Source organism: Phaeobacter sp. G2 (assembly GCA_025163595.1).
In the GTDB taxonomy this organism is placed as follows: domain Bacteria; phylum Pseudomonadota; class Alphaproteobacteria; order Rhodobacterales; family Rhodobacteraceae; genus Pseudophaeobacter.
On the sequence record CP104101.1, the window covers coordinates 57,672 to 173,014 of the forward strand.

Annotated in this window: 101 protein-coding genes and 5 pseudogenes (2 of these 106 cut by a window edge); 48 read left to right on the top strand and 58 right to left on the bottom strand. The window is 59.6% G+C overall.

Annotated features, from left to right (window positions below; all coding sequences use genetic code 11):
• Positions 1-294, bottom strand: partial view of an FAD-dependent oxidoreductase gene (locus tag N1037_19940; protein UWS81546.1) — the start only. It extends 888 nt beyond the left edge of the window; the window shows 294 of its 1,182 coding nt (coding positions 1-294); the start codon lies at positions 292-294; its stop codon lies off the left edge, out of view.
• Positions 295-326: 32 nt separating this feature from the next.
• Positions 327-2,942 (bottom strand): LuxR C-terminal-related transcriptional regulator, encoded by a 2,616-nt coding sequence (locus tag N1037_19945; protein ID UWS81547.1) that lies wholly within the window; start codon positions 2,940-2,942, stop codon positions 327-329.
• A gap of 212 nt (positions 2,943-3,154) precedes the next feature.
• Between N1037_19945 and N1037_19950 the strand changes: the two genes are divergently transcribed.
• The 13 genes and pseudogenes from N1037_19950 to N1037_20010 all read left to right on the top strand — a co-directional run bounded on the left by N1037_19950 (position 3,155) and on the right by N1037_20010 (position 16,715).
• A complete protein-coding gene (locus N1037_19950) occupies positions 3,155-4,366 on the top strand; it encodes an alkane 1-monooxygenase (GenBank protein UWS81548.1) in 1,212 nt (403 codons plus the stop codon).
• 173 nt (positions 4,367-4,539) lie between these two features.
• Positions 4,540-4,629: pseudogene (locus N1037_19955) on the top strand (rubredoxin).
• Positions 4,630-4,809: 180 nt separating this feature from the next.
• On the top strand, positions 4,810-5,010 hold the full coding sequence (locus N1037_19960) for a rubredoxin (protein ID UWS81583.1): 201 nt from the start codon (positions 4,810-4,812) through the stop codon (positions 5,008-5,010).
• Positions 5,011-5,020: 10 nt separating this feature from the next.
• A complete protein-coding gene (locus N1037_19965) occupies positions 5,021-6,466 on the top strand; it encodes an aldehyde dehydrogenase family protein (protein ID UWS81549.1) in 1,446 nt (481 codons plus the stop codon).
• Between the two features lie 31 nt (positions 6,467-6,497).
• Complete coding sequence (locus N1037_19970) at positions 6,498-8,126, top strand: choline dehydrogenase (protein ID UWS81550.1); 1,629 nt, start codon at positions 6,498-6,500, stop codon at positions 8,124-8,126.
• Positions 8,127-8,276: 150 nt separating this feature from the next.
• The gene (locus tag N1037_19975) at positions 8,277-9,899 is read left to right on the top strand and encodes a long-chain fatty acid--CoA ligase (protein ID UWS81551.1); all 1,623 of its coding nucleotides are present in this window, start codon (positions 8,277-8,279) and stop codon (positions 9,897-9,899) included.
• A 93-nt stretch (positions 9,900-9,992) separates the two neighbouring features.
• Positions 9,993-10,337 (top strand): hypothetical protein, encoded by a 345-nt coding sequence (locus N1037_19980; GenBank protein UWS81552.1) that lies wholly within the window; start codon positions 9,993-9,995, stop codon positions 10,335-10,337.
• A complete protein-coding gene (locus N1037_19985) occupies positions 10,325-10,678 on the top strand; it encodes an outer membrane beta-barrel protein (GenBank protein ID UWS81553.1) in 354 nt (117 codons plus the stop codon). Before N1037_19980 ends, N1037_19985 begins: the two co-directional genes overlap by 13 nt.
• 143 nt (positions 10,679-10,821) lie before the next feature.
• The gene (locus tag N1037_19990) at positions 10,822-12,009 is read left to right on the top strand and encodes an acetyl-CoA C-acyltransferase family protein (GenBank protein UWS81554.1); all 1,188 of its coding nucleotides are present in this window, start codon (positions 10,822-10,824) and stop codon (positions 12,007-12,009) included.
• An 11-nt stretch (positions 12,010-12,020) separates the two neighbouring features.
• Positions 12,021-12,275, top strand: coding sequence for a hypothetical protein (locus tag N1037_19995; GenBank protein ID UWS81555.1), 255 nt, complete (start codon positions 12,021-12,023; stop codon positions 12,273-12,275).
• Between the two features lie 23 nt (positions 12,276-12,298).
• A pseudogene (locus N1037_20000) lies at positions 12,299-12,553 on the top strand (electron transfer flavoprotein subunit beta/FixA family protein).
• A 63-nt stretch (positions 12,554-12,616) separates the two neighbouring features.
• A complete protein-coding gene (locus tag N1037_20005; protein ID UWS81556.1) occupies positions 12,617-14,404 on the top strand; it encodes an acyl-CoA dehydrogenase in 1,788 nt (595 codons plus the stop codon).
• A 58-nt stretch (positions 14,405-14,462) separates the two neighbouring features.
• Positions 14,463-16,715, top strand: a complete 2,253-nt coding sequence (locus N1037_20010) for a 3-hydroxyacyl-CoA dehydrogenase/enoyl-CoA hydratase family protein (protein ID UWS81557.1) — start codon at positions 14,463-14,465, stop codon at positions 16,713-16,715.
• A gap of 272 nt (positions 16,716-16,987) precedes the next feature.
• On the opposite strand, the gene N1037_20015 is transcribed toward N1037_20010, so the two are convergent.
• Together N1037_20015 and N1037_20020 are read right to left on the bottom strand one after the other, a co-directional pair.
• Entirely contained in the window at positions 16,988-17,542 is a 555-nt protein-coding gene (locus N1037_20015; GenBank protein UWS81558.1) for an IS30 family transposase, read from the bottom strand.
• A pseudogene (locus tag N1037_20020) lies at positions 17,497-18,213 on the bottom strand (IS66 family transposase). Before N1037_20020 ends, N1037_20015 begins: the two are co-directional and overlap by 46 nt.
• Positions 18,214-18,332: 119 nt before the next feature.
• Between N1037_20020 and N1037_20025 the strand changes: the two are divergent.
• On the top strand, positions 18,333-19,694 hold the full coding sequence (locus N1037_20025) for an IS5 family transposase (GenBank protein UWS81559.1): 1,362 nt from the start codon (positions 18,333-18,335) through the stop codon (positions 19,692-19,694).
• Positions 19,695-19,720: 26 nt separating this feature from the next.
• On the opposite strand, the pseudogene N1037_20030 reads toward N1037_20025, so the two are convergent.
• From N1037_20030 to N1037_20115, 18 genes and pseudogenes are all read right to left on the bottom strand, one after another.
• Positions 19,721-20,542 (bottom strand): annotated as a pseudogene (locus N1037_20030) (IS66 family transposase zinc-finger binding domain-containing protein).
• 60 nt (positions 20,543-20,602) lie between these two features.
• The gene (gene tnpB / locus N1037_20035) at positions 20,603-20,950 is read right to left on the bottom strand and encodes an IS66 family insertion sequence element accessory protein TnpB (GenBank protein ID UWS81560.1); all 348 of its coding nucleotides are present in this window, start codon (positions 20,948-20,950) and stop codon (positions 20,603-20,605) included.
• Positions 20,947-21,315: a transposase gene (locus N1037_20040; GenBank protein UWS81561.1), complete on the bottom strand. Its 369-nt coding sequence runs from the start codon at positions 21,313-21,315 to the stop codon at positions 20,947-20,949. The genes tnpB and N1037_20040 overlap by 4 nt, the downstream gene beginning before the upstream one ends.
• Before the next feature lie 54 nt (positions 21,316-21,369).
• Positions 21,370-21,690, bottom strand: a complete 321-nt coding sequence (locus N1037_20045; GenBank protein UWS81562.1) for a helix-turn-helix domain-containing protein — start codon at positions 21,688-21,690, stop codon at positions 21,370-21,372.
• Between the two features lie 208 nt (positions 21,691-21,898).
• Positions 21,899-22,171 carry a hypothetical protein gene (locus N1037_20050; protein ID UWS81563.1) on the bottom strand — a complete coding sequence of 91 codons (273 nt, stop codon included), beginning with the start codon at positions 22,169-22,171 and terminating at the stop codon, positions 21,899-21,901.
• 16 nt (positions 22,172-22,187) lie between these two features.
• Entirely contained in the window at positions 22,188-23,534 is a 1,347-nt protein-coding gene (locus N1037_20055) for an ISNCY family transposase (GenBank protein UWS81564.1), read from the bottom strand.
• A gap of 117 nt (positions 23,535-23,651) precedes the next feature.
• The gene (locus N1037_20060; GenBank protein ID UWS81584.1) at positions 23,652-24,389 is read right to left on the bottom strand and encodes an MBL fold metallo-hydrolase; all 738 of its coding nucleotides are present in this window, start codon (positions 24,387-24,389) and stop codon (positions 23,652-23,654) included.
• Positions 24,390-24,635: 246 nt separating this feature from the next.
• Positions 24,636-25,406: an IS110 family transposase gene (locus N1037_20065; GenBank protein ID UWS81585.1), complete on the bottom strand. Its 771-nt coding sequence runs from the start codon at positions 25,404-25,406 to the stop codon at positions 24,636-24,638.
• Entirely contained in the window at positions 25,378-25,656 is a 279-nt protein-coding gene (locus N1037_20070; protein ID UWS81565.1) for a hypothetical protein, read from the bottom strand. Before N1037_20070 ends, N1037_20065 begins: the two co-directional genes overlap by 29 nt.
• A gap of 129 nt (positions 25,657-25,785) precedes the next feature.
• Positions 25,786-26,991, bottom strand: a complete 1,206-nt coding sequence (locus N1037_20075; protein UWS81566.1) for an IS256 family transposase — start codon at positions 26,989-26,991, stop codon at positions 25,786-25,788.
• Positions 26,992-27,348: 357 nt separating this feature from the next.
• Entirely contained in the window at positions 27,349-27,915 is a 567-nt protein-coding gene (locus N1037_20080) for a biotin transporter BioY (GenBank protein ID UWS81567.1), read from the bottom strand.
• A gap of 48 nt (positions 27,916-27,963) precedes the next feature.
• Positions 27,964-29,130: an acyl-CoA dehydrogenase family protein gene (locus N1037_20085; protein UWS81568.1), complete on the bottom strand. Its 1,167-nt coding sequence runs from the start codon at positions 29,128-29,130 to the stop codon at positions 27,964-27,966.
• Positions 29,127-31,130, bottom strand: a complete 2,004-nt coding sequence (locus N1037_20090) for a biotin/lipoyl-binding protein (GenBank protein ID UWS81569.1) — start codon at positions 31,128-31,130, stop codon at positions 29,127-29,129. Before N1037_20090 ends, N1037_20085 begins: the two co-directional genes overlap by 4 nt.
• A complete protein-coding gene (locus tag N1037_20095; GenBank protein UWS81570.1) occupies positions 31,127-31,921 on the bottom strand; it encodes a crotonase/enoyl-CoA hydratase family protein in 795 nt (264 codons plus the stop codon). The genes N1037_20090 and N1037_20095 overlap by 4 nt, the downstream gene beginning before the upstream one ends.
• A 9-nt stretch (positions 31,922-31,930) precedes the next feature.
• Positions 31,931-33,529, bottom strand: a complete 1,599-nt coding sequence (locus N1037_20100) for a methylcrotonoyl-CoA carboxylase (GenBank protein UWS81571.1) — start codon at positions 33,527-33,529, stop codon at positions 31,931-31,933.
• Between the two features lie 4 nt (positions 33,530-33,533).
• Complete coding sequence (locus tag N1037_20105) at positions 33,534-34,163, bottom strand: TetR/AcrR family transcriptional regulator (protein UWS81572.1); 630 nt, start codon at positions 34,161-34,163, stop codon at positions 33,534-33,536.
• Positions 34,164-34,343: 180 nt separating this feature from the next.
• Entirely contained in the window at positions 34,344-35,174 is an 831-nt protein-coding gene (locus N1037_20110) for an SDR family oxidoreductase (GenBank protein UWS81573.1), read from the bottom strand.
• A gap of 24 nt (positions 35,175-35,198) precedes the next feature.
• Positions 35,199-36,383 carry a lipid-transfer protein gene (locus tag N1037_20115; GenBank protein ID UWS81574.1) on the bottom strand — a complete coding sequence of 395 codons (1,185 nt, stop codon included), beginning with the start codon at positions 36,381-36,383 and terminating at the stop codon, positions 35,199-35,201.
• A gap of 253 nt (positions 36,384-36,636) precedes the next feature.
• Here N1037_20115 and N1037_20120 point away from each other — a divergent pair, with 253 nt between their 5' ends.
• Positions 36,637-37,248: a transferase hexapeptide repeat family protein gene (locus tag N1037_20120; GenBank protein ID UWS81575.1), complete on the top strand. Its 612-nt coding sequence runs from the start codon at positions 36,637-36,639 to the stop codon at positions 37,246-37,248.
• Positions 37,249-37,359: 111 nt separating this feature from the next.
• Here the strand turns inward: N1037_20120 and N1037_20125 are convergent, their stop codons facing one another.
• From N1037_20125 to N1037_20145, 5 genes are read right to left on the bottom strand one after another with little or no spacing between them, the layout of a single operon-like run.
• Positions 37,360-38,967 (bottom strand): methylcrotonoyl-CoA carboxylase, encoded by a 1,608-nt coding sequence (locus N1037_20125; protein UWS81576.1) that lies wholly within the window; start codon positions 38,965-38,967, stop codon positions 37,360-37,362.
• A gap of 2 nt (positions 38,968-38,969) precedes the next feature.
• Entirely contained in the window at positions 38,970-39,473 is a 504-nt protein-coding gene (locus N1037_20130; protein ID UWS81577.1) for a biotin/lipoyl-binding protein, read from the bottom strand.
• Positions 39,473-40,942, bottom strand: coding sequence for an ATP-grasp domain-containing protein (locus N1037_20135; protein UWS81578.1), 1,470 nt, complete (start codon positions 40,940-40,942; stop codon positions 39,473-39,475). The genes N1037_20130 and N1037_20135 overlap by 1 nt, the downstream gene beginning before the upstream one ends.
• A 12-nt stretch (positions 40,943-40,954) precedes the next feature.
• Positions 40,955-42,754: a DUF1446 domain-containing protein gene (locus N1037_20140; protein ID UWS81579.1), complete on the bottom strand. Its 1,800-nt coding sequence runs from the start codon at positions 42,752-42,754 to the stop codon at positions 40,955-40,957.
• Positions 42,755-42,775: 21 nt separating this feature from the next.
• Entirely contained in the window at positions 42,776-43,561 is a 786-nt protein-coding gene (locus N1037_20145) for an enoyl-CoA hydratase-related protein (GenBank protein ID UWS81418.1), read from the bottom strand.
• 134 nt (positions 43,562-43,695) lie between these two features.
• On the opposite strand from N1037_20145, the gene N1037_20150 reads away from it, so the two are divergent.
• Genes N1037_20150 through N1037_20175 form a run of 6 tightly spaced genes read left to right on the top strand, consistent with a single transcriptional unit; the run spans position 43,696 to position 48,679 of the window.
• Positions 43,696-44,910, top strand: coding sequence for an acyl-CoA dehydrogenase family protein (locus N1037_20150; GenBank protein UWS81419.1), 1,215 nt, complete (start codon positions 43,696-43,698; stop codon positions 44,908-44,910).
• Positions 44,911-44,923: 13 nt separating this feature from the next.
• A complete protein-coding gene (locus N1037_20155; GenBank protein ID UWS81420.1) occupies positions 44,924-46,123 on the top strand; it encodes an acyl-CoA dehydrogenase family protein in 1,200 nt (399 codons plus the stop codon).
• 9 nt (positions 46,124-46,132) lie between these two features.
• The gene (locus N1037_20160) at positions 46,133-46,987 is read left to right on the top strand and encodes an SDR family oxidoreductase (protein ID UWS81421.1); all 855 of its coding nucleotides are present in this window, start codon (positions 46,133-46,135) and stop codon (positions 46,985-46,987) included.
• The gene (locus N1037_20165; protein UWS81422.1) at positions 46,980-47,783 is read left to right on the top strand and encodes an enoyl-CoA hydratase-related protein; all 804 of its coding nucleotides are present in this window, start codon (positions 46,980-46,982) and stop codon (positions 47,781-47,783) included. The genes N1037_20160 and N1037_20165 overlap by 8 nt, the downstream gene beginning before the upstream one ends.
• A 12-nt stretch (positions 47,784-47,795) precedes the next feature.
• On the top strand, positions 47,796-48,278 hold the full coding sequence (locus N1037_20170) for a PaaI family thioesterase (protein UWS81423.1): 483 nt from the start codon (positions 47,796-47,798) through the stop codon (positions 48,276-48,278).
• A complete protein-coding gene (locus N1037_20175; GenBank protein UWS81586.1) occupies positions 48,278-48,679 on the top strand; it encodes a PaaI family thioesterase in 402 nt (133 codons plus the stop codon). The genes N1037_20170 and N1037_20175 overlap by 1 nt, the downstream gene beginning before the upstream one ends.
• 15 nt (positions 48,680-48,694) lie before the next feature.
• Here the strand turns inward: N1037_20175 and N1037_20180 are convergent, their stop codons facing one another.
• Positions 48,695-50,062: a TetR family transcriptional regulator gene (locus N1037_20180; protein ID UWS81424.1), complete on the bottom strand. Its 1,368-nt coding sequence runs from the start codon at positions 50,060-50,062 to the stop codon at positions 48,695-48,697.
• 90 nt (positions 50,063-50,152) lie between these two features.
• Between N1037_20180 and N1037_20185 the strand changes: the two genes are divergently transcribed.
• The 3 genes from N1037_20185 to N1037_20195 all read left to right on the top strand — a co-directional run bounded on the left by N1037_20185 (position 50,153) and on the right by N1037_20195 (position 53,815).
• Positions 50,153-50,914, top strand: coding sequence for a glucose 1-dehydrogenase (locus N1037_20185; protein UWS81587.1), 762 nt, complete (start codon positions 50,153-50,155; stop codon positions 50,912-50,914).
• A 112-nt stretch (positions 50,915-51,026) separates the two neighbouring features.
• The gene (locus N1037_20190) at positions 51,027-52,964 is read left to right on the top strand and encodes an AMP-binding protein (protein ID UWS81425.1); all 1,938 of its coding nucleotides are present in this window, start codon (positions 51,027-51,029) and stop codon (positions 52,962-52,964) included.
• Positions 52,961-53,815: an SDR family oxidoreductase gene (locus tag N1037_20195; GenBank protein UWS81426.1), complete on the top strand. Its 855-nt coding sequence runs from the start codon at positions 52,961-52,963 to the stop codon at positions 53,813-53,815. Before N1037_20190 ends, N1037_20195 begins: the two co-directional genes overlap by 4 nt.
• 120 nt (positions 53,816-53,935) lie before the next feature.
• Here N1037_20195 and N1037_20200 read toward each other — a convergent pair.
• The 3 genes and pseudogenes from N1037_20200 to N1037_20210 form a co-directional block, all read right to left on the bottom strand.
• Positions 53,936-54,511 (bottom strand): annotated as a pseudogene (locus N1037_20200) (flavodoxin family protein).
• Positions 54,512-54,740: 229 nt separating this feature from the next.
• On the bottom strand, positions 54,741-56,279 hold the full coding sequence (locus N1037_20205) for an AMP-binding protein (protein UWS81427.1): 1,539 nt from the start codon (positions 56,277-56,279) through the stop codon (positions 54,741-54,743).
• 27 nt (positions 56,280-56,306) lie between these two features.
• A complete protein-coding gene (locus N1037_20210) occupies positions 56,307-58,340 on the bottom strand; it encodes an FAD-dependent oxidoreductase (protein UWS81428.1) in 2,034 nt (677 codons plus the stop codon).
• Positions 58,341-58,433: 93 nt separating this feature from the next.
• On the opposite strand from N1037_20210, the gene N1037_20215 reads away from it, so the two are divergent.
• The 18 genes from N1037_20215 to N1037_20300 all read left to right on the top strand — a co-directional run bounded on the left by N1037_20215 (position 58,434) and on the right by N1037_20300 (position 79,179).
• Positions 58,434-59,615 carry an acyl-CoA dehydrogenase family protein gene (locus N1037_20215; protein ID UWS81429.1) on the top strand — a complete coding sequence of 394 codons (1,182 nt, stop codon included), beginning with the start codon at positions 58,434-58,436 and terminating at the stop codon, positions 59,613-59,615.
• Complete coding sequence (locus N1037_20220; GenBank protein UWS81430.1) at positions 59,612-60,391, top strand: enoyl-CoA hydratase/isomerase family protein; 780 nt, start codon at positions 59,612-59,614, stop codon at positions 60,389-60,391. Before N1037_20215 ends, N1037_20220 begins: the two co-directional genes overlap by 4 nt.
• Before the next feature lie 9 nt (positions 60,392-60,400).
• Positions 60,401-61,561, top strand: coding sequence for an acyl-CoA/acyl-ACP dehydrogenase (locus tag N1037_20225; GenBank protein ID UWS81431.1), 1,161 nt, complete (start codon positions 60,401-60,403; stop codon positions 61,559-61,561).
• A gap of 26 nt (positions 61,562-61,587) precedes the next feature.
• Positions 61,588-62,979, top strand: coding sequence for an AMP-binding protein (locus N1037_20230; GenBank protein UWS81432.1), 1,392 nt, complete (start codon positions 61,588-61,590; stop codon positions 62,977-62,979).
• Positions 62,976-64,583, top strand: a complete 1,608-nt coding sequence (locus tag N1037_20235; protein ID UWS81433.1) for a methylcrotonoyl-CoA carboxylase — start codon at positions 62,976-62,978, stop codon at positions 64,581-64,583. The genes N1037_20230 and N1037_20235 overlap by 4 nt, the downstream gene beginning before the upstream one ends.
• A 10-nt stretch (positions 64,584-64,593) precedes the next feature.
• Positions 64,594-66,600 carry a biotin/lipoyl-binding protein gene (locus N1037_20240; protein ID UWS81434.1) on the top strand — a complete coding sequence of 669 codons (2,007 nt, stop codon included), beginning with the start codon at positions 64,594-64,596 and terminating at the stop codon, positions 66,598-66,600.
• Between the two features lie 4 nt (positions 66,601-66,604).
• On the top strand, positions 66,605-67,564 hold the full coding sequence (locus N1037_20245; protein ID UWS81435.1) for a hydroxymethylglutaryl-CoA lyase: 960 nt from the start codon (positions 66,605-66,607) through the stop codon (positions 67,562-67,564).
• An 11-nt stretch (positions 67,565-67,575) separates the two neighbouring features.
• Positions 67,576-68,490 (top strand): SDR family oxidoreductase, encoded by a 915-nt coding sequence (locus tag N1037_20250; protein UWS81436.1) that lies wholly within the window; start codon positions 67,576-67,578, stop codon positions 68,488-68,490.
• A complete protein-coding gene (locus tag N1037_20255) occupies positions 68,490-69,284 on the top strand; it encodes a citryl-CoA lyase (protein UWS81437.1) in 795 nt (264 codons plus the stop codon). Before N1037_20250 ends, N1037_20255 begins: the two co-directional genes overlap by 1 nt.
• A 3-nt stretch (positions 69,285-69,287) precedes the next feature.
• A complete protein-coding gene (locus N1037_20260) occupies positions 69,288-70,451 on the top strand; it encodes an acyl-CoA/acyl-ACP dehydrogenase (protein ID UWS81438.1) in 1,164 nt (387 codons plus the stop codon).
• A gap of 10 nt (positions 70,452-70,461) precedes the next feature.
• Entirely contained in the window at positions 70,462-71,301 is an 840-nt protein-coding gene (locus N1037_20265; protein UWS81439.1) for a MaoC family dehydratase N-terminal domain-containing protein, read from the top strand.
• 211 nt (positions 71,302-71,512) lie between these two features.
• Entirely contained in the window at positions 71,513-72,292 is a 780-nt protein-coding gene (locus tag N1037_20270; GenBank protein UWS81440.1) for an ABC transporter ATP-binding protein, read from the top strand.
• Between the two features lie 4 nt (positions 72,293-72,296).
• Complete coding sequence (locus tag N1037_20275) at positions 72,297-74,294, top strand: AMP-binding protein (protein ID UWS81441.1); 1,998 nt, start codon at positions 72,297-72,299, stop codon at positions 74,292-74,294.
• A 15-nt stretch (positions 74,295-74,309) separates the two neighbouring features.
• On the top strand, positions 74,310-75,194 hold the full coding sequence (locus N1037_20280) for a branched-chain amino acid ABC transporter permease (GenBank protein UWS81442.1): 885 nt from the start codon (positions 74,310-74,312) through the stop codon (positions 75,192-75,194).
• 3 nt (positions 75,195-75,197) lie between these two features.
• Complete coding sequence (locus tag N1037_20285; GenBank protein ID UWS81443.1) at positions 75,198-76,250, top strand: branched-chain amino acid ABC transporter permease; 1,053 nt, start codon at positions 75,198-75,200, stop codon at positions 76,248-76,250.
• Positions 76,251-76,285: 35 nt separating this feature from the next.
• Positions 76,286-77,524 (top strand): ABC transporter substrate-binding protein, encoded by a 1,239-nt coding sequence (locus tag N1037_20290; protein UWS81444.1) that lies wholly within the window; start codon positions 76,286-76,288, stop codon positions 77,522-77,524.
• Between the two features lie 61 nt (positions 77,525-77,585).
• Positions 77,586-78,377 carry an ABC transporter ATP-binding protein gene (locus N1037_20295; GenBank protein ID UWS81445.1) on the top strand — a complete coding sequence of 264 codons (792 nt, stop codon included), beginning with the start codon at positions 77,586-77,588 and terminating at the stop codon, positions 78,375-78,377.
• Positions 78,378-78,390: 13 nt separating this feature from the next.
• The gene (locus N1037_20300) at positions 78,391-79,179 is read left to right on the top strand and encodes an SDR family oxidoreductase (protein UWS81446.1); all 789 of its coding nucleotides are present in this window, start codon (positions 78,391-78,393) and stop codon (positions 79,177-79,179) included.
• 25 nt (positions 79,180-79,204) lie between these two features.
• On the opposite strand, the gene N1037_20305 is transcribed toward N1037_20300, so the two are convergent.
• Positions 79,205-80,401, bottom strand: coding sequence for a CoA transferase (locus N1037_20305; protein ID UWS81447.1), 1,197 nt, complete (start codon positions 80,399-80,401; stop codon positions 79,205-79,207).
• Positions 80,402-80,420: 19 nt separating this feature from the next.
• On the opposite strand from N1037_20305, the gene N1037_20310 reads away from it, so the two are divergent.
• The 3 genes from N1037_20310 to N1037_20320 are packed head-to-tail and all read left to right on the top strand — an operon-like array spanning position 80,421 to position 83,646.
• Complete coding sequence (locus N1037_20310) at positions 80,421-81,209, top strand: enoyl-CoA hydratase/isomerase family protein (protein ID UWS81448.1); 789 nt, start codon at positions 80,421-80,423, stop codon at positions 81,207-81,209.
• 16 nt (positions 81,210-81,225) lie between these two features.
• Positions 81,226-82,464, top strand: a complete 1,239-nt coding sequence (locus N1037_20315) for a thiolase family protein (GenBank protein ID UWS81449.1) — start codon at positions 81,226-81,228, stop codon at positions 82,462-82,464.
• 15 nt (positions 82,465-82,479) lie between these two features.
• Positions 82,480-83,646 (top strand): acyl-CoA dehydrogenase family protein, encoded by a 1,167-nt coding sequence (locus N1037_20320; GenBank protein UWS81450.1) that lies wholly within the window; start codon positions 82,480-82,482, stop codon positions 83,644-83,646.
• A gap of 80 nt (positions 83,647-83,726) precedes the next feature.
• On the opposite strand, the gene N1037_20325 is transcribed toward N1037_20320, so the two are convergent.
• The 10 genes from N1037_20325 to N1037_20370 all read right to left on the bottom strand — a co-directional run bounded on the left by N1037_20325 (position 83,727) and on the right by N1037_20370 (position 92,849).
• Positions 83,727-84,923, bottom strand: coding sequence for a phenylacetate--CoA ligase family protein (locus N1037_20325; GenBank protein UWS81451.1), 1,197 nt, complete (start codon positions 84,921-84,923; stop codon positions 83,727-83,729).
• Positions 84,924-84,950: 27 nt separating this feature from the next.
• Positions 84,951-85,760 carry an enoyl-CoA hydratase/isomerase family protein gene (locus N1037_20330; protein ID UWS81452.1) on the bottom strand — a complete coding sequence of 270 codons (810 nt, stop codon included), beginning with the start codon at positions 85,758-85,760 and terminating at the stop codon, positions 84,951-84,953.
• 39 nt (positions 85,761-85,799) lie between these two features.
• Positions 85,800-86,951, bottom strand: coding sequence for an acyl-CoA dehydrogenase family protein (locus tag N1037_20335; protein UWS81453.1), 1,152 nt, complete (start codon positions 86,949-86,951; stop codon positions 85,800-85,802).
• The gene (locus N1037_20340) at positions 86,948-88,072 is read right to left on the bottom strand and encodes an acyl-CoA/acyl-ACP dehydrogenase (GenBank protein ID UWS81454.1); all 1,125 of its coding nucleotides are present in this window, start codon (positions 88,070-88,072) and stop codon (positions 86,948-86,950) included. Before N1037_20340 ends, N1037_20335 begins: the two co-directional genes overlap by 4 nt.
• Positions 88,059-88,508, bottom strand: coding sequence for a MaoC family dehydratase (locus N1037_20345; protein ID UWS81455.1), 450 nt, complete (start codon positions 88,506-88,508; stop codon positions 88,059-88,061). Before N1037_20345 ends, N1037_20340 begins: the two co-directional genes overlap by 14 nt.
• Positions 88,505-89,224, bottom strand: coding sequence for a transglutaminase family protein (locus tag N1037_20350; GenBank protein UWS81456.1), 720 nt, complete (start codon positions 89,222-89,224; stop codon positions 88,505-88,507). Before N1037_20350 ends, N1037_20345 begins: the two co-directional genes overlap by 4 nt.
• A gap of 64 nt (positions 89,225-89,288) precedes the next feature.
• Positions 89,289-90,425, bottom strand: a complete 1,137-nt coding sequence (locus tag N1037_20355; protein UWS81457.1) for a CoA transferase — start codon at positions 90,423-90,425, stop codon at positions 89,289-89,291.
• A 10-nt stretch (positions 90,426-90,435) separates the two neighbouring features.
• Complete coding sequence (locus tag N1037_20360; GenBank protein ID UWS81458.1) at positions 90,436-91,293, bottom strand: MaoC/PaaZ C-terminal domain-containing protein; 858 nt, start codon at positions 91,291-91,293, stop codon at positions 90,436-90,438.
• Between the two features lie 23 nt (positions 91,294-91,316).
• Positions 91,317-92,468 (bottom strand): thiolase, encoded by a 1,152-nt coding sequence (locus N1037_20365; GenBank protein ID UWS81459.1) that lies wholly within the window; start codon positions 92,466-92,468, stop codon positions 91,317-91,319.
• A 3-nt stretch (positions 92,469-92,471) separates the two neighbouring features.
• Positions 92,472-92,849 (bottom strand): OB-fold domain-containing protein, encoded by a 378-nt coding sequence (locus tag N1037_20370; GenBank protein ID UWS81460.1) that lies wholly within the window; start codon positions 92,847-92,849, stop codon positions 92,472-92,474.
• A 104-nt stretch (positions 92,850-92,953) separates the two neighbouring features.
• Between N1037_20370 and N1037_20375 the strand changes: the two genes are divergently transcribed.
• Both N1037_20375 and N1037_20380 read left to right on the top strand, forming a co-directional pair.
• On the top strand, positions 92,954-94,120 hold the full coding sequence (locus tag N1037_20375) for a CoA transferase (protein UWS81461.1): 1,167 nt from the start codon (positions 92,954-92,956) through the stop codon (positions 94,118-94,120).
• Positions 94,117-95,283 (top strand): CoA transferase, encoded by a 1,167-nt coding sequence (locus N1037_20380; protein ID UWS81462.1) that lies wholly within the window; start codon positions 94,117-94,119, stop codon positions 95,281-95,283. Before N1037_20375 ends, N1037_20380 begins: the two co-directional genes overlap by 4 nt.
• 20 nt (positions 95,284-95,303) lie before the next feature.
• Here N1037_20380 and N1037_20385 read toward each other — a convergent pair whose 3' ends face one another.
• Entirely contained in the window at positions 95,304-96,461 is a 1,158-nt protein-coding gene (locus N1037_20385) for an acyl-CoA dehydrogenase family protein (protein ID UWS81463.1), read from the bottom strand.
• A gap of 247 nt (positions 96,462-96,708) precedes the next feature.
• Between N1037_20385 and N1037_20390 the strand changes: the two genes are divergently transcribed.
• The gene (locus tag N1037_20390; protein ID UWS81464.1) at positions 96,709-97,884 is read left to right on the top strand and encodes an acetyl-CoA C-acyltransferase family protein; all 1,176 of its coding nucleotides are present in this window, start codon (positions 96,709-96,711) and stop codon (positions 97,882-97,884) included.
• 112 nt (positions 97,885-97,996) lie between these two features.
• Here N1037_20390 and N1037_20395 read toward each other — a convergent pair whose 3' ends face one another.
• The 15 genes from N1037_20395 to N1037_20465 all read right to left on the bottom strand — a co-directional run.
• Positions 97,997-98,923: an FAD-binding protein gene (locus N1037_20395; GenBank protein UWS81465.1), complete on the bottom strand. Its 927-nt coding sequence runs from the start codon at positions 98,921-98,923 to the stop codon at positions 97,997-97,999.
• Positions 98,923-99,681: an electron transfer flavoprotein subunit beta/FixA family protein gene (locus tag N1037_20400; protein UWS81466.1), complete on the bottom strand. Its 759-nt coding sequence runs from the start codon at positions 99,679-99,681 to the stop codon at positions 98,923-98,925. Before N1037_20400 ends, N1037_20395 begins: the two co-directional genes overlap by 1 nt.
• A 42-nt stretch (positions 99,682-99,723) precedes the next feature.
• Positions 99,724-100,506: an enoyl-CoA hydratase/isomerase family protein gene (locus tag N1037_20405; GenBank protein ID UWS81467.1), complete on the bottom strand. Its 783-nt coding sequence runs from the start codon at positions 100,504-100,506 to the stop codon at positions 99,724-99,726.
• Between the two features lie 11 nt (positions 100,507-100,517).
• The gene (locus N1037_20410) at positions 100,518-101,294 is read right to left on the bottom strand and encodes an enoyl-CoA hydratase-related protein (GenBank protein ID UWS81468.1); all 777 of its coding nucleotides are present in this window, start codon (positions 101,292-101,294) and stop codon (positions 100,518-100,520) included.
• 79 nt (positions 101,295-101,373) lie between these two features.
• Positions 101,374-102,624: an ABC transporter substrate-binding protein gene (locus N1037_20415; protein ID UWS81469.1), complete on the bottom strand. Its 1,251-nt coding sequence runs from the start codon at positions 102,622-102,624 to the stop codon at positions 101,374-101,376.
• Positions 102,625-102,721: 97 nt separating this feature from the next.
• The gene (locus N1037_20420; GenBank protein UWS81470.1) at positions 102,722-103,960 is read right to left on the bottom strand and encodes an ABC transporter substrate-binding protein; all 1,239 of its coding nucleotides are present in this window, start codon (positions 103,958-103,960) and stop codon (positions 102,722-102,724) included.
• A 33-nt stretch (positions 103,961-103,993) separates the two neighbouring features.
• A complete protein-coding gene (locus N1037_20425; GenBank protein ID UWS81588.1) occupies positions 103,994-104,803 on the bottom strand; it encodes an ABC transporter ATP-binding protein in 810 nt (269 codons plus the stop codon).
• An 11-nt stretch (positions 104,804-104,814) separates the two neighbouring features.
• Positions 104,815-105,888 carry a branched-chain amino acid ABC transporter permease gene (locus tag N1037_20430; GenBank protein ID UWS81471.1) on the bottom strand — a complete coding sequence of 358 codons (1,074 nt, stop codon included), beginning with the start codon at positions 105,886-105,888 and terminating at the stop codon, positions 104,815-104,817.
• 3 nt (positions 105,889-105,891) lie between these two features.
• Positions 105,892-106,779 carry a branched-chain amino acid ABC transporter permease gene (locus tag N1037_20435; protein UWS81472.1) on the bottom strand — a complete coding sequence of 296 codons (888 nt, stop codon included), beginning with the start codon at positions 106,777-106,779 and terminating at the stop codon, positions 105,892-105,894.
• Positions 106,780-108,699, bottom strand: a complete 1,920-nt coding sequence (locus tag N1037_20440; GenBank protein UWS81473.1) for an AMP-binding protein — start codon at positions 108,697-108,699, stop codon at positions 106,780-106,782.
• A complete protein-coding gene (locus N1037_20445) occupies positions 108,692-109,498 on the bottom strand; it encodes an ABC transporter ATP-binding protein (GenBank protein UWS81589.1) in 807 nt (268 codons plus the stop codon). The genes N1037_20440 and N1037_20445 overlap by 8 nt, the downstream gene beginning before the upstream one ends.
• Before the next feature lie 38 nt (positions 109,499-109,536).
• A complete protein-coding gene (locus tag N1037_20450; GenBank protein UWS81474.1) occupies positions 109,537-110,391 on the bottom strand; it encodes an SDR family oxidoreductase in 855 nt (284 codons plus the stop codon).
• 108 nt (positions 110,392-110,499) lie between these two features.
• A complete protein-coding gene (locus N1037_20455; protein UWS81475.1) occupies positions 110,500-111,666 on the bottom strand; it encodes an acyl-CoA/acyl-ACP dehydrogenase in 1,167 nt (388 codons plus the stop codon).
• The gene (locus N1037_20460; GenBank protein UWS81476.1) at positions 111,663-112,874 is read right to left on the bottom strand and encodes a CoA transferase; all 1,212 of its coding nucleotides are present in this window, start codon (positions 112,872-112,874) and stop codon (positions 111,663-111,665) included. Before N1037_20460 ends, N1037_20455 begins: the two co-directional genes overlap by 4 nt.
• 411 nt (positions 112,875-113,285) lie before the next feature.
• Positions 113,286-115,343 carry the 3' portion of an efflux RND transporter permease subunit gene (locus N1037_20465; GenBank protein ID UWS81477.1) on the bottom strand. 1,032 nt of this gene lie beyond the right edge of the window, so only the last 2,058 of its 3,090 coding nucleotides appear in the window; its start codon lies beyond the right edge, outside the window; it ends in the stop codon at positions 113,286-113,288.

The following is a 115,343-nucleotide window of genomic DNA, read 5'->3' on the forward strand; positions in this document are numbered from 1 at the left end:
CGTTGTTTTTCCATCCAAGAAGCGGATTCGACGCTTGTTCCTGTCAATTTTGACGACCTTGCGCGCGCGCATCAGTTCAATGCCGTTAGACTCATAGAACGAAAGAGGCCGCAAAGGGGTCGGTTTCGGTCTGTCTGAATCCAGCAACCACGCCTTTGACAGAGGTGGGCGTTGATAGGGGAGCGCCGCTTCTTCACCTATCAGCTTAATGGTGCCTTCGTAGCCGTTTCTGCGCAGTGTTGCGGCCGCAGTCGTCCCAGCGACCCCATTGCCTATGATCACGGTTGTTTCCATTTTTCGTTCCTCCCTGAGTGTGTAGAATCTTTTTAAATGAGGCCTTTCGAACGTGCGATTGACACGGCCTCGGTACGGTTGCTGGCATTTAGGGACGATAAGATTTTCCGGAAATGCCATTTGATGGTGTCTTCCGTGACATGCAGGCGCGCTGCAATTTCCTTGTTGCTCAACCCCAGTGCCGCATGCTGCAAAACCCCGATTTGCTTTCGGCTGATCGGGGCAGATATATGAGCTGCGGGGAGCTTAGTGATCGTCAGTTCATGTGCCGTTTTTCCGGCAATCGAAACTTGGTCTGCCTTTTGACCCAGGAACGCTTTTGCTGTTGGGCTGATGACCCTCAGAAAATGCCGCCTGTTTTCCAAAGTCCTGAATGCACCCAGTTGTTGTGCTTGCAGATTGGCATCGACCATCCTTTTTTTTGCTTGCTTTTCTTCGCCCATCAGATGGACGGTGGTCGCAAGCGTGCATTGCGCCCTGATCTCACCGCGTTGGTCCCTGATGGCGGCAAAGTTCGTCAGAGCTTTTCGCGCCTGCCTCTCGGCCAGACCCAGTTTCCCGTCACGCAGAAACCTTGAGGCTTCGAGCAACTCACGTTCCGCCTGGATAGCGCGATTTTGGTTTGGCAAGAAGACCAAGTCTTCGTCCGATGGGAGAGGTTCGATCCCGAGCGGGGTACTCGTTCGGGTTCCCATGGCAAAGACTTCGGTGCCCAACCGAATCAGGATACCCAACCGCTTCAAGCCGCGCTCGTTTGCCGCAAGGCGGCAGCGTTCCAGCAGCAAGAAGGCCCGCGATGTGTCACCCCGGCGAATATATACTTCGACCGCGCTTCGAACCGTGTTCCACACCACATCCGTCACCCCGAATGCCAGAGCGAAATCAAGAGCCTCTTGCAGGAGGCTGCCGTCAGGTGTGATTGTTTCGTCTTCTGCCTGGACCTGAAATTCGAAGGAGGTGAACATTCCTCTGACAAACGGCGTGCGCTCGTGGGCGACGTTTTCATCTTTCTGTGCCCGCCGGATTTCGGCGCGCGCGCCATAAATGTCGCCATTGAGCAGTCTGGCCAGGATACCGGCGGCAGCAAGCCAGCCAAACGCATAGCGGTGACGGACTGCTCCGCTTGTGACCGTGGCCGTGGCGATTTGATCTGAAAGGATAGTGAACTGCCTGTCAGAGGCGGCAATGAAGGCTCTGCAGGTCTGTGCAGCCGCCTGCCCGACGGGGTTGACCAACCCATAGATGTCAACCCATGCAGTGCAGCCTTCATCGCTTTCTTTCATTTCATCATGTGTGGCCAGACCAATGGCGTGGACCAGTTCCCCCCATCCATTCGGGTCGTCCTGTTTCGCGGGATCTGAAGCGGGCAAGGCGTTCAGTCTGTCCAGCACCTCTTGAGCTTCCTGAGCACGTTGGCCGAAGTACAGCACCCAAGCATATCCGATGGCCAAGGATGGTGTCTGGATTAATTTGAACCGAGGAATGCCGGTGAACCAGGTTATCAAGGCCTCGATCTCTCCCTGCCTCAGGGCAAGGTCCAGCAGAGCTTGTTCGCCCAGACGTTGGGCCCAATTATGATCTTGGGCCCGCAGGGCCACTTTAATGACCAAGCGGTATTCCCTTCTTCGCCAATGCCAGAATGCGATACGTTTCAGGAAATACGACTGGCGCGATCCGTTTGCCTCTATGAAACGATTGCGCAGATAATCTTTCAGCGCCCGGTTCATTTCATAGCGGTTTGGTGTTGCAGCGCTGGACGCCAAAAGGCGATAGTGCGCTTCAAGTTTAGCCAGTTTGAGGCCTGCAGCGTCCGTCTTGAACACGTAGTTGCAGATATCTTCAGTGATTTCTTCCAGCCAGCTGGCTTTCTCCAGGCAATCGCGGAGCGGTTGCGGCACCTGCGCCAGCACATCGTTTTCGAAATAGGCCTGAACCTCGGGCAGATGGACGATGCCTTCGCCTGAGGCAGTCGATTTTCCCGCCAGCGCGCACAGAAGCGGCCAGCCGCCCGTCAAATCGAACACTCTCTTTGCCTGGTCTGAGTCCAGTGACAGAACCAAGCCAGTCTCATCGAGGGTGAAACCCAAATCGTCCGGGCCGATCGTAACGACATCCGAGAGGACCGACAGAGAGACCGTCGCGTCGGGCAAGCCTTCGCTTATGACCAATCGAACGGTTTCCGGCGTTTCCAGTGTGATCGTTCTCAGAAACCTTTGCGTAGTGGCAGCGTCTGCTACGCCATCCAGGCAGATCGTGACGGGTCTTTCATGATCCGTGAGCAGGCGCAGCGCGAGGATATTCACACTACTCGTGGTCGGTTTCTCGGAGAATCCTTCGGAGGAAAGCGCCGCGACAATCGAATTCGCAATTAAATCGGCTTCAGACAGGTCCTTTGGCCAGAACGACGAAAAATCCAGGTAGATGCAGTCTTCGTTTCTTTCGAGCGCGGCTTGGGCGCACTGCGCGACCTGGACAGACTTGCCAAAACCGGGAGGCGCTTTGTAACGAAGACACTTGGCTGTCGGGTGTCCTACAAAACTTAGCCTGTCGCGTTTAAGATAACCTCGTGAGTACCTCGTACGACGGGTATTCATCCGTTCCAAAAAGTCTGAGATGTCGTCTGGGTTTGCTCTGGAGGGCGTTGTCATCCCTCCCTCCCCGAAGCGATGTATCGTTGGTGTCCCGACTCCATAACCATAGCGCGCGAAACTCAAAACTACACGAACGTGTAGTTGTTAGCTGGCCTGGTTGAGAGGATTTTGCCATCTCAGCGTCAAACGGCAGGAGGGAGCAATGCAATACGCTTACGCTTCCGGCCACCGTAAGGCCAAATGACAGCCTTTCAGGGAGGAACAGACTGATGAAGGATTTGAACGAAACGGCCGCGGCGGAAGCCGGCGCCGATGAAGCATACGTTGATAAGAAACGGTATTTTTGGATCTTGTCCGTATTCTGGCCAGCAACGCCGCTGATCGGACTTTACCTGGTCTCGGTAACCGGCTGGAGCATCTGGTACGGAACGGTGCTGATTCTGTGGTATCTGGCGGTGCCATTGCTGGACGCCATGTTCGGAGAGGATTTTTCGAATCCCCCCGAATCGGCCGTGCCTGATCTTGAAAAAGATCGCTACTATCGCGTGCTCACCTATTTGACTGTACCCATGCACTATGCGGCTCTGGTCGGGTCCTGCTGGTGGGTGGCAACCCAATCGGTCAATGCCTTTGAGTTCATTGCGCTTGCACTGTCGCTGGGTATCGTCAACGGTTTGGCACTGAACACCGGCCATGAACTGGGCCACAAGAAAGAAACATTTGACCGCTGGATGGCCAAACTGGTGCTGGCAGTCGTGGGCTATGGCCACTTTTTCATCGAGCATAACAAAGGGCACCACCGCGACGTGGCGACCCCGAAAGATCCGGCAACATCGCGTATGGGTGAAAACATCTATTCTTTCGCAACCCGCGAAATCCCCGGTGCCTTCAAACGCGCCTGGGAGCTCGAAGAAGTTCGCCTTGAGCGGAGTGGCAAGAGTGTCTGGAGCCTGGACAACGAGATCCTTCAGCCGCTGATCATTACCGTCGTTCTTTACGCCGGACTGCTGGCATTCTTCGGGCCGATCATGCTTGTGTTCCTGCCCATTCAGATGGCGTACGGATGGTGGCAGCTGACCTCGGCCAACTATATCGAACACTATGGCCTGCTGCGCGAAAAACTGCCCAACGGCAAATACGAGCATCAGAAGCCGCACCATTCGTGGAACTCGAACCATATCATGTCCAACCTGATCCTGTTCCACCTGCAGCGGCACTCGGACCACCACGCGCACCCGACGCGGTCCTATCAATCGCTGCGCGACTTCAAGGATCTGCCTGCGCTTCCTTCGGGCTATCCCGGGATGTTCTTTGCGGCGCTGGTCCCCTCGTGGTTCCGATCGATCATGGATCATCGTGTCTTGGACTGGGCCAAAGGTGACCTGAACAAGATTCAGATCGAGCCTGGCATGCGTGAGTACTATGACCGTAAATTCGGGTCGGTCGCACCTGCGCAACCTGCCGCCATGCCTGCCGAATAAAACCCTCGCATGGCGCCTCAGACTAAGGAGTTGGCCCCGATGGGGCCAACACTGACCTGACAAACAGCCCCTTGCTCTCACTCGATGACGGGGCCGCAGACACAACCGACAGAAAATCTGGAACGACGCATGTGCTTGCCTGTCAACGCACGTGTGTAAGGGAGGAATGAACAATGGCTAAATATCAATGCCCGGATTGCGGTTACACCTACGATGAAATCCAGGGCCACCCGCATGAGGGGTTCCCGCCGGGAACGCCGTGGTCACAAGTGCCCGAAGACTTTTCGTGCCCCGATTGCGCGGTCCGCGACAAAGAGGACTTTGTGCTGATCGGCGAAGCCGCAGCGCTAGCACCAACCCCGGCACCGACACTCGCTCCGGCCCCGGCACCCGAACCCGTGGCGGTTGACGCTCCTGCCGCCGCACCGCAAGCGCCTGCTCCGGTGGCACAGGCGGCCCCCGCCGCCGGAACCACCTACCGGAAATGGCTTTGCATAACATGCGGTCATATCTACGACGAAGCCCTTGGCGACGAACACGAAGGTTTCCCGCCGGGAACTCTGTTCAGTCAGATCCCCGATGATTGGTGCTGTCCGGACTGTGGCGCCACGAAAGAGGACTATGTCCTCTACGAAGAGAAGTAGGAGCGTGAACATGAATCAGGTTGCATCATTTCACGCAAAAACAGCCAGTGCCGATGACATCCGAGCGGCGTTTGACACCCAGATTCGGGCACAACTTGCCCGGCGTGCCAGTTTTGACCGCAAGGCACGCATTGCACAGCTGGACCGCCTAGCAGAGGCCGTCAAACGGAACGAGGACAAAATCATCGCGGCTTGCGCCGCTGATTTTCGCAAACCCGCCGAAGAAGTGAAACTGACCGAGATCTTCCCTGTGCTTCAGGAAATCCGGCACACCAAACACCATTTGAAGTCGTGGATGCGCCCCAAACGGGCGCGCGCCACTTTGGGGGTGTTTGGCACCAAGGCACGGGTTCGCCCCGAGGCCAAGGGTGTGTGCCTGATCATCGCGCCCTGGAACTATCCAGTGAATCTTTCGCTCGGGCCGCTGGTTTCGGCAATCGCGGCCGGCAACAGTGCCATCATCAAGCCGTCAGAAATGACGCCAAATGCGTCCCGTGTCATCATCGACATCGTGGAAGAGGCGTTCACACCGGATCTGGTCAGGGTCATCGAAGGCGACGCCACGGTTTCCCAAGAGCTACTGTCGCTTCCGTTTGACCACATTTTCTTCACGGGCAGCCCGGCAATCGGCAAGGTCGTGATGGAGGCGGCGGCAAAAAACCTGACATCGGTCACTCTGGAACTTGGTGGTAAGTCGCCCACAATCGTCGGGCCCAACGCCAATATCAAGAAGGCCGCGCGCAACATCGTCTGGGGTAAGTTCGCAAACAACGGTCAGACCTGTATCGCACCGGATCATGTGTATGTACATCGCGATGTTTCGACTGCGTTCAAGGCTGCGCTTCAGGCCGAGATCGGCCGGGTCTATGGAAAGACGCCCGAGGCTCAAAAAGCAACGCCCGACTATTGCCGGATTGTGAACGAACGTCACTTTGACAGGGTTCGCAACCTGATCGAGGATGCCCGTGCCAAAGGCGCAAGCATCCTTCAGGGCGGGCAGACAGACGCGGCCCAGAATTTCGTTGCCCCGACGCTGATCTCCGAGGTTTCGGACGATATGGAAATCACTCACGAAGAACTGTTTGGGCCGATCTTGCCGATCATCGAATATGTCGATCTGGATAAAGTTATCGACAAGATCAACGCAAACCCCAAGCCGCTTGCCCTGTATATCTTCGACAAAAGCAAGGGCTTCGCTGATCAGATCATCACGCGCACCTCTTCGGGCGCGGTGGGCGTAAACCTTACAGTGGTGCATTTCCTGCACCCGAACCTTCCATTTGGCGGCGTCAACAACTCCGGCATTGGGTCGGCCCATGGCGAACACGGCTTCAAGGCCTTTTCCCATGAAAAAGCCGTTCTGGAGGAAAAGCATTCGATCACGCATATGCTTTTCCCGCCTTACACGGGCTTTGTACGCCGTCTTATCAACATCGTGGTCCGGGTGCTTGGATAACAGCCGCCCGTAACCAATAGGGAGAGAAGAAATGTACGACTATATCATCGTCGGCGCCGGATCCGCTGGTTGCGTTCTGGCCAACCGGCTGTCGGCAAACCCGGCAAAACGCGTCGCGCTTATCGAAGCAGGCCCAAAGGACAAGAGCCCCCTGATCCACATGCCATTGGGGATCGCCTTGCTGGCCAACAGCAAAAAGCTGAACTGGGCATTCGACACCGAACCGCAAGAGCACCTGAATGGCCGCAAACTGTTCTGGCCACGCGGCAAGACGCTGGGCGGGTCGTCGTCCATCAACGCCATGGTCTATATTCGTGGCCACAAGGCCGATTACGACTACTGGGCGTCCGAGGCAGGCACGGATGTCTGGGGCTGGGACCGCATGACCGACCTGTTCAAGCGCATCGAAGACAACCATCGGTTCGGTGCAACCGAAACCCACGGTAGGGGCGGCGAGCTCTCCGTGAGTGAGCTGAAAACCGTGAACCCTCTGAGCCGTGATTTCGTACAGGCTGGGCGCGAACTGCAGATCCCCCACAACGGCGATTTCAACAGCGCCGAACAAGAGGGCCTGGGCATGTATCAGGTCACGCAAAAGGATGGTCGGCGTTGGAGCTCGGCGCAAGCTTTCCTGCGCGGGGCTGAGGCCCGGTCCAACCTTGAGATTTTCACCGACGCCCGCGTGACCCGCGTTGTCATGGAGGAAAAGACGGCAACCGGTGTCACCTTACAGCAAAGTGGCGAATATCGCCAACTGCGTCTCAATGCCGGCGGCGAAGTGATCCTGTCCGGCGGGGCCGTGAATTCGCCTCAACTCCTCCTTCTGTCGGGTATCGGGGATGCCCAAGAAATTAAACGGCATGGTCTAGCCGTCGTTCACGACCTTCCCGAGGTTGGCAAGAACATGGCCGACCACCTCGATGTAACGATTATGCATGCTGCTAGCTCACGGCGCCCGATCGGTGTCGCGCCCAGCTTTCTGCCGCGTGGCATTGGTGGTTTGTTTTCCTACATCTTCAGACGTAAAGGGTTTCTCACGTCAAATGTTGCGGAAAGCGGTGGGTTCATTAAGTCGTCCCCTGAACGCGATAGGCCGAATGTTCAGTTTCACTTCCTGCCCACATATCTGAAAGATCATGGCCGCAAGATCGCTTTTGGTTATGGCTATACGCTTCACATCTGCGATCTTTTGCCCAAGAGCCGCGGCTATATCGGCCTCAAAAGCCCGGATCCGATGGACGATCCTCTGATTCAGCCGAATTATCTTAGCGATCCGGAAGATATGGGAACGATGATTGCAGCCTTCAAAGCTGGGCGCAGGATACTCGAAGCGCCGGCAATGTCTGCGCACAGCAAATACGAAGTGCACCCCGGTAAATCTGTACAGACCGACGATGAGATCGCGGCATTCATTCGGGAAAGCGCAGAAACAATCTATCATCCGGTTGGTACATGCCGAATGGGTGCGGACAAGGATTCTGTGGTCGACCCCGAGCTTAAGGTTCGCGGTGTATCTGGGCTGCGAGTGGTGGACGCATCCATCATGCCAAGCCTTGTCGCTGGAAACACCAACGCCCCGACCATGGTCATCGCTGAGAATGCGGCCGAGATCATTCTGGGGCAGGTGCGTATTTTTGACAGGAGCCGGTCTGTTGCCTAAAAAATCTTACGAAAATCATGAAAAAACAGCCAGTTGCCAAGGATGCGATGGGGTTTGTTGTAAGAAACTGCAAGCCGCGACTAGCGGCTTGCGAGCCTACCAGACCGACCAAATAGCCGCTCCTAAACACAAATCCGGAAAGGAAGCTAAATGCGCGGACAAATGATGGCGATGCCCCTCACAATACACTCACTCATTGATCACGGCGCTCGCTATCATGGCAACACCGAGATTGTGTCGGTGGAAACAGATGGCACAAAGACAAAGACGAACTGGAAAGGGATTTCGGATAGAGCCCGTCAGCTCGGCTCCGCGCTGACAAAGCTGGGGCTCTTCCAAGGGGATCGCGTGGCGACGATCGCGTGGAACAACGCGCGGCATCTGGAATGCTACTTCGGCATTTCCTGCGGTGGAATGGTGTGCCACACGATCAATCCACGCCTCTTCCCCGAACAGCTTGTCTATATCATCAACCACGCGGAAGACCGGGTCATCTTTTTTGACAAGACGTTCCTGCCGATCATCGAAGGGATCAGGGAAAACCTGACGACGGTCGACACCTTCGTTCTCATGTCCGCGCGTGACGAAAAGGCAGCCAGCAAGATCCCCGGACTTATATTCTACGAGGACTTCCTGGCCACGGGGGACGAAAACGCCGATTGGGTGGATGTCGACGAGAATGACGCCTCCAGCCTTTGCTATACCTCCGGCACCACGGGTAATCCCAAGGGCGTTCTTTATTCGCACCGCTCTACGGTGTTGCATTCCTTGGGCGCGGCCCTTCCCGATACGCTGAATATTTCAGCGCGCGAAGTGATGATGCCGGTGGTTCCGATGTTCCACGTTAATGCCTGGGGCATCCCCTATGCCGCCGCGATGGTCGGCGCAAAACTGGTCCTGCCCGGTCCGGGGCTTGACGGTGACAGCCTCGCACGGCTGATCGACGACGAAGGCGTGACGGTCGCGCTTGGTGTTCCTACAATCTGGCAGGGGCTTCTCGCATCGCTCGACAAACTCGGCTCCAAAGCCGAGACCCTCACACGGACGGTGGTCGGCGGATCGGCCTGCCCGCCTTCGATGATCGCCGAATTCCGCGACAAATATGGCACCGAAGTCGTGCACGCTTGGGGCATGACCGAAACCTCGCCTCTCGGGACCGCGAATGCCTTGCTGGAACGCCATGCGGGCATGACCAAGGAAGAACAGGCCAAAGTGCGCGAAAGCCAGGGCCGCCCGCCCTATGGCGTGGAACTCAAGATCGTCGACGATGAAGGCAGTACACTTCCCGAGGATGGGGCGGCGCAAGGCAATCTTCGCATTCGCGGCCATTGGGTCGTAGACAGCTATTTCGGTGCGGAACCGGGTACGACTTTGGAATCCGATGGATGGTTTGAAACCGGCGATGTGGCCTCGATTGATGCCGATGGGTTCATGACGATTCGAGACCGCTCCAAGGACATCATCAAATCGGGCGGGGAATGGATTTCCACCGTCGAACTTGAAGGAATCGCGGTCGCTCATCCCGGTATTGCAGATGCCGCCGCAATTGCGGCGAAGCATGTAAAATGGGACGAACGGCCGGTCCTTGTCGCTGTCAAGGCACCAGGGGCAAAAGTGTCAGAGAAGGATGTGATTTCCTTCTTCTCCGACAAAGTCGCCAAATGGCAGATCCCGGATGCGGTCGTTTTTGTGGATGAACTTCCACGAAACGCAACTGGCAAAGTGCTGAAGAACAAGCTGCGGGAAGCATATGGAGACGTGCTTCTGGCGTAGCCTGAAAACAGGCAGGCGGATTTGCAGATCGCATGTTCCGCCTCCTTGAGACCGAGCAAAATGCGCGGAAGAACGACTAAAAGGGAGGAATAAATGAAACAATCTAATGTAAAATCCAAGGGGCCTTTTGCCTCGAAGTTTGTGTTAATCACGATGCTTGGTTGCTTTTCGTCGTTCAGCGTCGCAAATGCGGAACCGCTTTACTCCAAAGGCGACTGGCTTTTTGGCCTGAATGCGGCGAAAGTATTCACGAACGAAACGTTGGATTCAATCAGCGCGGGCGGTGCGCCAATACCGGGGTCTGGTATCGATATCTCCGATGACACCACACTGAGTTTCGATGTTTCTTATTTCTTGAATTCATCTTTGGCATTGAATTTTTTTGTGGTTTTCCTGCAACCGCCGATCTTACAGGAACCGGCAGCTTGGGGGGGATGACCGTCGGAGAGACAAAATACGGCCCTGCCATCTTGTCGCTTCAATATCACTTTCCGACTAATTCATCCGTTAGCCCTTATGTTGGTGCCGGTATCGCTCGAATCTTGTTTCTGGAAGAACAAGGGGATGCACTTGCGGACTTCGACTTGAAAGACGCTTGGGCGCCTGCTCTCCAAGTTGGAATGCGCTATCAAATGAGCGATAATTGGTTTGCTAATGCCGATATACGTTACACGCCATTCGAAACAGATATCTCTGGGACACTCGGCGGGGCACCGGTCAGAGGCAAGGTTTCGGTGGACCCAACAATCTTGAATATCGGTGTTGCCTACCGGTTCTAGGGTCTCGTTTCTGACGGAAGTAACCCGGAGCGCGCGTGTCGCGCCTCGGAACATTTACTTCCGAACTTCTTGAAAAATGATTTCTGTACTGGGCAACGGACCAACGCGGTCTTCTTGATGCAGAACGAAGCAACGGTGAAAAAATGAAAGATATCGTAGTATTGGACGGTGCGCGAACAGCCATCGGAACCTTTGGAGGGGCTCTTGCCAACACGTCGCCTATCGAGCTTGGGGAGATCGTGGCGAAGGAGGCGATTGCTCGCTCTGGCATTGATGGCAGGCAAATTGAAAATGTGGTGTTTGGTCATGTTATTAATACTGAGCCGCGTGATATGTATCTTAGCCGCGCGGTCGCAATTGGGTCCGGAGTGCCAGAAGAAGCGCCCGCAATGAACGTAAACCGGCTCTGCGGTTCTGGGCTTCAAGCCATCGTGTCTGCGGCGCAGTCGTTGATTCAGGGAGATGCGGCCATAGCACTTGCCGGTGGCAGCGAAAGCATGAGCCGCTCGCCGTATATCATGCCGGCCATCCGCTGGGGGCAAAAAATGGGCGACACTGGTGCAACCGACATGATGCTCGGCGCACTCAATTGTCCGTTTGGCACAGGGCATATGGGGGTCACGGCGGAAAATGTTGCCTTAGAATATGCAATTACCCGCGAGGCTCAAGACGAGTTTGCACTGCAAAGTCAGGAGCGCGCCCTGAACGCGATCAATAACGGGTATTTCAAATCCCAGATTGTTCCCGTCGAGGTGAAGGGCAAACGCAACATGGTGTCTTTTGATACTGATGAACATCCTAAGGCAAGTACACTGGAATCGCTTGGAAACCTGCGCCCAGCCTTCCAGAAGGATGGTACAGTCACGGCGGGAAATGCTTCGGGCCTAAATGACGGGGCCGCCGCAGTTGTATTAGCGACTGCAGATACTGCAGCCAGAGCGAGATTGAAACCGCGAGCAAGGCTGCTCGGCTATCATATAGCAGGCGTGCGTCCGGACATCATGGGGATTGGGCCAATTCCAGCGGTATCAGGTCTTCTAAAGAGAACAGGACTGACAATTTCAGATTTTGATGTGATCGAGTCGAATGAGGCTTTCGCGGCGCAAGCTCTAGCTGTGAGCAAGACTCTTGGTTTGGACAATAACAAGGTGAATCCCAATGGTGGCGCAATAGCACTTGGACACCCGATCGGGGCATCGGGGGTTATAATCTTTCTAAAGGCGCTCTACGAGCTAGAGCGTACAGGTTTGAAACGGGCTCTGGCAACCATGTGCATTGGTGGTGGGCAGGGCATCGCGGTTGCTCTGGAAGCTATCAGGCCTTCGACGTAAACGTGCCGCTTTTGAACACGCTTGTCGATGGCTACAGGGTTGTTCTGGCCGCGCCGATCACCCAGCTCAGTCAGCTGATGGGATCGAACTTGATCATCGGCCCCGGACTCTCCATGGGCGTGCTTAACGACGGGCTCGCCTACAGCAAATACCGACCCTGTCCGCTATTGGTGAAATACGTCGAAGTCGGCTGGCTCGGACAAAGGACCAAACTCGGATTTTACGATTTTCGCGGCGAGGACACGATTCCCGTTCCAACCCGCTGACCCTTGAAGAAAGGAATAGACCCATGAAGGTGCTCGTTCCCGTCAAACGGGTGATTGATTACAACGTTAAGGTCAAGGTTAAGGCGGACGGCACGGGTGTCGATCTTGCCAATGTGAAGATGTCGATGAACCCGTTCGACGAGATTTCTGTCGAAGAGGCGATCCGTATGAAAGAAGCCGGTGTGGCTTCCGAGGTGGTGATCGTGTCCATAGGTGAAAAGAAAACCACCGACACTATTCGCAACGCTTTGGCCATGGGCGCGGACTTCGGCCTCGTCGCAGATCTGTTTGATGTTGTCCCGGAATTGACTGAGAAACTGTGATAAAAAGGAATTGAGGCAATGACCTATGTTGCGCCAACAGAAGAAATGATGTTCGTCCTTGAAGAACTTTGCGGGCTGGACGAAATTTCGCAACTACCCGGGCTTGAGGAAGCCAGTCCCGACATAGTGGGAGCGATCCTCGAAGAGGCGGGGAAATTTGCAGGCGATGTGCTCGGACCGCTCAACGCTGCGGGCGATCAGGCTGGGCTCGGTTTTGCCATGGGGCAGGTGACGACACCGGAAGGCTGGCGTGTCGCCTATGACACGCTGGTCGAGATGGGTTGGAACGCGCCCACGGCGGCGCCGGATCACGGAGGAATGGGCCTGCCGGAGGTGGTGAACGCCGCCATTATCGAAATGTTCAATGGCGCGAACACGGCGTTTCAGCTCTGTCCGCTTTTGACCCAGGGCGCGATTGAGGCGATCAACGGCTATGCCTCCGATGATCTCAAAACGCTCTACCTGCCGAAACTCGTGACCGGGGAATGGACCGGGACGATGAACTTGACTGAACCGCAGGCCGGGTCTGATCTGGCCGCTATCCGCACGAAAGCGGTGCCGGAGGGGGATCACTACCGGATCAGCGGGCAGAAAATTTTCATTACCTATGGCGAACATGACCTGGAGGAAAACATCATCCATCTCGTGCTCGCGCGCCTGCCAGATGCGCCCGCAGGCGTCAAAGGAATTTCGCTTTTCATTGTGCCGAAATTTATTCCCGATGCCGAGGGCACTCCGGGGTTGCGCAATGACCTGCGTTGTGTGTCGATTGAACATAAACTGGGCATTCACGCCAGTCCGACCTGCACCATGTCTTATGGCGATGAGGGCGGTGCCATCGGCTATCTGGTGGGTGAGCCCAACAAAGGGCTTCAGTACATGTTCACCATGATGAATAACGCGCGTTTGGGCGTGGGCCTGCAAGGTGTCGGTATTTCCGAGGCGGCCACGCAACATGCGGTGCGCTACGCGATGGACCGTGTGCAGGGCGGCACGCCCGAGGGCGCGGAAGCGGCCATTATGGGACACCCGGATATTCGCCGGATGCTGGGCCTGATGAAAGCGCGGACTGAAGCGGCAAGGGCTTTGGCATTTCGCGCGGCGCGGTCTCTGGATTTTGCGCATCGCGCAGAGGAAGACAAGACTCGTGCGCACCATCAGCGGCGCGTAGATCTTTTGATTCCGGTGGTGAAAGCCTGGTCAACGGAACTATCGGTGCATGTGGCATCTTTGGGCGTCCAAATCCATGGTGGCATGGGCTATATTGAGGAAACGGGCGCTGCGCAGCACCTGCGGGATGCGCGGATCACCACGATATACGAGGGCACGACCGGCATTCAGGCGCTCGACCTAGTGGGCCGCAAGATCAAACGCGACAACGGCACCGCCGCGCGCGAGCTGATCGCCGAGATGAATGCGACCGCCGAGGGGCTGAAGACGCAGAGCGGCGGGGACGCCGATTGGTCCGGACTGAGCGCGATGGTCGAAGAGGCTGCCGGAATCGTCGGCGATCTGACCGACTGGCTAGTGGCGCAAAACGGTACGGAGCCCCTGTCGGCAGCTGTCAATATCCTTGAGGCTTTTGGGATTTGCCTCGGCGCCTGGGTGATGGGCGATGCCGCAATTTCGGCGTCCAAGCGTCTTGCAGAAGGGCGCAACACGACCCATGCAAAGGCCAAGCTGAGCATGGTGCGGTTCTATGCCTCAAATGTCTTCCCCATGGCGGCGGCACTTCATGCGATTTCCAAGACTGGCAATGGCGCGACGCTTGCGCTGACGGCGGCGGATTTCGACCTCGCGATCTGAGGTCCTTCGGCGCGGGTATCTTCGCCCACGCCAACACATAGTGAAGTCTGGAGATATCATGAGCACGATCAAGACGGCCTTCGGGGTCGAGGATTTGGGATGCCGGCGCGTAGCGGTGATCGGCGCGGGAAATATGGGCGGCGGGATCGCAGCGCAGTTTGCCAATGCGGGGATTGCCGTCGATCTGCTGGATCGGGCGGGGCCGGATGGGGTGCGAGATGCGCCCGCTGAACGAGGCCTTGCGCAACAGATCGCGCGACAGGCGTTCATGGGGGAGGCGCCCGTCAGCCTGGTGCGGGTCGGCAATACCGAGGACCATCTGGAACGTGTGGCGGAGGCGGATTGGATCGTCGAAGCCATCCTTGAAGACCTCGACCTAAAACGTGCACTTTACGAACGGATCGAGCCTTTGCGCAAACCCGATGCGATTGTCTCCTCCAACACCTCGACCATTCTGCGCGGACGGCTGATCGAAGGGCGCGGTGCGGCGTTTCAGGATCATTTCTTGATCAGCCATTTCTTCAACCCGCCCCGGCGCATGGCACTATTGGAACTGATCGGATCTGAGGACCGGGTGGCGTTCGACCGCGCTGCCGAGATTGGGCGAAAGGCGCTTGGCAAAACCGTGATCGAATGCCGCGACACGCCGGGTTTCATCGCCAACCGACTGGGCTGTACCTGGCTTTCGGTGGCGGTGGTCGAGGCGTTGCGGCTTGGGCTGACGGTCGAGGAGGCAGATGCGGTGCACATGGCCTTTGGCGTGCCGCGCACGGGCGTCTTCGGCCTGCTGGATTTGGTCGGGCTTGATGTCGTCAAACCCATCTGGGGCTCGTTGATGGCGGCGCTGCCCCGGACGGACGCGATCAATGCGTTCGATCTGCCGGGGCAGGGGGTAATTACGGATCTTGTTTCTGCCGGGCGGTTCGGGCGCAAAAGCCGTGCCGGGTTTTACCGTAAGTCCGAGAGCGGTGCGTTGGAGGCGCTTGACCTGAACTCCGGCGTGTATCGTGCGCATAGCGGGTTCGCGCAGAAAGACCTGCCGGGGGCGGGGCGCGATCTCGATCTTTTGTTGAATAATGACACGGCCTCTGGGGCCTATGCGCGGGCGGTTCTGGCGCAGGTGGTGGACTATGCTTTGATCCACGCGGGTGAGATTGCGCCCTCGCTCAAGGAGACGGATCTCGGGATGGAGTTGGGCTATGCTTGGCGCGCGGGACCGGTAGCGTTGTGGCGGGAGCTGAGCCCTGAAACGCAGGCGCGTCTGCGGGCGCAGATGCCCGAAGGCGTGCCGTTCGAGGCGCTGGCGACTCCGGTCGTGCGGAGTGGCGAGGCGGACCGGCTGAGCCGGGCACAGGCCGCAGGCCAAGCACTGGCCCAAAATTCCTCTGCAGCGCTTTGGGATCTGGGCGATGATGTGATCTGCTTGGATATTCGGAGCAAAATGCACGCCCTTGCCCCCGCGGTCTTCGACATTCTCGAAGAGGGGGTGAGCCGCTTGAACGGCGCTGCGCGCGGGATGGTTGTCGGCAATCACAATCCGCGGGTGTTCTCCGCAGGTGCCGATCTGTCAAAGGTGGTGGCGTGGATCGAGGGCGGAAAATGGGCGGCGATCGAGGCCTTCATCACGCGCGGGCAAATGGTTCTCGCCGCCCTGCGGACGGCCCACACGCCCAGCGTCGCCGCGATGCACGGGCTGGCGCTTGGCGGTGGGTGCGAGTTGGCGATGCATTGCACGGGCACAGTGGCCCATGCCGAGACGCGGATCGGTCTGCCCGAACATCTTGTCGGTCTGGTGCCGGGCTGGGGCGGATGTCGGCGACTGTTGGACCGAGCCCGCGCCACAGCATCGCACGAGGCGGATTTGTCGGACCGGATCACGAGGGCCTTTCACGCGGCCACACTTGAGGCCCCCGCTGGGTCGGCGCGTGAGGCGGGGGATTTGGCTTTGTTGGATCCGTCTCAACCGGTGGTCATGCGTGACGACGATGTCTTTGCCGCAGCCCTTGCGCATCTCGACACATTGGAGCCGAGGCAGGGCGCGCAAGAGGTGGTGACATTGCGTCTGGATCGGCAGGCGGTTCTGAGCGGGTTGTTGTCGGAGCGCGAAACTGCCCGAGACGATGGGCGGATTACGCCGAACGCTTTTGCGCTTCAGTCGCGCATTGCCGAGATTTTCGCCGCAGGAGGGGCAGGGACGTCGGAGGCCGATCTGGCTGCTCTTGAGAGCGAGGTGTTCATGGCGCTGGTCGCGACGCCTGAAACGCTTGCGCGGATTGGCCACATGCTTCGGACCGGCAAACCGCTCCATTAAATGATGGCTCAAGGGTCGTTGCGACGGTTTCCGCTATCTCAGTTTCATCAGTTCTTCCCTGAATGCTTCAGTTGGTGTGCGCCATCCCAGACACTTTCTGGGCGTGCCGTTCAAGCGGGCAAAAATCGACTTCATATCTCGATTTGAGAGCGCGGCGACAGGCGCATCTCTTGGTAAGTAGCGCCGAGCACGCTTGTTCAGGTTTTCGACGGAACCCTTTTGCCACGGGGCTTGAGGATCACAGAACCATGCCTCGGTTCCGATTCCAGGTTTCAGCTTGCGCCGTTTCCAAACTCAATACCTCTATCAAAGGTGATCGATTTACGGGCTGTTTGGAGCAGGGGTTCCATCACAGTCATTAGCTTGTCCATCAGATGCGTTGTGCTGCGGTCGTTGTTACGGAACAGGACGGCGAAGCGGGTCTTCCGCTCAACGAGCGAGGCGACGTTCATCTTACCCTGAGCACGCTCGAAAATCATCAAATCGCCTTCCCATTCGCCAAAAGTCTCACGAGTATCAACGTAGTCGGGTCGTTCATGGATGGACCGATCTGGCGGGAAAACAAGGCCACGGGACCTGCGTGAATGGTGCGGTCTCCGTTTCTTGCGCCGGTTTGGTAGGTATCGGGCCAGCTCTTTGGATTGGCCGTCTGGACTGTAGACATAAGCATAAATTGTCTCGTAGCTCACACGAACTGTCTGGCCTTCAAAGTGCAATCGACCCGCGATCTGTTCGGGAGACCAACCTTCTTTGAGCGTAACCGGCCGGTAAGGACCGCAGCTTAGGCGACGGCCTTTGCCTCTTTGGATTGTGGCACCCAGTTCCACGGCAGGAGCTCGTCGAGGCGATTGATCTTGTGATCTCCGATGCGGGCAAGGATGTCTGCCAGGTAGGCTTCGGGGTCGTGGCCGCTGAGCTTCGCGCTTTCGATGATCGTCATGGCTTTCGCGAGGGTTTCACCCCCGGCATCGGCCCCGGCGAAGAGCCAATTCTTCCGACCAATCACCACGGGCTTGATCGCACGCTCGGCCGGGTTGTTGTCGATGGCCACGCGGCCGTCCTCCAGGAAGAGCGTGAAGGAGGGCCAGCGGCGGAGCGCGTAGCGGAAGGCTTTGGCCAGTGCGCTCTTGCCGGAGACCCGGCCGAGCTGGGCCTCCGACCACGCCTTGAAGTCCTCCGCCAGCGGGCGCGTGCGGGTCTGCCTAACGCGTCGCCGCTCTTCGGCGGAGCAGCCGGTGATCTCGCGTTCGATGTCGTAAAGCGCGCCGATACGGTCCAGCGCCTCCCGGGCGATCTCCGACTTGGTGCCGGTCCAGACATCGTGGAAGTCCCGGCGCAGGTGTGCCCAGCAGGCGGCCTCCCGGATGCGCACCGCGCCGGTAGCATCGGGCTCATAGAGCGCCTTGAAGCCCGTATAGGCGTCCGCCTGAAGGATGCCGCTGAACTCGGCCAAATGGCGGTGCGGATGCGCACTCTTCCGGTCCGGTGAGAAGAAGTAGTTCACCCTGAACAAGTCCCAACGCATTGATTTTGTTTTATGAAGCGGCGTTTTCAGTATTCTGGAACTGCAGGATTTGGTAGGTTTCGGGCGAGAAGCCTGCAATTTCGGATCAACGTATGAAGCCCAAATCCCGCGCCCCTGAACAGGACGACCTGTTGCGCCCACGCCTGACGGACATGATCGACATGCGCCACGAGCTGGTGAAGCTGGCCGCCCTGATCGACTGGGAGTTCTTCGAGGATGAGTGGGCGGGGTTCTTCACGTCGCACACCGGCCGCCCGGCGACGTCGCCGCGACTGGTGGCGGGGTTGCTCTATTTGCAGCATGCCTACCGGCTCTCGGACGAGGCGGTGGTGGCGCGGTGGGTGGAGAACCCCTATTACCAGCACTTCTGTGGCGAGACGTTCTTCCAGCATTGCTTCCCGCTCGATCCTTCGTCGCTGACGCGGTGGCGCAAGCGGATCGGGGAAGAGGGCGTCGAATGGCTTCTGACCAAGACGATCGAGGCGGGCCGTGAAGCTGGAGTGATCTCCGAGCGGAGTGTCGAGGCGGTGATCGTGGACACGACGGTGATGGAGAAGGCGATCGCGCATCCCACGGACGCGCGGCTCTGCGAGAAGGCGCGCCGGCGCCTGGTGGCGCTCGCGCAGGAGGCAGGCCTGTCCCTGCGCCAGAGCTACGCGCGGCTTGCGCCGCGGCTGTCGGGCCAGGTCGGGCGCTACGCGCATGCGCGCCAGTTCAAGCGGATGCGCAAGGCCCTGCGGCGGCTGAAGGGCTATACCGGGCGCGTCCTGCGCGACATCCAGCGCCAGTTGGGCCGTGTGGCCGACGCCGGTTTGCGGGAGCGGATCGAGGCGGAGATTGCCTTGTCGGGCCGGCTCTTGCGGCAGAAGCCGAAGGACAAGGGCAAGCTCTACGCACTGCACGAGCCCGAGGTGGACTGCATCTCCAAGGGCAAGGCGCGGGTCCGTTACGAGTTCGGCACTAAGGTGTCGGTGGCAACCACGCACCGGGAGGGCTTCGTCGTCGGCATGCGGTCGATGCCCGGCAACCCCTATGACGGGCACACCCTTCGCGAGGCGCTGGAGCAGGTGGAGATCCTGACCGAGACCCGGCCCAGGAGGGCCTTCGTCGACCGCGGCTACCGCGGCCACGGTGTGCAGACGACCGAGGCGTTCATCTCGGGCCAGCGCCGCGGGATGACGCCGGCGCTCCGGCGCGACCTGCGCCGGCGCAGCGCAATCGAACCTGTGATCGGGCACATGAAGACCGACGGCCGCCTTGCCCGCTGCGCTCTCAAGGGCACGCTCGGAGACGCGCTCCACGCTGTGCTCTGCGGCTGCGGGCACAACATCCGCATGATCCTGGCCCATCTGAGGGCTCTCGTGGCCGAAATCCTCGCCGCTCTCATCGCCGCGATCGGTGCGATCATCGCTCTACCGCGGCCGAAATGCGGCATCAGAGCCGCAGCTGCGTGATGTTCAGGGGCGACGAAGTAGGCGATGCCGGGCGGCGCAGTCCCGCCCCAGGGCCGGTCATCCCGGAGGTAGGTCCAGATCCGGCCCTCCTTCACGCCCTTGCCCAGGCCTTCGAGCCGCCTGGCCCGATCGAGCACCCGCACGCCCTGGCCGCACCAGTCGACGAGCGTCGAGGCCGGGATCTCCGCCCCCATGCGAGCGAAGATCTCGTTCTGTCGATACAGGGGCAGATGGTCGTCGAACTTGGAGACGAGGATGTGCGCCAGTAGACCGGGTCCCGCCATGCTGCGCGGGATCGGCCGCGAAGGCGCCGGGGTCTGGGTGATCTTCTCGCATCGTCGGCAGGACTTCTTCGGGCGCGCCGTCTCGATCACCTTCAGCCGCGCGCTGATCAGCTCGAGGATCTCGCTCATGTCTTCACCGACGAGCCGCAGTTCGCCCCCGCAGTCGGGGCAGGCATCACCGGGGTCGAGCACGATGCGCTCGCGGGGCGTTGCCTCCGAGACCTTCGGTTTTCGCCGCATGGAAGAAGGTTCCGCGACTGCGGGCTCTGCCTTCGGCTCCTCCTCGGGCTCCCGGGCGGCGGAAGCCGCGACCTCCAGCGCCTCGAGGGCCAGCTCGAGTTGTTCGATCTCGCGTTCGATCTTCTCCGAGCTTGCACCGAACTTCTGGCGCTGGAGCTTGGCGATCCGGATCTGGAGCGCCTGGACGAGGGCTTCGTGCGCCTTCAGGACGGCCGTAAGCCGTGTCGTCTCCGCCCGCATGGCCGCGTTCTCGGCCTCGAGCGCGGCGATCATTGCGCGCAACTTGGCAGGATCGTCAGGCGGAAGGGAGGCGGCTTCGGACATGCGGGACCTTACCATCCCGTGCGGTCCATAACCAGTAAAACAAGGGGGTTGAGAGAAGTATCAGCTCACCCGGGCCGGAGGCGCACCCCAGTCCGGACGGCGCCAGTCGATGCCTTCCCAGAGCATCGCCAGCTGCGCCGAGGTCAGCCTCACGGCGCCGTCTCCGGCGGCGGGCCACGGGAAGCGGCCTCGCTCCAGGACCTTGTAGTAGAGGCAGAACCCCTGACCATCCCAGTAGAGAAGCTTCAGCCGGTCTCCCCGGCGCCCACGGAACGCGAAGACCGCGCCGCTCGCCGGGTTTTGGCGCAGAACGTCCTGGGCGAGCGCGGCCAAACCGGCGATCCCCTTGCGCATGTCGGTGGGCGCGCAGGCCAAGTAGACCCGAACCCCCGTTCCCGGTCCGATCATGCCGCTTCCACCGCCCGGATCAATCGGGTCAGCACCTCTCCATCCATGCCGCTGTCGAACCTCAGGCAGCGGCCGTTGCTCAGCCGCAGTTCGACAGGGCCAGACCGTGACGGCGCGGATGCGCTTCCCGGCGCCTGAGCCCCGCTGAAATCCACCGGCAAGAAAACGGCCCCGCGATCCCGCGACCATAGGCCCTTCTTCTTCATATCGCGCCGCCAGCCGTAGATCTGGGAGCGCGTGATCTCGTGGCGCTGCGCGATCTGCGTCACCGACGCACCGCCGACGCCGACCTCCGACAGGATCTCGAGCTTCTCGTCTTCGCTCCACCGCCGGCGCCGCTCAACGCCCAGAACCTCGCCCAGCATGGCTCCTCCGAATAAGACACGTCGTTAAGGACGTCGTTATGCACGTGTCTTAGCTCAGAACCCCGCCGTCAGGCAGACGGTGTCAATCAGGTGGTTACCTTTGAGCTGTTTGATCACAGCCTTTCGCAGGCCGACAAGGCGCACCAATTTGCGACGGCGCGCACGCCTTTGAACCGCAGCGCGTTGAGCAACAACACCATAGTATCCGTTCAATTCCGGCAGGTCTTCGTCGGCATAGCCGTTGCGCTTGATGTCACGATGAATCGTCGAAACATGCCTGCCGATCTGCGCTGCTATCTCTCGTACAGGTATCTTAGCATTCAACATATCTTCAATCGTGCGCCGTTCACGCAGGTTTAGCTCTGTATGGACCATCTTTCATTCTCCTTGCTTTCCAGCAAGATAGGGGAAATTTCGCAACCCAGTTTAGAATGTGCCCCGCTACACAGAGCTTGTTGCAACCATCCAGAAATGTCACCGGCTGCGCAAAACAGAAACGTCACCAAGAGGCGTGACGTAAGCAAGGCTTAGCAGCCCGTAGACCCCAAATATCGGAGGGCAGAAAAGCCTTGCGGGGCTCAGGTCATAAACCGAGCTTTCGCCGCTCTTTCTTATTGTAGAATGCTTTGATGCCGTCTTCGCGCAGGATCTCTTCAAAGGCGCGCCAGGCGAGGCCATCACCGAAAAAGGGCGGGTTATCGGAAACCGTCAACGTGCCGAACTGGTTCTCCACGGACAGGATCCAGCCGGGATCGATGCTGGTCCGGTAGATCTCAACATCGAAATGATGCCCGTCGATGACGACGGATTGCGTGTAATCGGAGAAGATGATTTCTGGATCGTCGTCGGCAGTCATGCCTGCATTCTTGGGCCTATTCAGCCACGTGCACAATCTTCTTCTTGGCCCGCGACCCTGACGGTCGACCTGGTCTCCGGCCATTCGGTTTATAACCCATCTTCTCTGAATTGGTCCGCACCTTGGGCTTGGGTGGGGCGGCCTCCTGCATCTCTTTGATGTGTTCGAGGACAGCGCTCAGGCGTTTGTTGCTGGTGATAGCCGCATGGGTCACGCGCTGATCCATGTCGAAGATTTTGTAGGGCAGGGAACGGCCTTTCCAGCGCACCTCAAACCGGCCATCCACGAAGGCGTAGGTGTCTACATACTTGCCGACCAGGCCGCGTGTGATCTCGCTTTCCTCGAGCATGATCCGCTTGCGGTCATAGGAAAATGTAAGCTGCTTTCCGACGTATCGGTTCTCACGCCAGCACAGCACTTCCGCCAAACGATCCGGTTCCACATTCAGCGCCCGGTGCAGGTTGTCCGGTTTGGCCGGGGCCTTGGCAAACTTGGCGTTGAAGCGGGCCTTGAAGCCTTCCCGAAAGGCGTTTCCGGCCTCCATATTCGAAACACCTGCCAGTCTCAGCTCTTTGACAAGCCGGTCCTGAAGCGTGCGGTTGGCGCGTTCCACGCGGCCCTTCGCCTGGCTTGAGTTGGCGCACAAAATCTCAATGTTCAGCTCACTCAAAGCGCGCCCGAACTGGGTGATCCGCGCGCCGCCCTTGGCGTCTTCCTTGGCCACGCGAAACACCGTGTGCTTGCCACTGTAAAATGCAACCGGCCTCCCATGGGTATGCAGGTAGCTCTCAAGCGCTTCGAAGTAACTGAAGGTGCTCTCGGATTTGACAAACCGCAGGTCCATCAACGTGCTGGTGGCATCGTCGATGAACACGAGCAGGGTGCAGGGACCGCCCCGATCCTCGAACCAGCGGTGATCGGAGCCGTCAATTTGTATGAGCTCGCCAAAGCATTCTCTGCGCAATCTCGGCTGATGAAATGTACGACGCTGTTTGCGCGAAAGCCAAAGACCGTCTTCCTGCATCCACTTGCGAACCGTCTCGCGCGACACCTTGAACCCATGATGCTCGGCCAGCATCTCCGCTGCCAGGGTCGGCCCAAAGTCGGGATAGTTCTCTTTGATCAGCGACAGCGCGTAATCCCGTTTGGCTTTGTGGATGCGATTGTTCGGGGGTTTGCCACGTGCCTTGTGACGGATCGCCGCCGCGCCATCCTGACGATACAGCTTCAACAGCCGGAAGATCTGCCGACGCGTCAGTGCCAGCATGTTCGCCGCATTGTCGACGCTCAACCGACAGTCATCGACCTGTGCCAAAACCTCAACGCGGTTCAACTCGCGCTCGCTCATCATCACCCATCCCATGCCCATTCTCCCTCAGTATATGAACGGAGAGTGACATTCCTGAATTGCTCATGGGTTACATTTTAGCTTTGCGGCTAAACACATTCATCCGGTAATAGTAGTTATGTTAAGTAACTTTCAAGATATTTCCATCCTGTGCCACTCGCGATTCTGAGAGAAGCTTTTCAAGATGTGCCGCAACATTTCGTTCGGCGGCCATCGCAATATGCGGATCGGATTTCTTGTAAACAAAGCGGCAGTGTTTTTGACTGTATCAGGGGTGTCCGCCAGGTGTTCAAGGATCTCCGCTTCCCGACGCATCCGGTTGGCGAGCAGCTTTTTTGCATAGGGTTGCGGATGCGGGAGAACCGGACCGTGTCCCGGCAGGCAAATCTTGTCATCACGTTCTATCAGACGCTTAAGGTGAGCACAGTAATCATGCATGTTGCCGTCGGGCGGGCTCACGATTGAGCTGTTCCAACTCATGATATGATCGCCTGTAAACAAAACCCTGTCCGGTCGCGCAAAGCAAAGGTGATCGCTGACATGGCCCGGTGTGTGCAGGACGGTAAGACCAGCGATTACCTCGCCGTCCTCTAGGAACGCGTCAGGTTGAAAGGCGTCGTCCGGAAATGCCTGCGACACATAAACGGGCAGACCGGTTCGCTCGCGCAATATCGGGGCTGCGCCGAAGTGATCAGAATGGTGATGAGTGACGAGAATACCGGCTGGATTGGGTCCCAAACTGTCGATAATCGCGTCGAGATGAAGGCTGTCTTCCACCCGACCGGAGTCGATAATGAACCGGCCCTCGGATGTATCGACGATATAGGTATTCGTACCATGATAGGTCATCTCTCCGGGATTGTTGGTCACGTCCGTCAAGTTTCTCTAATCGCCTTGGTCAAGTGCTGATCGGTCTGCGTTTAGTCCTGCGCGCCGGGCTCTGAGATTCTCTCCGCGGTCACCGCGTGGGGCCGCATATTTGCGTTCAGGGTTGGAAGGATCGAAATGGTGTGCGCGGTCGGCACCGCAGTTGATGGAGCGATCTCTTCCTCGCCGCGCGTCCCGGCTGGACGCATGTCTACACGCGATGGAACAGCGCCGGTTTCAGCGGCTCTGTCACGAGGGTATTGCCTCCTGGTAGGGCGTGTTGGTGGTCCACATGACATGCAGGATGACTGCGAGCTTCCTCGCGAGCGCCACCTTGGCTTTCCGCGGGCCAGTTCTCCCGGCAATCGCCTTGGCCCAGTCACGGAGACGGTGGCCTCCTATGGCACGGCAGAAGATCGCGTTTGCTGCCTCGTACAGGCATTTTCGCGTAAATGTGTCTCCCCACTTCGAAACGCAGCCGTTCCGGCTGATTTCACCGGATTCGTATCGCCTCGGTGTCAGTCCCAGATAGGCCCCTACGCTAGAGGATTTTCGGAAGCGTGAGGCATCATCGAAGGCCGCGACCACCGCCATTGCCGTGATGGCCCCGACACCCGGAGCCGTCATCAAGAGACGAACGGTCTCGTGGGTCTTGGCAACGGCCCGGATGCGGCTGTCCAAAGCCGCGATCTGGGCAATGATGTCTCGCCTTGCCTGCATGAGGGCCGCGAAGACAGGAACGAGTTCGGGCGCGACCGACAATTCCTTGTCGAGAATTTCCTCGGCGCGACGCTTGAACCCGCCCACCCGTTTGCCGAACATCACGCCGAACGTCCTCAGGAGCCCGCGAATCTCGTTCTCCAGCCGAACGCGCATGCCGACGAGCGCTTCGCGCGCCGTTAACATGGCCCGGTTGACATAGGCATCGTGGCTCTTGATCTGCACGGCCTTGAACCAGCCCGTTCGTACAATCTGGGCAAGCCCTCGGGCATCATGCCGGTCCGTCTTGTTCGGCATCATCTTCAGCACGCCGTGCATCCAGGCAAACGATCGGGAGGTCCCGTTCAGTCAAGGCGTTCCAGAGCCAGACAGCAAGCGGACCGGTTTCCATCCCGATCCGTTCAAGGTTGTCGAACCGGTCACGCAGCCAACGGACGATGGCGTCGGGGCACGTCGGCACCTTCGCTTCGCCCAGGATCATGCCGTCCCCGTCAACCACGCAAATCGCTGTCTCGTCCTGCGACACATCCAACGCTGCAAATACACCCATTCCAAATCCTCCGTTTCCTGGCTTCAGCAGCTGCCAAAGCGTCCGGTGTTTCTCTCGATACGATATGAGGTAGACCGGTCTGGCGATTACGCTAAATGGTGTAATTTCCCGGATGGCCTGAGGGCATGATCAGGCGGCTTTCGTGGTTATGCTGAGAATGGGGTCCATCTCCTCCTTGTCGATTTGGGCGAAAGCCTCGACCATCATGTAGCGGCTCGAGGTCTGCCAGTCGTCGTTGGCTTCGAACAGGACGGCTCCGATCAGGCGCATGATGGAGGCCTCGTTCGGAAAGATCCCGACGACATCGGCACGGCGCTTCACTTCCTTGTTCAGGCGCTCGATCGGGTTCGTGCTGTGAAGCTTCGTCCGATGCTGCCGGGGGAAGGACATGTAGGCGAGCACGTCATGCTCGCTGGCGTCCATGAGGTCGGCGAGCTTGGGCCAGCGGGTGCGCAGCTGTTCCGCGACCTTGTGCCAGATCTCGCCAGCATGGGTGCGGTCGGGTTGATCGAATGCCTGGCGGATCACGGCGGCGACGACGGTATGCTGACCCTTCGACACATGGGCGAGAGCATTGCGCATCCAGTGAACGCGGTACCTCTGCCAGGTGGCTTCGAACACCCGCGAGATCGCAGTCCTCAAGCCAGTGTGCGCATCGCTGATCACCAGCCTGACTCCGCCGAGGCCCCGGGCCTTCAGGGACCTCAGGAACTCGGTCCAGAAGGTCTCGGCCTCAGAGGGACCGATACCCAGGCCGATGATCTCGCGGCGGCCTTCAGTGTTCGCGGCGACGGAGATTATGGCCGCGACCGGCACGATGCGCCCGCCTTGGCGGACCTTCAGGTAAGTCGCGTCGAGCCAGACGTAGGGCCAGTCGCCGGCGAGCGGCCGGTTCAGTAACTCGCCAACGCGCTCGTCGATGTCCTTGCAGAGCTTCGACACCGTGCTCTTCGAGATGCCGGAGAGGCCCATGGCCTGCACCAGCTCGTCCACGCGGCGGGTCGAGACGCCCCCGATCCACGCCTCTTGGATGACGGCCACCAGCGCTTGCTCCGAGGTCTTGCGGGCCTCGAGGAAGCCCGGGAAATAGCTGCCCTGCCGCAGCTTCGGCACCCGCAAGTTCAGTGTGCCCAAACGGGTATCGAGCGCGCGCTCTCGATACCCGTTTCTCCATGTCGTGCGTTCACCGCTGCGTTCGTGTCGCCCTGCGCCGATCGGGCCGTCAACATCGGCCTCCATGATCAGTTGCAGCACCGCCTCGGCGATGGTGCGAAGGAAATCGCCCTGGTCATGCTTGGCCAGAAGCTCGGACATGTCCATGTTGGTCTTGGTCATCGGGGTCTCCGTGTGAACCGTGGTTGAAGTCGCCAAACTCCACCTCGATCATACACCTCGGTGACCACCCGGGATTACACCGTCGACGGCGCTGAAATTACACCACGTGCGCGGACACTACCGGATTGTTCGCGACAATCCTCTGGATGCCCTCTGCCACCTGTATACATTGCGCGCGAGGCGGTTCCGGCTCTGTGAAAAACATGCTTTTGTGTCATTGAATTCAAAAACCTTTTGACAGTGCAAAACCCGGAAGACGCGACGCCGTCTTTTGCTTTTGTATAGCGATAAAAGGCTGGGTCTGGCGTCCAGCGCCGTGTTTCACCGGCGCTGGAACAATGCAGAGAAGCCCGGCAGTCAATCACGGCCCCAATTTTGGAAGCCTGTATACAGAGCCACAGCGATCGCCGCTTTTGTCAGATCCCCAAGAAGGAACGGGTAAAGTCCTGCGCTCAGCAAATTTTCGCCATAGCCGATAAAGCTACCCAACCAGACTAGCCCGGCGCAATACATCAGTATCGACCCAAAAAGGACCGCGACAGATGCCCTGAAGGCAGGCCGAAGTCCTTCCAGTGCTTGAACAATCCATCCAGCAGCCGCCGCTGCAAGTGCGAAGCCTACCAGGTATCCGCCTGTGGGACCCGCAATATACGCCAGTCCGGCCGGCGCCGGAGGCGTGCCTGCGAAGACCGGCAGGCCAAGCAGACCTTCGAAAAGGTATGTCACAACAACAAGACTACTACGCACCGGCCCCAGGAAAAGACCCAGACCCAAGACAACCAGGGTCTGTGTAGACATAGGTACGGGGTAGAACGGCACCACGATTTTGGCGGATAGTGTCAGAAGAATTGTGCCGACGAGTATTATCGAGATCTCTTGGATAAGTTTTGCGAGTGTTTGGCTTTGACTGGTTTCCAGATTCATCTTTTTCGTCCTTGTTTCTGTAGATTGTTACTTTTTGGGATAGTAAGCTCACATGCGCTTGGCGACTTCTTCCAACATGACTTCGCTCGCCCCGCCGCCGATGGCCTGCACACGGGCATCGCGTGACATGCGTTCCACCGGTGTTTCGCGCATATAACCCATGCCGCCGTGAAACTGGACGCAGTCATAAAGCACGCTGTTCACCAGTTCGCCGCAATAGGCTTTGACCATCGAGACCTCTTTAACGCAGTCACCGCCCGCGGCATCCAGACCGGCGGCGTGATAGACCAGCTGACGTCCTGCAGCGATCCGCGTCTGACAGTCGGCCAGCCGTTGGCGCACGGCCTGCTTGTCCCACAGAACGCCGCCAAAGGCCCTGCGCTGCTTGACATAATCCACGGTCATGTCCAGCGCGGTTTGCGCTTCGGCACAGGCCATCGCACCCAGCACAATGCGTTCGTTCTGGAAGTTCTTCATTACCGAATAGAAACCGCGGTTGACCTCGCCCAAGACGTTTTCGGCCGGGATGCGGACATCTTCGAAGATCAGTTCGGCAGTGTCCGAGCACAGCCAGCCGGTCTTGTTCAACGCCCGTCCGACCGAAAAGCCCGGCGTGCCTTTTTCGACCGCAAATATGGTGATCCCGCGCGACCCCTTGGCATCGGGATCGGTCTTGGCACCGACAATGTAGAGATCGCCATGCACGCCGTTGGTGATGAACATCTTGGTGCCGTTCAGCACCCAATCCGACCCGTCCCGCACCGCGCGGGAGCGCATGCCCGCCACGTCCGAGCCCGCGCCCGGTTCGGTCACAGCAACGGCGGTGATCATTTCGCCCGAGACGATCGACGGCATCCAGCGCGCCTTCTGTTCGGGCGTGCCGGCGTTTTCCAGATGCGGCGAGGCCATGTCGGTGTGGACCAGAACCGTGGCCGAGAACCCGCCGAAAGTGGATCGCCCGACCTCTTCGGCCAAAACCACGCTGGACATCACGTCCAGCCCCGCGCCGCCATACTGTTCGTCATAGCGCATCCCCAGCACGCCGAGATCACCCATCCGGCGCAGCACGTCGCGGGGTACCTTGCCCTCCTCTTCCCAGGGCTCGGCCTTGGCGGTCACCTCGGTTTCGATGAACCGGCGCAGCTGGTTGCGGATCATCTGGAGGTCTTCGTTGAACAGGCCGGAGGCCGCGGTGATGTTGTCTTGTTTGGTCATGTGTTTTCCTCTGGATCGAGCTTGATAAGTGGGGCGTGCCCGGCAACCGTGTCGCCCGGTGCACAATAGATTTCCGTCACCACGCCCGCGACCGGCGCGGGCAGGCTTTGCAACAGCTTCATGGCCTCAAGCACCACCAGTGTGTCACCGGCTTTGACGCGGTCGCCGAGTGCGACGCGCACCTCGGCCACGGCGCCGGGCATGGGTGCGGACAACAGGTCAGCGACGCCAGACCCGCCGGTGGCACGTTGCAGATGCTGGTCTTCCAGCGTACGCAGGTCTGTCGCGGTCATTCCAGCAGGGGTTTGCAGGTGCACTCGCCAGTGACTCGGCGCGCGCACGACGTAAGCGATGCGCGAAAATGGAACCCCGTCGAAGCGTCCGCTCAGACGGCATTCGGCTAAAGCGGCGCTCTCGACCGTTATGGCCTGGCCGTCCGGCTGTACGGCTGTCAACACCGACCCGGAGCCGTTTACGCGGATCTGGTCGTCTTTGGTCGTCGCCCAATAGGATGCTGCACCGGGCCACCCCGCAGGGGCCGTGAGCCGCCATGACCCCAGGCTTTCCCAGGGCGACGCGCCCGCCGGGGCGAGATGCAGATGCAGCGCCATCGCGGCAAGGGCCATGTCCCGGGGATCAGCGGACGGTTCACTCCAGCCGCCTGAGAACATCTCGGGCAGGCCCGAGGTATGGTGCCGGAACGCCGCAAAATCCGGGTGTGTCAGCAACGCGCGCTGATAGGCCAGGTTCAGACCGACGCCACCGACTGCAAAGGCATCCATTGCGACAACCGCCTGACGGATCGCACCGGCCCGGTCCGGCGCGTGGACGATCAGCTTGGCAATCATCGAATCGTAATGGTGGCTGACGACCGAGCCTGCCTCGACCCCGGTATCGAGCCGCACGCCGGCGGGCGGAGCCCAAAGGCTGATCTCGCCCGTTTCGGGGCGGAAATTCTCGTCCGGGTTTTCGGCGGCGATGCGGATTTCAATGGCGTGCCCGTCAAACTGCACATCGCCTTGCGTCAGCGCCAGCGGCTCGCCCCGCGCGATGCGCAACTGCCATTCGACCAGATCGATGCCGGTGATCGCCTCGGTCACGGGGTGTTCCACCTGCAACCGGGTATTCATTTCCAGAAAGTAGTATTCACCGCGCCCGGGGTCATAGAGGTATTCCACCGTCCCGGCGGAGCGATAGCCGATCGCCTGCGCCAACCGCACCGCTGCCGCACGCATGCGGTCGCGCACAGCCTCGGGAAGATCGGCGGCGGGGGCTTCTTCGATCAGCTTTTGGTGGTTGCGTTGCAGCGAACAATCGCGGTCGCCCAGATGCAGCACGGTGCCGTGAGTGTCGCCCAGAACCTGCACTTCGACGTGGCGGGCACGGGGCGCATAGCGTTCGAGGAACACCGCCGGATCGCCGAAGGCGCTCTGCGCTTCGGCCCGGGCAGATGCAATCGCTTCGGGTGCGTCGCCCAGATCGGAGACAAGCCGCATCCCGCGTCCGCCGCCGCCGGCGCTGGCCTTGACCAGAAAGGGGGTGCCAAGCGCCTCGGCCTCTTGCAGCAGGCGCGCGTCGGACTGATCCTCGCCGCGATAGCCGGGCAGGACGGGCACGCCTGCGGCTTCGGCGGCAGCCTTGGCCTCGATCTTGGAGCCCATCCGCGCGATAGCGTCGGGTTCCGGCCCGATGAACACAAGGCCCGCCGCCTCGACCGCCGCCGCGAAACCGGCATTCTCAGACAGAAAACCATAGCCCGGGTGCACCGCACCCGCGCCCGTCGCCCGCGCAGCCTCAAGGATGGCCTCGACGTTCAAATAACTGTCCGACGGGGCGGCCCCACCGATGCAGACGGCATGATCGGCCTCGGCCACGAAGGGCGCGTCGCGGTCCGCGTCCGAAAACACCGCTACGCTTTCCAGCCCCAGTTTGCGGCACCCGCGCTGGATGCGCCGGGCAATCTCGCCCCGGTTGGCGATCAGAACGCGGGTGAAGCTCATTTCACCCGCCATGACGGAACGCCCTTGTTGATGAAGCTGTTGATGCCTTCGATACCTTCCTCCGTCTCCCACGCATCGGCCAGCCGGTCGGCGGTGTAGATCATGTTGGTCTCCAGATCGTGGGACGCGACATAGGCGATCAGCGCCTTGGTATCGGCCACGGCACCCGGCGCGGCCTGAAGGTGATCATGCACCACCCGGTTCACCGTGGCGTCCAAGTCGCCCGACGCGACAACTTCGGTCAACAGACCGATCCGCTCGGCGCGGGCGGTGTCGAACAACGCCCCCGACAGCATGGTCTCACGCGAATGCACCTTGCCGATGCGGGCCACCACATAAGGCGATATATTCGCGGGCAGAAGGCCCAGCTTGACCTCGGTCAGACCGAAGCGCGCGCCTTCGGCGCCGATGGTGTAGTCGCAGACGGAAATCATGCCGACACCGCCACCGTAGGCCGGGCCGTTGATCCGCCCGATCAAGGGTTTGGGCAGCGTGTCGAGACGGCGCAACAACCGCGCCAGCGTGGCGCTCTGGTCTACCCGTTCGGCACGGGACTTTTCGATGTTTGACGAGAACCAGTTGAAATCGCCGCCCGCGCAGAAGCTCTTGCCCGCGCCGGTCAGGACCACAATACGCACATCGTCATCTGCAGCCAGCTTTTCGGCGGCATCGTATAGCTCTGCGATCAATTCGCCATTCAGCGCATTGTGTTTGTCGGGGCGGTTGAGCGTCAGCGTGGCGACGCCGCGCGCATCAGTTTCGACAAGGATCGTGTTGTAGGTATTGTTCAACTTGAAGCCTCACATTCTGAATACAGGCGTATGGCGACCGGCTTCGGGCACCGATGTCACGATGGCCAGGCACAGGCCAAGGATATCGCGGGTTTGCGCGGGTTCGATCAGCCCGTCATCCCAAAGCCGCGAGGTGGCATAATAGGGATCGGACTGTTCACCATACTGGGCCCGAACCTGCTCCTCGATCAGCTTCATGTCGGCCTCCATCTTGCCCGGGTCGCCCCCTTTCTGGCGGCGCAGTTCCAGCATCACATTTGTAGCGATGTCGGCAGACATGGTGGCCAGTTCCGCCGTGGGCCAGGCAAAGAGAAAATTCGGGGCGAAACCACGTCCGCACATGCCGTAGTTGCCTGCCCCGTATGAGCCGCCCAAGAGGACCGACAGGCGCGGCACCTTGGCAACCGACATGGCATAGACCAGCTTGGCACTGTCTTTGGCAATGCCGCCGCGCTCGGCTTCGGTGCCGACCATGAAGCCCGAGATGTTGTGGAGGAACAAAAGCGGGATGTTGCGTTGATCGCACATCGACACGAATTGCGCGCCCTTGAGCGAACTGTCGGACACAAGCGCCCCATTATTTGCGAGAATGCCCACTCGATAGCCGTGAATCCGCGCGGTGCCGCAGACCAGCGTCTCACCCCATCCGGGCTTGAATTCGCGGAATTCGCCGGCGTCGATCATGCGCAGTAGAACCTCGCGCATGTCATAGGGCTGTTTGCGATCGGCGCTGATGACGCCAAGCAGTTCCTCTGGGTTGCGCGCCGGCGGCGCGCAGGTTGCATCGGGACCCATCGGGCGCGACAGGCCCAGTTCGGATACGATGTCGCGCATCAGAGCAAGCGCATGATACTCGTCCTCGGCCAGATGGTCAGACACACCGGAGACGCGCGAATGCATCTCGGCCCCCCCCAATGTTTCTCCATCAACCTCTTCGTTGATCGCCACCTTGACGATCGAGGGGCCGCCCAGATGGATGCGTGCGTTGCCGCGTACCATGATGACTTCGTCCGACAGGGCCGGGATATAGGCCCCACCGGCCGTGCAGCCTCCAAAGACCGCCGCGATCTGCGGCAGGCCGCTCGCGGACATGTTGGTTTGACGATAAAAGGAATTGCCGAAATGGCGGGCATCGGGGAAAACCCGGTCCTGCTCTGGCAGATAGGCACCGCCGCAATCCACCAGATAGAGGCAGGGCAGCCGGTTCTCGGCTGCGATTTCCTGGGCGCGGATGTGTTTCTGCACGGTTTCGTGATAGAAAGACCCACCCTTCACTGTCGCATCGTTGGCGATCACAACGCAGGGAAGCCCGTGGACGATCCCGATACCGGTCACGATTCCCGCACCGGGCACCTCGCCCCCGTATTGACCGTAGGCGGCAAGCGACGACAGCTCAAGAAACGCAGTGCCCGTATCTACCAGCAGGTCGATCCGTTCGCGAACCAACAGCTTGCTGCGCTTGCGATGCCGCGCGACCATGTCGGGGCGGCCGCCAGCCGTTGCTTCGGCGATCCGCGCGCGCAGCGTTTCGACGCGCTCGCTTTGTGCGGCGTGGTTGCGGGTGTAGGTCTCTGATGCGGTCAGCACCGCTGTTTCAAGACGTGCCATGAAGTCAGGTATCCTGTCTTTGGAGTATCCCGTTGAGGAACACATCGGCATAGGTGCGTGACAACGCATCGGCGCTACCGCGGTCCGGGTCGAACCAATCGAGCGTGGCGTTCAATGTACCGATCAGCATCAGGCGCAGGCGACGGATATCGACGTCTTGCTTCAGCGTGCCATCTTTCTTAAGCTGGGACAGAAGACTGTCCCACTCAGCCTCATAGGTCCTGCGCGTGGGCAAGTTGGCATCCCGGACGGATTGCGGCACCTGCCCGAAAATACGCACATTCGCCGATGTATAATCGCTCACATCAAGAAGCGCGCGCAAATGCGCCCGGATCGCAGAGCGCAGGATCGTTTCGCCATCGGTATCGGCTGGCAGGTCGGTGATGGCGTCTCTCATACTCGCGTGAACGACCCGAATCCCTGCATCAAGAACGGCCGCGACGATCTCGTCCTTGGAACCGAAATGATAGTATATGCTACCCGCCTTGATCCCGGCGGCCTCGGCAATTTTTCGGAGCGAAACGGACCCGTAGCCTTGTTCGCGGAAAAGCCGCGCGGCAATGTCCAGCACCCCGTCCCGTCCAACCGCGCTGCGCGATGTCTCGTTGACTTTGATTGCCGTGTTTTGTGCCATAGACTTTCGTATCGCCCCAACGCCTAACTAACGCCTGTTAGGTTAATAGCCCAAGTGAGTAAATCGTCGTGATCGTGCCAGACTAGAGTCTGCGGAAAATTCCGCATTGGCGACCGCCAAGAGGCCGCCCAGACATTAATGTGCTTGCCCGGGCCCGATGACGGGGTCCGGGCAAATGCCTTAGATCACGAAACCGCCACCGCAGATGATGTGTTGGCCTGAAATGAAGTTCGATTCCGGCGCACAGAACAGATAGACAGCACCGGCAGCTTCTTCCGGAGTGCCGACCCGGCCCAGCGGGATCATGTGCTCCATCTGGGACAGGAGATCGGGATTCACGCCGACCTTGATCTCTTTTTCCTCGACCTGGATCGTGCTGTCTCCGTCGGCGCTGCCCTCGGTCAGGCGGGTGCGGATCGGGCCGAAAGCCACGGCATTGACGTTGACCTTGTAGCGGCCCCATTCCTTGGCCATCGTCCGGGTGACACCCAGAATGCCGGCCTTGGCGGCGGAATAGTTGATCTGGCCAGCATTGCCGCCGGTCCCTGCGATGGACGAGATGTTGACCACCTTGCGGAACACTTCCTGTCCGGCGGCGGCCTCTTCCTTGGCCTTGGCGCTGATCACCGGCTGCGCGGCGCGCAGGATCCTGAAGGGGGCCGTCAGGTGAACGTCGATGATCGCCTGCCATTGTTCGTCGGTCATTTTCTGAACGACGCTGTCCCAAGTATAGCCCGCATTGTTCACGATGATGTCCAGCCCGCCAAAGCTGTCCATGCCGGTCTTGATGAACCGTTCGGCAAAACCGTCTTCGGTGACGCTGCCGGCACAGACCACGGCCTCGGCTCCCGTTGCGCGTACCGCCTCGGCGGTTTCATTGGCCGGATCCGCATCCAGATCGTTGATCACCAGCCGGGCCCCTTCCGAGGCCAGTTTGAGAGCGATTTCGCGGCCAATGCCCCGGCCCGAGCCCGAGACCAGCGCCACGCGCCCGTCGAGTTTTCCAGTCATATTGATTCCTCCCGAAAGTCGCTATCAGGCTTTTTCATAAAGCGTGGTGACGCAGGCCCCGCCGAGGCCCAGATTGTGCTGAAGCGCCAGACGTGCGCCATCAACCTGGCGCGCATCTGCCTGGCCGCGAAGCTGCTGAACGAGCTCGGTACATTGCGCTAGGCCGGTCGCCCCAAGCGGATGGCCTTTGGACAATAGACCGCCCGACGGGTTGGTCACGTATTTTCCGCCGTAGGTGTTGTCGCCATCATCAACGAATTTCGCCGCTTCGCCGCGACCGCAAAGGCCAAGCGCCTCATAGGTGATCAGCTCGTTGTGGGCGAAACAGTCGTGCAGTTCGACCACATCCACGTCCTCGGGCCCGATGCCCGCGTCCTCGTAAACCTGATCGGCGGCGCGCTTGGCCATCGAAAAGCCGACCACTTCGCGCATGTCATGGGCTTCGAAAGTTTCCGGGCCGTCCGTCGTCATGGCCTGCGCCGCGATCCGAACCGAACTGTCCAGTCCGTGCTTGTCGGCGAATTCCTTGGAACAAATGATCGCGGCGGCCGCGCCACAGGTTGGCGGACAGGCCATGAGCTTGGTCATGATGCCGGGCCAGACGACCTGGGTGGCCATGACGTCTTCCGCCGTCACCTCCTGCCGGAACAGGGCAACCGGATTCTTCGCAGCATGTCGGCTGGCCTTGGCGCGGATTTTTGCGAAGGTTTCCAGGGGGGTGCCGAACTCGTCCATATGCGCCTTGCCCGCACCGCCGAAGTACCGCAGCGCCAGCGGGATCTCGGCACTGCCAACCAGTTCGTCGGTTTCTCTGTCGAATGCCGCAAAGGGGCTGACCCGGTCATGGAACATCGCACCGATTGCGCCGGGCTGCATCTGTTCGAACCCTAGTGCCAGAGCACATTCGACCGCGCCGCTTTCAACTGCCTGCCTGGCCAGGAACAGGGCGGACGATCCGGTCGAGCAGTTGTTGTTCACATTCAGAACCGGGATGCCTGTCATTCCGACATGGTACAGGGCGCGCTGACCGCAGGTGCTGTCGCCATAGACATAGCCAACATAGGCCTGTTGGACTTTATCATAATCCAACCCCGCGTCAGCCAGAGCGGACCGGGTCGCAGCGGTCGCCATCACATCGTAGCTTTCGGATTTTCCCGGCTTCTGGAACGGGACCATCCCAACGCCTGCAACATAGGCTTTGTCTGTCATTTCTCTCTCTCCCAAGTTCGGTCAGGCCACCCTAATCGGTCCGCCAGTCTATTTTCTACCATTTGTTAGATTTTTAATTCTAACCTTGGGAAGTGTCAATATCGCCAAGCTGTGACGTAGGGAGCTTGCGCTATTTTCTAACTTGTGTTTGATTTCGGGCCACACGCCCTGATCGGCGGCACAATTGAGGGATTCTGGTCCCGGCGCAACCGCCGACAAGCGTTTAGCACTCAGCTTACGAAAGGTGGTCGGAATGGCATACTGTTATGAGTTCAAGGGTTTTATACCCGTCGTGCCCGAGGATACATATGTCCACCCTCAGGCCGTTCTGATCGGGAATGTCATCCTGGGTCATGGATGCTACATCGGCCCCGGGGCAAGCTTGCGGGGCGATTTCGGCAGGATCGTGATCGGGGATGGAGCCAATGTTCAGGACAATTGCATCATCCATTCCTTTCCCGGCCGCGACGCCGTGGTGGAAAGCGACGGCCACATCGGCCATGGCGCGATCCTGCACGGTTGCACGGTGGGCCGGAACGCTCTGGTCGGAATGAATTCCGTCATTATGGATGGTGTAGAGCTTGGGGCGGAATCGATTGTCGGCGCGCAGGCGTTTGTGCGTGGCGAAACCGTGATTCCGTCGCGTTCGATGGTGGTGGGATCGCCGGCAAAGGTGATCCGCGAGGTCAGCGAGAAAGAAATCGCGTGGAAAACGCGCGGCACCGCGGAATACCAGCAACTTGCGCGCGATTGTCTGGCCGGATTGACGCCGGTCGAGCCGCTGAAGGCGGTCGAGGCAGACCGGCCCGGCATGGCGGCCTCTGACGTCGTTTCGATTCAGGAGGCGCGGCAGACATCGTCCTGACCTGTCCGGGAACCGGACCGGTCAGGACTACTTCAGCTTTCGAAAGCGCCAGTTGGAAGCGCCTTGATGCGGAACGGCACTCCCCGACCCGGTGTGCCGTCCCTCAAGCCTTTACAGCCGGAAGATCCCGTAGTGTGGTTCCTCGATCGGTGCATTGAGCGAGGCGGAAATCGACATGCCAAGCGCGTTGCGTGTGTCCGCCGGATCGAGGATGCCGTCGTCCCACAATTCCGAGGTCGAGGTATAAGCCTCGACATCGCGCTTGTATTTTTCCAGCACCGGTTCGCGGATCGCGGCGATTTCTTCTTCGGTCAATTCCTTGCCTTCGCGCTGAAGCTGCCGGATCTTGACGTCAGCCATAGTATTGGCGGCCTGATCCGCACCCATCACGCCGATCTCGGCCTGGGGCCACATGAATAACGTGCGCGCATCCCAGGCCCGCCCGCACATGCCGTAATTGCCTGCCCCGTAAGAGGCATTGGCGATCACGGTGAACTTCGGCACGACCGAGCCACCCTGTGCCATCAGCATCTTGGCGCCGTCCTTGGCGATGCCGCGTTCTTCGTATTCGCGGCCCACCATATAGCCGGTGATGTTCTGGAAGAAGACCAGAGGCGTGCGGTTCTGATTGCACAGCTGCATGAAATGCGCGGCCTTGAGCGAGCTGTCGTTGAACAGCACCCCGTTGTTGGCGAGGATGCCGACCTTGTAGCCCCAGATGTGAGCGTAACCGCAAATCATCGTGGTGCCGTAGTCGGGCTGGTATTCGTGGAAGCGCGACCCGTCTACGATCCGGGCCAGAACCTCGCGCATGTCGAATTGGGTTTTCCGGTCCTTGGGAATGATCCCGTAAAGCTCCTTCGGGTCGTAGTAAGGTTCTTCATAGGACGCAGTTTCGATGATCGTTTTCGGTGTGCGTTTCCATTGGCTGACAATCTCGCGCGCCAGTGAAAAGGCGTGCTGTTCGGTCGCGGCACGATAATCGCCGGTGCCCGAAACCGAGGTATGCATAACCGCCCCACCAAGTTCCTGAACACCGACCTCTTCGCCGGTGGCCGCCTTGACCAGCGGGGGACCGCCAAGGAAAATCGCCCCAGTGCCTTCGATGATGATGTTGTAATCGCTCAGCGTAGGTACATAGGCACCGCCTGCGGTGCAATGCCCGCCGACCACAGCAATCTGCGGGATATTGGCCTGACTCAGCTTGACCTGGTTGCGAAACACCCGCCCGCCCAGATAGCGGTCGGGAAAGACGCCATGTTGCAGCGGCAGGAAACCGCCGGCGCTGTCGCAGATATGGACGACCGGCAACCGGTTCTCCAGCGCGACATCCAGAAGGCGCACGACCTTTTTCACGGTATGCGGATACCAGGCACCGCCCTTGACGCTGGCGTCATTGGCATGAATAGCGACCTCGCGGCCCTGCACGATGCCAATGCCCGTAACCACGGCGGCACCCGGCACTGTTCCGTCATATTCGCGACAGGCTGCGAGGGTGGAGAATTCCAGAAACGGTGTGCCGGGGTCCAGCAGCAGTTTTAGCCGTTCGCGCACGCCCAGCTTGTTTTGCCGCTCAAGGCGGTCAATGTCGCGTTGCGGGCGTTCGAAACGCGCCGCGTGCTGGCGGGCGTGAAATTCCTTCAGCCGCTCGGACATGGCGGCATAATTTGCCTTGTAGTCGGCGGCGTTGGTATCGATCAGACTTTCAATCCTGCGCATTCTCACTCCTCCTCCGGGGCCAATTGGGCCAGGATATCTTTCAGCCCAAAACTGTCGCCTTCGGCGAATGGCATTTCGGCAACGACCCCGTCGCGTGGCGCCGTCAGTGTGGTTTCCAGCTTCATGCTTTCGATAACCAAAAGCGGCTGGCCTTCTTCAACTGTATCGCCGGGTTTGACCGCGACCGACACCACGACTCCGGGCATAGGCGCGACCAACCGATCATCGCTTGTGCCACCATCGCTTCCAGCCAGGCGCTCGGCGGGATCAACCCGCCCGACTTCGTAGGTGCGGCCGTTCATGTGCACAAAAGTTGCTTCCGGCCCCACGGCCAGTCGCAATTCGCGGACAACACCCTTAGCCCGCAACGTATAACCGCCCGGCAGGCCAGTCGGGTCCAATTGGCAGGCAACAGTACCATTGGGGGTATTAAGTACGAACCGGCTGCCATCATGGCCCAACCAACATTCAGTCTCTTCTCCGTCGATCTGAAAAATCCGTTGCATCAGTTTCTCCACCCGCCCATCTTGCGGTGCATTTCCGGTATTTGCATTACGTCGCTCACCAGCCGTTCGTCTGACAGGGCCGCCGCCGCCATCAGCAGGTCAGAGATATCTTCCCCCGGTGCAGTCAGCGTTTCGGATTGTTCAGCTAGGAAGCCGGTTGAAACATCGCCCGAGGCAAAATCTGGATGTGCAAGGATTGCATCTAGGTATCCGGTGTTGGTCGTCACCCCGAGAACCACATAGTTTTGCACCGCTTGCCGCGCACGGGCGATGGCCTCCACGCGGTCGCGGCCATGCACGATCAGCTTAGACAGCATCGGGTCGAAATCGGTGGTCACCTTGCCGCCGTCCAGAATGCCGCTGTCCACGCGCACGCCGGGGCCGGAGGGTTCATCCAGCAGCAGGAGATCCCCGATCGAGGGGCGGAAATCGGCCGTCGCGTCCTCGGCACAGATGCGTAGTTCGATTGAATGGCCAGTCTGGGGAATATTCGCCTGCGTCGCGCTCAGCCCCTCGCCTGCAGCGATGCGCAGTTGCTCGGCGACCAGATCGAAGCCAGTCACCAGTTCGGTCACCGGATGTTCGACCTGAAGGCGGGTGTTCATTTCGAGGAAGTAAAAGGCCCCGTCCTGCGCATAAATGAATTCGACGGTCCCTGCCCCGCGGTATTTGACGGCGCGGGCAATCCCCGCAGCGGTTTCACATATCTCGTCCCGCTGTTCTGGGGTCAGCGCCGGTGACGGCGTTTCCTCGATAATCTTCTGGAACCGGCGCTGGATCGAGCATTCGCGTTCCCAGAAATGGACCACGTTGCCCTGCCCGTCACCCATCACCTGCACCTCGATATGGCGCGGACGTTCGATATAGCATTCGACGAACAGACGACCGTCGCCGAAATACCGCTGGCCTTCGCGGCGCGCGGTTTCGATTTCGGTCTCCAACGTGCTATCCTCGCGCACGACGCGCATGCCCTTGCCGCCGCCTCCGGCCGAGGGTTTGATGAGTAGCGGATAGCCAACGGCGCGGGCGCGTTCGACAAACGTCGCCGGATCGTCATCCTCGATGGCCGAAGGCGCCACCGGAAAGCCGCGCTCTTCAACAAAGGCGCGCGCACGGATCTTGTCGCCCATCAGGTCGATGGTCTCGGACGTCGGGCCGACAAATGTCACACCGGCCTCTTCCAGCGCCGCGACGAAGGCCGCATTCTCGGACAAAAAGCCATAGCCGGGATGCACCGCATCAGCGCCGATCTTTTTTGCGGCATCGACGATCTGCGGAATATCGAGATAGGCGGCCACAGGCGTCGGGCCGTCGATCATCACAATCTCGTCTGCGATCAGATGGGCCGGCCCCTCTTGTTCAGCGACGTGGCGCAACACAGCCGTCGCAAGGCCGCGGGCCTTGGCAGTACGCAAAACGCGCGCCGCGATTTCACCCCGATTGGCGACCAGGAGTTTTGAAATGGTCATGGTATTGTCCTTTTAGTTCCGGTCCGAGGCGTTCAGCCCGTCGCGCGCGGCCAGATCGACCGGCACAGGAATTTCAATATCAAGCAGCATCTGCGCAAACCCTTTGCCTTGCGGATCGATGCGGACCGAGGCGATGCCGCCCCCGCCCAGCGATTCATGCAGCAGGAAGTTCAGCGCATGGCTTCCGGGCAAATCAAAGCGTTCGACCGCGCCGTCACACAGGTGGGCGAAATAGGCTTTCACCGTGTCTTCGGTCAGGGCCGACCGGATATAGGGCAGATACTCCGGCTTGCGCGCAAGGATGCCGATGTTGGCGATATCGCCCTTGTCGCCCGAACGGCCCCACGCCAGGTCGACGAGGCGCACCTTGACCGCGTCCGGACCGGGCGCGCGGCTATCTGTGGGCGGCGCGGCAGGCGGATCAAGTTGCACAGGTTTGGTGGCCACTGTGACGGGCACATCCTTGCCATCAACCTCAACCGCGACGGGGGTGTCGGCCTTGTCCTGAAGGAAGGAGAACAGACGGACCACCGGCTGTACCTTTGGCCGTCCGGCGAAGAACCCGGTCAGACCCTGCGCGGTCGAAATCGCCATGGGTGCGATTTCTCCGGCAAAGATGTTCAGCGCGGCGCGATCATCATGGACCGCGCCGATCTTGAGCACCACTTCGCGCGTCAGGGCGCGGGCGTTGGCGCCATAGGCGGCCTCGGCGCCCAGCACTTCGACGCTAACCTGCCGGAAATCGCCCATGTTGCGGTCGCGGAAAATTCGGCGGCAGCGGGTCAGGATCGCCTCGGCCACGCGCTCGGCCTTGGCGGGGGCATCAATCGCGGCCAGTGTCAGGGTAGAGACCGCGCGCCAGCCATCGGCATGGGTCGCCGACACCTTGTAGCTGTCGGTGCGCCCGAGACCCTTGCCGCCCTTGACCAACACCCGATCGGGTCCGACCTGTTCAAGGGTAACCCCGGACCAGTCGCAGGTCACGTCGGGCAACAGGTAAGCGCGCGGATCACCGATTTCATAGAGCATCTGCTCTCCGACCGATCCCGGCACGACCAGCCCGCCGGTGTCAGGCGTCTTGGTCATGACGAAACTGCCGTCTTCCGACACCTCGACGATGGGCATCCCCATATTGTCCCACCCCGGCACGTCCTGCCAGTCGGTAAAGTTGCCGCCCGTTCCCTGGGGGCCGCATTCGATCAGGTGGCCGGCCAGTGATCCCTGGCTGAGCTTGTCCCAGTCGTCATCGCCCCAGCCGTATTCGTGCATCAGGGGGCCAAGCGCGACCGCGCTGTCGGCGCAGCGCCCCGTGATTACGATGTCGGCCCCGGCATCCAGCGCGGCCGCGATGGGGCGGGCACCCAGATAGGCGTTCATGCTCCAGATGTCGCCCGGAAACGCGACATCCGAGAACATCTCCGTCTGGCCGGCGGCGCGGATGTCGTCGGCCCGCGCCGACAAATCATCGCCCAGCACGACTCCGATGGACAAATCGATCCCGACCTCGGCGGCGGCTTTGGCAAGCGCATCGCGGCAGCCGCGCGGGTTCACGCCCCCGGCATTGGTAACGACCTTGATGCCCTGACGTTTGATTTCAGGCAGCCACGGAACCAGCGCCTTGACGAAATCCGGCGCATAACCCGCCTCGGGCGTCTTTGCGCGGGCACGCGCCATCAGCGACATTGTCACCTCGGCCAGATAGTCGAACACCAGATAGTTGATCTCGCCCTTGGAGACCAGTTGACCGATCGCTTCAGGCGTGTCGCCCCAGAATCCCGATGCGCATCCGATGCGCAGTTTTCGATCTGACATATGCTTCTCCTCCCCGCTTGTTTAGCGGCCTGTCCATTCAGGTTTGCGCTTCGCAATGAAGGCATCAAAGCCTTCGCGCGCGTCTTCGGTCTGTGCTACTCGCGGTAAAAGTGTTTCTGCAAACCGCATTTGCTGCGGATAGGTCATGTCCTCCATCGCGTGACAGGCGTATTTTCCCAGCCGGATCGCGCTCGGCGACTGCGCAGCAATCTGGGCAACCAGTTCTGCAACCTTGTCGTCCAACCCTGCGGCATCGGTCACATAGTTGACCAGATTGAATTGCAGGGCTTCCTCGGCCGTCAGAGGAACGCCGGTGATGAACATCTCCATCAGCCTCCGCCGAGGCAAAACACGCATCATCGGTGGTACGATCGTCATGGGAAACAAACCCACCTTCACTTCCGGCGTTCCGATGCGGGCGTGGTCCGCCATCACAGCCAGATCGCAGGCACAGATAATGCCCGCCCCTGCCCCCATCGCGACGCCGTTGACACGCGCGATCGTCGGCTTTCGGCAGGCCTGTATCGTTTCGAACAACCTTCCGGCGAAATGATCAGGATCGGCCGGATCCTGAACGAACGGACCACCGTCCGCACCCGCCTTGATGTCGCCGCCGGCGCAGAAGGCGCGATCTCCCTCGCCGGTCAGAACGATCACACGGCAATCGCTGTCCTTCTCGGCAGCATATATGGCGGCCATGATCCCGTCTGCGACTTCACGGTTTAGGGCATTTCGATTCTCAGGACGTCGAATCGTGATACGAACTTCGTCGCCACGCATCTGCGATTGAACAACGCTCTCACCCATTTCCGAAGCTCCCCCAAAATAGTTTGTGCGCCGTGCCTTCTAACGTCAGGTCGCAAAAAGCTTGGCTTGATCTATTTTCTAACATGTGTTTGATTTTGGTCAACACCACAAACGACATTTCTCGGGAGGATGATATGACGACTCAAAGTGAGGCTATCGCGGCTGACCTGGAAGCCATCAGGGCAAACTATTCGTTGACCGACGAGCAACGCCAGATTGTCGATCACGTGGATCGTGTGTCGCGCGAGGTACTGCACCCGTTGCAGGCGCGCATGGACGAGGAAGAATGGTGGCCCGAAGACCTGTTCAAGCAAATGGGTGAGCTGGGCCTGCTGGGAATCACCGCTCCCGAGGAGCTGGGCGGATCGGGACAAGATGAATTCACCCAGGCGCTGGTGTCCGAGGTGATCTCGAAATGGAACCCGGCTGTGGGGTTGTCGCATGGCGCGCATGACAACCTGTGCCTGAACAACCTGCTGCGCAACGGGTCCGAAGAGCAGGTAAAGAAATACGTACCGGGCCTTTGCTCGGGCGAGCTTGTCGGTGCTCTGGGTCTGACCGAACCGGGTGCGGGATCCGATGCGCTTGGGTCCATGGCGACCACCGCGCGCCGCGACGGCGACGAATACATCATCAACGGCTCGAAGATCTATATCACTAACGGACCGATTGCCGATGTGATCCTGCTTTACGCCAAAACCGACAAGTCGAAGGGCGCCAAGGGCATTTCTGCTTTCATCATCGAGACGGACAATCCCGGTTTCAAGGTGGCGCAAAAGCTTGACAAGATGGGCTTTCGCGGTTCGCCAACCGGAGAACTGGTGTTTGAGGATTGCCGCGTACCCGCGTCCGCCATGGTTGGACAGGAAAACACCGGCGTTTCGGTGGTAATGAGCGGGCTGGATCTGGAGCGTGCCATGGTTGCCTCAGTCTGCGTTGGCATGGCCGAACGCGCGCTGGAACTTGGGCTGGAATACGCCAAGATTCGCGAACAATTCGGCAAGCCGATTGCAAGTTTCCAAATGATGCAGTCGAAATTGGCCGAGATCTACACCGAGGTCGAAACCGCGCGTGCCTTCAGTTATCGTGCGCTGGCCGCCTGTACCGGCCTGCCAAAAGGGGCCGGGGGCCGCGGCGAAATCCACAAATTGACAGCGGCGGCCTGTCTTTACGCCGGCGAGGCATTCAACAAGGCGGTGACCGAAGCCTGCCATATCCATGGTGGCTCTGGCTACATGCAGGACACCGAGATCAACCGGCTGTTCCGCGCCAACAAGCTGCTGGAAATCGGCGCGGGCACAAGCGAAGTCCGCAAGATCATCATTGCCGAAGAACTTTTGCGCGCCTGAGGGAGACGAGACAATGAACAAGCAACTGCGCAACGACATCGCTCTGCCGACACATTTCATGACGGACGAACAGCAGGCGCTGGCCGATCAGGCCGGCAAGTTCTTCATGTCAGAATTCCACCATCTGAACGCCGAAATGGACGATACTGATGATCTGCCGTCTTCGGTTTTCCCCAAGCTGGGCGAAATGGGCTACCTGGGACTGAACGTGCCGCCGGAATTCGGCGGCGCTGGGTTGGATTTCACCTCGGCCTGCATCATCACCGAACAGCTGTCGCGGTCCTCTGCGGCCATCGGACTGACCCATGTGGCGCATGACAATTTGTGCGTCAACAACATCTATCGCAACGCCAATGACGAGTTGCGCCGAAAATACCTGCCAGGTCTGTGCGACGGCACGCTGATCGGCGCCCTGGGCCTGACCGAACCCGGCGCGGGGTCTGATGCGCTTGGCTCGATGCGGACCACGGCCAAAAAGGATGGCGACGACTACATCCTGAACGGCGCCAAGATCTACATCACCAATGGGCCGATTGCCGATCTGGTGCTGGTCTATGCCAAGACATCGCCCGAAAAAGGGGCCAAGGGCATTTCCGCCTTTATCGTGGAAACCGACACGCCCGGTTTCAAGGTGGCGCAGAAGCTCAACAAGATGGGATTCCGCGGCTCGCCGACGGGCGAACTGGTATTCGAAGATTGCCGTGTTCCGGCCAGAAACATGGTCGGCAAGCTGGATGGCGGGGTTGCCGTTACCATGTCCGGACTTGATCTGGAACGTGCCATCGTCTGTTTCAACGCTCTGGGCATTGCGCAGCGGGCGCTGGATATTTCCATCGATTACGCCAAGACACGCCAGCAATTCGGCAAACCGATCGCCAGTTTTCAGATGGTTCAGGCGATGCTGGCCGACATGTATACGCAGATCGAGGCCGCGCGCAGCCTGTCCTTGCGCACCGCTGCCATGTGTGAAGGCCTCGAAGAGGGCGAAGGCGGGCGCGGCGAAATCCACAAGCTCACCGCTGCGGCGATCTACAAGGCCGCTGAGGCGACATCCTTCGTGCTGGACAAAGCTGTCCAGATTCACGGCGGCTCGGGTTACATGCGTGATACAGAAGTGAACCGGCTGTACCGGACCGGTCGCGTGCTTGAGGTCGGCGCAGGCACCCAGGAGGTTCGCAAACTCATCATCTCTGGCGAATTGCTGAAGAACTAGGGGCGGAACATGAACGAAGCGAAATCAAGGCGTTACGCGTCGGATCTCATGGCGGGCCAGGTTGCCCTGGTCACGGGGTCCGGATCTGGAATGGGCCGGGCGACGGCGATCGAAATGGCCGCTTGCGGGGCCAGGCTTCCGCTGTTCGCGCGCCGCGAAGAACCGCTGGAAGAGACCGCCGAAATGATCCGGGCGGCGGGGGGCGAGGCCTTTGTCGTGCCCGGAGACACCCGCGACGAAGACAGTATCGAAGCTGCGATGGGGCGGATCAAGGAGCACTATGGGCAGTTGGATGTTTTGGTGAACAATGCCGGCGGCCAGTATATCGCGGCCGCCCGCGATATCACCAACAAGGGCTTCGAAGCCGTGATCCGCAACAACCTGATCGGGTCTTGGCAGATGACCCGGGCAGCGGCGGATCACTTCATGTACGACAATGGTGGATCGGTTGTGTTTGTCACCGCCATCTCGGCGCGCACCGCGCTTACCGGCTTTACACACACCGTCGCCGCCCGCGCCGGTGTGACGGGCATGATGAAAACGCTGGCCGCCGAATGGGGCGAATACGGCATCCGGCTGAACTGTGTCGCGCCGGGCACGATCAAGACCGATGCGCTTGGCCGCTATCCGATTCCGCCGGAACAGTGGAAAAAGCTGAACCGCTCGGTGCTAAACCGGATGGGGGCGGCCGAGGACATCTCAGGCACGATCATTTTCCTGGCCTCGAAACTTGGCGGTTTCATCACCGGAGAAGACATTTATGTAGACGGCGGTGAGACCTTGCATATGGGTCATGACGCGCGGGACATGATCAACCCCGCGATGTTCGAGAAACGCGAACGGGGAGATGGCAAGAATGAGTAAACACCCAGTCCTTCTGGAGATGTCCGACAGGATCGCCACGGTTACGCTGAACGATCCCGAGCGGCGCAACCCGGTCACCGGAAACGACATGATCGCTGCTCTTCTGGAGACCTTCGCCAAGGTGCAGGCAGACCCGCAGGTCAGCGTCATGATCCTGACCGGCGCCGACCCGGCCTTTTGTGCCGGCGGCGACATCAAGGAAATGAACGATTCCGACAGCGTGTTCCGCAAGGAGCCGCTGGCGGCGGCGCAGAGCTATGTTGATGGGGTGCAGCGGCTGCCGCTTGCGCTCTACAACATGGATATTCCGACCATCGCCGCAGTCAACGGCCCGGCGGTGGGCGCGGGGTGCGACCTGACCATGATGTGCGACATGCGCATCGCGTCCGAAAAAGCAAGGTTCGGCGAGGTGTTTCTGAATCTCGGAATCATTCCGGGCGATGCGGGCAGCTGGTTCCTGTTGCGTCGTCTGGGCCACCAGAAGGCCGCCGATCTGACCTTCTCAGGGCGCATGGTCGAGGCCAAGGAAGCGCTGGAGCTTGGCATGGTGCTTGAGCTGGTGCCTCATGAAAAATTGATGGCACGGGCTCGCGAACGGGCCGCCGTCATCGCAGCGAAACCACCGCGTGCGGTGCGCGTCGCCAAGCGTCTGATGCGCAATGCCGAACGGATGGATCTACCGGATTTCCTGAATTCTGCGGCGGCCTATCAGGCGCTCATGCATCAGACCGAAGACCATCACGAGGCGGTTGCTGCGTTCATCGAGAAACGAAAACCCAACTTCACAGGGCGCTAATGGAAGAATTGCATGTCTGATATCTCCAAAAAGAAAATGGAGCAAATCGCGCAGATGTGGAATGCGCGCGGCAAGGGTCTGATTACGCATATGGCGCTTGAGATCGAAGAGGTCTCGACCGAAGGCGTTCGCGTTCGGATGCCGTTCAATCCGGACTTTTGCGCCGATGCGGAACAAACGCTGCTCCATGGTGGTATCCTGACGGCGCTTCTGGACAGTGTCTTTGGATTGGCTAACTTTGTCGCCATCGAAGGCGTCAGTACCATGGCCACTCTTGATCTGAGAGTTGATTACCTGCGCCCTGCTCGTTCGCGCGCGGATGTCATCGTTCAAGCGCATTGTTTTCGCCAGACCCGCCACATCGCCTTCAATTCCGGCAGCGTCTGGTTCGAGGGCCATGATAATGCTGAAATCGCCCGTGGAACCGCCTCGTTTGCATTGACGCGTGGGGAAACCAGCCTGTTTGAAGCGATGACCAAAGGAAAAGCCTCGTGATGGATTTGCAAACTGTCAATGCCCACGTATCCCGGGTGCCGTTTTTCCGATTTCTCAACTTTGAGGTCCAAAGCTTGGATAGCCTCCATGCCGAAGCGGAAATGACCTTTGATGACCGCCATATCGGGAACCCGATCATGGAGTACTACCATGGCGGCATAATCGCGAGTTTTATGGAGGCCACTGCCGCCGTCGCGGTACAGCCCGATTTCGCCGACGTTCCGGCCAAGCCGATCAACCTGACCGTCGATTACCTCAGACCCGGTGTGAAGGGACCGCTTTTTGCGCGCGCAAACGTCACGCGCAAGGGCAAGCGGATGGCAAGCGTCAGCGTGCTCAGCTGGCAGACGGATCGGGAAAAGGCGGTTGCCGAAGGGCTGTATCACTTCCTTCTGGTCTGACCACTGCGACTGCTTTCAGGTCGTGCCTTGTCCTGTGGACGGGGCGGTTTCCCGGTTGCAAATTCCTTCCAGCAGAAGCTTGATGAGCATACCGGAGAACTCAGGCAGTGAGAGATACCCTTCCACTCCTGCCTTGTTCGGGTCGAACCACTCTACCGTCCAGTTCAAGGCACCCAACATCACCTGGCGCAAAGGAACGATCTTGATATCCGACCTTATGGCACCGTCTTGCTGCGCTTCGCGAAGGATCATGTCCCAAAGTCGTCCGTAGTCGTGGCGAATGCCTCGGTGCCTTTCCCGAAAGTGGTTGGGCAGCATCCCATAACTTCTGATGTTCGCTGAGGTGAACTCGCTTGCCTTAAAGAGAAAATCGAGATGCGTCCAGATTGCGGTTGCTATTCTGGTGTGATGATCGCATGGGGAATCGAACTTCTGAACGGCTGCACTGACACCGGATAGCAGATCGCTTAACCCTTCGTTGAGTACCTCGTCCACGATCGCTTCCTTGGATTTGAAATGGTAGTAGACGCTACCCGCCTTCATGTCCGATTCGTCAGCGATCTTCCGCAGCGTTGTCGCCTTGTAGCCATTGTCCCTCAGAACGCGCGCCGCCACTCGCAGGATCTCTGCGCGGGTCTTCGCGGCCTTGCCGTTGGTATCAGGGATATTGACGGGAGCGGCGGGGGTCAGCTTCAGACCTTCTGTTTCAGCTCTGCGATCCAAACACATACCGTCAAGTATCAGCTTGCTCATACGTTCAGCGAGGATGTGCACCGGATACTTTTCGACATCGTACCATTCCACGGTCCAGTTCATGGCACTCAGGATGAACTGGCGGATCACAGTAATGGATATGTCTCGTCGAAGGTGACCGTTACGTTTTGCTTCTTTCAGGAAATTGCCCCAGGCTGCTGCATAAGAGGCACGCAGATCACGGTGGGGAGCGCGTGTTTCATCCGACAACATCGGATAGTTCCGGATATTGGCCGAGGTGAAATCGCTCTCAGTCAACAGGTAGGTCAGGTGGGTTTCGATCAGCAATGCGAAAGTCCTGCGGAAATCCTCCGGATTCTTCTTTGCAACCCGAACGATTTGACTGACCGTTTCGTAGAGCTGACGCACACCAAGTTCCAGAACCTCGGTGAGAATCTGATCCTTGGATTGAAAATGGTAGTATATGCTGCCGGCCTCAACGCCCGCTTCCTGCGCGATATCGCGCATCGTCGTCGCGTGATAACCTTCATACCGAAAAAGTCGAGCGGCCGCCGAAAGGATCGCTTCGCGGGTTCTCTCCGACTTGCTCAGATCATCGTCTGCTCTCTTGGCTGCGTCTGTCATCTGTACCATTCCATGTCGATACTTGCCGGTGGTGAGGTTGTCCATTGCAATAATTCTAACAAATGTTAGAATATGAAGGAGAACGTACCGAATCAAGTTCTCTACGAAGGTCTATTGGAGAAGGAGGACCTCCTTATGCGAGGGTTGAGTGGGAAACGGGTCATCGTGACCGGCGGCGGCAGCGGCATTGGTCGCGCGGTTTGCGGACGGTTCGGCGAAGAAGGTGCCGAAGTCGCCGTTTTCGATCTGAACAAGGATGGGGCGGAAGAAACTGTCCGACTGATCACCGAGGCTGGCGGAAAGGCGCAGGCCTTCAAGGTAGATATCACCGACCACGCCCAGGTCGACAAGGCGGTGGCCGAATTCGAGGCCGGAGGCCCGATCGATGCGCTGGTGAACAACGCCGGCTGGGACGTGATTAAACCGTTCCTCGATACAGATGTCGATCTCTGGAAAAAGGTCATCGACATCAATCTATACGGTCCGCTGAACATGCACCACGCGGTGCTTCCGGGCATGGTGAAGAACGGTGGTGGCCGCGTTGTCAATATCGCGTCCGACGCTGGTCGCGTCGGGTCATCGGGCGAGGCTGTCTATTCGGCCTGCAAGGGCGGCATCATATCGTTCACCAAGACTGTAGCGCGCGAACTTGCACGCAAAGGTATTCAATTGAACGCCGTCGCCCCCGGCCCGACCGATACGCCGCTGTTCGCACAGGTTGCCCAGGGCGAAGCTGGTGAAAAAATTGCCGAAGGTCTCAAGCGGGCAATTCCGATGAAGCGCCTGGCGCAGCCGACAGATTACCCTGGCATCATCTGCTTCCTGTCGTCGGATGACGCCGGATTCATCACCGGCCAGGTGATATCGGTTTCGGGCGGCTTGTCCATGCACGGTTAACCGCTGGTCGCAGCGCCTGTTACATGGCGCTGCGACCAAGCCGTGACAAGATATTTTACCTCCCCGACTGGCCGCGCTCACTGTGCGGTCTTTTTTTGAAGAAAGGTGATGAATGTTTCAGCCAGACTCTGACATTCAGCGTTCAAGCACGCTGACCGCTTTTCTGAAGGACTGGGGCATTGACAGTTACGAAGATCTCGCCCGCCGCACCAATGAGGACCCGGACTGGTTCTGGGGCCGGATCATCGACCACGTCGGCATTCGGATCGCGCGACCCTACACACGATTGCGGGACATCTCCGAAGGTTCAGAATCGGTCAGATGGGCCGTCGGAGGCACTTTGAATCTGACGGAAACCTGTCTTGACGCCCGAATTGCCGATGGCCTGGGCGAAAAAGTCGCGATCGACTGGATCGGCGAAGACGGAAGCCGCCGCCGCTGGACCTATTCCCAACTTGCCGCCGAAGCCGCCCGCGCCGCCTCGGCCCTTGACGCGCGCGGCGTAAAGCCCGGTCAGGCGGTGGGCATTTATATGCCGATGATCCCCGAAATCGAGGCCGCGCTGCTGGGTATTGCCCGACTGGGCGCGGTCGCGGTGCCGCTGTTTTCCGGCTTTGCGCCCCATGCCATCGTATCGCGCCTGAACGATGCCGGTGCCGTAGCGGTGCTGACAGCGGATGCCACACCCCGGCGAGGCAAGCCGGTCTGGATGGAGGCGGCGCTTGCCGAAGCCCTGACCGAGGTGCCTTCGGTGCACACCGTGGTCAGCCTGCGACGGTTCGGCGGCGCGGTGGCCGATCCGACCCGCGATCTCGACTGGACCGAAACCGTGGGCCCCGCCAGTCCGGATTTCGCCGCTGTTCCCGTCAAGGCCGAAGATCCCTTCCTTATCGCCTATACATCGGGCACCACCGGGCGGCCCAAAGGCGTCGTGCATACCCATTTGGGGGTGCAGGCCAAGGCCACGGCTGATTTCCTGCTTTGTCTCGACATGAAACAGGATGACCGGCACCTGTGGATGACCGACATGGGATGGGTCATGGGACCGCTCACCCTTTTGTCGGTGCTGCTGTCGGGTTCAACGCTGGTGCTTGCTGAAGGCGCACCATCGATGCCCGGCGATTCGTTCAGACTTTTGCGCCTTGCGTCCGAGATGAAGGTCACGCATCTCGGCGTGGCGCCAACCCTGGTACGGCAGTTCATGACGCAGGAGCTCGAGCCGCTGACAGACTACGACCTGTCGCCCCTGCGCATTGTCGCCTCGACCGGGGAACCCTGGACCGAGGACGCCTGGCGCTGGCAACTGGATCATATCTGCCGCCGCCGCGCGGTGCCGCTGAACATCTCGGGCGGGACCGAGTTGTTCGGTGCTATTCTGACATCGACCGTGCTGCACGAAATCAAGCCCGGCGGATTTTCCGCCCAGGCCCTGGGGGTCGGCGCGAAAGTGCTGCGCGAGGACGGCAGCGAAGCCGCGCCGGGCGAGGTGGGCGAACTGGTCGTTACCCAGCCGCCTCTGGGGCTGACCCCGGCCATTTGGGGCGACCGCGATCGCTACCTTGAAACCTACTGGTCCACCTTCCCCGGCCTCTGGCGGCACGGCGACTGGGTGCGCTACGATCCGGACGGGACATGGTTTATCCTGGGCCGGTCTGACGACACGCTGAACATCGCCGGTAAACGGATCGGCCCGCCCGAGATCGAGGCGGCCCTGACCGAGAGCGGAGAGGTGGTGGATGCCGCCGCCATCGCGGCACCTGACGACATCAAGGGTGTGGCCGTCGTCTGCGTCTGCGTGGCGGCACCGGATGTGTCGCTGGACGCGGACCTCGTGGACCGGCTCAAGGATCGGGTCGGAGAGATCGTCTCGAAACCCTTCCGCCCGCGCGAGATCCACTTTGTCGAGGCGCTGCCAAAGACGCGTAGTATGAAAACCATGCGCCGGGTCGTGCGCGCCGCCTTCCTCGGCGAAGATCCAGGCGATCTGTCGTCGATCAGCAACCCTGAAACCATTCAACCCATCGCAGACCTGCAAAAGGAAAAGCCATGATCACTGTATTCGGAGCCACGGGCACCACCGGCGCGCCTCTTGTCGACACGCTTCTGGCAAAGGGCGCTACCGTGCGCGCTGTCACCAGTGACCCGGCAAAGGTTGGCACGCTCAAGGCCAAGGGATGCGAGGCGGTCGCCGCGGATTTCACCGATCCCGCCGCGCTGGCGCGGGCCTGTGACAGGGCAGAAAAGATATACCTGGTCACGCCTGCCCATCTGGACATGCGCCAATGGAAGGCGAACGTGATCGAGGCGGCCAAGGTCGCGGGGGTGCGCCATGTCGTTGTGGCCACCGGGCTGGGTGCGTCACCCAAGGCGGGGCTGACCTTTGGCAAATGGCATTCCGACACCCAGGAACTCTTGAAGCAAAGCGGCCTTGACTGGACCTTCGTTCAGCCGACCTATTTCATGCAGAACCTGCTCTGGCAGGCCGGCAGCATTGCGAAGAATGCGGTGTACTACGATGATCTGGGCGGCCCCGTTGCCTGGATCGACGCCCGCGACATCGCGGATGTCGCCGCCGAGGCGCTGACCGCTCCGGGTTACGCAGGCAAGGGTCTTGGTCTGACCGGGCCCGAAGCGCTGACCGGAGATGATATCGCGGCCCTTCTGTCCGAGGTGACAGGGCGAAATGTCACCTGCGCGCCCCTGTCGGCCGAGGATACCAAGGCGTCCATGATCGCCGGCGGAATGCAGGACGAGGTCGCCGGGGCCATGGTCGAACTGGCGTCCATCGCGCCCAAGGGCTACCTTGCCGGTATCGAGACCACGGTCAGCGACGTGCTGGGGCGCCCTGCCCGCCGATTTGCTGATTTCGTTGCCCAGAACCGGGATGCTTTCGTCCAGTGACCTGACGGCGATTGTCGGGCTGACAGGCGTGGCCGGATAACGGGCGGCCGGGCGGGACTCTGCGTTCCCGCCTCGACCGCCCCAAGCCGCAGGGGCCGGTCACCGGTCCGTGGCCCTGGTTCAGCCCTGCCAGCGCAGTGTGACTTCGGCCAACCGCTTGCCATAGGCGCGCGCGGTGTCCAGATCGCCACCGGCCGGGAACTCTTCGGGCGCGCTGTCGGAGGGCGCGATTGCCAGAAGGCCGGAATAACCACCTGTCCAGTTCATCTTTTCCGGGCCGTCGGCCTTGGTATTCGGCGCCATCAGCCCGACGCCGCACCAGATCTGGCCATGCTGTTGCGACAGCGTGATGAAATACTGGATGGTCGAGAATTTGTCACCGTTGACTGTAGCCGAGGTGGTGAACCCACCGGCGATCTTGTCCTTCCAGTTCTGCGTGAACCAGGGCTTCGAGCTGGCATCGGCGAACTTCTTGAACTGCCACGCGGGGCCGCCCATGTAGGTCGGACTGCCATAGACGATGGCGTCGGCAGCATCCAGCGCCGCCCAGCCGGCTTCGTCAAGTTACCCATTTTCGGGCAGTTTCAGAATCTTGGCTTCGGTGCCTTCAACACTTCTGACCCCTTCGGCCACGGCGTTCGCTTGAACCTCCGTGTGCCCATACCCGCTGAAATAGACAATTGCGACACTCGTCATGTTTTCGGTCTCCTTCTCGGTTTGAAACGCAATGCTGACGGCTTGGGATTGACGGTTACAAAAAGAAAGCGGATAATTATTTTACACCAACGCGATGATCCGGACAATCATCGGCAGGGGAATTCCCATCTTCGGTGTAAGTCACCGGAATACATTAATATTATATCAGCACCGGACGGGCTCACGGGATGTTATGTTCATGACCTCACATCCATTGTGCGCCGGTGTATCAACTGGTTTCGGCTTTCTCGTCCCCGATCCATGTTTCGAGCACATGCCGCTGAACCTTGCCGCTGGTCGATCTGGGAAAGTCCTCGAACGCGATAAAGCGAAACTCGCGCGGCCGTTTGTAGCCTGCGAGGCTTTCGCGGCACAAATTCATCAGCGCCTCGGCATCCGGCCCGTCATTGCCGCAGGCGACAAAGGCCACCGGGCTTTCCCCCCATTTCGTGTCAAATGCCCGCACCACCGCAGCATCGACTACACCGGGGTGGGATAGAAGCACACGCTCGATTTCCGCAGGATAGACATTCTCGCCGCCGGTCTTTATCAAGTATTTGGCCCGGTCCACAAAGTCGACCGTGCCGTCCACATTGCGCCGGAAAAGGTCACCCATGTGGAAGAAGCCGTTGCGAAAGTCGCGGGCGTTGGTGTCGTCGGCGTTCCAGTACCCTGAAAACAACGTTGGGCCCCGCACTGCCATTTCGCCCGGCGTTCCATCGGGGACTTCGCGGTCGTCAGGATCGACCAGCCGAACCTCGCAAAATGCGCTGATGCGCTTGGAAAGCCGGTGCGGGGTAACACCCGGCGCAATCAGATCGGCGGTCCCCGGCGGCAGGCCGGTTTCGGTTGCCCCGAAGGAATTCAGATAGGGCGTGTCCAGAAGGCCCGTCAGTTCCGCGATTTGATGCGGCGGCACCAGATCGGCCATTGCGCCGCAAACCTTGATGCCCTTCACCGGCAGAGGGTTGGCGCGCCGGTCTGCGATAAAGGCGTCCAGCGCACCCGGCATCATCACGAACCAGCCGATCCTGTGGCGCGACAGCGCCTCGTTGATGACCGCAGGCTGCAAACCATCCACCATCACCACGGTCCCGCCCCGCAGGATTGTCGCCAGCGCATGATCGGTGGACGCCATGTGGAACATCGGTGCCCAGGCGATGAACCCGTCGCTGGGATCCAGCGCCAGTTGTGCCGCAAAAGCCATGGATCGGGCGATATGCGCGCGGTGGCTGATGAGCGCCCCCTTGGGCAGGCCCGTGGTCCCCGAGGTGTAAAGGATCGTCAGACCGGCCTCTGGATCGTCTACCATGGTTCCGGTGCGCGGGTCCGGTTCGACCCCGGCAATGGCCGTGTCCAGGTCTGGCCCGACGGTCAGACAGGGTGTCGCCGCGACGGCCCGATAGGCTTCTGAAAGATCCGGTTCGGCGACGGCGAGAACCGGCGCGACCAGATCGATGCAATGCCGCAGTTCATCGGGAGCAAGCCGCCAGTTCAGGCAAGCGACGATCGCGCCGATTCCCGCCGCAGCCAGTTCGACCTCCAGGTATTCAGACCGGTTGTGCGACAGGATCGCGATCCTGTCGCCGGGTGCCACGCCTCTTGCCAGAAAGACGGCAGCCAGACGATCGACGCGCCCCAGCAATTCGCCGTAGGTCAGTTTCTTGCTGCCGTCCTCAATGGCCAAAGCCCCGGCGCAGTCCTGTGCGCGGGTTCGAAAGATCGAATACAGATCAGCGCGCCCTGCACGGATGACGTCGGTCAGCATGGTTTCCTCCCTTGCCAGGGCTTCGGTTCAGAGACTTTGCGCCAGACGCACCCCTTCATCAATGGCGCGCAGAGCATCAAGTTCGGCGGCCTCCTTTGCCCCGCCGATCATCGTAACCGTGACACCGCGGGCGGCAAGCTCCTCTGCCAGGGCGCGTTCCGGCTCCTGGCCGGTGCATAGCACAATCGTATCGGCCGAGATGATCATTGGGCTTTCGTCCGTGAGGATATGCAGCCCCGCGTCGTCGATGCGGTCATAGGTCACCCCGCCCATCGCCTCGACCCCGTGTTTGCGCAGCGCGTTGCGCAGAATCCACCCTGTTGAAACTCCAAGCCCCGCGCCCGGTTTTGCTGTCTTGCGCTGAAGCATAACGACTTTGCGTCGCGACGGTTTCGGTGCCAATGGATCGCCAGCCAGGGCGCCCGGGGTGGCAAACTCGGGGTCCACGCCCCATGTTTCGCAAAAGGCGTCTGTGTTGGCGGCCTCGGCGGGTTCGGTCACCAGGAATTCGGCCACATCATGGCCAATGCCACCGGCCCCCATCACCACGACACGGTCGCCCGCCTCGCGGTCGCCGGACAGGATTTCCGCATAAGTCGCGACGCTGGGATGGTCGATACCCGGCAGGTCGGGAATACGCGGCGTGACCCCTGTGGCGATAACCACATGGTCGAAACCGTCAAGATCGTTCACGTCGGCCCGCTGCCCCAGCCGCTGTTTGGCCCCGTGCTTTCTCAGCTGACCGGCATAATACCGCAGGGTTTCGTCGAATTCGTCCTTGCCCGGCGCCGCGCGGGCCAGATTCAGCTGGCCGCCCAGTTTGTTCTGCGCTTCGAACAGCGTGACATCGTGGCCCAGCCGCGCCGCCTCGGCCGCCGTGGCCAGGCCCGCCGCGCCGCCGCCAACCACAGCCACTTTCTGCGGCGCGTCAGTTGGCGTGTCCCGAAATTCGGTTTCACGCCCGGCGCGTGGGTTGACCAGACACCCGACAGGCCGGTCCGAAAAGATGAAATCCAGACAGGCCTGGTTGCAGGCGATGCAGGTGTTGATTTCGTCCGCGCGGCCGTCGCGCGCCTTTTTCACGAAATGCGGGTCGGCCAGAAACGGGCGCGCCATCGAGATCATGTCTGCATCGCCAGAGGCAAGGATGTCTTCGGCAAGCTCGGGCGTATTGATTCGGTTCGAGGCGACCACCGGAATCGATACCGCCGCTTTCACGTTGGCCGCTGCCTTGCGCCAGGCGCCGCGCGGCACCGGATAGGCGATGGTCGGCACGCGCGCCTCGTGCCAGCCGATGCCGGTGTTCAGAATATCCGCGCCTGCCGCCTCGATCTTGCGCGCCAGTGCGGCGATTTCATCGGCGGGCGCGCCGCCCTCGACCAGATCGGCGGCGGAAATCCGGTAGATGACCAGAAAGTCGGGCCCGCAGCGTTCACGCACCGTGCGCACGATCTCGACCGGGAATCGATGGCGCTTCTCGGCGCTTCCGCCCCAGTCGTCTTCGCGCTTGTTGGTGTGGGTAACGGTGAATTCGTTAATCAGGTATCCCTCGGACCCCATGATTTCGACGCCATCGAACCCGGCCGCCTGCGCGTTGGCGGCTGCCGCGGCGAAATCCTCGATGGTGCGGCGGATGTCAGCATCGGACATTTCACGCGGGACGAAACGGTTGATCGGTGCACGGATCGGCGACGGGGCCACACAACCTTCGATTTTTGCATAGCGCCCGGCGTGGAGGAGTTGCGCGCAGATCAGGCTGCCTTCGGCCTGCACCGCCTCGCAGATCGGGCGCAGGCTGCGCGCCTCTTCCGGGTCGTCGATTCGCGGACCTTCGGGATCGAATATGCCCTCGGCATTGGGGGAAAACCCGCCGGTGACCAGAATCGCCGCCTCCCCCCGCGCCCGCTCAGAATAAAAGGCGATCTGTTTGGCTATGCCGTCAGGCTCGGTTTCCAACCGCGTGTGCATCGACCCCATGATGACACGGTTTCGCAATGTATGCTGGCCTGCGCGGATCGGCGAGAGCATGGTCCCGAAGCTCTCCGTTGGCTTATTTTCCATTGTGGGCATCCTCCTCAAAACTATGCTTGATCTGTATTCTAACAAATGTTAGATTTTTGGAAAGATAAATTTCGGTCATTGGGAGGAGCACCGATGCATTTCCAGCCAACAGACGATCAGAAGGCTTTTCGCGAAACCGCGAAGCGCTTCGCAACTGAAAAGCTTGCGCCCACATATCAGGAGCGCGCAAGCGGCCATACCTTTGATCGTGCGCTGATCAAGGAGATGGGCGCACTCGGTCTGATCGGGGCCGATCTGCCGGAAGAATTCGGCGGACTGGGTGAAAGCTCTGTCGCGTCAGGGCTGATCGTCGAAGAGATCGCCTATGCTGATTTCAACGCAAGTTACGTGCAGCTTCTCGGCTCTCTCATGGGCGGAATGGTTGCCAAGCATGCCTCCCGCGACATCGCGGCGAAATGGGTGCCCAAGGTTGTTTCGGGTGATGCCGTCATTGGTCTGGGTCTGACAGAGCCGCGCGGCGGATCGGACGCGGCGAACCTGATTCTGAAGGCCGAGAAATCCGGAAACGGTTGGCGGCTGAACGGTGAAAAGACATCCATGAGTTTTGCCAGTCAGGCCGATGCGGCGGTCGTCTTTGCCCGCACCGGCGATCCTAACGGTGGCTCACGCGGGGTCAGCGCCTTTTTTGTCGATCTGAACCAGGACGGCATCAAGCGCACGCATTTTGACGACATCGGCACCAAGCCCGTCGGGCGTGGGTCGGTGTTCTTTGACGACGTCTTCGTGCCGGCCGAAAACATGATGGCCGAACAGGATCGCGCCTTCGGAACGATCATGGCCGGGTTTGATTATTCGCGCGCACTGATCGGGCTGGAGTGCCTGGGTGCCGCGCAAGCGTCGGTGGATGAAACCTGGGCCTATGTCCAGGAACGCGAAGCCTTTGGTGCGCCGATTGTGCAGTATCAGGGCGTCAGTTTCCCGCTGGCCGAAGCCGAAACTCAACTGACCATGATGCGCCAGCTTTGCTATTACACGCTGGACCTGCGCGACCGTGGTCTGCCGCATACGTCCGAGGCGGCCATGTGCAAATGGTACCTGCCCAAAACCGCCTGCGAGATCCTGCACCAGTGCCTGATCCTGCACGGACATTACGGCTATACCACCGACCTGCCTCACCACCAGCGCTATAACGATGTGCTTGGTCTGCAGATCGGTGACGGCACCGCGCAGATCCAGAAGCTGGTGATTGCCCGCGAGAAGGTCGGACGGATGGCGCTGCAATATGACAAGAAGGCGACGGGAGCTCAGAAATGAGCAATCCCATTATCGTCACGACCGAGGGCAACACCGGCATCATCGAGCTGGCCCGCCCCGAGAAATTCAATTGCCTGTCACTTGACGTGCATGAGCGCATATCTGCCGCGCGTTCGGAATTCGAGGCGAACCCGGATATCCGGGCGATCCTCATCCGGGCACAGGGCAAGAACTTTTGCACCGGTGCCGATCTGGTGGAAGTGAAAGGTAAATTGAACGATCCCGCCGCGCTGGATCACTTCATCGCCTTTGGCATGGAAAACCTGCGTGCGCTCGAAACCTCCTCCCTCCCTGTCGTGGTGGCAGTGCAGGGGTTGTGTCTGGCCGGCGGGATCGAACTGATGTTGGCTTGCGATGTGTGTTTCGCCGCCGAAACCGCTCAGTTTGGCGATCAGCATGCACAATTCGGACTGATTCCCGGTTGGGGCGGCTCGCAGCGGCTAACGCGGTTGATGGGGCAGCGCCGGGCGCTCGACCTGATGTTCTCAGCCCGCTGGCTTGCGGCGGGCGCGGCCAAAGAGGCCGGTCTGGTCAACTATATCGTGCCGGATGCGGATCTGCATCAGGCCGCGTTGGAATACTGTCAGAAAATCACCACCCGCTCGCGTCCCGGTATCGCCGAGATGAAGCGGCTGGCGCGGGAAGGCACGGACCTGGGCATCGACCAGCAAATGCGGCTGGAACGTGACGCCGCCGTGCGCGCGCTGCCCAGTGATGACGTCGCCGAAGGGCTCGACGCGTTCGAGAACCGGCGCACCCCTGAATTCAAGGCCTGAGGACGAAACATGGAATTCACTTTGAACGACGAACAGCGCCAGATTTACGAATACGGCGGTCAGTTGGCGCAGAAATACGACAATGCGTATTGGCTCGACCACGCCCGCAGGCATGAGTTCCCGCACGAGATGTTCAAACAGATTGCTGACGATGGTTTTCTGGGCATCATGGTGCCCGAGGAATACGGCGGCGCCGGCCTTGGCATGACCGAAATGGCGTTGTTCATGGAGGGCACCGCCAATCACGGCATACCGCTTCTGATGATGGTGGTCGGGCCGACCATGTCGCTGGCCCATATCGCCAGCCACGGGAGCGAATTCCACAAGAAGGAGCTGCTGCCGGCTGCCTGCCGCGGTGATATCCAGTTCTGTTTCGCGATCACCGAACCGGGTGCCGGGTCGAACACGATGAAGGCCACCACGCTGGCTAAGCGTCGGGGCAACCGGTTCAGCCTGTCGGGCGAAAAGACCTTTATCACCGGCGCCGAGGTGTCGGACTATTGTCTGGTGGTGGCGCGCACCAAGCCGCACACAGAAGTCAGCCGCAAGACCGACGGCTTTACCCTGTTCGCCGTAGATCTGAAGAAAAAAGGCGTCGACAAGCAGCGGGTGAAGATCTCGATCCCCCTGCCCGAAGAACAGTGGACCTTGTTTTTCGACGAGGTGGATCTGGGCCCCGAGGATGTGGTCGGCGAGGTGGACGAAGGGTTCTCGATCCTGTTCGACAGTCTCAACCCCGAACGCATCATCCTGGCCGCTTTGTGCTGCGGCATCGGCCGCTTCGCGCTGAACAAGGGCGTGGCCTATGCCTCCGAGCGCAATGTTTTCGGCCAACCCATCGGTGCACACCAGGGCGTGCAGCACCCGATGGCCAAGGCGCACACAGCGGTCGAGATGGCCAGCCTGATGACCCGTCGCGCGGCCTGGGAATTCGACAACAAGCTGCCCGCGGGGGCCTCGTCGAATATGGCCAAGTATGCCGCCGCCGAAGCTGGGATCGAAGCGGTGGACGCCGCGCTGCAGGCGCATGGCGGATCGGGTTTCACCGAGGATACGGGACTTTACGAGATGTATCCGCTGGTGCGCCTGTTGCGTACGGCACCCGTGAACCGCGAGCTGTGCCTCAGCTTCATCGGCGAAAAGGTCATGGGTCTGCCGCGGTCCTATTGATCGCCCGGTCCGGAACGGAGGACAATATGCAATTTGGAATGCGCTTCCGGCGGGAGGATGCCGCCGATAAGGTAAACGATCGTTTCTGGCACGAAATCGAGGGCACGCCGCTTGACGAAGTGCGCCGCATTCAGGAAGAGCGACTGCGTGCGCAGATGGCCTATCTCAAGACGAACTCGACCTTCTATCAGGAAAAGTTAGCCGAAGCGGGCGTGGAGTTCGACGATATTCGCACCATCGAAGACCTGCAAAAGCTGCCCTATACTTACAAGACCGAGATCCGCGAAAGCCTGGCCGCCGAGCCGCCGTTTGGCAAACACCGCGCCGCGCCGATGGCCGACATCATTCAGATGCAGGCCTCGTCGGGCACCACCGGCAGCCCCTCATATGTTGCCCTTACCGAATCCGACGCCGAAATGTGGCACGAGATGACAGCGCGCTGCTTCTTTGCCAATGGCGTGCGCCCCGGCGACATGGTGTTGCACGCGTTTTCGCTGGCCAAGGGCTTTGTCGGCGGCATCCCCGTGATGCAGGGATTGCAGTACATGGGCACAATCGATGTGCCGGTGGGGGCGGATGGCGGTGCGGAGCGGCTGCTGCGCGCTTGCGCCGACACGCGTCCGCGCTGCATCGTCGGCGCGCCGAACTTCGTGCTGCACCTGGCGGAAAACGCGCCAGAGGTGCTGGGATGCAAGGCCAGTGAGCTGGGAGTGGAACAGGTGATCGTCGGAGGAGAGCCCGGTGGTGGCATCCCGGCAATTCGCGCCAAGATCGAAGCGGCCTGGGGTGCGAAATGCACCGAAATGCTGGGTGGCACCGATCTGGGTGTGACCTACTGGGCCGAATGCGACGCCCAGTCGGGGATGCACATGGTCAACATGGACTATATCATCACTGAATTGCTCGACCCCGAGAGCGGCGACATCATCCCTTGGAAAAAAGGCGCCGAGGGCGAGATGATCTATACCGCGATTGGCCGTCAGGCGAGCCCGGTGGTGCGTTTCCGGTCCGGCGACTATATCGAGGTGATCGACACCGAATGTTCCTGCGGGCGTACCGGACCCAAGATCCGCTGCACCGGCCGGACCGACGACATGCTGATCGTGCGCGGGGCCAATGTGTTCCCGTCGGCCATCAACAGCGTGATCACCGAGATGGTGCCGGACACTAACGGCGTCATGCGCATCGTGGCCGATTTCGAAGGTCATACCACGCAGGGCGCGCTGAAAGTGATCGTCGAACGCGGACCCGACCGCGATACCGCGGACGATGCTGCCCTCAAGAAGAAAATCGAACAGCGCCTGCGCGATGCCCTGGTCTTCAAGGCCGACGTTCACCTGGTCGCGCCCGACACTTTTGAAAAACCCGGCGCCGCCAAGGTTGCCTTTGTTCTGAGAGAATATCCCGACCTGCCATGACAAAAATGATATCCCTGCTCGATACCGGGTCAGATGACTTCCGGCAAAACGATACACAGTATCGCGACAAAGTCGGCGAGCTGCATGCCCTTCGCTTGCAACAACGTGTCGGTGGCCCTGAAAAGGCCCGCGAACGGCACGTGTCGAAAGGCAAGATCCTGCCGCGCGAACGCGTCGAACGGCTGATCGATCCGGGCACCCCCTTTCTGGAAGTCGGGGAGCTTGCCGGGCTGAACAAATATGATGGTGTACCGCCGGGGGCGGGCATCATCACTGGCATCGGCGTGATCGAGGGCCGCCAGTGCATGATCATCGCCAATGATGCCACCGTGAAGGGCGGCACCTATTTCGGCATGACCTGCCGCAAGCACGTGCGCGCCCAGAAGATCGCGTGGAAGAACCGCCTCCCGGTGATCACGCTGGTCGATTCCGGCGGCGCGTTTCTGCCGGATCAGGAGAACATTTTCCCCGATGAGGGGCAGTTCGGATCGATCTTTCACCAGCAGATCGGCATGTCCGGTGACGGTGTGCCGCAGATCGCGGTGGTCATGGGCCCCTGCACTGCGGGTGGTGCCTATATCCCGGCGCTCTGCGACGAGGTGGTGATCGTGCGCGGTCAGGGCTTTATGTATCTGGGCGGACCGGAACTGACCTTTGCTGCCACCGGCGAAAAGGTGGATGCCGAAGAACTTGGCGGCGGCAAGATGCACTCGTCCGTGTCGGGTGTGACCGACCATCTTGCCGAGGATGACGCCCACGCGCTGGCCATCACCCGCGAGATCGTCAGCCATCTGGGCGAAAAACCCCTGCCCCGCAAGACGCCCAAGACGCCGCGCGCGCCCGCCTATCCGGTCGAGGAAATCTACGGCATCGTCAGCCGCGACCCCAAGGTGCCAACCGACAACCGCGAGATTGTCGCACGGCTGGTGGATGACAGCGATTTCCACGAGTTCAAGCCGCTTTATGGTGACACGATCATGACCGGCTGGGGCCGGATCCACGGCCACGAAGTGGGCATTCTCGCCAATACCGGCGTGCTGTTCGTCGAGGCCGCGTTGAAGGCGACGCATTTCATCAACCTCTGCGTACAGCGCGACATTCCACTGCTGTTTCTGGCGGATGTGAACGGCTTCATGGTTGGCCGCGAGGTCGAACAGATGGGCATCGCCAAGGCGGGTGCCAAGATGATCACGGCCATGTCTTCGGCCCGGGTGCCAAAGTTTACCATCATCACCGGCGGCTCTTACGGGGCGGGATACCTGGCAATGCTGGGCCGCCCGTTCCAGCCGGACGCAATGTTCGCCTGGCCAACAGGACGGTCCGCGATCATGGGGCCGGAACAGGCCGCCAGCGTGCTGGCGCAGGTCCGCGCACAGATCAACGAACGCGAAGGCAAAAGCTGGACCCCCGAAGAGGAGGAAGCCTTCAAGGCGCCCATCCGCAAGGAATACGAGGATTTTCAAGGTGCTTACAATTTTGCCTCTAACCTCTGGATCGACAGCGTGATCGAGCCTTGTGAAACCCGCGATGTCATGGCGCTCATGCTGGATGTGACCTCGCGCAGACCCAAGGCCGAAACCAATTTCGGCGTGTTCAGGATGTGAGGAGCGAATCATGAAAATCAAAACGCTTCTAATCGCCAATCGCGGCGAAATTGCCTGCCGGATCGCGCGCACCGCGCGGGCCAGCGGTATCACCCCTGTTGGCGTGCATTCCGAAGCCGACGCCAATGCCCTACATGTCCGCGAGATCGGGCAATCAGTCTGCATCGGTGCCGGACCGGCGTCCGAGAGCTATCTGAAGATCGACGCGGTGATTGCCGCCGCGAAATCGGTCGGCGCGGATGCGATCCATCCCGGTTATGGCTTTCTGGCCGAGAACTCTGATTTTGCCCGTGCGGTCGAGGCCGCCAGCATGGTCTTCATGGGGCCGACCCCGGACACGCTTGACCGTTTCGGCGACAAGGCCAGCGCCAAAGAGGCTGCCGTGGCCGCCGGCGTCCCGGTTATTTCGGGTGCCGAAGGCGCGTGGTCCGATCCGCAAGAGATTGCCGATGAAGTCCGCGCAATGGGCCTGCCCGTTCTGCTCAAGGCCGTCGGCGGCGGTGGCGGGCGCGGCCAGCGGCTTGTCACCGATGAGGCCACCCTTGTGGAAGACATCGAAGGCGCCCTTCGCGAGGCGAAATCCACCTTTGGCTCCGAAGGGCTGTTGCTGGAACGTTTCCTGCCAGAAGCGCGCCATGTCGAAGTGCAGATCGCGGGTGATGGCAAGGGGCACGTGGTGCACCTGTTCGAACGTGACTGCACGCTTCAGCGCCGTCACCAGAAGGTTATCGAAGAGGCTCCGGCTTGGGGCTTGCCCCGTGCGCTGCTGGACGAGATCGCGCATGACGCGGTGCGCCTGGGTGAAACGCTTGACTATCGCGGCCTCGGCACGGTGGAGTTTCTGGTCGCGGGCGAGGATTACTTCTTTCTTGAGGTGAACCCCCGCATCCAGGTGGAACACCCCGTCACCGAGGCGATCACCGGCCTGGATCTGGTTGCTCTGCACCTGCGCATTGCCGAAGGCGCAGGCCTTGGTCTGGTGCAGGATGATCTGGCGATCAATGGCCACGCGGTCGAGGCGCGGCTTTACGCCGAAGATCCGGCGATGCAGTTCGCCCCCTCAACCGGCACCTTGACCACGCTCAGCCTGCCGGAAGGTTTGCGCATCGACAGCGGTGTCGAAGAAGGCGACGCAGTGACGCCCTTCTATGATCCGATGATCGCCAAACTGATTGTGCATGCACCCGACCGGGAAACCGCCTTGGCGCGGCTGGCGACAGCCTTGGACCACGTCGCGGTTGAGGGTGTGCAAACCAATCGCGCCTTCCTGACGGCGTTGGTGCGGAACCCGGAATTCGAACGGATGCAGGTTCACACGCGCTGGATCGACGGCAGGCTGGACGAACTGACACAGGCAGCCCCCCTTGTCCGTCCCGATCTGTGGAAGGCGGCAGCCGCCATTCTCTTCGTGGCCAAGTCGCGTGGCGGTACTGATGCCAATCCCTGGACCAACCGTGACTCCTTTACCGGCTGGCGGCTTGGCCTGGGCGGTGATGCGATCGAAGCGGGGCCGAGTGTGACGCTCACCGATTCAGACGATGAATCCGAGGAATTGCGCATCGGACCTGTCAAACCGGGTGCCAAATACACCGTCCATTCGGAAAACGGCGAAGCGCTGACACTGTCCGCCCGTGAAATCACGCCGGGCCGCTGGCGCCTGAGTGAAGGCGACACCGTCCACCTGATCGAAGCACGTCTGAGCGCCGGCGTGATCGAACTGGACACGCCCGAAGGCCGCCTGGTCTTCCGTCCGGCCGCGCCCCTCGCCTTTGCTGGCGGTGATGCGGTGGCAGATCGCGCCGTGACCTCTCCGCTGACAGGGATGATTGTCGAAATCAAGGTCGCCGAAGGCCAGGCTGTCGCAGAGGGTGACGTGGTTGCGGTGATGGAATCGATGAAACTTGAAATCTCGATCCGGGCGGCTGCAGCCGGGATCGCCAGCAACATTTCCGTCTCGAATGGGGACATGGTCGATCGCGGCCAGGTCATCGCCGAGATTCTACCGTCCGAGGAGTGATGACATGAGCGACTTTCCCAAATTCGTCGAATTTCGAGAAGAAGGCCCGCGTGAGGGATTTCAGATCGAAAAAAAGATCTATCCGATCGAAGAACGGATCGAACTGATCGACATGCTCAGCGAAACCGGTCTGAAGCGCATTCAGGTCGGTAGCTTTGTCAGCCCGAAATATGTGCCGCAGATGGCAGACACCGGGGAGTTGTTCCAGCGTATCAAGCGCAAGCCGGGCGTGAATTACACGTCGCTGTGGCTGAACGACAAAGGGTTTCGCAAGGCCCTGACGGCGCATGAGGTCGATATCGACCCGCGCCTGCTGTTCTATCCTTCCGAGGCATTTGCCCAATCGAACAACAATTGTTCGTCCGCAGACATGCGGGAAAAACAACGCGACTGGGTTCGTCTTTACAAGGAAGAGGGATATACGGTCGACGCGGCCTATGTGATGACCGCCTTCGGCTGCAACCTCGAAGGCCCCATCCCGCAAGAACGCATTCTGGACGATTTCCGCTTCATTCTTCAGCTTTGCGAAGAAGAGGACATCCCCGTGCCAATCCTTGTGATCGCCGACACCATGGGCTGGGGAAACCCCGAGGCGGTCAAACGCATGATCGACGCCCTGCGCGAAATGGCGCCCGAGGCGCGCATCGGTATGCATATCCACGACACGCGGGGGCTTGGGATCGCCAATCTCCATGCCGCCCTGTCGATGGGTGTGGACATGTTCGAAAGCTCGGTCGCCGGTCTTGGCGGTTGTCCTTTCGCGGGCCACGGCCACGCCCGCGCCGCAGGAAATGTCTGCACTGAGGATGCGGTGTTCCTGTGTCACGAGCTCGGCATCGAAACCGGCATTGATCTGGACAAGCTGATCGCAGCGGCGGCCAAGGCGGAAGAGATCATCGGCGTACCGCTCATGGGCCGGGTCATGCATACCGGCGGCCTGGACAAATATCGCAAGGCAAGCTGAGGGAGATGAGAATGTCAAAGGCACTTGATGGAAAGGTTGTTCTGGTCACCGGGGCCGGGGGCGGGATCGGGTGTGACATCGCCTTGATGGCAGCCTCCGAAGGCGCTGCCGTTGTGGTCAATGATCTGGGCGCGTCACTGAAGGGCACCGGACAGACGGAAACTGCGGCGCAGAAAGTCGTTGAAGAAATCAAGGCCGCCGGGGGCGACGCCATTGCCGATGGCGGCAACGTCACCGACCCCGACGCCGCCCGCGCGATGATCGAGGCCGGTGTCAAGGAATTCGGCCGCATCGACGCGGTGGTGAACAACGCCGGCATCCTGCGTGACGGGTTCTTCCACAAGATGACATACGAGGATTTCGACGCGGTGGTGAAGGTCCACCTGTACGGCGCCTTCAATACCAGCCGCGCGGCGGCCGATTATTTCCGCGAACAGGAGGGCGGTGCTTTGGTGCACATGACCTCGACCTCGGGGCTGATCGGCAATCTGGCGCAGGCGAACTATTCGGCCGCAAAGCTGGGCATCGCGGCCTTCTCGAAATCGGTCGCGCTCGACCTGAAACGTTGGAACGTGCGTTCGAACTGCATCGCGCCCTTCGCCTGGAGCCGGATGATCTCGTCTATCAAGACAGACACCCCGGAACAGGTGGCGCGTGTCGAGAAGATCAAGGAAATGACACCGGCCAAGGTCGCGCCAATGGCCTGTTTTCTGATGAGCGACCGCGCGTCTGACGTTTCCGGTCAAATCTTTGCGGTTCGCAAAAACGAGATCTTCCTTTTCAATCAGCCCCGCCCCGTGCGGTCGGTCCATTCCGGTGATGGCTGGACCGCCGATGAAATCGCCGAGCGCGCCATTCCCGCGCTCAAATCACAGTTCACGCCGCTCGAAGTTTCGGCGGATGTCTTTTCATGGGATCCGGTCTAATGAAAAAACGCAAAGAAAAAATCAGCTCCGATATTGCCTGGAGCACCTCTGACAAGATCAGCGTGCGTGGCCTCGACCTGCCGAACGAGATCCTCGGGCACATGAACCTCGGCGATCTGGCGTTCCTGCAGTTGACGGGACGGAAAGCCACGCCCGAGGAAAGCCGGGTGTTCAACGCCGTCGTCATTACCCTTGTCGAACATGGCATCACGCCTTCGGCTCTGGCGGCGCGGATGACTTACATGGGTGCGCCGGAATCGCTTCAGGCGGCCGTTGCGGCCGGGCTGTGTGGGCTTGGCACCGTCTTTGTCGGTTCGATGGAGGGTTCCTCGAAAATGCTTTACGAGGCGCTGCCGCAGGACAAGTTGGGCACCGGTGTCGATCTGGATGCGCTTGCCGTCGAAACAGTTGAAAAATTCCGCGCCCGCAAGGCCATCGTGCCGGGGCTTGGCCATCCGGTGCACAAGCCCGTCGATCCGCGCACGCCGCGCCTGTTCCAGATCGCCGCCGAAAACGGAAAATCCGGTGAATACATCGCGTTGATCCAGAAAATTCAGGCCGTCGCCGAAGAAAAATCGGGCAAGATGCTGCCGATCAACGCCACTGGTGCGATCGGTGCAATCTGCTGTGAATTCGGCTTCCCCTGGAAGATCGTGCGCGGCTTTGGCGTCATGGCGCGTGCCATCGGTCTGGTCGGTCATATCCTCGAAGAGAGCGAAAACCCGATTTCCTATGAGCTGTGGCAGCGCGCCGAACAGGAAATTCTTGAAACGTCGGGACCGGGAGCGAAGTAACCAATGCAGACGTCAGCCCCAGACACTCACACCGATCTGCGCGACGCCTTGCGCGCACTTTGCGCGCAGTTTCCGCCAGAATATCATCGCAAGTTCGGCGAAAACGAAACCTACCCCGAGGAATTCGTCGATGCGCTGACCCGCGAGGGCTGGCTCGCGGCGATGATCCCCGAGGAATACGGTGGCTCGGGACTGGGCTTGACGGAAGCCTCGATCATCATGGAAGAGGTGAACCGCTGCGGTGGCAACGCGGGTCATTGCCACGGGCAGATGTATAATATGGGCACGCTGCTGCGGCACGGGTCGGACGCGCAAAAGCAGAAATACCTGCCCAGTATTGCCAGCGGCGAGTTGCGCCTACAATCCATGGCCGTGACCGAACCGACAACCGGAACTGACACCACCAAACTGAAGACCACCGCGGTCAAGAAGGGTGACCGGTATGAGATCAATGGCCAGAAGGTCTGGATCAGCCGCATCCAGCATTCTGACCTGATGATCCTTCTGGCACGCACCACGCCTCTGAACGAGGTCAAGAAAAAGTCGCAGGGCCTGTCGATCTTTATGGTCGATCTGAAAGAGGCAATCGGCAACGGCATGGAGGTCCGCCCCATCGCCAATATGCCCGGCCACGAAACCAATGAAGTGTTTTTCGACAACCTGGAAATCCCCGCTGAAAACCTGATCGGGACCGAAGGGCGCGGGTTTTACCATATTCTTGACGGGCTGAACGCCGAACGGACCCTGATTGCAGCGGAATGTATCGGTGATGGATACTGGTTCGTTGACAAGGCCCGCGCCTATGCCGGCGACCGCGTGGTCTTTGACCGTCCTATAGGCCAGAACCAGGGCGTGCAATTCCCCATCGCCAGGTCCTATGTGAACATCGAGGCCGCCAATCTGATGCGCTTTGAGGCCTGCAGACGTTTCGATGCCGGGCTGGATTGTGGGGCGCAGGCGAATATGGCCAAGCTGCTGGCTTCGGAAGCCAGCTGGGAAGCGGCCAATGCCTGCATCCAGACCCATGGCGGCTTCGGTTTCGCGCGGGAATACGATGTCGAGCGCAAGTTCCGCGAGGCCCGACTGTATCAGGTGGCCCCGATCTCGACCAACCTGATCCTGTCCTATGTCGGCGAGCATATCCTCGGCATGCCGCGATCCTTCTGAGTTCGCGACCATGAGTGAGATCGACCTAGACGCGCTTGCGCCCTGGCTGGGACGCACCGAAACCAGTGAAGATGTTCTGACGCAGGGGCTGATCGACAAATTCCGTGCCACATTCGGCCCGCACCTTTGGGGCGGAGCGGGTGATGTTCCGCTGGGAATTCATTGGTGTATTGCCCTTGATACCGTGCCAGCTGCCGCCCTGTCAGAAGATGGCCATGCCGCAAGGGGTGGATTTCTGCCCCCGGTACCGCTGCCCGCCCGCATGTGGGCCGGCGGCGATGTTACACATATCGCGCCGCTGACGATCGGTGAAACCTTCACCCGCCGCTCGTCGATCGGGGATATAACGGCCAAGCAGGGCCGCAGCGGAGCGTTGGTCTTTGTGACCATCGAACACGAGTATTTTAGCGGCAACCGGCTTTGTATCCGGGAACAGCAGTCGATTGTCTTTCGTAAGATCACCGCGCCCCGCCCGGTGAAGAGCGCACCCGGCGCGGGCGACCCCGCCACGCTCAGATCGAGCCTGACTCCGGATCCTGTGCTGCTGTTTCGCTATTCGGCGCTGACGTTCAATGCCCATCGCATCCACTATGACCATGTCTACGCCACCGAAGCCGAAGCCTATTCCGGGCTTGTTGTGCATGGCCCATTGCAGGCGACGCTGCTTCTGAACCTGGCGGCGAATGCGTTGAAGACGTCGCCCCACCGGTTTTCTTTCCGCGGACTCGCACCGCTGACCCTGCCCTGCGAATTGCAATTGCACAATGAAGGGACCGGTGCCTCCGGGACAGTCTGGTGTCAGGATCAAAAAGGTCTTCGAAGCTTTTCCGCAGAGTACGCGGCTGTCTGATCGGTTTTCTTCGGTAGCGAATTCAGTTGTTGACTAAATTTTCTAACATCTGTTAGATTGTGCGGGGAAACTTGGTAAACAGCCCAGGCAAACCTCTGAACAAAGAGGTGGGAGGAGAAACGATGCGAGGAAAACTCGTTCTCAACGGACAACCCTACGGTAGGGCTGTGCGCGACTCCATGACGTGTCGGGAAAAGACACGGGCTGCATCATGACTACGAATGGCGGGATCGTCTCAGCGCCGCTTGCGGTGCGTGGTGCAACTTTGAAATTTGGCGGTGTGACGGCGCTCGACGATGTGAGCATCTCTGTAAACGACGATGAATTGCTTGCGATCATCGGCCCGAACGGTGCCGGAAAAACATCACTTCTGAACGTTACTGCGGGCTTCTACCGTCCGCAGAAAGGCCGTGTCGAATTGTCTGGTCAGGACGTGACCGGCCTGCGTGTTGACCAGATCGCCCGGCGCGGTTTGGCGCGGACGTTTCAGGGCACCCATCTTTTTGCCGGGCAGACCGTGGTGGAAAACATCATGATCGGCCGTCACATGCTGATGAAATCGAATGTGATCCAGGCCTTTTTCCAATTCGGTCCCGTGATGCGCGAGGAATCGGAACATCGCGAAGCCGCTGAAGAGATCATCGACTTTCTGGAGATCGAGGCAATCCGCAACCGGCCCGTGGGCACGTTGGGGTACGGGCTGCGCAAACGTGTCGATCTGGGCCGTGCATTGGCGCAGGAACCGTCGATCCTGCTGATGGATGAACCGATGGCCGGTATGAACTCGGAAGAGAAAGAAGACCTCGCGCGCTTCATTCTCGATGTGCGGGAAGCGCGCAAGATTCCGGTGGTTCTGGTCGAGCACGACATGGGCGTGGTTATGGACCTTGCCGACCGGATTGTGGTGTTGGATTTCGGGCGGGTGATCGCCGAAGGCACCCCGGAAGAAATCCAGAAGGACCCGGCTGTGATCAAGGCATATCTGGGGTAGCGGGATGGTCAAACAAAGAACAGCAATGGTCTATTCAGACCCGGCAGTGACACATAGCGAAACCCTGCCACAGGTGTTGCTCGCGCGTGCAATCTCCTCGCCGAACGACCTCGCCGAACGCCACAAGCGCCTTGGTATCTGGCGTGAATTCACCTGGGCCGATGTGCTTGACAGGGTTCGTGCCCTGGCTCTCGGGCTGGAGAACCTGGGCCTGTCGGCGGGCGATTCCGTCATGATGATCGGCGAAAACGAACCCGAACATTTCTGGGCTGAATACGCCGTCCAGTCATTGGGCGGCAAAGTCCTGTCCGTCTATCCGGATCAGAACGCCGAAGAGATTCTGTATCTGGCCGAAGACTCGCAAACGCGGATTTTTCTGGCGCAGGATCAGGAGCAAGTCGATAAATGCATCGAGATCGCGGGCAAATACCCGGGTGCCCTGGCGATCGTTTACTGGGATGATTCCGGCCTCTGGGGCTATGATCATCCCCTGTTGCATTCCTTTGAAAGTGTGAGCGCGGCTGGACGTCAGATCCACGCCAAAGAGCCTGCCAGATTTGAAGAACACGTCAAACGCGGGCGGGCGGACGATACCGCCTTGCTGTCCTATACCTCCGGGACCACGGGAAAACCCAAGGGCGTTGTCATCAGCCATCGTTACCTGTTCGACAACTGCTCGCGGGTGATGGGGGCAATCGAAATCGCGCCAGGCACGGAATACCTGACCTACATTTCCCCCGCCTGGGTCACGGAACAGATTTTCGGCCTGTCGATCGGTTTGATCGCGCCCATGGTCGTCAATTTCCCCGAAGGCCCCGAAGACGTGCTGACCAACATTCGCGAACTGGCGGTTGACGCGCTGGTGTTCAGCCCGCGCCAGTGGGAGAACCTCGCCTCTATCGTCCAGGCCCGGATGTTGGGTGCGGGCAAGTTCCGCAATGCGATGTACAATTGGGGTATGAAAGTCGGCCGCAACGTTTATGTCGAGCGGCTGGAAGGGCGCAGCCCCAGCCTTGCCGCACGCCTGCAGCTTCCCTTTGCCGAGGCGCTGGTGCTGCATCACCTGCGCGACAATCTTGGCCTTGGTAAGGCCAAAAACGCAATGAGCGGCGGCGCCCTGATGGCACCTGACGTCTTTCGCATGTTCCACGCAATGGGCGTCAAACTGCGCAACGTCTATGGCGCGACCGAAATCGGCCTTCTGACTGCGCATGTCGGCGAAAGCTATCAGCTGGAAACCAGCGGCAGCTGGATGCAAAGCAACACGAACTACGGCGAACCGCTGGACTACAGAGTCTCGGACGAAAGCGAGCTTCAGGTGCGGGGCGGATCGGGCTTCGGCGGCTATCACGGCAAGCCCGAAAAGACCGCAGAGGAGCTGACCGAAGACGGTTGGTACAAGACCGGTGACGCGGTGTCCATGACCGACGACGGCGAGCTTTTGTTCTTTGATCGTGTCAAGGACATGCGCCGCCTGGCAAACGGGCACAGCTATCCGCCGCAGTTCATCGAAACGCGGTTGCGCTACAGCCCCTTCATCAAGGATCTCATGACCCTGGGCGACGAAAGCCGTGACTTCGTCAGCGCGCTTATCAATATCGATATGGAAGTTCTGGGTCGTTGGGCGGAAGAGAACAAGATCAGCTTCTCGACATACACCGATCTGTCGCAAAAACCCGAAATTCTGGAGCTTATCAAAGGCGAAGTGGCGCGCATCAATGGCCTTCTACCCGAAGGCTCGCGCATCGCGCGGTTTGCGAATTTCCCTAAAGAGCTCGACCCGGATGAAGGCGAGTTGACCCGCAGCCGGAAACTCCGGCGGGCCTTTTTGGAGGAACGATATGCAAACCTTGTCGAAGCGATCTATGGCGGCGGTGACAAGACCGATCTTGAAATCGCCGTGACCTATCAGAATGGCCGTCAAGGCGTTCTCAAGGCCACGGTTCGCGTATCAGATGTCGAAAACGCATCGAAGGCTGCCAAGCGGCAGTCCAAAACCTAAGGGAGGTCGGCGAAGATGGTTTATTTCATCAATGACATTATAACCGGGGCTTTGATCGGCCTACTATATTCGCTGGTGGCCATGGGCTTTGTCGTGATTTACCGCGCCAGCAAGGTATTCAACTTCGCGCAGGGCGAACTTGTGATCATCGGCGGGTTCATCGTCTGGTTCACAACGATGCAAGCGGGGCTTAGCCTTTGGTTGTCGATACCGCTTTCGCTGGTTCTGGCTGGCTTGGTCGGCTACGCAATCGAACGGATTTTTCTGACAAAGCTGATCGGTGAATCGGTTTTTTCGATGGTCATGGTCACTGTCGGCCTGCTGATCCTGTTGCGCGGGCTGGTGCTACTTGTGTTCGGTCCCGCCGTGCGGCCCTTCCCGATCATTTTCCCGCTGAAACCGTTGTTCCTCGGTGATATGTTGATCCCGATGAACCTCCTTATGGGTGGGATCATCACCATTGTCGCCGCCGTCGGGCTGTCGTGGTTCTTCAACCGGACCCGGTCGGGTCTGCGGATGACCGCAGTGGCAGAAGATCACGTCGTGGCATCTTCGATGGGGATTTCAGTGAAGGGCTCGATTGCCTTTGCCTGGGTGCTTGGGGCAATCCTGTCCACGATCGGTGCAATGATCTTTCTCAGCGGCAAATCGCTGACCTTCCTGGCCTCGGATATCGGGTTCGCGGCCCTGCCGGTGGCGCTGTTTGCCGGGTTGGAATCCATCGGCGGGCTTATTCTGGCAGGAATAATCATCGGAATCGCCCAGAGCCTGACCACCAACTATCTTGACCCGCTGATTGGCGGCTCACTTGGCAGTGTCGTGCCATACATCATCATGCTTGCCATTCTGCTGATCCGGCCGACCGGCCTGTTCGGCTGGCGCACAATCGAGCGGGTGTAATCCATGGATCCCTCCGGTATTTTCCCGACAAGCTATCGCAGTGACAGACGTATTATCCGAACGCGCTGGCAGGTGCTTGCCCTCGTCTTGTTCATGGCTCTGCTGTTGTTAGCGCCTTATCTGGTAAGCGGGCGTATCATCGCTATCCTGAACATGATGATGATCAGCGCCGTCATTGCCGTAGGGCTTCAGATCTGCACCGGCTATGCGGGCCAGATTAACCTGGGTCAGGCGGCTTTCATGGGGGTCGGGGCCTATACGGCCTCGATACTTGCCTCGAAGACCGGCCTTACATTCTTATTGACGATTCCTCTGGCCGGCCTCTCGGCTGCGCTATTCGGCTTTCTCTTTGGTTTGACCGCGGCGCGGATCAAGGGGTTTTATCTGGCTCTGACCACGATTGCGGCACAGTTCCTGTTCCACTTTGCCGTATTAAACCTGCCGTCAACCTGGATGGGTGGATCAAACGGTATCACCGTGCCGCCCGCAGAACTTTTTGGGCTGCGCTTCGTTGGCGAAACTGCGCAGTTCTACATGAATTTTGCGGTCACCGCGATCATGGTCGCGGGCGCATTCGGGATCGTCCGGTCACGCTTTGGCCGTGCCTTCGTGGCGGTCAGGGATGATGACGTGGCCGCAGGTATCATGGGGATCAATGTCGCGGCCACCAAGGCGAATGCCTTCCTGATCGGCGCTTTCTATGCGGGTGTCGGCGGGGCGCTGTGGGCCTATCTGATCCGCTTCGTGGGGGTGGACCAGTTCACCCTGTTTCACTCGATCTTCTTTGTCGCGATGATCATCGTCGGCGGGATGGGATCAATCGTGGGAGCCCTGGTCGGTGTCTTCATTATCCGCATCATCCAGGAAATCATCGCGACGGTCGGCCCCAATATTGCCGACTCGGTATCATTCCTTGGCGGAGACATCGTGTTCGCCGGCATGAATGTCGTTCTTGGCGGCGTGATCGCATTGTTCATGATCCTCGAACCCAAGGGGCTGATGCACCGCTGGAACATAATGAAATCATCTTATCGTATCTGGCCGTTTCCCTACTGAAAAAATAGAGCGGCTCTTAACCTGGGAGGAAAAATATGACTTACCAAACGAAACAAGGCCTCCGCGGCCTGCTGGCAGCGTGTGCCATAGCTGTTGCGGCAACTATGCCTTTGAAAGCGCAGGCGGAGACAACCTATAATCTCGCCCTGCTGTCGGACTTTTCCGGCCCCTATGCTGACATCATGCCCATTCTGGCGGGCGGACGCGAGGCTGTGTTCACCTGGTGGAATGAAACCCGGGGCAAGGAACTTGGCGTTACGCTGAACTATAAGAACTACGAAACCCGCTATGACGCGGCACAGGTGGCGAGCCTCTGGCCCGGGATCAAATCGGAACTGGATCCGATTGCGGTCGTCGGCCTTGGCGGGCCTGACGTTGCCGCCCTTTCCGAACGCCTGCCGGAAGACAAGATTCCGATGTTCATGGCCACGGCCAGCTACGGTTTTGCCTGGAAACCGAATTCTTGGATTTTCAACCCGCGTCCGACCTATTCGCACGAAAGCGCCGGCTTTCTGAACTGGATGCGTGAACAGCGAGGTGGAGACGGTCCGCTTAAGGTTGCGATCCTGGCTTCCGAGGCCTCGCCTGCCTATGTCGATATGGCAAAGGGCCTCGAACTCTATGCCGAAGAGCACCCCGAGGAGATTGACCTCGTCGAGGTCATCTATACCGAAGTGCAACCGACCGATCTGACGGGGCAAATGCGCCGCGTCGTGCGGGCCGGGGCCGAGGCGCTGATCATCCAGACGAACACTTCTATCGTAGTTGCGGCGAAACGTGGACTGCAGGCCAACGGTTCGAACATCCCGATCATGATGAGTTCGCATAACGGGCTTCCGGCCTCGGGCGGCGCGCTTGGCGGGCTTGATCAACTGGAGGGCGATTTTGAAGCCTACGGCATGGCGATCGCGGCCGATGAGGACACTCCCGCGCGGCAATTCTATGAAACACTGGTTGCCGATTATGGGCTCAAGGCGCCCTGGAACGTCGTGACCGCAATGGGCGTGTCTCAGGGCCTCTTTGTCGCGACCGTGATCGATCACGCGATTGCGGCGAACGGTGCCGAGGGCCTGACCGGAGAGATGGTACGCGAGGCGCTCTTTGCCGGGCCGATCACGACCGAAGAAACCCACGGCTTTCTTCCATCCCTCACGTTCACTCCCGAAGCGCCTTTCCCTTTGGAAGGTCTCAAGGTGAATGTGGGCACTGTCAAAGATGGCAAGATCACCATCGAAGCGATCGGCGTCGACGTTCCTGACGTTCAGAAGTGGTGAATTAATCCGGGCGCCGCAGTCGCGGCGCCCGTCCTGATCCTTGGCCCCGGGCAATATGACCATGCTGGAACTCAATAATGTAGAAGTGACCTATTCCGACGTCATCCTGGCGCTCAAAGGCGTGTCCATGACAGTCAGTGAAGGTCAATGTATTGCTCTGCTCGGTGGCAATGGCGCGGGCAAAAGCACGACGCTCAAGGCCATCTCGGGAACGCTCAAATCCGAGGATGGAACCGTTTCGGCAGGGTCCATCGTTCTGGACGGAACCCCCGTTCAGAACATGGAAGCCTCGGAAGTCGTGAAGAATGGCCTGATCCACGTGATGGAAGGCCGGCGCGTGTTGCGCCATCTGACGTCAGAGCAGAACCTGATCGTCGGCGGACACATGGTGCCCAATTCCGCCGAGCTTAAAAACCGCCTGGACCATGTTTACACCTTGATGCCTCGGCTTGCCGACCTCCGAAATCGAACCTCTGGCTTCATGTCTGGTGGCGAACAGCAACTGCTGCTGATTGGTCGGGCCATGATGGCCAAGCCCAAGATCATCGCGATTGACGAGCCGTCCCTGGGTCTGGCCCCGATGATGATCCGGGATGTTTATGAAGTGCTCAAGCAACTCAAATCAGAAGGCACTACCTTTTTCCTGGTCGAACAGAACAGCGCTGCTGCACTGTCGATCGCCGACTACGCCTATGTGATGGAAAATGGCCGTATCGTGATGGATGGCCCGGCAGACAAGCTCGCTGACAACGAGGACATCAAGGAGTTTTATCTTGGTGTCACCGCGTCCGGCGAACGCAAAAGTTATCGTGCAATCAAACATTATCGCCGCCGCAAGAGGTGGCTGGGATAGGAAAGGAACGAAGATGAGTGAACTGCTATCCATCAAGGGTCGTACCGCAGTAGTAACCGGAGCGGGTCAGGGCGTGGGCCGACAAGTCGCGCTTTATCTGGCTGAACACGGGGCCGGTGCCGTCATCGTCAACGATTTTCACGCCGAACGGGCCGAAAGCGTTGCCGCGGAAGTGGAGGCAGCCGGTGCAAAGGCGATGCCGCTCGCGTTCGATGTGTCGGATTTCGACGCGGTCGGCGCGGCGTTTGCCGAGGCTCAGAACGCCTTCGGCGGCGTGGATATTCTGGTCAACAATGCAGGCAACGCCGGGCCGACATCGCGTCTTGACGATCTTGTCCCGTTTTGGGAGTCGGATCCCACCGAATGGCGCCGCTGGATGGCGACCAATTTCGATGGGGTTCTGAACTGCACCCGTCACGCCATGCCCTTGATGGTCAAAGGTGACTATGGGCGCATCGTGACCGTCATTTCCGACGCCGGTCGCGTCGGCGAGCCGCATCTGGCGGTTTATTCCGGTGCCAAGGCCGGTGCGGCAGGCTTCATGCGGGCCATCGCCAAGGCGGGTGGCCGGTTCGGGATCACCGCGAATTGCGTCGCCCTGGGGGGAACGAGAACGCCGGCTGTTGCCGACCTGATCCCGGATGCAGAGACCGAGAAGCGGGCATTGTCGCAATATGTGATCCGCCGTCTGGGCGAGCCGGAAGATCCCGCCGGAATGATCCTGTTTCTCTGCTCGGATGCCGCCAGCTGGATCACCGGACAGACCTATCCGGTGAATGGCGGGTATTCTTTTGCCTGCTAGAGCCGAAAGCGGACGGAAGCCGCCTCTAGCTGGCGCTGTCCGAAAGAACGCTGTCATTGTCTGCGCCAAGCTCTGGTGGCAGGTCAGGGGCTGCGGTCTCGAAACCATCGAACTTCAGAGGCTGGACAAGGAACGTCTCGGTCCTGCCGCTGTCATGCGCGATCGTGCGCAGCAACTGTCGCGCACGCACATGGGGGTCGTCCAGCGTTTCGACCAAGGAATTGACCGGACCCCAAGGCACGCCCGCCTTGTCCAGAAGATCGCCCCATTCGGCGCGCGTCTTGCCGACCAGAACCGCCGCGATCTCTTCGCGGAGCGCGTCCTTGCGGGCGACACGGTCGCGGCCTGTCAACGGCGCAAGATCCGCTCTGTCGATCACATCGCAGAACGGTTGCCAGAACCAGTCCTCATGCGCGATGGACAAGGTCATGAGCTTGCCGTCCTTGCAGGTGAACACGCCGTAGCCCGGCTCGGCGATGAACTCGCCCAGCGGTGTGCCGTTGGCCGCCGGAACAAGGAATGCCGTCAACATCGAAACCACAGCGTCCGACATGGACACGTCCACGAAACGCCCCTGTCCCGTCCGCTGGCACGATACGACCGCCGACAGGATTGCGATCGCCGCGAACAACGCCGCGCCCACATCCGCGAGGGGGATCGCCGGAACAGGGCCCGGTTGCCCTGCATCGGCCTGATCGGCCAGCAGGCCGCCAACGCCTTCGTAGCTCAGGTCGTGGCCGGCACGGTCACGATAGGGGCCGTCCTGCCCGTAGCCCGAAATCGACACGTAGACCAGCCGCGGGTTGACGCCACGCATGTCCTCGAACCCGGCGCCCAAGGCCGCGAGCTTTCCAGGGCGGAACCCTTCGACGATAACATCCGAAACCTTGGCCAGTTCGCGAAACCGTGCCAACCCGTCGACCGATTTCAGATCCAACGCGACGCTGCGCTTGCCCCGGTTCAGAGCCCGGAACAACGGCGGAAACTGCCGGGCCGGATCACCGATGCCCGGACGTTCGATCATGATCACCTCGGCCCCCATGTCGGACAACAGCATTGTCGCGTAGGGGCCGGGAAATTGTTCAGCAAGGCTGAGAATCCTCAGGCCGGCCAGGGGTGCATTACTCATATCAGTCTCCAGCTCTTGTTTTGTCCGCGTGCGGGTCCGACCCAGTGCAGCGCAGATCGCCGGGAAAGACAAGACAAAAAACCAAACTTCCATTATTTTTCAGGATCTTAGCATGAATGAAGCAAAGCAGACGCTATTTGTTGAGCGGGTGGCAAAAACTGAATGGATTACCTTCCAGCGCACCGAACAGCTCAACGCGATGTCAACGCAGATGTTGCGAGAGATCGCGGCCGCGCTGGAATCGGCGCTGGCCGACGATGCGGTTCGCACAATTGTCCTGACCGGTTCTGGCCGGGCATTCTGCGCCGGTGCCGATCTGAAAGAAGTTGCTGGCACCAAACATGCACCGGGCGAGCCGGATCTGATTGATCTTGTCGATCACACGTTTGGACTGATGCGACATGGGCCCAAACCCGTGATCGCCGCCGTGAACGGGCTGGCCATGGCGGGCGGTCTGGAAATGGTGATGGCCTGCGACCTGGTCTTTGCCGCCGAAAGCGCGCAACTGGGCGACGCACATTCCAATTTCGGGGTCTTTCCTGGAGCAGGCGGTGCGGCGATCCTGCCGCGCAGGATTGGACTGAACCGCGCGAAATACCTGCTGTTCTCGGGCGAGAACGTTTCGGCGCGGGACATGATGGACTGGGGGCTGGTCAACAAGGTCGTCACGGACGAAAACCTGCGCAACGCGGTGCAGACCTTTACCGACAGGCTGGCAGACAAAAGCCCGGCGGTCTTGCGCCGTATGAAGGCGGTTGCTAACCGGTCGCTGGATGTGGACGAAACCGCCGCCCTGTCCGAAGAGATGCTGAACCTGCGCGCGCACATGCGGTCCTGGGACATGCACGAGGGCCTGTCGGCGTTCAATGAAAAGCGAAAACCGCAGTTTCGCGGATACTAGATCAGGAGGACAAACGATGCAGGACATTTACGTCGTTGGCGTCGGGATGACGCCGTTCGGAAAATTCCGGGACAAAACCATCAAGGCCATGACCGGCGAGGCCGTCGCCGCCGCCCTTTCAGACGCCGGAGTGACGGCTGATCGCATCGACGGCGCGTTCTTCTCGAACGCGGTGCAGGGCCACATGGAAGGCCAGCACATGATACGGGGCGAGATCGCGCTACGCGAGATGGGCATTCAGGGCATTCCGGTGGTGAATGTCGAAAACGCCTGTGCCAGCGCCTCGACCGGGTTCAAACTGGCGGTGGATTTTCTCAAGGCGGGCAATGGCGATTGCTGCCTCGCCATAGGCGCCGAAAAGATGTATTCCGACGACCGCGCGTTGATGTTTTCGGCCTTCGACAGCGGCTGGGACGTCAGCAACGGCGACGAGGTCGCGCAACGGCTGGCCGATCTGGGTACCGGAGTCGAGGAACCCGAAGGATCGAAATCGCCCAAGCCCTACAGCGTGTTCATGGATGTCTACGCAGGCTTCGCGCGGTTGCACATGAAGACCTTTGGCACCACGCAGGAACAGTTCGCCGCCGTCGCCGCCAAGAACCATGCACATTCCGCGCATAATCCGCTGGCGCAGTATCGCGATGCCATGAGTGTCGATCAGGTTCTGGCCGCGCCGCCCATCACCTATCCGCTGACCCTGCCGATGTGCGCCCCGATCTCGGACGGTGCCGCGGCGGCCGTGCTGTGCACGGGCGAAGGGCTCAAGCGGCTGGGGCTCGATCCCGCCCGCGCGATCAAGGTCAAGGCCGCGATCCTGCGCTCGGGCACCGACCGTCCGCCGGAAGATTACAAGAACCACCTGACCCGGCTGGCCGCGCTTCAGGCCTATGAACAGGCCGGGCTCGGCCCCGAGGATATGTCAGTTGCCGAAGTGCATGACGCCACGGCCGTCGGTGAAGTGATCCAGATCGAGAACCTCGGGTTTGTCGAATTCGGTGAGGGCGGCCCGGCCAGCCTGCGCGGCGACACAAAGATCGGCGGACGCATTCCGGTGAACCCTTCGGGCGGATTGGAATCCAAGGGCCACCCGGTCGGGGCCACCGGTATCGGGCAGGTCTTTGAACTGGTCACGCAGCTGCGCGGCGAAGCCGGCGCGCGTCAGGTCGAAGGGGCACAGAACGCCATTGCCGAAAACGGTGGGGGCTTGCACGGGGTAGAAGAAGCTGCCGCCTGCGTCACCATTCTCGGCCGCTGAAACAAGGAAAAAACTATGGAAAACGTGATCGCCGCCGCTCAGGCAATCTATACAGACGAGCAACGCATGTTGCTGGAGCACTTCCGCAAGATGGCCGAGGCAGAGTTCGCTCCGCTGGCCGAGAAATACGAAGACCTCGGACACCCGCCCGATGCGAAAACGCTGAAGTCCCTGTTCGCCAAGGTCGAGGAATTCGGGCTGATCAGCGGCCTGATACCCGAGAAAGACGGCGGTGCCGGAATCGACCGCATGACCTATGGCATCCTTTACGAGGAACTGGCCCGGATATGGGCCGATCTGGCAATTGCGGTCCTGATCCAGGGTCATGCCGTGTTCGCCGTCAACCTTTTGGGAAATGCGGCGCAGAAAGAGGCCTATCTGAAGCCGCTCCTGCGCAGTGAACGGATCTGTGCCACGTGTATTTCCGAACCAGAGGTCGGCTCGAACGTGCGCGAGGTCAAGACCCGTGCAGACCGCGAGGGCGACAAGATTTTCGTCACCGGCCAGAAGCTCTGGATTTCCAATGGGGCCCAGTCGGATTTCGCCATCGTTGTCTGCAATCTGGACGACGGTATTTCCATGGTCATCGTCGACCGTGACACCGGCGGATACGAAAGCCGCGAATTGCGCAAGATGGGGCTTGTCGGTGCTTCGACCTGCGAATTGTTTTTCGACCGGGCGGAAACCACCGCCGAGCATGTTCTGGGTAATGCGGGCGGAGGCCTGTTCCAGACTTTGAAGCTGTTTGAAAGCGCTCGCGTGTTTGTCGGCCTGACGAGCATTGGCATTGCCCAGGCAGCGTTGGAATGTGCCGTCAAATATGCGCAGGATCGCGAACAGCATGGCAAGCCGATCGGCGGGCACCAGTTGATCCAGGGCTACCTGGCCGACATGGCCACGCACCTGGATGCAGCGCGCCTGTTGTGTCAGCGCGGGCTGCAACTTTTGGACCTGGGCGTGCGCTGCGACACCCAGACCTCGATGGCGAAATGGTATGCGACAGAGATGGCGGTAGAGATCGCCGGAAAAGCGGTGCAAATCCACGGCGGCAACGGCATCACCAAAGAGTTTCCAGTCGAACGGCACTTTCGCAATGCCAAGGTCATGCCGATCCCGGACGGGACCACCGAGATTCAGAAGCTGGTCATCGGCCGGAACCTGACCGGGTTGAACGCGTTCTGACTCTTGAACTGACTTGGGAGCGGCCAGGATGTCCTGGCCGCTCCCAAGTCTGTTGGAACGCTTTCCGGTTTCAGCCGATCTCAGCCGTCTTTTTGGTTGACGATCAGTTCTGCATTCTCGGGTAGTTCCGCAACAATGCTCACCTCGTCGGCGCGAATTCGTGCATGCAGTTTGAAGGTTTCGATGGCGGCTGTTTCCGCAGCAGAAGCGTCGGCACCGTCTTCCAGCACAAGCGAGAGGCGGATCATGTCGCGATCGTTCTCGCGCGTTACCACGGCCTGCGCGGCCGTTGCGCCGGGCGTACCGATGACAACTTCTTCGATCACGCGTGGATAAACGAATATCTCGCGCACTTTGACCGCTGCGCCGACCCGGCCCTGCAGTGCGGAAATCCGGCTGACGGTGCCATCCGCGTTGCTTTCCAGCGCAAAGGCGCTGTCGCCGGTACCGAACCGGATCATCGGCCAAGTTGCATCGCGCGCGGTCACAACAACCTCGCCCGGTTCCCCGTGAGCGACCTGTTCTCCACTGTCCGGATCGCAGATTTGCACCACGCGGTCGGGATGAACTCCATAGCCTTCGCCGCCATCCTCATAGGCGACAAGGCCCAGATCCGCAGTGGCATAGGCAGCCCAGGTGGAGACGCCATAGTCGGCCTCAATCCGGCGGCGCTTGGCCATCCAATCGCCCATCTCTCCGCCGAGGAAGGCCGTCTTTACCTTCCATGCGTCGCGGCCATAGGTTTCGATCACTTTGTCCGCCAGCGTCAGGAAAAACGCGGTCGAGGCGCAGATCGAGGTCACGCCGGTTTCGACGATGATCTGTGCCTGAAGCTCGGTATTGCCAACGCCTCCGGGGATAACCGTGGCGCCGGCGGACTGTGCCGCTTCGTCGAACAGCAAGCCTGCCGGCACGAGGTGGTACATCCAGGTGTTCAGGATGATAACCCCGGGCCCCACGCCGGCCGCCTTGAACAGCAGGTCCAGACCGTGGCCGCCACCGCCCGATAGGGCCGGTTCGAAAATCGGGCCGGGGGATACGTAGATCCGCCCGATATCCTTGAGATCCGATGCGAGGAACCCGCCGAAGGGTGGATTGTCACGCTGGATCTTCAGAAGCTCCTCCTTCTTCATCACTGGAAGACGCGAGAGGTCCGCCACCGATGTGACGGCTGCCGGATCAAATCCGGCAGCCGTAAATCGCGATTTCAGGCCAGGAGCCTTTTCGGCCGCAGCGGCATAGGCTTGCGCTATATCTTGGTAGATATCTTCAGACATTTCCATGCCTCCTCGTCCAATCAGGCGTTAAAGCGGGCAGTCCTTGCGGAAGTTCGGCGCGCGCTTCTCCCGATGTGACAGAACGCCTTCCCTGACGTCTTCACCCATGAAACCGAGCATCTCCAGCGCGGTCGACGCATCGAAGATCGGGCCAGCCTGGCGCAGCCAGTTGTTCAGCGAATACTTGGTCCAGCGGATTGCGCTTTGCGAGCCGTTGGCCAGCTCGACGGCCGTGTCCAAAGCGATTTGTTGCAACTCGTCATCTTCGACGCACATTGAGACAAGGCCGATGCGCTCGGCCTCTTCGCCCGAAACCGGCTTACAAGTCATCAGATAGTATTTCGCCTTGGCCATCGAAGTCAGCAGCGGCCAGATGATCGCCGCGACATCGCCAGCGGCAACACCCAGGCGCGGGTGACCATCGACAATCTTGGCCTTCTTCCCGGCAATCGAGATGTCGGCGAGGATGGCAACCACAAGACCGGCACCGGCCGCAGGTCCGTTGATCGCGGAAATGATGGGTTTGTTGCAGTTGATGATGTTGTAGACAAGGTCCTTGGCCTCTTTCCAAGTCTTCATGATCTCGTGCGAGTCGCCGATCATTTTTTCAATCAAGCTAAAATCACCGCCGGCGGAAAACGCCTTTCCCGCGCCGGTTACAATGACCGCGTTGATGTCGGGATCACGGTCGATATCGATCCACATGTCCGTCATCTGGGTATGGGTTTCCGCGTCCACGGAATTAAAGGACTCAGGGCGGTCAAAAGTGATGCGCAGGACGCGATCCGCCGGGTAGTCAAATTTCAGTTTGTCGTACTTTGCATAGCGCTCCGACATAGTTCTTTTCCTCCGTAGGGTGTGGGTATGAGTATGGGTTCAGCCAGGCAGTCCGAGGACGGCCTTGGACAGAATGTTTCGTTGGATTTCGTTCGACCCACCGTAGATCGTGGTCGGCCTGGCCTTATAAAAGCTCGCAAGGACATCGACACTTACGTTGCCGACCTGAAGTGGCCCGATGGTACCGCCGTCGGGGCCGGCAGCTTCGATCATAAGCTCGGTAATGCGCTGAAAGCACTCAGTCACCCAGATTTTGAGAATCGAGACATCCGCGCCGAGCGTTTCACCTCGCTTGAGCTGATCGGCAAAACGGGCGTATAGCGCGGCGTGATCTTCAACATCGAGTGCGGCTTGGGCAAAGCGGTCGCGGAACACCGGATCATCGAAAGCGCCACGGCCCCGGGCAAAGCTTTCCAGTTGCCCCAGTGCGTTCTGGGCCAGGCTTGGTGAGCCGATGAAGATGCGCTCGAAACTCAGAAGCGCCTTGGCCATCGTCCAGCCCTTGTTCAACTCGCCCACGAGGTTTTCACTGGGCGTACGGGCATTGTCGAAGAAGACCTCGCAAAACTCGGTCTCGCCCGACAGGGTAGTGATCGTGCGCACCTCGACTCCGGGTTGATCCATCGGAGCGAGCAGGAAACTGATGCCCTGTTGTTTCTTGGGCGCATCCGGATCAGTGCGCACCAGCATGAAGATGTGCGTGGCATCATGCGCCATCGTGGTCCAGATCTTCTGTCCGTTGATGACAAATTCGCCGCCATCAATCTCTGCGCGTGTGCGCAGGTTGGCCAGATCGGATCCGGCGCCGGGTTCCGAATAGCCCTGACACCAGATGTCTTCACAACTCAGGATACGCGGCAGCCAATAGTCTTTCTGTTCCTGGGTGCCAAACTTGATAATCAGTGGGCCGACCATCTGCACGCCCATGTCGCGGCCACGATTGACGCCCCAGCGTTGCTGCTCCTCGTAGAAAATCAGAAGCTTGGCGGCGTTCAGCCCCATGCCGCCGTATTCCGCAGGCCAGGCCGGCGCGACCCAGCCCTTGGCGTGCAGCTTGCGGTGCCAATGTTCGATCTCGGCGAACTTGGGACGATGCGGCAGGTGGCGCAGTTCCTCGGGATATTCCGCCTCGAAGAACTGGCGCACTTCTTTGCGGAAGTCCGCATCGCTCGTTGCGTTCCAGTCGGTCATTGTGCTGCCCCCTCTGCTTCGCGTGCATCGAACCAAATCCGTCTGTGATAGGCGTCGTCGCCCAACCAGGCCGACAGCACCAGCGCCCGGTTCAGGTAGAGCCCGATATCGAACTCATCGGTGTAACCGACCGCCCCGTGCAACTGGACCGCGTCGCGGGTAATCCTTTTGGCGGTCGTAACCGCACGCGCCTTGGCACGGCTGGCAAGCTGTGCCCGAACCTTCTGATCGGTTTCACGGTCCATCAGCGCCAGAACTTCGCGGACGCCCGCCTGTGCAACCTCGCACATCACGTTAAGGTCGACGGCTCGATGCTGGATGACCTGGAATGACCCGATCGGCTTGTCGAACTGCTCGCGCGTCTTGATGTAGTCGAGCGTAATCTCGAAGGCGCACTCGCTCAGGCCGACAAGCTCTGCCGCGGCTAGCGCCGTTGCATCGGCGACAGCCTCGGCAAGCGCAGCCTGAACCGCGTCGCCGCTGGCCAGTTCCGCGGCCGGTATTCCTGAAAACGAAAGCTCGCCCAGGGAACTGCCGTCGGCCTGCGCCCGCCTGGTCGTAACAAGCCCGTCCGCGTCTGCCTCGGCCAGAACCAGAACCGGACCATCATCTCCTTTGGCCACAACAAGGAAGCCGTGCGATCCGGTCGCGCCGACCACCCAAGCCTTGCTGCCGGTCAGCCGTCCGTCTGCGTATCGGCAGGTCGCATTGGCGGGCGCTCCGCCCGGGCCACGTTCCTGCCAGGCAACCGCCAGTGAAATTTCGCCGCCGATGAGCTGCGCCATCTTCGGATGTTCCGGGCAAAGGCGGCGCAGAAGGCCGAGGCTCAGACCGATCGTCAGCACGACCGGTTCCGGTGCAATCACGCGACCGGCCTCTTCTGCGATGACGCCCCCGGCGGCCAAGCCCATGCCAAGACCCCCCTGATCTTCGGGCACCGCCACGCCGAATACGCCGGCCTCGGCCAATTCCCGGACCATTTTCGGGTCGAAACCGCCGTCGGCATCACGTAGTTTTCTGGCTCTTCCACTTCCGCCCGCGCGCTCGAACAGGGTGCGCGCGCTCTCTCGCAACAGGCGAAGGTCTTCTTGTTCGCTGGAAACTGTATCAGTCTGTGTCATTTTGTTTTCGCTGAATCATCACAGGGGTGTCGGTCGAAAAAACGATCTCGCCTTTGGGGTTTTTGGCGCTGAGCGTATAGTGCAAAATACCTCTGTCGGGCTTGCTTTTGGACGGCGTGACCGAATTGACCGTCATATCAACATCAAGGGGTTCGTTCGGGCGCACTGGCCGCAGCCAGCGCAAATTGTCAAAGCCCATGCCACCGATATTGGCAACATCGACCATCATCTCGGTCATGACAGGCTTGAACACCTCCAGCATCGTCTGAAAGCCCGAGGCGATCAGGCTGCCATGTATGGTGGCCGCATAGTCTTCGTCGGTGTGCAGCCGCTGCGGATCCCATTCCTTGGCAAATGCCTTTATTGAGGCTGCGCTCATCGGGGCGCTGCGAAAGTGATAGACTTGGCCCGGCGCGAAATCCTCCAAATACCTCAAGAAGCATCCTCCTTTGCGAAACCGGAATCGTATCCGCTTGCATCCCTGGAAATCCGTACGCGGTTGAATTCTTCCAGCTTCGGATAGGTTTCCTTGAACGCCACCAGGAATTCGTCCATGGGCGCGTCGAAATAGAGCCCTCGATCGTTCACATATTCCATGTGCCGGTGGTCCTGTTCATCGAACTCGTGGAACAGCGCATCGTGATACCCGTCGAAGACCAGAGGCTTGACCCCGAATCTTTCACACAGCTCCATGTTGAATGCAGGTGTTACCTTGTAGGGCTCACCATCCAGCCACAGTTGAACGTAGCCGTGATAGATGAATAGGTCAGTCCCCATCAACTCCTGCAGCTTAGGGGTGTTCAGGTGGTTGCGCACATCGGCAAACCCAAGTGCGGCGGGGATACCCACAGCACGCAAACAGGCCGCAAGCAGGATCGCCTTGGGAACGCAAAATGCCGCTTCTGCCCCTGCGATCCGGCTGGCACGGTAAGAATCTTCATCCAGCGCAAAACAATATGGGTCGTAACGAATGTCGTCGCGAACCGCTTCAAACAGACGGATCGCCTTGTCCCGCTTGGTTGCATCCAGCGAAAGATCGCGCAAAGCCGCTGTCGCAAACCCCTGCACTTCGAGGCTGTCGCTTTCGACATAGTGCGACGGCATGACAAAGCGCTCGGCTTCTGCAGGCAGGTGGTCATCGGACTCGGCCATTGGATCTCTCCATTTTTCTAACAATTGTTAGAATAGTGATTCACCACCAGCACGTCAACGGGATTTAATCTGTGTCCGGCGCGTCCAGCCCGTAACGCGCATTGTCTTCTCCCAAGGCGGCCGCAACTCCGACCGAGTTGGCCGGAGACCGGAACTCCGGCGCAATTGGTAGCGGCAATGCGGGCGCATTCTGGCCGGATATGCTCAGGGTTCGCCCAAAAACGTCACGCGCTTTGAAATGCGGGTCACGCGACGCCTCGGCGTGCGTTTTTACGACCGAACAGCAACAATCTGCCGCCGCCAGCAAAGGCTCCCAATGGGTCGAGGGCTGTTTCCCCAGACGACGCGCAACTTCCGCAGCACAGGAATCAGGCTCGGACCAGTCATCGCGAAGCGCCGACGGCAAACCGATGACATCGCAGAACGACTGCCAGAACTTTTCTTCCAACGCGCCAACGGCGATCTGACGCCCGTCCGCAGCCGTATAAAGCCGATACCGGGCCAGGCCGCCCGTCAGGCGGCTGCCGCCGCTTTCGATGTTTTGCCCGGCGATCACACCTTCGGCATGGGCCCAATAGGCAAAGGCGAACGCCCCCTCGGACATGGCGATATCCAGATGCGTCCCCTGCCCGCTTGCCTGCCGCGCGATCAGGGCCAGCAGGATATTCATCACCGCCGGATAGGTTCCGCCTCCGATATCGGCGACCAGCCCGAACGGCATTGTCGGTTGGTCATCGGGTCCGCGACTCAGCGACAGGATACCCGCATCGCCGATGTAGTTAAGGTCGTGGCCAGCGGCGCTGGCCTTTGGTCCGGTCTGGCCATAGCCGGTGATCGAACAATAGATCAGACCGGGATTGATCTCGCGCACAGCCTCATATCCCAGCCCGAGCCGGTCCATCACGCCGGGACGGAACTGCTCTACCAGAACATCGGCCTTTTCAAGTAAAGGCCGCAGAGCATCTACCGCGCCCTTTGACTTGAGGTCGATGGCCACCGACCGCTTGCCTTGGTTCAACACAGCAAAGCCGATGCTCTCCCCGTCGATCATGGGTTCCGTGTGGCGTGCGTCCTCACCGACCCCGGGCCGTTCGAACTTGATAACCTCTGCCCCGGCCTCGGCAAGCATGAGCGTCGCCATCGGACCGGGAAGAAGGGTGCTGAAATCCAACACCAGAATATCCTTGAGCGGTTGAGTCATCTTCTGCTCCTCACGCGAAGCGCGCGGCGCCATTGTTCAGAACAACGACGTCGCGTGCCGGGACCGACGCGCGAAACCGGGCCTCGCCGTCCTCTTCCCAAATTTCGAACCGCACGGTTTCGCCGGGATAGACCGGTGCCGAGAACCGAACATCCAGACCGACAAGCCGGGCGGCGTCGTAATCCAGCACCGACTTGAGGATCGCCCGGGCGGCCAGACCATAGGTCGCCAGACCGTGCAGGATCGGGCGGTCGAACCCGACAGAACGGGCGACATCCGGGTCAGCGTGAAGCGGATTGAAATCGCCGCTGAGGCGATAAATGAGCGCTTGGCGCGGCAGGGTTTCGATTTCACAGACGTGATCGGGCGCGCGGTCAGGCAGCGCTGCCGGTGCCGGGCCCGCCTTATTTTCACCGTCAAAGCCGCCATCGCCGCGACAGAAGGCCGACATCGCCACGCGCGCCAGCTTTTCACCGCTGTCCGCGTCGATGATATCGCGGCTTTGGTAGATGACGGCTCCCTTGCCCTCGCCCTTGTCGGAGATGAAGTCGATCTTGCTGCGGCCGACAATCCGGCCATGGGTCGGCAGCGGCTTGTAGATATCCAGCCACTGTTCACCATGTAACACTTGCTGCCAGTTCACACCGGTCTTGGGATCGCGCAGCCAGAAGCCGGGGTACCCCATAGTGACCGCCATCGATGGAACCGTCTTCAGCCCGTCCTCATAGACGTAGGCCAGTTCCTTTTTGTCGGTCGGATCCTCGCCGAACCCTAGGCCGAGCGCATACAGGATGGTATCCCGCTCGGTCAGCGTCTGTTCGATTTCCTCAAAGTCCCAGTTCGACAGTGCCTCGAAATCCAATGGCATTATCTTTCCTCCCTTAATTGCCGTCAGAGCGTGTTTTGCGATCCAAGTATTGCCGTGACCTGACTGGACAGCACACCGCCGTTGCCATGCGCCAGCGCCAGGTCGATATCCTTCAACTGAATGCCCGGCGCGTCGCCACGGATCTGACGCGCAGCCTCGATCACGGTGAAGATTCCGTACATCCCGGGGTGCACGCAGGACAGGCCCCCGCCATTCGTGTTAACAGGCAAGATGCCGCCAGGCGCGATGCGCCCGCCTTCGACGAAGGCCCCGCCCTCGCCCTTGGCGCAGAACCCCAGATCTTCAAGAAACAGGATGGTATTGATGGTGAAGGCATCATAAAGCTCGACCGCCTGGATGTCCGCAGCGGTCACTCCGGCCGCAGCAAAGGCGCGCGCGCCCGAGTCGCGGGCGGCGGTCACGGTGAAATCTTTCATCTGCGAAATCTGCCGGTGCGAGCTTTCCGCAGCACTGCCCAGCACATAGACAGGCGCCTTTGGGAAATCCCGGGCGCGGTCCGCGCGGACCATTACGATCGCGCCGCCGCCGTCGGTGACAAGACAACAATCGCGCACGGTCAACGGATCGCCCACCATGCGCGCGCCCAACACGTCCTCGCGGGTCAGCGGGCCGCGCTCGAACGCTTCGGGATTGTGGTGCGCCCAGGCCCGCGCGGCAACGGCCACGTCGGCCAGTTGTTCGCGGGTGGTGCCGTATTCATGCATGTGCCGCGCCGCGGCCATCGCATATGCCGAGATCGGATAGCGCGGATTGTACGGCGCCTCATAGGCCGGCGGGCGCGAGGCGGTCACCAGTCTGCCCGACGCGGTGCGCTGGTTGGAGCCATAAACAATCAGGGCGACATCACACAGGCCGGCATCAAGCGCCATGGTCGCTGACGTCAGATAATTCACGAAGGATGATCCACCCGACATCGTGCCATCAATGAAACGCGGCTGAATGCCCAGATACTCAGCCGCCATAAGCGCCGGCATGCTGTCTTCCATCATGGTGCAGAACAGCCCATCGACGTCGGACAGATTCAGCCCGGCATCGCCAAGCGCTGCAAGTGCGGACTGCGCCATGACATCATATGCCGTCAGACCATGTGCCTCTCCAAAACCGGCATGACCGGTTCCCACGATGGCGGATTTTCCCCGAAGTTCAGCGGTCATATCTTATCCCTCCGATGGCTTGAAAAGCACGGCCGGAGCGCCCTCGGCCTCGCTCACGAAAGCGGTTACAGCCATGTCGATGGCGACCTCACCTGGAGCAATGCCCTCGACCCGGCTCATCATCCGAACGCCCTCGTCCAGCTCGACAACGCACACATTGTAGTCACCTCCCCGTTCGGGCTTTCGGCGCACGACGGTTGTGGTGTGGACCCGTCCCTTGCCGGTGGCCTGCTTCCATGAAATCGCGGCGCCATGACAATGGGGACACAGGACGCGCGGGAAAAAATGATAGGCCTCGCAGTCTTCGCACTTTGGCAGCAGGATCTCTCCCTTTGTCAGTGCGCCCTGGAAAATCTGGTCTGGTCCTTTGGCGTCCGGCACCGGCGTTCTCCTTCAAGTAATCAATTCTCTGGTTAAGCGTATTGATAATAAATCTAACAAATGTTAGATTTAGTCAACCTCTTTGGAACATTTTCGGGAAACTCATGTCAGGTTCAGATTTAGCCCCCCTTTCTGGCAAACTCATAGTTGCGCTGGAACAGGCAGTCGCCGCGCCTTTTTGCTCCTCGCGACTGGCCGATGCCGGCGCGCGCGTGATCAAGATCGAACGCAAGGGCACAGGCGATTTCGCCCGCGCCTACGATACCGCCGCCAATGGTGAAAGCGCCTATTTCACATGGCTGAACCGAGGGAAAGAATCGGTCGCCCTGGATATTAAAGCCGGCGAGGACCGGGAAATCCTGCTCAGGATGCTGGAAAACGCGGATGTGTTTATTCAAAACCTGCTGCCGGGCGCGCTGGTCAAGCTTGGGCTCGATTCCGCCACGCTGCGAGAGAGGTTCCCGCGTCTCGTGACCTGCGACATCACCGGATACGGTGAGGACGGTCCGATGCGCAATGCCAAGGCCTATGATCTTCTGGTGCAATGCGAAAGCGGTCTGGCATCGGTGACCGGCACGGCGGACGGACCGGGGCGGGTTGGCGTTTCCGTCTGCGATATTGCCACCGGTATGACAGCCCATGCCGGAATTTGCGAAGCACTTGTCGGGCGTGATCGCACCGGCAAGGGCAGCGGTGTTTCGGTGGCAATGTTTGACGTGATGGCCGACTGGATGTCGGTTCCGCTGCTATATCACGATTACCTTGGCAAGCCGACACCCCGTGTCGGACTGAACCACACGGTCATCTGCCCGTACGGGGCCTATGCGTGCAAGGACGGTCAGCTTGTCGTCATTACCGTGCAGCACAGCGGCGAATGGCAACGGTTCTGTGAACACATACTGGGCGACGCGCCTCTGGCAACCGACCCCCGGTTTCACGACAACACGGCGCGAATTGAAAACAAGCCCGCGCTCGAAGCGCTCATCAAGGCCGTGTTCTCCTCTCATGACCGCGCCGAGATGCTGAAGCGGCTTGACGCTGCGGGCATTGCCTCCGGGGCCGTGAACGACGTGGCGACCCTGTCCGATCACCCTCAGCTTGACCGGTCCGTGATTGGCACACCCTCCGGCGAGATCAAGGTCCCGACACCCCCGATCCGGCGCAGCGTCGGCGAAACGACACTGGGCCCCTGCCCGGCCTTCGATGCGGAAGGCAAAGCCCTTCGCGCCGAGTTCTACCCTCGTTCAAAAAAAGGTTGGGCAACTAAATGACCGCTGAGAAAAAACCCGCGATCCTTCAAGGCGTGAAGATCGTGGATCTGACTTCGGTCGTTTTCGGACCTTTGGCGACGCAAATGCTGGGCGATCTGGGGGCCGATGTGATCAAGGTGGAAGGCCCAGAGGGCGATCTTCTTCGCCAGGTCCAGCCATCACGCAACAAACAGATGGGCGCCGCTTTTCTGGGTACCAACCGTAACAAGCGCAGTGTCGTACTCGATCTGAAGACGCAGACCGGTCGGGATCGATTGCGCAAGCTGCTTATCGATGCCGACGTGATGATTTCAAGCATACGGCCTGCGGCGCTAGCCAGATTGTCTCTCGATCCCGAAACCCTACGCCAGGAAAATCCGAACCTGATCACGGTATCTGCCACTGGATTCGGGCAGGACGGACCCTATGCCGCCCGACCCGCGTTCGACGATGCCGTCCAGTCGGTTTCCGGGTTAGCTAGCCTGGCAACATTGCGCGATCCCGAAGCGCCGCCCGCATATGCCCCTACGATTCTAGCCGACAAGCTTGGCGGCGTGACGGCCGCCTATGCCGTGATGGGAGCCCTGTTCCACCGCGAGCGTACGGGAGAAGCCCAGCATGTCGAGGTGCCGATGTTTGAGACGCTGGCCGCCTTCCTGCTGGCCGAACATCTGGATGGTGCCACCTTCGAAGAGACCCCGCAGGATTTCGGCTATGCCCGGATGCTGGTTCCGCATAGGCGTCCGGTTAAGACGGCAGATGGATATATCACAATTCTGCCCTACACCAACGTACAATGGGCGCGGTTCTTCAAGGCGGTCGGGCGCGATGACATGATCGACCACGTCTGGGTCACTGACATGGACACCCGTAGCCGCAACATCGGCGCTGTATACGATATGGTGGCGCAGATTGCCCTAACTCGGACAACAGATGACTGGCTTGCCCTGATGGAGAATGCCGACATACCCGCCATGCCGGTGCGCAACCTGTCGGATTTGCCGAACGATCCCCATCTTGCCGCGACCGGGTTCTTTCAACAGATTGATCACCCAACCGAAGGTGCGATCTGGACGACACGCCCGCCGATACGATTCTCGGCAACGCCGGCGCGGCATGATCACCGCCCTGCCCCTCGACTGGGGGAGCACAGCGAAGATATCCTCGGGCCGGGAGAAGAATAACCCCCCCGGCACCGAACGGATCAAACATCCATCGAACGTGCGATCAGTTCCTTCATGATCTCGTTGGTGCCGCCATAGATCATCTGGACCCGGCTGTCGGCATAAAGGCGCGCGATCGGGTATTCCATCATGAAACCATAACCGCCGTGCAGTTGCAGGCATTCATGCATGACCTCGTTTTGCGTCTGGCTGCCCCACCATTTCGCCATCGAGGCCGTGGCCGCATCAAGTTCGCCCTTTTCGAGGCGCACGAGCCCGTCATTGACGAAGGTGCGCAGCAATTCGGCCTTGGTCTTGCATTCCGCCAATTTGAAGCGTGTGTTCTGGAAATCCATGATGCGGTTACCAAATGCCTTGCGGTCCTGTACATATTTCACAGTTTCATCGATGGCAAAGTCAATGAAGCCTAGCGCGGTAACGCCAATCATCAGCCGTTCCCAAGGGAGCTGCTTCATCAACTGGTAGAAACCTTGCCCTTCTTCCGGGCCAAGCAGGTTCGCCGTAGGCACGCGCACATCCTCGAAGAACAACTCAGCCGTATCCGATCCCTTCATGCCCAACTTCTTCAGGTTCCGTCCCCTACGAAAGCCTTCGGCGTCCTCGGTTTCCAGAACGATCAGCGAAACGCCCTTGGCGCCAGCGTTACGGTCGGTCTTTGCCACGACGACAACCAGATCGGCTGTATGTCCGTTGGTGATGAAGATCTTCGAGCCGTTGATCTTGTAATGGTTGCCATCCTTTTCCGCATGGGTCTGGACGTTCTGGAGGTCAGAGCCCGTTCCTGGCTCGGTCATCGCGATCGCCGCGACACTGTCGCCGCTGACCAGCTTCGGCAACCACTTTTTCTTCTGTTCTTCGCTGCCATAGGCGTTGATATAATGGATTACGATGGACTGGATGCCATAGCCCCAACCCGTGTCACCGGTGCGCCCTTGCTCGTAAACGGTAATCGCATCGAACCCGATGCCGCCACCGAACCCGCCATATTCTTCGGCAATCGAGCCACCCATGACACCCTGTTGACCGACTGTTTTCCAGAAGTCGCGGTCAACAATGCCCTGCTCCGCCCATTTTTCGATGTTTGGAGCCATTTCGGCATCGAAAAGCTTGCGTGTGCTATCCGCGAACATCTTATGTTCATCTGCGGCCCAGGCCGAACTATTCGTAATCAGAGACATTTTGGAATCCATTCCTAAGGTTGGTATTGCCATAAATCTAACATCTGTTATTTTTTCGGCAATGGCCCAGTCTCAAGGCAAACGCCGCGTTATTTTGCTCGAGACGGCTTTCCTGAACTGGCGCGGTATCAACTTCCTACTCCCAGGCAAGTTCCACCAAGGCACCGAACGCGCAGGTCAGGGTAACGGGCTGACACTGGGCAGTACACGGCCTGCGTGACGCAAAAAATGAAGAACCGGAGTGAAAATGAAAGATATCGTAGTATTGGATGGTGTGCGAACAGCCATCGGAACCTTTGGCGGCTCTCTTTCGGGCACGTCTCCGATCGAACTGGGTAGCATAGTGGCGAAAGAGGCGCTTGCGCGTTCAGGTGTCGAAGGCAAGCAGGTTGGAAACGTTGTTTTTGGCCATGTTATTAACACAGAGCCGCGCGACATGTATCTTAGCCGCGCGGCGTCTATTGCCGCTGGCGTGCCAGAAAAGGCGCCCGCAATGAACGTCAATCGGCTCTGCGGTTCTGGGCTACAGGCTATTGTGTCAGCGGCGCAGTCGCTGATGCTGGGTGATGCAACAATGGCTCTTGCCGGTGGCAGCGAAAGCATGAGCCGCTCGCCCTATATCGTGCCAGCCATTCGCTGGGGGCAGAAAATGGGTGACACGGGTGCAACTGACATGATGCTCGGCGCGTTGAACTGTCCGTTTGGCACCGGGCATATGGGCGTAACAGCGGAAAACGTCGCCGCCGAATACGACATCACGCGCGAAGCTCAGGATGCGTTTGCCCTTCAAAGCCAGGAGCGCGCTCTGAACGCGCTCAAAGAGGGGTATTTCAAATCCCAGATCGTTCCCGTCGAGGTCAAGGTCAAACGCAACACTGCTTCTTTTGACACCGATGAACACCCCAAGGCGAGCACAGTTGAAATGCTCGGCAAACTGCGTCCGGCCTTCCAGAAGGATGGCACCGTGACGGCGGGGAATGCTTCGGGTCTCAATGATGGGGCCGCCGCAGTTGTGCTGGCCACGGCAGATGCTGCATCAGATGCAGGGTTGAAACCGCGCGCACGCCTGCTTGGATATCATGTTGCAGGAGTACGCCCGGACATCATGGGAATCGGGCCAATTCCGGCTGTCGAAGGACTTTTGAAACGTACAGGCCTGACAATTTCTGATTTCGACGTCATCGAGTCAAACGAAGCCTTCGCGGCTCAGGCTTTGGCCGTGAGTAAAACTCTTGGTCTGGATGGCAACAAGGTGAACCCCAACGGCGGCGCAATTGCTCTCGGACATCCTATCGGGGCGTCGGGGGCCATAATCTTTGTCAAAGCGCTCTACGAGCTGGAGCGTACCGGCGCAAAACGCGCGCTGATTACCATGTGTATCGGTGGTGGGCAGGGGATTGCCCTAGCCATAGAAGCCATATGAATTAGAGTCTATGGGCACCTCAAAAAAGCGGTTCCCTTTCAATTAGTAACAAGATGAGCATACAAAAAGGCCCGCCGGATGGCGGGCCTTCTCGCATTTGATGTGACGCAATTTACAGTGCGTCAGTCAGGGCCGGGACGGCCTCGAACAGGTCGGCGACCAGGCCGAAGTCAGCAACCTGGAAAATCGGTGCTTCTTCGTCCTTGTTGATCGCGACGATGATCTTCGAGTCCTTCATGCCAGCCAGGTGTTGGATGGCGCCCGAGATGCCAACGGCGACATACAGTTCGGGGGCAACAACCTTGCCGGTTTGACCCACCTGCCAGTCGTTCGGGGCGTAGCCCGAGTCGACAGCAGCGCGCGAAGCCCCAACGGCGGCGCCCAGCTTGTCAGCCAGCTTCTCGATCAGGGCAAAATCCTCTTCAGATCCGACGCCACGGCCACCGGACACGACCACGCCGGCCGAGGTCAGCTCGGGGCGGTCCGATGCGGCAACCTTGTCTTCGACCCATTCGGACAGGCCGGGGTTGTCGGCAGCACCGATGGTTTCGACTGCGGCCGAGCCGCCTTCGCCAGCGGCATCAAAGGTCGAGGTGCGGAAGGTGATGACCTTGGTCGTATCCAAAGATTTGACGGTTTGCACGGCGTTGCCGGCATAGATAGGGCGTTCGAACGTGTCTGCATCGACAACGCCAGAGGCGTCCGAAATCACCATCACGTCCAGCAGCGCAGCAACGCGCGGCATGACGTTCTTGGCGTCGGTCGTGGCGGGTGCCACGATGTGCGAATAGTCACCGGCCAGCGACACGATCAGCGCGGCGGTGGGTTCCGCCATGCGGTGACCCAGCGATGCGTCTTCGGCGACCAGAACCTTAGCCACACCGTCGATCATGGCGGCGGCGTCGCCTGCGGCAGCAGCAGAGGCGCCCGCGCACAGAACGGTCACATCGCCCAGGGCCTTGGCCGCGGTCACGGCCTTGGCGGTTGCGTCGATTGCCAGTTCACCATTGGTGACTTCTGCGAGAAGAAGAACAGCCATTACACAGCCCCCGCTTCTTTGAGTTTTGCGACCAGCTCGTCCACCGAGCCGACCATGATACCGGCCGCGCGTGCCGCGGGCTCGGAGGTTTTGACGATTTCCAGACGCGGCGTGACATCAACGCCGTAATCATCGGCGGTTTTCTCATCCAGCGGCTTTTTCTTGGCCTTCATGATGTTGGGCAGCGACGCATAGCGCGGCTCGTTCAGGCGCAGGTCCACAGTGACGATCGCGGGCATCTTGACCTTGATGGTCTGCAGGCCGCCGTCAACTTCGCGGGTCACGACGGCACTGTCGCCATCGATGCCCATTTCCGAGGCAAAGGTCGCCTGGCTCCAACCGAGGATCGCCGACAGCATCTGGCCGGTGGCGTTCATGTCGTTGTCAATGGCCTGTTTGCCCGCCAGAACCAGACCGGGCTGCTCTTCCTCGACCACCTTGGCCAGGATTTTCGCGACGGCCAGCGGCTCGATGTCGGTGTGCACATCATCGGCGGCAACCACCAGAATGGCACGATCCGCACCCATGGCCAGCGCAGTGCGCAGGGTTTCCTGCGCCTGTTTGACGCCAATGGAAACCACGACGATTTCTTCGGCCTTGCCGGCCTCTTTCAGGCGAATCGCCTCTTCGACGGCGATTTCGTCGAAAGGGTTCATCGACATCTTAACGTTGGCCAGATCGACACCGCTTCCGTCCGCTTTGACACGAACCTTCACGTTGTAGTCGATCACGCGCTTCACAGGCACGAGTACCTTCATTGGCGTGGTCTCCTTGAGTTTTGCGATAAGGTTTCAACCGAGCTAACGGTCTTTGAATTCTGGAGTTCTTTTTTCCGAAAACGCTTTCATGGCCTCGGGAAAGTCATGCGCGCACAGCAAAACGCTTTGGGCATCGCGCTCGATATCCAGCGCCTCGAGATAGCTGCACTCGGCTGCGGCGCGCATCACACGCTTGGCGGTCTGAACGCCAAACATCGGGTGCGTTGCAATCTCGCGGGCAATTTCCAGCGCCCGTACCTCGACCTGGTTGGCCGGCACGCATTCTTCGACAACGCGCAGGTCCCTGGCGGTGCGCCCGTCGATTTCACGGCCCGTGAGCACAAGCATCCGGGCAACGCCCGCACCGGCGCGCTGCTGAAGCAGCCAGCTTGATCCCGTGTCGGGACAACCGCCGACGCGTGCAAATACTTCGCACAGCCGGGCATCTTCGGCGGCAACGACAATATCCGCCGACAAGGCCAGGCTGAGGCCCGCGCCAAAAGCCACGCCGCATACCGCGGAAATCAGAGGTTTGCGAAACAGATAGGCCGCGCGTCCGCCATCGTGAACCAGGTCCACCATTTCCGACGTCGCCCGCGCGCCTTTGGCGATCTCGGACTGAAACCCGACAAGATCGCCGCCGCTGCTGAAATGATCGCCGCCGGTCATGACAACGACACGGATCGTAGCGTCCCGTTCGGCTTCGCGCAGAAGCGCCACCAGTTCTTCGACGAACCCGATGCTGTAAGGGTTGCGTTTTGTCGGCTGAAGAAACCGCAGGATTCCGACAGGGCCATCCCTGTCCAGGCGAATAAGCTCAGTCATTCAAGTCTCCATCAGGTCCCGGTCCAGACGGGTGCTCGCTTTTCAGCAAAGGCCTTTGGGCCTTCAATCGCGTCGTTGCTGGCGTAAACCACCTCGTGCAGGCGCTTGCCCTCTTTCAGGCCACCGGCACAGCCCAGATCCATGGTTGCGCGAACACTGCCTTTCGCGGCAACAACCGACAGCGGGGCCGCGCTGGCAATGCGTTTGGCAAGGTCGAAGGCCCGTGCGCGGACAGCATCGGGAGTGTCTTCGATATAGTTGGTGAACCCGTATTCGTGCAGGCGCTCGATCGGCATCAAGTCGCCGGTCAGAACTATTTCCATAAGGATGGGCTGCGGCAGCATGGACAATGCTGGCGATGCCCAAGGCGATCCACGACCGATCTTTACTTCGGTGATACCGACCTTGGTCCCCTTGAGACCGACCCGCAGATCGCAATTCAAGGTCAGCATCATGCCGCCCGCCATCAGCGACCCTGTCATCGCCGCGATGATCGGTTTCTTGCAGGCGCGCATGGTCTCGTGAAACGGGTCGCGCATCTTGGTCAGAATATCGACACCCTCGTCGCGTGCGATTTGTGTGGCTTCCTTCAGATCCAGTCCGGCGCTGAAAACGCCGCAATCGGCAGAAGTCAGAATGGCCACACGAACGCTGTCATCCGCCTCGATCTTTTCCCAAGCATCGGTCAGCCCGTTCGTCGCCGCCACGGAAAGCGCGTTTTTACGTTCGGGCCGGTTGATACAGACGGTCGCAATTCCGTCTTCGATCTTCACGTCAATGGGGCTCATGATACCTGCTTCGCTTTCTCGGGACAATCTAACTGCGGAAAGCTTCCCCGCGACATGTCTGCCGCGGGGAAGCTCTGTCTTATTCGACGGTGAACGTCGCGGAGCTGTGCTTGATGACATCCCAAACAACGTCGAGATAGTCGGCGCTCCAGTCGGTCAGCGGAACCCAGGTTTCGCCATTCCACTGTTCGACCCGAGTCTTGCCGCCACCACCGTGGTCTTTGTCGGTCACTGTAACCGGGGCCATGATGCCGTTTCCATCGAAGTCCTCGATCGATTCATAGGCATTCTTCATGCTTTCCGGTGTGATCGGCCAACCGTTTTCAGTAATTGCGATCCGCGCGGCTTCGAAACCGGCCGAGTAGATCGCCATGCCCGTGTTGTAGTACACGTCGCGCACCAGGCTCTCGGGACCGCTGCCCTTGCCATTGGCATAGTAGGTGTCCAGCATCGTCTTGACGATCGGAACTTCCTGGCCACCGGCCACGTTGGTCCCGCGCAGGATGCCTTTCGCCTCTTGTGCGCCAATATTGGCGATATCAACTTCGTTCAGCCAGTTCACCGACAGATAGCGGTCGATCGGGAAACGGTTGCGGCGCATTTCCTTCGAGGCGACCACATGCCCGCCCGCCAGCAGCCAGCTGATCACGTAGTCAGGCTTGTCGCGGCGGATTTTGCTCCATGCGCCGGCCTGATCCGACCCGGGAAGCGGCACGGGATACAGCTCCAGTTCGAACCCTTCCTTTTCGGAAAGCGTTTTCAGGATCTCGATCGGTTCCTGGCCAAAGGGATAATCCAGATAGATGAACCCGATCTTCGCCTTGCTCAAGTCACCGCCCATCTGACCCTTGATGAAGGCAACGTCATTTGCCGCCTGCTGCCAGTACGTCGGACCGACCGGGAAAACCCATTCGAACACTTCGCCGTCCACCGCGTCACCGCGGCCAACAAAGGACTGCATCAACACGTTGCCGTCCTTCATCGCACGCGGCAGAACCGCGTTCGTGACCGGCGTGGACAGAAAATTGAAAAGGAAAACGCCTTCGCGCTTGAGCTGCTCGTAGCATTCCACACCGCGCTGCGGTTCGTTGCCGTGATCGCGAATGATGACTTCAACCGGATGCCCTTCGATACCGCCATTTTCGTTGGTGTACATCGCCAGGTCCTGCGCGGCCTGGGCCACCTGCGGCGAAATGAACGTGTAGGATTTACTGAGGTCGAAGCAGAGTCCGAAGCGGATCGGCTCCTTGTCCTGCGCTGAGGCAACAGTCGCGCTTGCTGCCAGCGCAGTAGCAAGTACCACTGCCTTAATGTGCTGTTTGACTTTCATGTTTTCTCTCTCCCGTTGGTTTGGTTTGGGGCGGTGATACCGCTTTGTAAACGCCGCTGCCGCCCCGCGTAGCGTCGCCCTTCCTGCTACCAGTCTTTCACTGCTCGTATTTCGCGGAACTCTCTTTAACCACACCCCACACAACGTCCGTGTACGCAGAGATCCAGTCGGTTTGCGGCACCCAAGTCTCTCCGTCCCACATTTCGATACGGGTCTTGCCCCCGCCGCCATGATCTTCGGCCGTCACCGTAACGGGGGCCATCAGCCCGTTCGCGTCATAGCCCTCAAGCGACTCCAGTCCGGCCTTGTAGGATGTCGGAGTGATCGGCAGCCCCTCGGCTTCCGCCGCCTTGCGCGCGGCTTCGAACATGATCGAATACATGGCCAGCCCGGTGTTGTAGAAAACGTCCTGCGTCTTCTCGATCGGGCCGGATCCCTCGCCCTTGTCATAAAGCTCGGCCATGATTTCCTGATACAGGGCAATATCCTGACCGCCCACGACATTGGTCCCGCGCTTGATACCTTTGGCGGCCTCTTTACCGATGTTGGCGATATCGACTTCGTTCAGCCAGTTGACCGAGATGTATTTGTCCATCGGAATGCGATTGCGCTTCATCTCTTTCGAGGCAACCACATGGGCACCGCCCAGCATCCAGACGATCACATGATCGGGCTTGTCGCGGCGCACCTTCGACCACACGCCGGCCTGGTCGCTGCCAGGCAGTGGCACGGGGTACAGTTCAAGCTCGAAACCCTCTTTCTCGGACAGGGTTTCCAGGATCTCGATCGGCTCCTGCCCGAAGGGATAATCGAAGTAAACAAACCCGACCTTCACATCTGACAGATCGCCGTCATGCAATTGCTTGATGTAGGCGACATCGTTGGCGGCCTGTCCCCAATAGGTCGGCCCGATCGGATAGACCCAATCGAAGACGGTGCCATCAACGGCATCGCCGCGCCCGACAAGAGACTGCATCAGGATACGCCCGTCTTCCATGGCCCGCGGCAGGATAGCCAGAGACACCGGAGTGGACAGGGTATCGAAAACAAAGACGCCCTCGCGGCTGAGTTTCGAGTAGCACTCGATTCCGCGCTGCGGTTCGTTCCCGTGGTCACGCACGATGACTTCGACCGGTTCGCCACCGATGCCGCCCTTCATGTTGATGAGCTTGGCAAGGTCCATCGCGGCCTGCGAAACCTGCGGCGTGGCAAAGGTATAGGCTTTGCTGAGGTCGTAGCAGATGCCGATCTTGAATGGCTCGGCCAGCGCCTGGGTGCTGAACACTGCTCCTCCGAACATGGATAGTACAGCCAACGCTTTGGTAAATTTCTTCATTTGTTCCTCCCTGAACAACTTCTGATTAGTACCTCAACTCAACCAACGTTTGCGTCGGCTGTAGTGCTTGACGTTGTGAAAGTCGGTCTCTCCGCCGCCTAGATAAAATTCCTGAATGTCGGAGTTGGATTTGAGCGCCTCGGCCGTGCCGTGCATGACAACGCGGCCGTTCTCAATCAGATACCCTTGCGAAACAATCTCCAGAGCGGCCAGCGCGTTCTGCTCCACCAGCAGGACGGATACGCCCTCCTCCTGATTGATCTTTTGCAGGATGCCGAAGATTTCCTCGACCAGGAACGGGGCAAGGCCGAGACTTGGTTCGTCGAGCATCAACAGTTTCGGCTGCGTCACCAGCGCCCTGCCGATGGCCAGCATCTGTTGCTCGCCACCAGACAAATAGCCTGCTTGCGAATTGCGGCGTTCGGCAAGTCGTGGGAAATAGTCGTAAATCTTTTCTTTTTCCGCATTCAGCGCCGATCGGGACATTCCGCGCGGCGCAGCAGCGGTCAGGTTCTCGTCGGGGGTCAGGTGTTCAAAGACCCGCCGCCCTTCGATGACGTGACAGATACCCATCCCGACGCGGTTTTGCGCGAGCACTTCGGTTATTTCTGTTCCCTGGAAGGTTATTTCACCTCGGCTGATGCGTCCGCGCTCTGCCTTCAGAAGACCGCTGATCGCTTTCAACGTGGTGCTTTTGCCCGCGCCGTTCGAGCCCAAGAGCGCGATCATCTCGCCTTTTGGCACCTTGACCGAAACACCTTTGATCGCCAGCATTACATTGTCGTACAGCACCTCGACACTGTTCATGGACAGAATGTGCTCGGCTTCAACTTTTTCTTGCATCGGCATTTCCCTTATTTCTTGAACTGATCGAAGGGCCAGACCATCAGATAGTCTCTGATGTTGCCGTAGAGTTTTCCCAAACCGAGCGGTTCGATCAGAAGGATAATGACGATCAGTGCGCCATAGACCGCATTCGGGATGTGAGCGAGCGTTTCAACATTGATCTGCATACCAAGCCCCTCGCTCACCGTGACGACGAGACCGTTCACCAAACCGGGGACAAGAAGGATCAGAGCAACACCGAAATAGGATCCGATTACGCTGCCGAGGCCGCCAACGATCACCATCGCAAGAACCTGGATAGATACGGTGACCGAAAACTGCTCCGGCGCGGCAAGAAAGAAGAAGGTGGCGACAAGCAAAGCACCACTGACGCCCGCGATGAAAGACGAAGTCGCGAAGGCTAGGATCTTGTAATAGAAACTGTTCACACCCAGGATCGCGGCAGCAAAGTCTTTTTCGCGTACCGCGACCAGGGCACGACCAAGCCCAGTGCGTTTGAGATTCAGCATGAAGATCGTCACCAACACACACCATCCGAAGGCGACATAGTAAAAACCGGTATCAGAGGTAATATCCTGCCCAAGAAACGCCAAAGTTGGTGACTGGAGCGATGCGTGCGAGCCCCCTGAAATCGCCGGCGAGTGGGTCAGAACCCAGTCCATCACGAATTGCATCGCAAGAGTCGTGAGTGCGAGATAGAGACCCTTGACCCGCAATGCGGCAAAGGCGAACAGGCTGCCGATCACAGATGACGTCAACCCGCCAATGATCAGGGCGAATTCCCATGGCACGCCGAAACGCGCCGCGTGGATCGCCGAATACGCCCCGACGGCCATGACCGCAGCATAGCCCAAGTGAAGTTGGCCAGCCCAACCTGTCACCAGGTTAAGTCCAAGGGCGGCGGCCGTCCAGATCAGCCACGGAAGCATGTAACTGTTCAGGTAGAGCGACGGTATGATGAATGGCGCGGCAAGTCCAATCAGGAAGATGAATACAGCCAGGTTCCGGTCAGCAGGTACCTTGAAGATACGACTATCGGATACATAGTTGGCGTGATGGACGCCGGAAAGTCTATAAAACATCCCTTAGACCCTTTCGATGTCGTGACGGCCGAACAGCCCGTGCGGACGGATCATGACCGTAAGAATGAGCACGGCGGCGACGATAAGCTCGCGGCTTCCGCCTCCGACAAGCGGATCCAGAAGATCGGCACCAACGTTTTCGACGACGCCCAGAATGATGCCCGCGATCACTGCGCCGAGGATACTGTCGAGTCCACCAAGAACGGCCACCGTCAGACCCTTCAGAAGCAACAGCGACAGCGCCTGATCGACACCCTGAATCTCGCCCCAGATGACGCCTGCGGCGACGGCAACAACTGATGCCAGTGCCCAGGACAACCCTACGCCGCGCTCAACCGAAATGCCGACCGACCACGAAGCCATGTAATCATCCGCGATCGCCCGCAACTTGATCCCGGTCCGGGTTCGGAAGAACAGCATGAAGGCGACAAAGAGTGCGAGCGCAACACCGGCACCGACAAGATGGATGCGGCTGACGAAGATGTCGCCCAGGAACAGCGGTTCATAGCTGACCCCCAAATCAACCGAACGGGATGTCCCACCCCAGATTGCAAGTGTTGTCCCCCGCAGGAAGATGTCCAGGCCAAGTGTCAGCATCAGGATCATGACGACCGGACGGCCCGCGAGACGGCGCAGGGCAACACGCTCAATGCCAAATCCCAGGCCGAACATGATCACCGCAGCAAGCGGAATGGCCAGCCACAGCGGCAGACCCGCGTCATGTGAAAGGGCAAGAACCACATAGGCCCCGACCATTGTCAGCCCACCCTGCGACAGATTGGGCACCGAGGACGCTTTGTAGATCAGCACGAGGCCGATAGCGAAGAGCGAATACAAGAGACCCGTCAAGGCTCCATTGATCGCAAGTTCAGATAGAAAGACCCAATCCATTTATACCTCCCTGATGGGAAGGCTTCTTTCGACCTTCCCTATTTCCCCTGTCTCGTAAGTCACCTGCGCGCTTACGTGGACATCTTTTGAACCGTCGTAGAGCGCCGCGATCACGTCGGCATAGCGTTCCTGTACAACCTTGCGTCGCAGTTTTCGGGTCCGCGTGATCTCACCATCGTCCGGGTCGAATTCCTTCGGCAGGCTGACAAAGCGTTGCAGGCGCAACGGCTCTGTGACGGCCTTATTTACCCGTTCGAATGCCCCGTGCAGCAGCGCCGCGACCTCGTCACGTTGCGACAAATCGGAATAGGACACATAAGGCACGCCGTTCACTTCGGCCCAGTGTCCCACTGCCTCGAAATCCACGCAGACCATGGCGGTCAATTCATCCAGGCCGGCACCGATAACAGCCGCATCCTTGATATAGGGGCTGAACTTCAACCGGTTCTCAATGTAGTTTGGCACATAACGCTCGCCTCCGGCTGTATGCATGACCTCGGAGACACGGCCCAGAACAACCAGGTGTCCGTCATTCTCCAGATAACCGGCATCGCCGGTATGCAGCCACCCGTCCTCAAGCGCTTCGGCGGTCGCTTCGGGTTTGTTGAAGTACCCCTCAAACACGCTGTCCGAACGCACCAGGATCTCTCCGTCTTCGGCAATTTTCACCTCGACGCCAGGCGCGGGTTTGCCAACGGTATGGAGGCGCACCTCGCCCGGAGACTGAATCGCATTGATCGCGCTATTTTCGGTCTGGCCGTAGAGTTGGCGCAATTTGATTCCCAGGGCTCGGTAGAAAACAAACGTGTCTTCGCCGATTGCTTCGCCGCCAGTGAACGCGTTCTTCAGACGACTCATCCCGAACTGGTCCTTGATCGGACCAAAAACGATCGCCTCGCCCAAAAGTCGGCCCAAAGGCTCTAGTGCACCGCCGCTAATGCCATTCAGCTTGCGTGTCTCGGCGGCAATCGCCCGGTCCATGAAGAAATGGTACAGCCATTTTTTGACCGGGGTCGAGTTCTCGATACCCACTTGGATCGTCGTCAGCATCTGGTCCCAGCTTCTCGGCGCCGCCAGATAGAATGTCGGAGCGATTTCGCGCATGTCGCGAACGACGGTTTCCTGACGTTCAGGCACGTTCACGGTGAACCGGCAGAGCAGCGCCGCCGCGACGGTAATGGCGAAGTCGCCCACCCAGGCCATCGGCAGATAGGCGAGGATTTCCTCATTGTCGTCGAATGCACCCGCTGCATGCCCGTTCCTGGCCGCAGCAAGAACGTTCTTTTGACTCAGAACGATACCTTTCGGTTTTCCCGTGGTCCCTGACGAATGCATGAAAATGGCCGGATCGCCGGGCTTTGCCCGACCAAAGAGATCTTCGCGCAAGCCCGGGGTTTCATTAAGATCGTGCTGACCGACTTCGATCAGGTGATCCCAGGACATCAGCCCTTCAACCTCATAGAATCCGAGGCCTCGCGCTTCATCATAAATGATGTGGTCGATACCCTCGGCGCCCGCGTCCTTCAGTTCCAGGATCTTGTCTACCTGCTCCTGATCTTCGGCGATGGCCGCGACGATTTCGACTTCGCCAAGAAAGTGCCGAAGTTCTTCGATTGTCGCGCCCGGATAGGCAGGCATTGCATAGGCGCCCAGCAACGAAACAGCCAGCATGCCGCCGTACAACCGTGCACGGTTATCGCCCAGAATAAGTACTGCCTTGCCCGGCTTTACGCCGATTTTTTCAAGTCCGGCCGCGCAGGCAAGCACCTCTTCGGCGTATTCCGCCCAAGTGGTTTCTTTCCAGATCCCGCGTTCCTTTTCGCGAAGCGCGATATCCTTTCCGTGGCGCGACGCGTTTTGCGCCAGCAGTGCACCAATCGTATCGCCGCCCGAAGACTGTTTTTGCGTCAAATCAGTCATGCGACCCTCCGATATATGCCTCGATGACCCGCGGGTCTTTTACAACGTCCTTCGGGATGCCGCTGGCGATCATTTCGCCATAATTAAGCGCCAGCATCCGATCACAGATGCCGGTGATGACATCCATATGATGCTCGATCAGCAGAACGCTGACGCCGCGTTCGGCACGGGCATCCAGAATGAAGCGGGACATATACCCCTTCTCTTCCTGATTCATGCCTGCCATCGGCTCATCGAGTATCAACATTTGCGGCTCGGCCACCAATGCCCGCGCAAGTTCGACCCGTTTTTTCAGCCCGATCGGAAGACCATCGACCAACTCATGTCGGATGCTTTCAAGCTGTAGAAACTCGATCACCTCCTCGACGATCTTACGGTTCTCGATCTCTTCATGCCGCGCCGCCCACCAATAAAGCGCCGTGCGTAAGACGCCCGGTTTCATGTGGATGTGCCGCCCGAGCAGGATGTTGTCCAGAACGCTCATCCCGTTGAAAAGGGCAAGATTCTGGAACGTCCGCGCAACCCCGAGCTTGGCAACCTTATGAGGCGCTGTGCCCGTGATGTCTTTTCCCGCCAGCCGGACAGTGCCTACGTTTGGCGGATAAAACCCGGTAATTGCGTTCGTTAGCGTTGTCTTGCCGCTACCATTCGGTCCGACAAGCCCAAAGATTTCACCTTGCCGAATGACGAGATCAACTCCGGTGACAGCAACGATGCCGCCAAACCGTCGTTCGACCCCGTTGCACTCCAGAAGCGCCCCGCCATCGGTACCAACTGCTATTTTATTCTTCGTTGTCATCTGGATCTTATTGTCCCCATTAAGGTTCATGGCTTTCATCAGGAAATCAGGAAATGGTCCGGTCGACCCGTTGGCCATGGGTCCCCCCACAATTGCTGCCCACCGTCGATGTTCAGAACTTCACCGGTAACAAACTTTCCTGAGTTGGCCGCCATATAGACAACACCTTCAGCGACATCCCATTCGTCCCCGGCGTGCCGCATCGGATTGGAATCCTGGAAAGTTGCGGCACCCTCTGGAGGGTAGTTCCCGAAACCGTTGCTTTCGCAGCAACCCGGTGCCACGCAGTTCACGCGGATATCATGCGGCGCCCACTCCACCGCCACCGATTTGGACAGGTAAATCACCCCCGCCCGAGCTGCACAGGTATGAGCGATGCCAGGCATCCCGCGCCAGATATCCGCCACGATATTTACGATGGAACCCGGTTGCTTGTTCTCAACCCAGTGGCGCGTCGTGGATTGCATCATCCACCAGGTTCCGTTGAGGTTGGTGTCAATGACGGCGGTCCAGCCTTTCGGGGAAAAATCCAGCGCAGCCTGTGGAAACTGCCCCCCCGCATTGTTCACCAGAACGTCTATGGAGCCGAATTCCTGATTCGTCTTAGCGACAAAATCCTCGACCTGTTCAGGGTCACGGATGGTCATGGGCACGGCGAAAACTCTGCCCCCAAAACTCTCGAGGTACTCTTTGGCCGAGGCCAGCTTTTCCTCGTTGCGTCCATTGATCGCCAGATTGGCGCCCAGCCTGGCGAACAGAGCCGCAATCGCCAGCCCCAAACCTCCGCCTGCGCCGGTTACAACGACGGTTTTGCCCGCGAACAAATCATGTGCGTAAACGGTTGTGCGTTTTGACAGGTCTTCTCGCGAAGACCCGAACTGCGTCTCACTCATGACGCCTCCTCCCTTTTCCCCTATTGCGGGGCTTTGTCTGATAATCTAACGGACGTTAGAAAAATAATCAAGTAGGGAATACGCGCTATCCCAATCCGTGTCTCGCGGTCAGTAAGACTTTGGAAGTCCTAGCGCTTTTTCAGCAATGAATGATAACAACATCTGCGGCGTCACAGGTACAATGCGGAACAAGAGCGCTTCTCTGACCAGACGCTCCACGTGATATTCCTTTGCGTAACCGAATCCGCCAAAGGTGATCTGTGCGGCCTCGGTCGCCTCAACCGCGGCGTCGGCGGCCAATAGCTTGGCTGCGTTCGCCTCGATGCCGCAGGGCTCCCCCGAATCGTAAAGGGCGGCGGCGTGCATCACCATGAGATTGGCCGATTCCACCCGCGCCCAAGCCTGAGCGAGCGGATGCTGAACGCCCTGATTCTGACCGATGGGCCGGTCGAAAACCACTCGTTCATTGGCATATTGCGCCGCGCGGGTCAGAGCGTTGCGTGCGATGCCGATGCATTCGCCCGCCACAAGGATGCGTTCTGGATTCAGCCCATGCAGAATTTGCCGAAACCCTTTGCCCTCTTCTCCGATCAGGTCTTCGGCAGGTATCGGCAACCCGTCGATGAAGACCTCGTTCGAATCGACAGCCTTGCGCCCCATCTTTTCGATCTCTCGCACATCAACGAAATTACGGTTGAGATCGGTATAGAACAGGCTCAGCCCTTCGGTCGGGTTAGTCACATCCTCAAGCCGCGTTGTTCTGGCCAGAAGCAGCATCTTGTGGGCAACCTGCGCGGTCGAAATCCAGACCTTCTGACCATGCACGACATACCTGTCTCCCTGTCGCACCGCCATGGTCTTCAGCTTTGTGGTATCCAGCCCCGTCGTCGGTTCGGTGACGCCGAAACAAGCCTTTTCATCACCTGCGATCAGGGGGCTCAGCATGCGCGCGCGCTGTTCATCGGTCCCGAACTTCACCACCGGGTTGAGCCCGAAAATGTTCATGTGGATGGCCGAGGCCCCGCTCGCGCCAGCCCCTGACTCAGCAATCGCCTGCATCATGATCGTCGCTTCAGTGATCCCCAGGCCGGCGCCGCCGACCGCTTCAGGCATGGCGATGCCAAGCCAGCCGCCATCGGCCATTGCCCTGTGCAAATCATGGGGAAAACCACCGTTGCGATCCCGGTCCAGCCAGTAGTCATCGTCGAATTGTGCACAAATCCGCAGAATCTGGTCGCGGATTTCCTGTTGGTCGGTGGTCATTCTAAATGTCATGGCGTCCCCTTGCCTTCCAGTCTCACGAGTCCTGCCTCACAAAGGGCAGAGATTTGCTCATCGTCAAAACCAAGATCGCTTAGAATACTTCGGCTGTCTGCGCCGGGCGGTCGTCCCAGCCAGCGAAGTTCACCGGGCGTCGCGCTTAGATGCGGGATCGGACCGATGACCTGGGTCTGCTCGCCCTCGACCGATACGATGTCCCCGCGATGGCGTATCTGCTCATTGGTCGTGATCTCCTCGACGCTCAACACCCGAGAGGCAACCGCATCATGTCGTGCGAATACAGCCGCAACTTCTTCAGCGGTGTGCTGCGTGACGAAATCATTGATCGCGTCAAAGACCACCGCCATGTGCTGCGACATCTCGCCGAGTGTCTCGAACCGCGGGTCATCGGCCAAAGAGTCCCCTCCGACCGCGCGCATCAGGCGTTGCGCAGTTTCCGCGCTACCTGCCGAGACGGTCAGCCAAACCCCATCGGACGTGCGGAACATGCCCCCCGGCGCAAAGTCCATCGGCTGGCGCAGCCCGTTGCGCCGCGGTGAATGGTTCGCACCTGTCATTGCGGGAACAGGATAGTCCATCAATCGAAGCAGCGCTTCGAACACCGCAAGATCGACAACCTGACCCCGTACTATCCCCTTTTCGCGGGCAAACAGCGCAATCATGATTCCCAATGCGCCCATCAGGCCTGTCGTGCTGTCGGCCGCCGGAAATCCGGGGTGCATCGGCGGCCCGTCAGGGAAACCGGTCAGATGTGCTAAACCACTCATGGCTTCTGCCGCACGACCAAACGCAGGTACGTCCCGCATCGGACCTTCCTGTCCGTAACCCGAAACGCGCAGAACAATCAGATCTGGGTTCCACTCATGAAGGGTTTCCGGCCCGATACCAGCACGTTCAAGCACGCCCGGCCGGAAATTTTCGATAAGAACATCGGCACCTTCAACCAATTTGCGCAGGATGTCCCGGCCTTCGCCGGACTTCCAGTCTAGGCTCAGAATCTTCTTGTTGCGGCCCAGCGTCTTCCACCAAACGCCCGCTCCATCCTCTGCCTTGGGCCCGAGGTCGCGCATCATATCCGTTCGGTTGGGTGCCTCGATCTTGATGACATCTGCACCGAAATCCGAGAGCAAGGCTGCCGAAAAAGGTCCGGCAATTACGTGGCCAAGTTCGATGATTTTCAGGTGATCAAGGGGTCCAGGCATTCGTTCTCGCCGCCAGTAATCTAACATTTGTTAGAATAGTAGCCTCCTGGACGGCAAACCTCAAGACTTGAGATTGCGAAATGGGGGTCTGATGCCGCAGAGTGCAAAATAGTACGCTACAGCGCTTCGATCTAAGATTGAATAATTTGGTCTCTTTCTGCTCCCTTCGGTTGAGTGCGAGAAACGATAAGCCATGTATCAATCTAAAGTCGAAACGCTTCAGTTATCCAACGAGCGCTATTGAATTGCGCCGTTTGGACCATGGACTCTACTTCGAAACTCCGCACGAGCCGCCCTGGGATCGTCGGACTCCCGGAGCTTCGCGACGATTCTCTCCGGTTTTGTTTTTTCTGGGCCATCCCGCTATCCTCAAATTGGCTCGAAATCCTATTTTTGGGGAGGATCGTTGCGTCAGGCGGTCGCCGCTAGGCCGTCCGACTGTGCGTCCCGTTTCGGTGGCCGTATCCGGAACAGAAGCGCATAGAGCACCGGAACCGCGACGAGCGTCAGGACCGAAGCAAAGGCGAGGCCGCCCATGATCGTCACCGCCATCGAGGCAAAAAACGCATCGGGCAGAAGCGGAATCATGCCAAAGATCGTCGTGCCGGCGGCGAGCACCACAGGGCGAAGACGGCTGACTGAGCCGTCGATCACCGCCTTGTAATCGGGCACACCCTGTGCACGTAGAAAGTCGATCTCTTCGATGAGAACGATTGCGTTCTTCATCAACATTCCCGAAAGCGACAGGAAGCCGAGCAGGGCCGTAAATGTGAAGGGCAGACCGGTGAACAGCAACCCCAGGACCATGCCCGTCACGGACATTGGCACCACGAGCCACAGGATCAGCGGTTGGCGGACTTTGTTGAACATCAAAATCGAAATCGTCAACATGACCAGGAAGCCTAGGGGAAGCTGCTTGCCAAGCGACTCCTGAGCCATCTGCGCACTTTCGAATTCGCCACCCCATTCCATTGCATAACCGTCGGGAAGCGGGATGGATTCGATCTCGGTGCGGACGCTTCGGAAGGCCTCATCCGCGGTGAGATCGCTGCGGGCACCGCCGAGAGCGGTGATCGTCCGCTCCCGGTCGCGCCGGTGAATGAGTGCCTCGACAAGACGGGGGTCGAACCTTTCGACAAGGTTGGCCATGGGTACATAGGACCCTGCCCCATCGGACCACACCGATAGGTCACGAAGGCGGTCAACTCCGTCGCGTTCGCTCTCGGGAAGCCGGAGATGGATTGGAATCAACACGTCGTCCTCGCGTAGGTCGCCAACGCGCAGTCCGGACGTTCCATAGCGGATGGTATCCGCGATCGCTCCACGCGTTGCGCCAGCCAGCCGCATTCGTGCCTCATCGACGATGGGTTCGACGAGGATCTCACGCTGCCGCCAATTGGTGCGCGGATTGGTGATGGTTCCTGCCTCCTCGTAAATCCTCATCGCATCATCCGCGAGCTGGCGCAGGATGACCGGATCGGGTCCCGAAAAACGAACTGCAACATCGGCACCGGAGGGCGGTCCGAACACGATCTCTTCGACACGGATCAGAGCGTGGGGGAATTCGGCGGGCAAGTCCTGGTTAAGTCTGCTCGCGATCGTCGCGATCGTCGCGATCGTCGCGGCGTCCGCAACCCGGACGATGAGTTGGCCATAGCTGGCATCCGCCTGCTCGGGGTTGTATGTCAGCATGAATCGGCTTGCCCCGCGCCCGACGAGGGCCGTTACCCCGGTTACGGCATCCTCATCCATGAGAATCCGCTCGAGCCGCTGCATCTCTTCGTCGGTCGTGTTGATATCGGTTCCCTGCGGCATCTGGAACTCAACGTAGAAAATCGGCGTGTTCGAGGCGGGGAAGAAGGCCTGCTTGACCTGTCCGAAAGCCATAACGGACCAAACGGTGATGCCAATGATCGTCAGAACAACCGGGATGCGGACGCGCAGCGCCATCCACAAAATCCCGCGATATGTCGCGTAGAACACGCCCTTGTAGGGATTATCCGAAATGTTTTTGGGGGTCTTGAGCAGCAGCTTGCCGAGATACGGCGTCACCGTGACTGCCAGGACCCAGCTTGTTAGCAGCGAGATGGCGATCACCGCGAAAAGCGAAAACAGAAACTCGCCCGTGGCGTCAGGCGACAGCCCGATACCGGAAAACGCCATGATCCCGATAACGGTCGCCCCCAGCAAGGGGATTGACGTGGCGCTTTCGGTCTCGGCAGCAGCGTCTTCTGCGCTTTTTCCTCGCGCCATGCCGATCACCATCCCTTCTGTGATGACGATGGCGTTGTCGACCAGCATCCCCATCGCGATGATCAGGGCGCCCAGGCTGATCCGCTCCATCTGTATCCCGAACACTGACATGAAGAACAGTGTAGAGAAAACGGTGAGCCCGAGGGTCGCGCCCACCACGAGGCCTGCGCGCCAACCCATGGTCAGCATCAGCGCACCGACCACGATCGCGACCGA

Coding starts and splice junctions, on each gene's coding strand:
- N1037_20180 (UWS81424.1), bottom strand. CDS start 50,062: ATGGACAACCTCACCACCGGCAAGTATCGACATGGAATGGTACAGATG.
- N1037_20380 (UWS81462.1), top strand. CDS start 94,117: ATGACCGCTGAGAAAAAACCCGCGATCCTTCAAGGCGTGAAGATCGTG.
- N1037_20330 (UWS81452.1), bottom strand. CDS start 85,760: ATGTCGGAGCGCTATGCAAAGTACGACAAACTGAAATTTGACTACCCG.
- N1037_20450 (UWS81474.1), bottom strand. CDS start 110,391: ATGAGTGAGACGCAGTTCGGGTCTTCGCGAGAAGACCTGTCAAAACGC.
- N1037_20315 (UWS81449.1), top strand. CDS start 81,226: ATGCAGGACATTTACGTCGTTGGCGTCGGGATGACGCCGTTCGGAAAA.
- N1037_20390 (UWS81464.1), top strand. CDS start 96,709: ATGAAAGATATCGTAGTATTGGATGGTGTGCGAACAGCCATCGGAACC.
- N1037_19945 (UWS81547.1), bottom strand. CDS start 2,942: ATGACAACGCCCTCCAGAGCAAACCCAGACGACATCTCAGACTTTTTG.
- N1037_19975 (UWS81551.1), top strand. CDS start 8,277: ATGCGCGGACAAATGATGGCGATGCCCCTCACAATACACTCACTCATT.
- tnpB (UWS81560.1), bottom strand. CDS start 20,950: ATGATCGGACCGGGAACGGGGGTTCGGGTCTACTTGGCCTGCGCGCCC.
- N1037_20170 (UWS81423.1), top strand. CDS start 47,796: ATGTCTGATATCTCCAAAAAGAAAATGGAGCAAATCGCGCAGATGTGG.
- N1037_20375 (UWS81461.1), top strand. CDS start 92,954: ATGTCAGGTTCAGATTTAGCCCCCCTTTCTGGCAAACTCATAGTTGCG.
- N1037_20125 (UWS81576.1), bottom strand. CDS start 38,967: ATGCGCAGGATTGAAAGTCTGATCGATACCAACGCCGCCGACTACAAG.
- N1037_20415 (UWS81469.1), bottom strand. CDS start 102,624: ATGAAAGTCAAACAGCACATTAAGGCAGTGGTACTTGCTACTGCGCTG.
- N1037_20155 (UWS81420.1), top strand. CDS start 44,924: ATGAACAAGCAACTGCGCAACGACATCGCTCTGCCGACACATTTCATG.
- N1037_20135 (UWS81578.1), bottom strand. CDS start 40,942: ATGACCATTTCAAAACTCCTGGTCGCCAATCGGGGTGAAATCGCGGCG.
- N1037_20285 (UWS81443.1), top strand. CDS start 75,198: ATGGATCCCTCCGGTATTTTCCCGACAAGCTATCGCAGTGACAGACGT.
- N1037_20325 (UWS81451.1), bottom strand. CDS start 84,923: ATGTCTGAAGATATCTACCAAGATATAGCGCAAGCCTATGCCGCTGCG.
- N1037_20260 (UWS81438.1), top strand. CDS start 69,288: ATGCAGACGTCAGCCCCAGACACTCACACCGATCTGCGCGACGCCTTG.
- N1037_20070 (UWS81565.1), bottom strand. CDS start 25,656: ATGGGTGTATTTGCAGCGTTGGATGTGTCGCAGGACGAGACAGCGATT.
- N1037_20440 (UWS81473.1), bottom strand. CDS start 108,699: ATGACTGATTTGACGCAAAAACAGTCTTCGGGCGGCGATACGATTGGT.
- N1037_20350 (UWS81456.1), bottom strand. CDS start 89,224: ATGGCCGAGTCCGATGACCACCTGCCTGCAGAAGCCGAGCGCTTTGTC.
- N1037_20110 (UWS81573.1), bottom strand. CDS start 35,174: ATGACTGGAAAACTCGACGGGCGCGTGGCGCTGGTCTCGGGCTCGGGC.
- N1037_20230 (UWS81432.1), top strand. CDS start 61,588: ATGCAATTTGGAATGCGCTTCCGGCGGGAGGATGCCGCCGATAAGGTA.
- N1037_20435 (UWS81472.1), bottom strand. CDS start 106,779: ATGGATTGGGTCTTTCTATCTGAACTTGCGATCAATGGAGCCTTGACG.
- N1037_20295 (UWS81445.1), top strand. CDS start 77,586: ATGCTGGAACTCAATAATGTAGAAGTGACCTATTCCGACGTCATCCTG.
- N1037_20310 (UWS81448.1), top strand. CDS start 80,421: ATGAATGAAGCAAAGCAGACGCTATTTGTTGAGCGGGTGGCAAAAACT.
- N1037_20290 (UWS81444.1), top strand. CDS start 76,286: ATGACTTACCAAACGAAACAAGGCCTCCGCGGCCTGCTGGCAGCGTGT.
- N1037_20115 (UWS81574.1), bottom strand. CDS start 36,383: ATGACAGACAAAGCCTATGTTGCAGGCGTTGGGATGGTCCCGTTCCAG.
- N1037_20305 (UWS81447.1), bottom strand. CDS start 80,401: ATGGAAGTTTGGTTTTTTGTCTTGTCTTTCCCGGCGATCTGCGCTGCA.
- N1037_19990 (UWS81554.1), top strand. CDS start 10,822: ATGAAAGATATCGTAGTATTGGACGGTGCGCGAACAGCCATCGGAACC.
- N1037_20215 (UWS81429.1), top strand. CDS start 58,434: ATGCATTTCCAGCCAACAGACGATCAGAAGGCTTTTCGCGAAACCGCG.
- N1037_20205 (UWS81427.1), bottom strand. CDS start 56,279: ATGCTGACCGACGTCATCCGTGCAGGGCGCGCTGATCTGTATTCGATC.
- N1037_20420 (UWS81470.1), bottom strand. CDS start 103,960: ATGAAGAAATTTACCAAAGCGTTGGCTGTACTATCCATGTTCGGAGGA.
- N1037_20220 (UWS81430.1), top strand. CDS start 59,612: ATGAGCAATCCCATTATCGTCACGACCGAGGGCAACACCGGCATCATC.
- N1037_20120 (UWS81575.1), top strand. CDS start 36,637: ATGGCATACTGTTATGAGTTCAAGGGTTTTATACCCGTCGTGCCCGAG.
- N1037_20190 (UWS81425.1), top strand. CDS start 51,027: ATGTTTCAGCCAGACTCTGACATTCAGCGTTCAAGCACGCTGACCGCT.
- N1037_20150 (UWS81419.1), top strand. CDS start 43,696: ATGACGACTCAAAGTGAGGCTATCGCGGCTGACCTGGAAGCCATCAGG.
- N1037_20175 (UWS81586.1), top strand. CDS start 48,278: ATGGATTTGCAAACTGTCAATGCCCACGTATCCCGGGTGCCGTTTTTC.
- N1037_20105 (UWS81572.1), bottom strand. CDS start 34,163: ATGGCACAAAACACGGCAATCAAAGTCAACGAGACATCGCGCAGCGCG.
- N1037_20400 (UWS81466.1), bottom strand. CDS start 99,681: ATGAAGGTACTCGTGCCTGTGAAGCGCGTGATCGACTACAACGTGAAG.
- N1037_20090 (UWS81569.1), bottom strand. CDS start 31,130: ATGAGCTTCACCCGCGTTCTGATCGCCAACCGGGGCGAGATTGCCCGG.
- N1037_20025 (UWS81559.1), top strand. CDS start 18,333: ATGAAGCCCAAATCCCGCGCCCCTGAACAGGACGACCTGTTGCGCCCA.
- N1037_20050 (UWS81563.1), bottom strand. CDS start 22,171: ATGACTGCCGACGACGATCCAGAAATCATCTTCTCCGATTACACGCAA.
- N1037_20300 (UWS81446.1), top strand. CDS start 78,391: ATGAGTGAACTGCTATCCATCAAGGGTCGTACCGCAGTAGTAACCGGA.
- N1037_20010 (UWS81557.1), top strand. CDS start 14,463: ATGAGCACGATCAAGACGGCCTTCGGGGTCGAGGATTTGGGATGCCGG.
- N1037_20145 (UWS81418.1), bottom strand. CDS start 43,561: ATGGGTGAGAGCGTTGTTCAATCGCAGATGCGTGGCGACGAAGTTCGT.
- N1037_20140 (UWS81579.1), bottom strand. CDS start 42,754: ATGTCAGATCGAAAACTGCGCATCGGATGCGCATCGGGATTCTGGGGC.
- N1037_20430 (UWS81471.1), bottom strand. CDS start 105,888: ATGTTTTATAGACTTTCCGGCGTCCATCACGCCAACTATGTATCCGAT.
- N1037_20280 (UWS81442.1), top strand. CDS start 74,310: ATGGTTTATTTCATCAATGACATTATAACCGGGGCTTTGATCGGCCTA.
- N1037_20265 (UWS81439.1), top strand. CDS start 70,462: ATGAGTGAGATCGACCTAGACGCGCTTGCGCCCTGGCTGGGACGCACC.
- N1037_20160 (UWS81421.1), top strand. CDS start 46,133: ATGAACGAAGCGAAATCAAGGCGTTACGCGTCGGATCTCATGGCGGGC.
- N1037_20395 (UWS81465.1), bottom strand. CDS start 98,923: ATGGCTGTTCTTCTTCTCGCAGAAGTCACCAATGGTGAACTGGCAATC.
- N1037_20045 (UWS81562.1), bottom strand. CDS start 21,690: ATGGTCCATACAGAGCTAAACCTGCGTGAACGGCGCACGATTGAAGAT.
- N1037_20005 (UWS81556.1), top strand. CDS start 12,617: ATGACCTATGTTGCGCCAACAGAAGAAATGATGTTCGTCCTTGAAGAA.
- N1037_20360 (UWS81458.1), bottom strand. CDS start 91,293: ATGCCATTGGATTTCGAGGCACTGTCGAACTGGGACTTTGAGGAAATC.
- N1037_20225 (UWS81431.1), top strand. CDS start 60,401: ATGGAATTCACTTTGAACGACGAACAGCGCCAGATTTACGAATACGGC.
- N1037_20245 (UWS81435.1), top strand. CDS start 66,605: ATGAGCGACTTTCCCAAATTCGTCGAATTTCGAGAAGAAGGCCCGCGT.
- N1037_20130 (UWS81577.1), bottom strand. CDS start 39,473: ATGCAACGGATTTTTCAGATCGACGGAGAAGAGACTGAATGTTGGTTG.
- N1037_20335 (UWS81453.1), bottom strand. CDS start 86,951: ATGACCGACTGGAACGCAACGAGCGATGCGGACTTCCGCAAAGAAGTG.
- N1037_20255 (UWS81437.1), top strand. CDS start 68,490: ATGAAAAAACGCAAAGAAAAAATCAGCTCCGATATTGCCTGGAGCACC.
- N1037_20185 (UWS81587.1), top strand. CDS start 50,153: ATGCGAGGGTTGAGTGGGAAACGGGTCATCGTGACCGGCGGCGGCAGC.
- N1037_20075 (UWS81566.1), bottom strand. CDS start 26,991: ATGACCAAGACCAACATGGACATGTCCGAGCTTCTGGCCAAGCATGAC.
- N1037_19970 (UWS81550.1), top strand. CDS start 6,498: ATGTACGACTATATCATCGTCGGCGCCGGATCCGCTGGTTGCGTTCTG.
- N1037_20270 (UWS81440.1), top strand. CDS start 71,513: ATGACTACGAATGGCGGGATCGTCTCAGCGCCGCTTGCGGTGCGTGGT.
- N1037_20320 (UWS81450.1), top strand. CDS start 82,480: ATGGAAAACGTGATCGCCGCCGCTCAGGCAATCTATACAGACGAGCAA.
- N1037_20250 (UWS81436.1), top strand. CDS start 67,576: ATGTCAAAGGCACTTGATGGAAAGGTTGTTCTGGTCACCGGGGCCGGG.
- N1037_20365 (UWS81459.1), bottom strand. CDS start 92,468: ATGACCGCTGAACTTCGGGGAAAATCCGCCATCGTGGGAACCGGTCAT.
- N1037_20195 (UWS81426.1), top strand. CDS start 52,961: ATGATCACTGTATTCGGAGCCACGGGCACCACCGGCGCGCCTCTTGTC.
- N1037_20065 (UWS81585.1), bottom strand. CDS start 25,406: ATGATGCCGAACAAGACGGACCGGCATGATGCCCGAGGGCTTGCCCAG.
- N1037_20040 (UWS81561.1), bottom strand. CDS start 21,315: ATGCTGGGCGAGGTTCTGGGCGTTGAGCGGCGCCGGCGGTGGAGCGAA.
- N1037_20235 (UWS81433.1), top strand. CDS start 62,976: ATGACAAAAATGATATCCCTGCTCGATACCGGGTCAGATGACTTCCGG.
- N1037_20080 (UWS81567.1), bottom strand. CDS start 27,915: ATGAATCTGGAAACCAGTCAAAGCCAAACACTCGCAAAACTTATCCAA.
- N1037_20405 (UWS81467.1), bottom strand. CDS start 100,506: ATGACTGAGCTTATTCGCCTGGACAGGGATGGCCCTGTCGGAATCCTG.
- N1037_19965 (UWS81549.1), top strand. CDS start 5,021: ATGAATCAGGTTGCATCATTTCACGCAAAAACAGCCAGTGCCGATGAC.
- N1037_20240 (UWS81434.1), top strand. CDS start 64,594: ATGAAAATCAAAACGCTTCTAATCGCCAATCGCGGCGAAATTGCCTGC.
- N1037_19950 (UWS81548.1), top strand. CDS start 3,155: ATGAAGGATTTGAACGAAACGGCCGCGGCGGAAGCCGGCGCCGATGAA.
- N1037_19980 (UWS81552.1), top strand. CDS start 9,993: ATGAAACAATCTAATGTAAAATCCAAGGGGCCTTTTGCCTCGAAGTTT.
- N1037_20385 (UWS81463.1), bottom strand. CDS start 96,461: ATGTCTCTGATTACGAATAGTTCGGCCTGGGCCGCAGATGAACATAAG.
- N1037_20085 (UWS81568.1), bottom strand. CDS start 29,130: ATGACCAAACAAGACAACATCACCGCGGCCTCCGGCCTGTTCAACGAA.
- N1037_20100 (UWS81571.1), bottom strand. CDS start 33,529: ATGGCACGTCTTGAAACAGCGGTGCTGACCGCATCAGAGACCTACACC.
- N1037_20210 (UWS81428.1), bottom strand. CDS start 58,340: ATGGAAAATAAGCCAACGGAGAGCTTCGGGACCATGCTCTCGCCGATC.
- N1037_20455 (UWS81475.1), bottom strand. CDS start 111,666: ATGACATTTAGAATGACCACCGACCAACAGGAAATCCGCGACCAGATT.
- N1037_20425 (UWS81588.1), bottom strand. CDS start 104,803: ATGCAAGAAAAAGTTGAAGCCGAGCACATTCTGTCCATGAACAGTGTC.
- N1037_20460 (UWS81476.1), bottom strand. CDS start 112,874: ATGCCTGGACCCCTTGATCACCTGAAAATCATCGAACTTGGCCACGTA.
- N1037_20340 (UWS81454.1), bottom strand. CDS start 88,072: ATGACACAGACTGATACAGTTTCCAGCGAACAAGAAGACCTTCGCCTG.
- N1037_20410 (UWS81468.1), bottom strand. CDS start 101,294: ATGAGCCCCATTGACGTGAAGATCGAAGACGGAATTGCGACCGTCTGT.
- N1037_20445 (UWS81589.1), bottom strand. CDS start 109,498: ATGACAACGAAGAATAAAATAGCAGTTGGTACCGATGGCGGGGCGCTT.
- N1037_20165 (UWS81422.1), top strand. CDS start 46,980: ATGAGTAAACACCCAGTCCTTCTGGAGATGTCCGACAGGATCGCCACG.
- N1037_20275 (UWS81441.1), top strand. CDS start 72,297: ATGGTCAAACAAAGAACAGCAATGGTCTATTCAGACCCGGCAGTGACA.
- N1037_20055 (UWS81564.1), bottom strand. CDS start 23,534: ATGGGATGGGTGATGATGAGCGAGCGCGAGTTGAACCGCGTTGAGGTT.
- N1037_20355 (UWS81457.1), bottom strand. CDS start 90,425: ATGACTCAACCGCTCAAGGATATTCTGGTGTTGGATTTCAGCACCCTT.